84 protein-coding genes and 2 pseudogenes (1 of these 86 running past the window's edge) are annotated in these 87,464 nt (G+C 67.4%); 46 read left to right on the top strand and 40 right to left on the bottom strand.

All coding sequences use genetic code 11. The annotated features are described in order from the left end of the window. Positions 1–498, bottom strand: a pseudogene (locus PIGHUM_RS02790) (hypothetical protein); the annotation flags it as partial. A gap of 60 nt (positions 499–558) precedes the next feature. Continuing rightward, on the bottom strand, positions 559–2,184 hold the full coding sequence (locus PIGHUM_RS02785) for a peptide chain release factor 3 (RefSeq protein WP_124077707.1): 1,626 nt from the start codon (positions 2,182–2,184) through the stop codon (positions 559–561). Between the two features lie 166 nt (positions 2,185–2,350). Between PIGHUM_RS02785 and PIGHUM_RS02780 the strand changes: the two genes are divergently transcribed. The 11 genes from PIGHUM_RS02780 to PIGHUM_RS02730 all read left to right on the top strand — a co-directional run bounded on the left by PIGHUM_RS02780 (position 2,351) and on the right by PIGHUM_RS02730 (position 11,888). Then, positions 2,351–2,755 carry an MbcA/ParS/Xre antitoxin family protein gene (locus PIGHUM_RS02780; protein WP_124077706.1) on the top strand — a complete coding sequence of 135 codons (405 nt, stop codon included), beginning with the start codon at positions 2,351–2,353 and terminating at the stop codon, positions 2,753–2,755. Further along, entirely contained in the window at positions 2,752–3,462 is a 711-nt protein-coding gene (locus tag PIGHUM_RS02775) for an RES family NAD+ phosphorylase (RefSeq protein ID WP_124077705.1), read from the top strand. Before PIGHUM_RS02780 ends, PIGHUM_RS02775 begins: the two co-directional genes overlap by 4 nt. A gap of 194 nt (positions 3,463–3,656) precedes the next feature. Beyond that, positions 3,657–4,823 carry an ABC transporter substrate-binding protein gene (locus tag PIGHUM_RS02770; RefSeq protein ID WP_124077704.1) on the top strand — a complete coding sequence of 389 codons (1,167 nt, stop codon included), beginning with the start codon at positions 3,657–3,659 and terminating at the stop codon, positions 4,821–4,823. A 186-nt stretch (positions 4,824–5,009) separates the two neighbouring features. After that, on the top strand, positions 5,010–5,870 hold the full coding sequence (locus tag PIGHUM_RS02765; protein ID WP_124077703.1) for a branched-chain amino acid ABC transporter permease: 861 nt from the start codon (positions 5,010–5,012) through the stop codon (positions 5,868–5,870). After that, entirely contained in the window at positions 5,867–6,829 is a 963-nt protein-coding gene (locus PIGHUM_RS02760; protein ID WP_124077702.1) for a branched-chain amino acid ABC transporter permease, read from the top strand. The genes PIGHUM_RS02765 and PIGHUM_RS02760 overlap by 4 nt, the downstream gene beginning before the upstream one ends. Beyond that, positions 6,826–7,617, top strand: coding sequence for an ABC transporter ATP-binding protein (locus tag PIGHUM_RS02755; protein ID WP_124077701.1), 792 nt, complete (start codon positions 6,826–6,828; stop codon positions 7,615–7,617). Before PIGHUM_RS02760 ends, PIGHUM_RS02755 begins: the two co-directional genes overlap by 4 nt. Then, positions 7,610–8,329 carry an ABC transporter ATP-binding protein gene (locus PIGHUM_RS02750; RefSeq protein ID WP_124077700.1) on the top strand — a complete coding sequence of 240 codons (720 nt, stop codon included), beginning with the start codon at positions 7,610–7,612 and terminating at the stop codon, positions 8,327–8,329. Before PIGHUM_RS02755 ends, PIGHUM_RS02750 begins: the two co-directional genes overlap by 8 nt. Before the next feature lie 26 nt (positions 8,330–8,355). Next, on the top strand, positions 8,356–9,516 hold the full coding sequence (locus tag PIGHUM_RS02745) for an ABC transporter substrate-binding protein (protein WP_124077699.1): 1,161 nt from the start codon (positions 8,356–8,358) through the stop codon (positions 9,514–9,516). A 13-nt stretch (positions 9,517–9,529) separates the two neighbouring features. Further along, positions 9,530–10,948 carry an amidase gene (locus PIGHUM_RS02740; protein WP_124077698.1) on the top strand — a complete coding sequence of 473 codons (1,419 nt, stop codon included), beginning with the start codon at positions 9,530–9,532 and terminating at the stop codon, positions 10,946–10,948. Continuing rightward, a complete protein-coding gene (locus tag PIGHUM_RS02735) occupies positions 10,941–11,345 on the top strand; it encodes a RidA family protein (RefSeq protein WP_124077697.1) in 405 nt (134 codons plus the stop codon). The genes PIGHUM_RS02740 and PIGHUM_RS02735 overlap by 8 nt, the downstream gene beginning before the upstream one ends. Before the next feature lie 30 nt (positions 11,346–11,375). Further along, on the top strand, positions 11,376–11,888 hold the full coding sequence (locus tag PIGHUM_RS02730) for a 3-hydroxyanthranilate 3,4-dioxygenase (RefSeq protein WP_246012873.1): 513 nt from the start codon (positions 11,376–11,378) through the stop codon (positions 11,886–11,888). 9 nt (positions 11,889–11,897) lie between these two features. On the opposite strand, the gene PIGHUM_RS02725 is transcribed toward PIGHUM_RS02730, so the two are convergent. Together PIGHUM_RS02725 and PIGHUM_RS02720 are read right to left on the bottom strand one after the other, a co-directional pair. Further along, positions 11,898–12,899 (bottom strand): alpha/beta hydrolase fold domain-containing protein, encoded by a 1,002-nt coding sequence (locus PIGHUM_RS02725; RefSeq protein WP_124077696.1) that lies wholly within the window; start codon positions 12,897–12,899, stop codon positions 11,898–11,900. A 10-nt stretch (positions 12,900–12,909) separates the two neighbouring features. After that, a complete protein-coding gene (locus PIGHUM_RS02720; RefSeq protein WP_160142122.1) occupies positions 12,910–13,344 on the bottom strand; it encodes a MarR family winged helix-turn-helix transcriptional regulator in 435 nt (144 codons plus the stop codon). A 209-nt stretch (positions 13,345–13,553) separates the two neighbouring features. On the opposite strand from PIGHUM_RS02720, the gene PIGHUM_RS02715 reads away from it, so the two are divergent. From PIGHUM_RS02715 to PIGHUM_RS02695, 5 genes are all read left to right on the top strand, one after another. Continuing rightward, positions 13,554–14,342: an ABC transporter ATP-binding protein gene (locus PIGHUM_RS02715; protein ID WP_124077694.1), complete on the top strand. Its 789-nt coding sequence runs from the start codon at positions 13,554–13,556 to the stop codon at positions 14,340–14,342. Then, positions 14,339–15,202: an ABC transporter permease gene (locus PIGHUM_RS02710; protein WP_124077693.1), complete on the top strand. Its 864-nt coding sequence runs from the start codon at positions 14,339–14,341 to the stop codon at positions 15,200–15,202. Before PIGHUM_RS02715 ends, PIGHUM_RS02710 begins: the two co-directional genes overlap by 4 nt. Positions 15,203–15,231: 29 nt before the next feature. Then, positions 15,232–16,431: an aromatic ring-hydroxylating oxygenase subunit alpha gene (locus PIGHUM_RS02705; protein WP_124077692.1), complete on the top strand. Its 1,200-nt coding sequence runs from the start codon at positions 15,232–15,234 to the stop codon at positions 16,429–16,431. Between the two features lie 17 nt (positions 16,432–16,448). Beyond that, positions 16,449–16,796: a hypothetical protein gene (locus PIGHUM_RS02700; protein ID WP_124077691.1), complete on the top strand. Its 348-nt coding sequence runs from the start codon at positions 16,449–16,451 to the stop codon at positions 16,794–16,796. 77 nt (positions 16,797–16,873) lie between these two features. Continuing rightward, positions 16,874–17,920, top strand: coding sequence for an ABC transporter substrate-binding protein (locus PIGHUM_RS02695; protein ID WP_124077690.1), 1,047 nt, complete (start codon positions 16,874–16,876; stop codon positions 17,918–17,920). 22 nt (positions 17,921–17,942) lie between these two features. Here PIGHUM_RS02695 and PIGHUM_RS02690 read toward each other — a convergent pair whose 3' ends face one another. Continuing rightward, positions 17,943–18,689, bottom strand: a complete 747-nt coding sequence (locus PIGHUM_RS02690; protein WP_222929195.1) for an IclR family transcriptional regulator — start codon at positions 18,687–18,689, stop codon at positions 17,943–17,945. Positions 18,690–18,936: 247 nt separating this feature from the next. On the opposite strand from PIGHUM_RS02690, the gene PIGHUM_RS02685 reads away from it, so the two are divergent. The 6 genes from PIGHUM_RS02685 to PIGHUM_RS02660 are packed head-to-tail and all read left to right on the top strand — an operon-like array spanning position 18,937 to position 24,511. Then, on the top strand, positions 18,937–19,911 hold the full coding sequence (locus PIGHUM_RS02685) for a Bug family tripartite tricarboxylate transporter substrate binding protein (RefSeq protein WP_124077688.1): 975 nt from the start codon (positions 18,937–18,939) through the stop codon (positions 19,909–19,911). 20 nt (positions 19,912–19,931) lie between these two features. After that, a complete protein-coding gene (locus tag PIGHUM_RS02680) occupies positions 19,932–20,570 on the top strand; it encodes a flavin reductase family protein (RefSeq protein WP_124077687.1) in 639 nt (212 codons plus the stop codon). A gap of 28 nt (positions 20,571–20,598) precedes the next feature. Beyond that, entirely contained in the window at positions 20,599–21,354 is a 756-nt protein-coding gene (locus tag PIGHUM_RS02675; RefSeq protein ID WP_281279040.1) for a maleate cis-trans isomerase family protein, read from the top strand. A 13-nt stretch (positions 21,355–21,367) separates the two neighbouring features. Continuing rightward, on the top strand, positions 21,368–22,021 hold the full coding sequence (locus PIGHUM_RS02670) for an isochorismatase family protein (RefSeq protein ID WP_124077686.1): 654 nt from the start codon (positions 21,368–21,370) through the stop codon (positions 22,019–22,021). Then, the gene (locus tag PIGHUM_RS02665; RefSeq protein ID WP_124077685.1) at positions 22,012–23,064 is read left to right on the top strand and encodes a 2,5-dihydroxypyridine 5,6-dioxygenase NicX family protein; all 1,053 of its coding nucleotides are present in this window, start codon (positions 22,012–22,014) and stop codon (positions 23,062–23,064) included. The genes PIGHUM_RS02670 and PIGHUM_RS02665 overlap by 10 nt, the downstream gene beginning before the upstream one ends. A 40-nt stretch (positions 23,065–23,104) precedes the next feature. After that, positions 23,105–24,511: an amidase family protein gene (locus PIGHUM_RS02660; protein ID WP_160142121.1), complete on the top strand. Its 1,407-nt coding sequence runs from the start codon at positions 23,105–23,107 to the stop codon at positions 24,509–24,511. Between the two features lie 58 nt (positions 24,512–24,569). On the opposite strand, the gene PIGHUM_RS02655 is transcribed toward PIGHUM_RS02660, so the two are convergent. Continuing rightward, the gene (locus PIGHUM_RS02655; RefSeq protein WP_160142120.1) at positions 24,570–25,811 is read right to left on the bottom strand and encodes an FAD-dependent monooxygenase; all 1,242 of its coding nucleotides are present in this window, start codon (positions 25,809–25,811) and stop codon (positions 24,570–24,572) included. Between the two features lie 254 nt (positions 25,812–26,065). Beyond that, positions 26,066–27,544 carry a DEAD/DEAH box helicase gene (locus PIGHUM_RS02650; RefSeq protein ID WP_124077740.1) on the bottom strand — a complete coding sequence of 493 codons (1,479 nt, stop codon included), beginning with the start codon at positions 27,542–27,544 and terminating at the stop codon, positions 26,066–26,068. A gap of 362 nt (positions 27,545–27,906) precedes the next feature. On the opposite strand from PIGHUM_RS02650, the gene PIGHUM_RS02645 reads away from it, so the two are divergent. From PIGHUM_RS02645 to PIGHUM_RS02625, 5 genes are all read left to right on the top strand, one after another. After that, positions 27,907–28,443 (top strand): cupin domain-containing protein, encoded by a 537-nt coding sequence (locus tag PIGHUM_RS02645; RefSeq protein WP_124077682.1) that lies wholly within the window; start codon positions 27,907–27,909, stop codon positions 28,441–28,443. 290 nt (positions 28,444–28,733) lie between these two features. Beyond that, on the top strand, positions 28,734–29,606 hold the full coding sequence (locus PIGHUM_RS02640) for an alpha/beta fold hydrolase (protein ID WP_124077681.1): 873 nt from the start codon (positions 28,734–28,736) through the stop codon (positions 29,604–29,606). 3 nt (positions 29,607–29,609) lie between these two features. Next, a complete protein-coding gene (locus PIGHUM_RS02635) occupies positions 29,610–30,410 on the top strand; it encodes an IclR family transcriptional regulator (RefSeq protein ID WP_124077680.1) in 801 nt (266 codons plus the stop codon). Between the two features lie 32 nt (positions 30,411–30,442). After that, entirely contained in the window at positions 30,443–31,249 is an 807-nt protein-coding gene (locus PIGHUM_RS02630; RefSeq protein ID WP_124077679.1) for an aspartate dehydrogenase, read from the top strand. A gap of 258 nt (positions 31,250–31,507) precedes the next feature. Continuing rightward, positions 31,508–32,512, top strand: a complete 1,005-nt coding sequence (locus PIGHUM_RS02625) for a Bug family tripartite tricarboxylate transporter substrate binding protein (RefSeq protein WP_124077678.1) — start codon at positions 31,508–31,510, stop codon at positions 32,510–32,512. A 50-nt stretch (positions 32,513–32,562) separates the two neighbouring features. On the opposite strand, the gene PIGHUM_RS02620 is transcribed toward PIGHUM_RS02625, so the two are convergent. Together PIGHUM_RS02620 and PIGHUM_RS02615 are read right to left on the bottom strand one after the other, a co-directional pair. After that, positions 32,563–32,700, bottom strand: a complete 138-nt coding sequence (locus tag PIGHUM_RS02620; RefSeq protein WP_246012872.1) for a BrnA antitoxin family protein — start codon at positions 32,698–32,700, stop codon at positions 32,563–32,565. A 143-nt stretch (positions 32,701–32,843) separates the two neighbouring features. Further along, on the bottom strand, positions 32,844–34,112 hold the full coding sequence (locus PIGHUM_RS02615) for an amidase (protein WP_246012871.1): 1,269 nt from the start codon (positions 34,110–34,112) through the stop codon (positions 32,844–32,846). 77 nt (positions 34,113–34,189) lie between these two features. On the opposite strand from PIGHUM_RS02615, the gene PIGHUM_RS02610 reads away from it, so the two are divergent. Next, on the top strand, positions 34,190–35,089 hold the full coding sequence (locus PIGHUM_RS02610; RefSeq protein ID WP_148087253.1) for a LysR substrate-binding domain-containing protein: 900 nt from the start codon (positions 34,190–34,192) through the stop codon (positions 35,087–35,089). A 12-nt stretch (positions 35,090–35,101) separates the two neighbouring features. Here the strand turns inward: PIGHUM_RS02610 and PIGHUM_RS02605 are convergent, their stop codons facing one another. Beyond that, positions 35,102–36,082 (bottom strand): Bug family tripartite tricarboxylate transporter substrate binding protein, encoded by a 981-nt coding sequence (locus PIGHUM_RS02605; RefSeq protein ID WP_124077675.1) that lies wholly within the window; start codon positions 36,080–36,082, stop codon positions 35,102–35,104. Positions 36,083–36,346: 264 nt separating this feature from the next. Here PIGHUM_RS02605 and PIGHUM_RS02600 point away from each other — a divergent pair, with 264 nt between their 5' ends. Together PIGHUM_RS02600 and pcaDC are read left to right on the top strand one after the other, a co-directional pair. Further along, entirely contained in the window at positions 36,347–37,708 is a 1,362-nt protein-coding gene (locus PIGHUM_RS02600) for a class-II fumarase/aspartase family protein (protein WP_160142119.1), read from the top strand. 2 nt (positions 37,709–37,710) lie between these two features. Then, complete coding sequence (gene pcaDC, locus PIGHUM_RS02595; protein WP_160142118.1) at positions 37,711–38,889, top strand: bifunctional 3-oxoadipate enol-lactonase/4-carboxymuconolactone decarboxylase PcaDC; 1,179 nt, start codon at positions 37,711–37,713, stop codon at positions 38,887–38,889. A gap of 94 nt (positions 38,890–38,983) precedes the next feature. Here the strand turns inward: pcaDC and PIGHUM_RS02590 are convergent, their stop codons facing one another. Next, positions 38,984–40,846, bottom strand: a complete 1,863-nt coding sequence (locus tag PIGHUM_RS02590; RefSeq protein ID WP_124077672.1) for a PhoX family protein — start codon at positions 40,844–40,846, stop codon at positions 38,984–38,986. Between the two features lie 270 nt (positions 40,847–41,116). Here PIGHUM_RS02590 and PIGHUM_RS02585 point away from each other — a divergent pair. The 3 genes and pseudogenes from PIGHUM_RS02585 to PIGHUM_RS02575 form a co-directional block, all read left to right on the top strand. Beyond that, positions 41,117–42,373, top strand: a pseudogene (locus tag PIGHUM_RS02585) (malic enzyme-like NAD(P)-binding protein); the annotation flags it as partial. 147 nt (positions 42,374–42,520) lie between these two features. Then, the gene (locus PIGHUM_RS02580; protein ID WP_124077670.1) at positions 42,521–43,483 is read left to right on the top strand and encodes a D-2-hydroxyacid dehydrogenase; all 963 of its coding nucleotides are present in this window, start codon (positions 42,521–42,523) and stop codon (positions 43,481–43,483) included. A 202-nt stretch (positions 43,484–43,685) separates the two neighbouring features. After that, positions 43,686–44,411, top strand: a complete 726-nt coding sequence (locus PIGHUM_RS02575; protein ID WP_124077669.1) for a PD-(D/E)XK nuclease family transposase — start codon at positions 43,686–43,688, stop codon at positions 44,409–44,411. A 4-nt stretch (positions 44,412–44,415) separates the two neighbouring features. Here PIGHUM_RS02575 and PIGHUM_RS02570 read toward each other — a convergent pair whose 3' ends face one another. From PIGHUM_RS02570 to PIGHUM_RS02535, 9 genes are all read right to left on the bottom strand, one after another. Further along, positions 44,416–45,816: a tetratricopeptide repeat protein gene (locus tag PIGHUM_RS02570; protein WP_124077668.1), complete on the bottom strand. Its 1,401-nt coding sequence runs from the start codon at positions 45,814–45,816 to the stop codon at positions 44,416–44,418. Between the two features lie 133 nt (positions 45,817–45,949). Further along, on the bottom strand, positions 45,950–48,589 hold the full coding sequence (locus PIGHUM_RS02565) for a PKD domain-containing protein (RefSeq protein ID WP_124077667.1): 2,640 nt from the start codon (positions 48,587–48,589) through the stop codon (positions 45,950–45,952). 65 nt (positions 48,590–48,654) lie between these two features. Then, positions 48,655–51,429: a TonB-dependent receptor gene (locus PIGHUM_RS02560; protein WP_124077666.1), complete on the bottom strand. Its 2,775-nt coding sequence runs from the start codon at positions 51,427–51,429 to the stop codon at positions 48,655–48,657. 108 nt (positions 51,430–51,537) lie between these two features. Then, positions 51,538–52,551 (bottom strand): FecR domain-containing protein, encoded by a 1,014-nt coding sequence (locus PIGHUM_RS02555; protein ID WP_160142116.1) that lies wholly within the window; start codon positions 52,549–52,551, stop codon positions 51,538–51,540. Further along, the gene (locus PIGHUM_RS02550) at positions 52,548–53,054 is read right to left on the bottom strand and encodes a sigma-70 family RNA polymerase sigma factor (RefSeq protein ID WP_124077664.1); all 507 of its coding nucleotides are present in this window, start codon (positions 53,052–53,054) and stop codon (positions 52,548–52,550) included. The genes PIGHUM_RS02555 and PIGHUM_RS02550 overlap by 4 nt, the downstream gene beginning before the upstream one ends. A 195-nt stretch (positions 53,055–53,249) precedes the next feature. Continuing rightward, positions 53,250–53,465, bottom strand: a complete 216-nt coding sequence (locus PIGHUM_RS02545; protein ID WP_124077663.1) for a DUF4351 domain-containing protein — start codon at positions 53,463–53,465, stop codon at positions 53,250–53,252. 117 nt (positions 53,466–53,582) lie between these two features. After that, positions 53,583–54,293: a 7-cyano-7-deazaguanine synthase QueC gene (gene queC, locus PIGHUM_RS02540; protein WP_124077662.1), complete on the bottom strand. Its 711-nt coding sequence runs from the start codon at positions 54,291–54,293 to the stop codon at positions 53,583–53,585. Continuing rightward, entirely contained in the window at positions 54,293–54,454 is a 162-nt protein-coding gene (locus tag PIGHUM_RS24010; protein ID WP_187697737.1) for a DUF6726 family protein, read from the bottom strand. The genes queC and PIGHUM_RS24010 overlap by 1 nt, the downstream gene beginning before the upstream one ends. Before the next feature lie 95 nt (positions 54,455–54,549). Beyond that, positions 54,550–55,788, bottom strand: coding sequence for an MFS transporter (locus tag PIGHUM_RS02535; RefSeq protein WP_124077661.1), 1,239 nt, complete (start codon positions 55,786–55,788; stop codon positions 54,550–54,552). A 110-nt stretch (positions 55,789–55,898) separates the two neighbouring features. Here PIGHUM_RS02535 and PIGHUM_RS02530 point away from each other — a divergent pair, with 110 nt between their 5' ends. Next, entirely contained in the window at positions 55,899–56,681 is a 783-nt protein-coding gene (locus PIGHUM_RS02530) for an AraC family transcriptional regulator (protein ID WP_124077660.1), read from the top strand. A gap of 7 nt (positions 56,682–56,688) precedes the next feature. Here the strand turns inward: PIGHUM_RS02530 and PIGHUM_RS02525 are convergent, their stop codons facing one another. Together PIGHUM_RS02525 and PIGHUM_RS02520 are read right to left on the bottom strand one after the other, a co-directional pair. After that, on the bottom strand, positions 56,689–57,666 hold the full coding sequence (locus PIGHUM_RS02525; protein WP_246012870.1) for a Bug family tripartite tricarboxylate transporter substrate binding protein: 978 nt from the start codon (positions 57,664–57,666) through the stop codon (positions 56,689–56,691). Positions 57,667–57,727: 61 nt separating this feature from the next. Then, positions 57,728–58,621: an MBL fold metallo-hydrolase gene (locus tag PIGHUM_RS02520; RefSeq protein WP_124077659.1), complete on the bottom strand. Its 894-nt coding sequence runs from the start codon at positions 58,619–58,621 to the stop codon at positions 57,728–57,730. Between the two features lie 115 nt (positions 58,622–58,736). Between PIGHUM_RS02520 and PIGHUM_RS02515 the strand changes: the two genes are divergently transcribed. Continuing rightward, positions 58,737–59,696 (top strand): LysR substrate-binding domain-containing protein, encoded by a 960-nt coding sequence (locus PIGHUM_RS02515; RefSeq protein WP_124077658.1) that lies wholly within the window; start codon positions 58,737–58,739, stop codon positions 59,694–59,696. A 109-nt stretch (positions 59,697–59,805) separates the two neighbouring features. Then, on the top strand, positions 59,806–60,618 hold the full coding sequence (locus PIGHUM_RS02510; RefSeq protein ID WP_124077657.1) for a DODA-type extradiol aromatic ring-opening family dioxygenase: 813 nt from the start codon (positions 59,806–59,808) through the stop codon (positions 60,616–60,618). Positions 60,619–60,747: 129 nt separating this feature from the next. Here the strand turns inward: PIGHUM_RS02510 and PIGHUM_RS02505 are convergent, their stop codons facing one another. The 7 genes from PIGHUM_RS02505 to PIGHUM_RS24060 all read right to left on the bottom strand — a co-directional run bounded on the left by PIGHUM_RS02505 (position 60,748) and on the right by PIGHUM_RS24060 (position 65,923). Next, the gene (locus PIGHUM_RS02505) at positions 60,748–60,990 is read right to left on the bottom strand and encodes a hypothetical protein (RefSeq protein WP_124077656.1); all 243 of its coding nucleotides are present in this window, start codon (positions 60,988–60,990) and stop codon (positions 60,748–60,750) included. Between the two features lie 204 nt (positions 60,991–61,194). Beyond that, entirely contained in the window at positions 61,195–61,491 is a 297-nt protein-coding gene (locus PIGHUM_RS02500) for a hypothetical protein (protein ID WP_124077655.1), read from the bottom strand. Beyond that, the gene (locus tag PIGHUM_RS02495; RefSeq protein ID WP_124077654.1) at positions 61,475–62,011 is read right to left on the bottom strand and encodes a hypothetical protein; all 537 of its coding nucleotides are present in this window, start codon (positions 62,009–62,011) and stop codon (positions 61,475–61,477) included. The genes PIGHUM_RS02500 and PIGHUM_RS02495 overlap by 17 nt, the downstream gene beginning before the upstream one ends. Positions 62,012–62,032: 21 nt before the next feature. Next, a complete protein-coding gene (locus tag PIGHUM_RS02490) occupies positions 62,033–62,215 on the bottom strand; it encodes a hypothetical protein (RefSeq protein ID WP_124077653.1) in 183 nt (60 codons plus the stop codon). A gap of 191 nt (positions 62,216–62,406) precedes the next feature. Continuing rightward, positions 62,407–63,144 (bottom strand): hypothetical protein, encoded by a 738-nt coding sequence (locus PIGHUM_RS02485; protein WP_124077652.1) that lies wholly within the window; start codon positions 63,142–63,144, stop codon positions 62,407–62,409. 89 nt (positions 63,145–63,233) lie between these two features. Then, positions 63,234–64,952, bottom strand: coding sequence for a hypothetical protein (locus PIGHUM_RS02480; protein WP_124077651.1), 1,719 nt, complete (start codon positions 64,950–64,952; stop codon positions 63,234–63,236). A gap of 314 nt (positions 64,953–65,266) precedes the next feature. Continuing rightward, complete coding sequence (locus PIGHUM_RS24060; protein WP_222929194.1) at positions 65,267–65,923, bottom strand: hypothetical protein; 657 nt, start codon at positions 65,921–65,923, stop codon at positions 65,267–65,269. Positions 65,924–66,183: 260 nt separating this feature from the next. Here PIGHUM_RS24060 and PIGHUM_RS02470 point away from each other — a divergent pair, with 260 nt between their 5' ends. Continuing rightward, complete coding sequence (locus PIGHUM_RS02470) at positions 66,184–66,585, top strand: DoxX family protein (RefSeq protein WP_124077650.1); 402 nt, start codon at positions 66,184–66,186, stop codon at positions 66,583–66,585. A 58-nt stretch (positions 66,586–66,643) separates the two neighbouring features. Here PIGHUM_RS02470 and PIGHUM_RS02465 read toward each other — a convergent pair whose 3' ends face one another. The 4 genes from PIGHUM_RS02465 to PIGHUM_RS02450 all read right to left on the bottom strand — a co-directional run bounded on the left by PIGHUM_RS02465 (position 66,644) and on the right by PIGHUM_RS02450 (position 70,793). After that, a complete protein-coding gene (locus PIGHUM_RS02465; protein WP_124077649.1) occupies positions 66,644–67,753 on the bottom strand; it encodes an alcohol dehydrogenase catalytic domain-containing protein in 1,110 nt (369 codons plus the stop codon). Position 67,754: 1 nt separating this feature from the next. Beyond that, entirely contained in the window at positions 67,755–68,738 is a 984-nt protein-coding gene (locus PIGHUM_RS02460; protein ID WP_124077648.1) for a hypothetical protein, read from the bottom strand. Positions 68,739–68,799: 61 nt separating this feature from the next. After that, entirely contained in the window at positions 68,800–69,768 is a 969-nt protein-coding gene (locus PIGHUM_RS02455) for a TAXI family TRAP transporter solute-binding subunit (protein ID WP_160142115.1), read from the bottom strand. 11 nt (positions 69,769–69,779) lie between these two features. Next, positions 69,780–70,793 (bottom strand): Bug family tripartite tricarboxylate transporter substrate binding protein, encoded by a 1,014-nt coding sequence (locus PIGHUM_RS02450; protein ID WP_160142114.1) that lies wholly within the window; start codon positions 70,791–70,793, stop codon positions 69,780–69,782. A 202-nt stretch (positions 70,794–70,995) separates the two neighbouring features. Here PIGHUM_RS02450 and PIGHUM_RS02445 point away from each other — a divergent pair, with 202 nt between their 5' ends. Next, positions 70,996–72,828 carry an ABCB family ABC transporter ATP-binding protein/permease gene (locus PIGHUM_RS02445; RefSeq protein ID WP_246012869.1) on the top strand — a complete coding sequence of 611 codons (1,833 nt, stop codon included), beginning with the start codon at positions 70,996–70,998 and terminating at the stop codon, positions 72,826–72,828. A gap of 6 nt (positions 72,829–72,834) precedes the next feature. On the opposite strand, the gene PIGHUM_RS02440 is transcribed toward PIGHUM_RS02445, so the two are convergent. Beyond that, a complete protein-coding gene (locus PIGHUM_RS02440) occupies positions 72,835–73,494 on the bottom strand; it encodes a bifunctional 4-hydroxy-2-oxoglutarate aldolase/2-dehydro-3-deoxy-phosphogluconate aldolase (protein WP_124077645.1) in 660 nt (219 codons plus the stop codon). A 106-nt stretch (positions 73,495–73,600) separates the two neighbouring features. Then, complete coding sequence (locus tag PIGHUM_RS02435) at positions 73,601–74,803, bottom strand: MFS transporter (RefSeq protein WP_124077644.1); 1,203 nt, start codon at positions 74,801–74,803, stop codon at positions 73,601–73,603. 128 nt (positions 74,804–74,931) lie between these two features. Here PIGHUM_RS02435 and PIGHUM_RS02430 point away from each other — a divergent pair, with 128 nt between their 5' ends. Further along, a complete protein-coding gene (locus PIGHUM_RS02430; RefSeq protein WP_124077643.1) occupies positions 74,932–75,816 on the top strand; it encodes a LysR family transcriptional regulator in 885 nt (294 codons plus the stop codon). Between the two features lie 9 nt (positions 75,817–75,825). On the opposite strand, the gene PIGHUM_RS02425 is transcribed toward PIGHUM_RS02430, so the two are convergent. After that, on the bottom strand, positions 75,826–77,019 hold the full coding sequence (locus tag PIGHUM_RS02425) for an MFS transporter (RefSeq protein WP_124077642.1): 1,194 nt from the start codon (positions 77,017–77,019) through the stop codon (positions 75,826–75,828). A gap of 123 nt (positions 77,020–77,142) precedes the next feature. Between PIGHUM_RS02425 and PIGHUM_RS02420 the strand changes: the two genes are divergently transcribed. After that, complete coding sequence (locus PIGHUM_RS02420; RefSeq protein ID WP_124077641.1) at positions 77,143–77,439, top strand: acylphosphatase; 297 nt, start codon at positions 77,143–77,145, stop codon at positions 77,437–77,439. 10 nt (positions 77,440–77,449) lie between these two features. Here PIGHUM_RS02420 and PIGHUM_RS02415 read toward each other — a convergent pair whose 3' ends face one another. After that, positions 77,450–78,136 (bottom strand): GntR family transcriptional regulator, encoded by a 687-nt coding sequence (locus tag PIGHUM_RS02415; protein WP_124077640.1) that lies wholly within the window; start codon positions 78,134–78,136, stop codon positions 77,450–77,452. A gap of 59 nt (positions 78,137–78,195) precedes the next feature. After that, a complete protein-coding gene (locus PIGHUM_RS02410; RefSeq protein WP_124077639.1) occupies positions 78,196–79,173 on the bottom strand; it encodes a Bug family tripartite tricarboxylate transporter substrate binding protein in 978 nt (325 codons plus the stop codon). 105 nt (positions 79,174–79,278) lie between these two features. Between PIGHUM_RS02410 and PIGHUM_RS02405 the strand changes: the two genes are divergently transcribed. Together PIGHUM_RS02405 and PIGHUM_RS02400 are read left to right on the top strand one after the other, a co-directional pair. After that, positions 79,279–79,872 carry an amino acid synthesis family protein gene (locus PIGHUM_RS02405; protein ID WP_124077638.1) on the top strand — a complete coding sequence of 198 codons (594 nt, stop codon included), beginning with the start codon at positions 79,279–79,281 and terminating at the stop codon, positions 79,870–79,872. A gap of 47 nt (positions 79,873–79,919) precedes the next feature. Beyond that, positions 79,920–80,756, top strand: coding sequence for an alpha/beta fold hydrolase (locus PIGHUM_RS02400; RefSeq protein ID WP_124077637.1), 837 nt, complete (start codon positions 79,920–79,922; stop codon positions 80,754–80,756). 19 nt (positions 80,757–80,775) lie between these two features. On the opposite strand, the gene PIGHUM_RS02395 is transcribed toward PIGHUM_RS02400, so the two are convergent. Next, positions 80,776–81,588 carry an enoyl-CoA hydratase-related protein gene (locus PIGHUM_RS02395; RefSeq protein ID WP_124077636.1) on the bottom strand — a complete coding sequence of 271 codons (813 nt, stop codon included), beginning with the start codon at positions 81,586–81,588 and terminating at the stop codon, positions 80,776–80,778. Between the two features lie 322 nt (positions 81,589–81,910). Between PIGHUM_RS02395 and PIGHUM_RS02390 the strand changes: the two genes are divergently transcribed. The 4 genes from PIGHUM_RS02390 to PIGHUM_RS24050 all read left to right on the top strand — a co-directional run bounded on the left by PIGHUM_RS02390 (position 81,911) and on the right by PIGHUM_RS24050 (position 86,997). Beyond that, complete coding sequence (locus PIGHUM_RS02390) at positions 81,911–82,744, top strand: DUF3014 domain-containing protein (RefSeq protein ID WP_124077635.1); 834 nt, start codon at positions 81,911–81,913, stop codon at positions 82,742–82,744. Between the two features lie 139 nt (positions 82,745–82,883). Then, on the top strand, positions 82,884–83,396 hold the full coding sequence (locus tag PIGHUM_RS02385) for a (2Fe-2S)-binding protein (RefSeq protein ID WP_124077634.1): 513 nt from the start codon (positions 82,884–82,886) through the stop codon (positions 83,394–83,396). Beyond that, complete coding sequence (locus PIGHUM_RS24055; protein WP_222929193.1) at positions 83,393–85,669, top strand: xanthine dehydrogenase family protein molybdopterin-binding subunit; 2,277 nt, start codon at positions 83,393–83,395, stop codon at positions 85,667–85,669. Before PIGHUM_RS02385 ends, PIGHUM_RS24055 begins: the two co-directional genes overlap by 4 nt. After that, positions 85,666–86,997 carry a c-type cytochrome gene (locus PIGHUM_RS24050; RefSeq protein ID WP_222929192.1) on the top strand — a complete coding sequence of 444 codons (1,332 nt, stop codon included), beginning with the start codon at positions 85,666–85,668 and terminating at the stop codon, positions 86,995–86,997. Before PIGHUM_RS24055 ends, PIGHUM_RS24050 begins: the two co-directional genes overlap by 4 nt. Before the next feature lie 55 nt (positions 86,998–87,052). On the opposite strand, the gene PIGHUM_RS02375 is transcribed toward PIGHUM_RS24050, so the two are convergent. Continuing rightward, positions 87,053–87,464, bottom strand: partial view of an aromatic ring-hydroxylating oxygenase subunit alpha gene (locus tag PIGHUM_RS02375; protein WP_124077736.1) — the 3' portion only. The gene runs 677 nt beyond the window's last position; only the last 412 of its 1,089 coding nucleotides appear in the window; its start codon lies beyond the right edge, outside the window; the stop codon is at positions 87,053–87,055.

Here is an 87,464-nt window from a genome sequence, read left to right as displayed (position 1 = left end):
CCCACGCCCCCCGCGCCCCCGAACGCCCGGCCCGGGAGGCCCGGCAGGGGGCTGGCGCCCGGCAGGGGTGCGCCCGGCGCCAACTGCCAGGGCCGCACCACGCCGGGCCGCGCGCGGGGCGGCGTGGCCGGGCGTGGGGACGCCGGGAGGTTCGGTGCCGGGGGCCCAGGCCTGCAGGTCGGGGGCGACGGTGGAGATCAGGGTATCGGGCTGCGGCTGGTCTGCCGCGGACACCATGGGAATGGCTTCGGTGGGCATGACCGGGCGGGCAGGCACGCCGCGCGAGCCGTCCGTGCGCGGCTGCGGAGGCTCGGGCAGGTAGTCCTGCTGGTCCGCCGCCGCGATCGGCGCTTCGCCGGGACGCCCCTGGACATTGGGCTCGGGCGCTTCGGCCGCGCGGTCCACCGGGGCGTGCCAGGACAGCCACATGCCGAACAGCGCGCCCACCAGAACGACCGTCACGACCACGGCCAGGCCCATCAAGATGCGGTTACGCATGTATATACCTCGTTCACGGAGGCCCGGACCGCCGGTCCGGGCGCATGCCTGGGCGGCCGATCAGGCGAAGGCCGAATCGCCCACCTTTTTCTGGAACACCTGTCCGCCGTGCTCGCGCAGGGCATGGAATTGCACGTTGGGATAGAGTTCCTGGGCCACGCGCAGCTGTGCCGACGAACCGATCAGGAAGGCCGGCGCCTCGACCACGTCGTAAGCGATGTGCTGCATGTTGGCGTCCATGAATTTCTTCAGGTCGCGCGGCTCGTCGGCGGTGATCCAGCGCGCCATCGAGTAGCGCGACGGCATCATCCGCGCGGTCACGCCGTATTCGGTCTTCAAGCGGTGCGCCACGACCTCGAACTGCAGCTGGCCGACGGCGCCCAGCAGCAGCGAGCCGCCCGCCACCGGCCTGAATACCTGGATCGCGCCTTCCTCGCCCAGCTGGGTCAGGCCGGTGCGCAGCTGCTTGGTGCGCAGCGGGTCGGCCACTTCGACGGCCTGGAACAGCTCGGGCGCGAAGAAGGGCAGGCCGGTGAACTGCAGGTTCTCGCCTTCGCTGAGCACGTCGCCCAGTTGCAGCACGCCGTGGTTGGGAATGCCGATGACGTCGCCGGCATAGGCTTCTTCCAGCAATTCGCGGCGCTGCGACAGGAACGACACCACGTTGTTGGGCCGGGTTTCCTTGCCGGTGCGGGCGACCTTCAGGCGCATGCCGCGTTCGAAGCGGCCGGAACAGACGCGCACGAAAGCCACCCGGTCGCGGTGGGCCGGGTCCATGTTGGCCTGCACCTTGAACACCACGCCGCTGAACTTGGGTTCGTCGGGCCGGACCTCGCGCTGCAGAGCGTGGCGCGGGCCGGGAGGCGGGGCCATGTCGACCAGCGCGTCCAGCACTTCCTGCACGCCGAAGTTGTTGATGGCCGAACCGAAGAACACCGGCGTCTGCCTGCCGGCCAGGAACTCGGCCTCGTCGAACGGCGGCGCGGCGCCTTCGATCAGGTCGATCTCGCCGCGGGCCTGGGTGAAGGCCGCGCCGAAGCGGTTGGCGATCTCGGGGTTGTCGAGGCCTTCGATGATTTCGTCGTGCTGGTCGCTCAGGCGGTCGCTGCCCGCCTTGAAGACGCGCATGCGGCCGCGCCGGATGTCGAACACGCCGCCGAAGCTCTTGCCCATGCCCACCGGCCACGCGAACGGCACGGCGTCCATGCCCAGGTGCGACTCGATCTCGGACAGGAGATCGAGCGGCTCGCGCACTTCGCGGTCCAGCTTGTTCACGAAGGTAATGATGGGGGTGTTGCGCGCGCGGCAGACCTGCAGCAGACGGATGGTCTGCGGCTCCACGCCGTTGGCGGCGTCGATCACCATCAGCGCGGCATCGACCGCCGTCAGCACGCGGTAGGTGTCTTCGGAGAAGTCCTGGTGGCCCGGCGTGTCGAGCAGGTTGATGACGGTATCGCGGTACTCGACCTGCATCACCGACGAGGCGACCGAGATGCCGCGCTGCTTCTCGATCTCCATCCAGTCGGACGAGGCATGGCGCGAGGCCTTGCGCGCCTTGACGCTGCCGGCGATCTGGATCGCGCCTGCGAACAGCAGCAGTTTTTCCGTCAGCGTGGTCTTGCCCGCGTCAGGGTGGGAAATGATGGCGAAAGTGCGTCGCCGGGCGACTTCGGTGGATATGCTCATGTTGCCGCAATTTTAACCCGGGCCTGCCATCGGGCCACATTATGTGCCATGTCCAGGCGTTACCGTGATCATCGACCGGCCAAGCAAAGTCCCGATCAAGACTTTATTTTGATATTTATCTCGAATGGCACTATGATGGCCAGGCATGCCTGAACAAGGAAAGCACATGGCCATTGCTGCTTCCAAGCCCACCGACCTCAACAGCCAGGCCGCTACCGACGCCGCCTTGCGCACCTTCCTGCGCATTGCCCAGGCCTGGCAGCTCGATAGCGACGAAACCGCCACGCTGCTGGGCGTGGCCCGCTCCACCCTGTTCCGCTGGAAAGACGGCCGCGCGCCCGCGCCGCTGCCGCGCGACACGCTCGAGCGGCTATCGCTGGTGTTCGGCATCTACAAGGCGCTGCAAGTGCTGCTGCCCGTGCCGGAACGGGCCGACGCCTGGCTGCGCAAGCCCAACGACGCGCCGCCCTTCGGCGGCCGTCCCGCGCTGGACCGCATGCTCAGCGGCATGACCAGCGACCTCTACGTCGTGCGCAGCTATCTCGACGCCCAGCGCGGAGGGTGGGCGTGACGCGACCGGCTGCGCAGCTTTCCGCGCCGCCCGTCTCGGACGTGCGCTGGACGCCCTGTCACCGCCTCGTCCCCAGCCGCTTTCCTCCGGCGGGCCTGTACGACCGCGTCGCCGATCCGGCCGACCTGGACGTGGTGTTCGCCATCGAGAATCTCACCAATCCCCGGGTGCGCGACGAAACCGGCAACCTGAGCCTGGTGCCGCCGCGCGACCGCATCTCCGGGCCCGGCACCACGCCCATCATGGCGGCCTTCACGCATCTGAACCCGGCCGGCAGCCGCTTCTCGGACGGCAGCTGGGGGGTCTATTACGCCGGCGAAAGCCTGGACACCGCCGTCGCCGAGACCATGTACCACCGCGCCGCTTTCCTGGCCGCCACCCGCGAGCCCGCCATCGAGATCGACATGCGCCACTACCTGGCCGATCTCGCCGCGCCCTTGCACGACCTGCGCGGCCGCCAGGCCGAATGGCCCGCGGTCTACGACCCCGCGAGCTACGCGGCCGGCCAGGACCTGGCCAGATGGCTGCGCCAGGCGGGCAGCGACGGCATCGCCTACGACAGCGTGCGCCGGCCGGGCGGCCAGTGCGCGGCCGTGTTCGTGCCGCGCGTGCTCGGCCGCTGCCGCCAGTCCCAGCACATCGCCTTCGTCTGGGACGGCTCGCGCATGACGGGGTGGTATTCCAAGTCAGCATTGCGCGCGGTTTGATATGCGGGTATTCGCCAACAAATCGATTATTGGCGCAATTTCGATTTTCGAATATGGTTACGCGTATCTTCCCGCGCTGATATCGTGACCATTCCGTAGCGCGGGGAGAGCGGCTCGCGGCCGCGCGCAGCACGGATTTCCCGCCGGCGTCCGCCTGGCGGGGCAGGACCTCATTCCTACCGGAGAACACGGCAATGAAAAGACGCATGTGGGGTTGTGTACTGGGAATGGCCTTGAGCGGGACGGCGCTGGCGCAGACGCCGCTCAAGATCGGTTTCGTGGGGGAGATGTCGGGCCAGCAGGCCGAGTACGGGCTGCAGATGAGCAACGGCGCCAAGCTGTTCCTGCAGGAGCACGGCAACGTCGTGGCCGGCCGCAAGATCGAACTGATCATCAAGGACGTGGGCGGCCCCAACCCCGAAGTGGCCAAGCGCCTCGCGCAGGAACTGATCACGCGCGACAAGGTGGAATTCCTGGCCGGCTTCGGCTTCACGCCCAACGCGCTGGCGGTCGCGCCGCTGTCCGCCGAGGCCAAGGTCCCGATGGTGGTGATGAACGCGGCCACCTCGTCCATCACCGAGCGCTCGCCCTACGTCGTGCGCACCTCCATGACCCTGCCGCAGAACGCCCACGCGATCGCCGACTGGGCGCTCAAGAACGGCGTCAAGACGGTCTACTCGCTGTACGCCGACTACGGCCCGGGCCAGGACGCCAACGCCCAGTTCCGCAAGACCTTCTCCGGCGGCGGCGGCAAGATCGTGGCCGAAGTGGCCGTGCCGCTGAAGAATCCGGAATTCGGCCCCTACATGCAGCGCATCAAGGACGCCAAGCCCGATGCCGCCTTCCTGTGGTTCCCCTCGGGCGAGCTGTCGGTGCTGATGCTGCGCGCCTACCGCGAACGCGGCCTGGAGCAGGCCGGCATCCGCGCGCTGGGCACGGGCGACGGTACCGACGACATGTTCCTGGACAGCATGGGCGACGTCGCGCTGGGCCTGATCACCTCGTTCCACTATTCGGCGGCGCACGATTCGGCCAAGAACAAGGCGTTCATCAAGGGCTACGAGTCCATGTACGGCACCTCCATCCGTCCCAACTTCATGGCGGTGGGCGGCTATGACGGCATGGCGCTGATCTACGAAACGATCAAGAAGCTGAACGGCAAGATCGACGGCGCCAAGGCGGTGGAAGCGATGAAGGGCATGAAGTGGGAAAGCCCGCGCGGCCCGATCATGATCGACCCCGAGACGCGCGACATCGTGCAGAACATCTACATCCGCAAGGTCGAGCGCCGCGGCAACCATCTGTACAACGTCGAGTTCTCGCATCTTTCCGACGTCAAGGATCCGGGCAAGGCCAAGTAGGCGCGGCCACCGCCGGATCGCCGTGGCGGCGGCGCGCGCCGCCGTCACGGGCATAAGCGTTTTAGCCGGCCGAAGAAGCATCTTTTTCTGTTCCTGCCGCAAGCCTGCGCCGACAATGTCGGCACGGACGGAGGATGCCGAAGGCCGCCGCATTCCTCTCTTGCACGTCAACTGCTGGAAGAACAGATGGGCATCGTAATCTTCGACGGCCTGGCCTACGGCATGCTGCTATTCCTCATCGGAGTCGGCTTGTCGATCACGATGGGCCTGATGAATTTCGTCAACCTCGCGCACGGCGCGTTCGCCATGGTCGGCGGCTACGTGGCCGCGCTGGCCATGAGCCATCTGCAGGTGCCGTTCGCGCTCAGCCTGCTGCTGGCCTTCCTGGCGGCGGCGGTGGTCGGCGCCCTGCTGGAGTTCGTGTTCTTCCGGCGGCTGTACCGCTCCCATCCGCTGGACCATGTGCTGCTGTCCATCGGCATCGTATTCGTCTTCGTGGCCGGCGCCACCTACATCTTCGGTCCGACCATGCAGCCGTTCACGCCGCCCGAGTCGCTGCGCGGCCAGGTGTCGCTGCTGGGCATGGAGGTCGGTGCCTACCGGCTGTTCCTGATCGTGGTGGGCTTCGCGGTGCTGGCGGCGCTGCTGCTGCTCATCAACAAGACGCGCTACGGCGCCATGGTGCGCGCGGCGGTGGACAACCAGCGCGTGGCCGCGGGACTGGGCGTGCGCGTGGACAGGCTGTTCTTCCTGACCTTTTCGTTCGGCTGCGGGCTGGCCGGCCTGGGCGGAGCGCTGGGGCTGGGCATGCTCGGACTGGATCCCTCGTTCGCGCTCAAGTACATGATTTATTTCCTGATCGTGGTCTGCGTGGGCGGCGCCGGCACCATCGTCGGCCCGTTCGTGGCCGCCGTGCTGGTGGGCATCGTCGACGTCGGCGGCAAGTACTACATGCCCGAACTGGGTGCCTTCCTGATCTACGTGTTCATGGTGGTGGTGCTGCTCGTCCGCCCCCACGGCCTGATCCCCAAGAAGGGGCTGGTATGACCAAGATGAATCTGAATCCGCGCCAGATCGTGGCGCTGGAAGTGGTGTTCTGGCTGGCGCTGGGGTCGACGTATTTCCTGCTGCCCGAGAAACTGGTGCTGATCTCGCAGATCATGATCACCGGGCTGTTCGCGATCTCGCTGGACATCGCGCTGGGCTATGCCGGCATCCTGACGGTGGGCCATGCGGCGTTCTTCGGCATCGGCGCCTACCTCGCGGGGCTGCTGGCCAAGTACGGCTGGGGCGAGCCGTTCTCGGGGCTGGTGCTGGCGCTGGCGGTCTGCGCGGTGCTGGGCTATCTGCTGAGCTACCTGATCGTGCGCGGCAGCGACCTGACCCGGCTGATGATCACCATTGGCGTGTGCGTGCTGTTCTTCGAATTGGCCAACCGGCTCACGCCCATCACGGGCGGCGCGGATGGCCTGCAGGGCGTGGACATGTGGCCCATCTTCGGGCAGTTCCGCTTCGACCTGTGGGGCAAGACAGCCTTCCTCTACACCTTCGGCATCGTGCTGCTGATGTTCCTGGCGGTGCGGCTGATGCTCAGATCGCCGTTCGGGCTGGTGCTGCGCGGCATCCACGACAACCGGCGGCGCATGCTCGCGATCGGCTCGCCGGTGGACGCGCGCCTGCGCCTGGCCTATTGCTTCTCGGCGGCCATCGCCGGGGTGGCCGGCGCGCTGCTGGCGCAGACCACGCAGTTCGTCGGCCTCGAGATGCTGAGCTTCAACCGCTCCGCCGAAGTGCTGATCATCCTGATCCTGGGCGGCACCGGCCGTCTGTACGGCGGCCTGATCGGCGCGCTGCTGTACATGACCATCCACGACTTCTTTTCCGATTTCGATCCCAAGTTCTGGATGTTCTGGATCGGCATCTTCTTGATCCTGGTGGTGATGGTGGGACGCGGCGGCGTGCTGGGCATGCTGTCCAGGGTATTCAAGGTCAGGGAGCAGCAATGAGCGCCACCTTGCAAGCCGGCCAGAACGCGGCGGCCCTTGCCACCCCCTCGCTGCGCACGAGCAAACTGACCAAGCGCTTCGGCGGCTTCGTCGCCGTCAACGACGTCACGCTGGACATCGCGCCCGGCTCGCGCCAGGCGCTGATCGGTCCCAACGGCGCGGGCAAGACCACGCTGATCAACCTGCTGACCGGCATCCTGCGGCCGACCGAAGGCAGGATCTACCTGGGCGACGAAGACATCACCGGCCTTTCCGCGGATGCGCGCGTGCACCGGGGGCTGGTGCGCACCTTCCAGATCAATTCGCTGTTCCCGCGCCTGACGCCGCACCAGGCGGCCTCGCTGGCGATCGCCGAACGCGACGGCCTGGGCAAGGTCTGGTGGCGCACCCTGCGCAGCTGCCCGCAGGTGGCCGACGAAGCCCACGCGCTGCTCGAGCAGTTCAGCCTGGGCCGCTATGCCAATACCGACACTTCCGAGCTGCCCTATGGCAAGCAGCGCCTGCTGGAAATCGTGCTGGCGCTGGCCGCCAAACCCCGCATCCTGCTGCTGGACGAGCCCGCGGCCGGCGTGCCGGAAGACGAAAGCGGCGAGCTGTTCGAAGTCATTTCGGCGCTGCCGCGCGAGATGACCGTGCTGTTCATCGAGCACGACATGGATCTGGTGTTCCGCTTCGCCCAGCGGATCTCGGTGCTGGTGGCCGGCGCCGTGCTGGTCGAGGGCACCCCCGCCGAAATCGCCGCCGATCCGCAGGTGCGGGCGGCCTACCTGGGGAACTCGCGTGTCTGATTTCCTGCAAATCGAGAACCTCACGGCCGGCTACCACGACGCGATCGTGCTGAACAACCTGTCGGTATCGATCGAGCGCGGCCAGAGCCTGGCCATCCTGGGCCGCAACGGCGTGGGCAAGACCACGCTGCTCGAAACCCTGATGGGCAACACCACGATCAAGCGCGGCGCCATCCGCTGGCTGGGCCAGGACATCACCCGGCTGCGTCCGGCCGAGCGCGCCCGCCGCGGCCTGGGCTGGGTGCCGCAAGAGCGCGAGGTGTTCGCCTCGCTGACCGTGCGCGAGAACCTGGAGGTCATCGCGCGCGGTTCGCACTGGACGCTGGAGCGCGTCTACAAGCTGTTCCCGCGCCTGCGCGAACGCGCCGGCAACTACGGCAACCAGCTCTCCGGCGGCGAGCAGCAGATGCTGGCCATCGGCCGCGCGCTGATGACCAATCCGCAGTTGCTGCTGCTGGACGAACCCATGGAAGGGCTGGCGCCCATCATCGTCGAAGAATTGTCCGAAGCGGTCAGGCACATGTGCGCCGAGGAAGGGCTGACCGCCATCATCGTCGAGCAGCACCCGGTATTGGCGCTGTCCATGTCGCAACACGCCATCGTGCTCGAGCGCGGCACGGTCACCTATGCCGGCAGCAGCGCCGAGCTCGCCGCCGACGGCGAACGGCTCAACCAGTTGCTGGGCGTCACCAACCGCGCCCTGGCTTCCTGAACCCCATAGCAAGGAAGGGTCTGATCATGAAAGTCATGCAATCGGGAATACGCGCGGCACTGGCGGCGGGCGCGCTGCTGGCGGCCGCGGGCGCGCAGGCGCAAGGCGTCGTCAAGGTCGGCGTCATCACCTCCATGTCCGGCCCCTTCGCCGAATTCGGCAAGCAGATGGAAACCGGCATCCAGCTCTACCAGAAAGAGCACGGCGACACCGTGGCCGGCAAGAAAGTAGTGGTCATCCTCAAGGACGACGGCGGCCCCAACCCCGAGTTGTCCAAGCGCCACGCCCAGGAGCTGGTCGTGCGCGAGAAGGTCGACGTGCTCGCCGGCTTCGTCTTTTCGCCCAACGCGCTCGCCGTGGCGCCCATCGCGACCGAGGCCAAGAAGCCCACGGTGATCATGAACGCGGCCGCAGGCGGCATCCCCGCGGCCTCGCCGTACATCGTCCGCACCGCGTTCTCGCTGCCCGCCATCGTCCCGCCGATTTCCCAGTGGATGATCAAGCAGGGCTACAAGACGGCCTATTCGGTGGTGGCCGACTATTCGCCCGGCCACGACGTGGAAGCCGCCTTCCTCGATTCGTACAAGAAGGCCGGCGGCAGCGTGGTGGGATCGGTGCGCACGCCCATCAACACCCTGGATTTCTCGCCCTACATGCAGAAGATCAAGGACACCGCGCCCAAGGCCATCTTCGCCTTCGTCAACGCCGCCGACGTGGCGCCCGCGTTCATGCGCGAGTACCAGACCCGGAAACTGGCGCAGGCGGGCACGGTGCTGATCGGCACCGGCGACATCACGGACGAGGCGGCCATCGACTCGATGGGCGACACCGCGCTCGGCGTGGTCACGGGCTATCCGTACTCGATGAACCACGACTCGCCGCTCAACAAGAAATACGTGGCGGCGTTCAAGGCGGCGCGCGGCCCGCAGGCCCGGCCCACCATCATGTCGGTGGCCGCCTACGACGGCATGGCGGTCATCTACGAAGCCTTGCGCAAGACCCAGGGCAAGGCCGACGGCGATGCGCTGCTCGCCGCCATGAAGGGCGTCAAGCTGGAGAGCCCGCGCGGCCCCATCGAGATCGATCCCGCCACGCGCGACGTCAAGCAGCGCCTCTACATGCGCAAGGTGGAGAAAGTCGACGGCAGGCTCGAGAACGTCGAGTTCGAGACCATCGAGCCCAAATAGCCGGAGTCCACCCATGTCGAACGCACCGGCCCACGCCTGGCTCGCGAAATCGGCGGTCGAGCTGCACGAGGCCTACCGCGGCCGCGCGCTGTCGCCGCTGGACCTGGCCGAGGCGCTGCTGGAGGCCGTCGCCACGGACGCCTACGGGCTCAACGCCTTCTGCATCGTGGACCGCGACGCGACCTTGCGCGGCGCCGAGGCCTCGGCCCGGCGCTGGCGCAGCGGCACGCCCATCGGCCCGCTGGACGGCATCCCCGTGTCCGTCAAGGACATGACCGACGTCGCCGGCTGGGTCTCGCGGCGCGGCTCCATGCTGACCGAGGGCGCCGGCCCGGCCGCGGCCGACGCGCCCAGCGTGGCGCTGCTGCGGCAGGGCGGGGCAGTGCTGTTCGGCAAGACCGCCACGGCCGAATTCGGCTGGCTGGCCGACTCCTATTCGGCCCATACCGGCATCACCCAGAACCCGCGCGCGCCCGGCCGCAGCGCCGGCGGCTCCAGCATGGGCGCGGCGGCCCACGTGGCGCAGGGCTGGGGGCCCATCGCGCTGGGCAGCGATGCCGGCGGCTCGATACGGATACCGGCATCGTATTGCGGCCTGGTCGGCCTCAAGCCGACCTACGGCGCGGTGCCTTCCGGCCCCACGCTGAGCGCCTTCTCCGAGTTCGCCCACCTGGGGCCGCTCACCCGCACGGTGGCCGACTGCCGGCTGGCCATGCAGGTCATGGGCCGGCCGCACGTGCACGATCCGCACTCTCTGTACAACCGCGACCAGGACCTCGCCCCGCGCCAGCTCACCATCGGCCTGATGGCCGACGCGGGCGCCGACACCGGACTGGACCCCGCGGTCGCCGCGGCCATCGAAGCGCTGGATGCCCGGCTCGCGCGCAAGGGGCATACGATACGGCGCATCCGGATGGACTGGGTCGCGCTGGCCGAGGACTTCTGGACCGTCTGGCAGACGCGCCTGTACGAATCCTTCGTCGACCTGGCGCCGGCGCAGATGGCGCGCCTGGATCCGCGGCTGCAACAGCTGTGCGCATGGGGCGCCGCCATCGACGGCCGCAGCCTGGGCCGCGCCCGCGCCAGGCTGCGCGGCGCCATAGCCGAACTGACGCTGCTCTTCGCCGACATCGACCTGCTGCTGAGCCCGGCCAGCCCCGCCGGCGCGCCCGAGGTCGGCGCGCTGTGCGCCGACACGCACCCGTTGTGCGACCGCATCCGCCAGACCTACAACTGGCAGCTCGCCAACCCCTATTCCTTCCCGTTCAACCTGACCCAGCAACCGGCGCTGTCGCTGCCCGCGCTGCAAGACGGCGCCGGCCTGCCGGTCGGATTGCAGATCGTCGGCCGCAAATACCGCGACGGCGACGTGCTCGATTTCGCGCAGATGCTGGAGTCCACCCGACTTCTGGAGGAGTCCGACCATGCCTAAGACCATCGTGCAATCCGCCAACGCCCCCGTCACCGGATTCACCGACAAGAGCACGCCCTCGCCGCTGGCCCAGGCCATCCGCGCCGGCGATTTCCTGTACGTCTCCGGCCAGGGTCCGCTCGATCCGGCCACCAAGGAAGTCGTCTCCGAGGACATTCGCGTACAGAGCCGGCGCACCCTGCAGAACCTGGTGGCGGTGCTGGAAGCGGGCGGCGCCACCCTCGCCAACGTCGTCAACATGCGCGTGTGCCTGCGCGACGTCGCGGACTTCCCCGCCTTCAACGAAGAGTTCCGCGAATTCATGGCCGGCGAGAAAGTCACCCGCACCTGCACCGGCGGCACCCCGCACCGCCCCGGCGTGCGCGTCGAGATCGACTGCGTCGCCTACCTGGGCTAGGGCCCGTCAACGCGCCAAGAGGAGCCCGCCATGATGTTCAAGATGCCCATCGTCGACCTCATGAAGGAGGGCGACAAGCTGGCCGAATCCGGCAAGCGCGTCAGCGTGCTGTGGCAGGAGCCCGAATCGCTGGTGTTCCTCGCGCGCGGCCGCGAGTACCGCAGCGAATTCCACATCAACCCCAGCGACGAAATGATGTACATGGTCAAGGGGCAGATGAACTTGCACTACCGCACCCCGGAAGGCAAGGAAGAGATCGCCGTACTGTCGCAAGGCTCGGTGATCTACACCCCCTCCGGCATCCCCCATTCGCCGCGCTTTCCGCCCGACGCCTACCTGCTGGTGCAGGAGCGCAAGCGCAAGCCTGAGGAAATCGACCGCTTCCAGTGGTTCTGCCCGAGCTGCGACGCATTCCTGCACGAGGAATCGTGCCACGTCGCCGACTACAAGGCCGATCCTGTGTCCAAGGCCTACCAGCGCTTCTTCGACAGCGAAGAGTTCCGCACGTGTAAATCGTGCGGGACGGTGATGCCCAAGCCGTAGCAGCCCCTCTTACCCTCTGGAAGGGCTATCCGGCGGCGCTTCTCCTTCGGCCTTCCCGGCAGGGCCGAGGGGAAGATGCTCACTCAGGAATGCCGCGATGTCGCCTACACATTCGGCGGCGCGTTCCACCGTGCGGCTGAAGCCGAAGAACAGGTGGGCCATACCCGCATATTCCTTGTAGCGATACGGGTGACCCGCGGCCTCCAGCTTGGCCGCCAAGGCGCGCGAGCTATCGCGCAGCACGTCGATCTCGGCGCTGGCCAGGAACAACGGGGGAAGCAGACTCATGTCGGCATCGACGCTGCGCATGCGCGGGTCGGCGCGCATCCAGGGTTCGGGTGCATAGGCGGCAAGCGTCGCCATGACCGAATCGCGGCTCAGCAGCATGGGATCGCCGCTGTACTCCCGCATCGATCCGGTCTCGCCATCGTCGTCGTAAACGCCCACCACCAAGGCGCCCGCCCGCAGGTACGCCGCGCCTTCCTTGCCGAGGTGGGTCGCCGCGCCCAGCGCCACGCTGGCTCCCGCCGACGAACCGCCGAACGCGATGCGCCGGCCGTCCACGCCCAGCGATGCGCCATGCTCCGCCAGATAGCGGTAAATCGCCGCGCACTCTTCCACCGCGCGCGGAAACACGTATTCGGGCACGTGGGCATAGTCGGCGCTGACGACCACGCCTCCCCAGGCCGCGGCAAGCTCCCTCATCTGCCTATCGTTGGAATGCGGATTGCCGATGCGAAATCCGCCGCCATGCAGATAGACATAGACGGGCTGCGGCGTCCGGGCGGCTACGGGCCGGTACACCACCGCCGGAATGGCCCGGAACGGCCCGGGTATCTCGCACTCGTCCACCGCGGCCATGGCCGGGCCGCCTTCATTCCACCAGCGGCGCGCCTCGGCGGCACGCCGGCGGGCTTCTTCGATGCCCTTGGGGGCGGGACCAAGCGCTGCCTGGAGTTCATCGGCACGCCGATAGGCGGCCACGAGTTGCGGGTCGAGCGAATGCGGCATGACGACTCCTTCAATCGGAGGAAGCGGATCCGGTGATGTTGGCGCAGACCTTGCCCAGCAGCCGGGTCAGCGTGTGCCGTTCTTCGGCGGTGAAATCCTTGAATACGGTCTGCTCGGTGTCTTCGCGGATGCGCGGGAGAATCTTGTGTTCCAGATCGCGCGCCTTTTGCGTCAGCCAGACACGTATGCGGCGGCGGTCGCCGGACTCCCGTTCGACGCGCGCCAGGCCGAGCTCTTCCATGGTCCGGATGGCCGACACGGCGTTGGGCTGCAGCATGCCCGCCCGCCGGGTGAGGTCTTTCTGCGAGAGACCGTCGTCGTCCCACAAGATCCGCAGGAAATACCACACGCTGAAAGGCACGCCGAACTCCGCGAGATGTCCCGTGAAATTGCGGCGCCAGCCATGTACCGCGATCCGCATGAGCAGGATCGCGCTTTCTTCCACCGGATATTCGGAATGTGCGCCGTGCCCGGCTTCGGGAGGTGCCGGCGGCGCGCTGTCTTTCCGCCTGGAAGCGGCGCGCGAACGCGGCGCAGGTGCTTTCTGAGCTTGGGCCATGGGATGGGTGGACCTCGTTCTGATGGTTCTTGACACTGCCAACGAGCCTCATTATAGTCCGCAAAAACATATAAATATATATATCTAGGAGACACATGGACATCGGCATCAAACTCGACATCCGTGGCCTGTCGAAGTCCTTCCGCCTGGACAAGGGCCGGCAAGTGACTGCGTTGCAGCACATCGACCTGTCGATCGCAGACGGCGAATTCGTCTGTGTAATCGGCGCCAGCGGCTGCGGCAAGACCACGCTATTGCGCATCATCGGCGGCTTCGAGCAAGCCGATGCCGGCCACGTCGACATCGACGCAACCGGCGGCGACCTGATCACCTCCACCGTATTCCAGGAAGACTCCATCTTTCCCTGGCTGACGGCGGAGGAGAACGTCGAATACGGGTTGCGCATACGCGGCGTGGCGCCGGCCGAGCGGCGCGCCACGGTCGACTATTTCATCGAAAAGGTCGGACTCGGGGCCTTCCGCCGCGCCTACCCGACGCAGCTATCCGGAGGCATGCGGCAGCGTGTGAGCGTGGCTCGCGCATTTGCCAACAGGCCGGAAGTGCTGCTGATGGACGAACCCTTCGGCGCGCTCGACGAGCAAACCCGGCTGGTCCTGCAGGACGAGATCCTGCGCCTGTGGTCGGTGCACCGCCGCACGGTCATATTCGTCACCCACAGCCTGGACGAGGCCATCGCGCTGTCGGACCGCGTGGTAGTGCTCAGCGCCCGGCCCGGCCGCATCCGCGAAATCGTGCCCATCGATATCCCGCGCCCGCGCAACGTGGCCCAGCTGCGCAGCCATCCTCGCTACGGCGCCTTGTATGAAAAACTGTGGAACCTGATACAGGGCGACGTAGTGGCCGCCGCGGGAGCCGCAACATGAGCGCCGTGCGTCCGCATCTCAAGCCGGTCGATACCACCGGCGGCGTCGAGACATGCCGCCTGGTCATCCGGCGGGGCGGCACCGGCGCCCGCCGGCAGTGGACGGCCCGCGCGCAGCATCTGTTGCGCGTCGTTTCGCCCTTCCTGTTATTGGCATTGTGGGAAATCCTGTCGCAAGCGGGCGGGCTGGATCGCCGGTTCTTTCCGCCTCCGTCGGAGATCGCGGGTTCCGCTGCGCAACTGGTGCACAACGGAACCCTGGGCGAGGCGATTGCCGCCAGCATGCGCAGGCTGGCGCTGGGTTACGCCATCGGCGCGGCCTTCGGCGTGGTCGTCGGCCTTGCGCTGGGCATCTCCCGCTGGTTCCGCGCCCTGGTCGAACCCTGGCTGTTGATTACCTATCCCGTGCCCAAGCTCGCGGTCTACCCGTTGCTGGTGCTGCTGGTGGGACTGGGCGAAGCGCCCATCATCATCCTGCTCGCCATCACGGTGTTCTACATCGTGGCGATCAACGCGCTTGCCGGGGTGCTCTCGATCAAGCCGGTCATCCTCGACGTCGGCCGCGACTGCAACGCCTCGTTCCTGCAATCGGTGCGCACCATCGCGCTGCCGGCTTCGATGCCGCACATCATGACAGGGCTCGAAGTCTCGCTCGGCCTCGCCTGCGTCGTGCTGGTGGCCGCCGAATTCGTCGGCGCCAAGAGCGGGCTCGGCTACATGATCTGGTCGAGCTGGCAATTGTTCGACGTTTCCCCCATGTACGTCGCCATTACCACGGTCAGCGTGCTCGGGTATCTGTGCGTACTGGGATTGCGGCTGATCGGCCGCCTGCTGATGCCCTGGCACAAAGGGCAGCGCTGATTTCCGGCATTACATTCAAGAGGAAAGCGATGGAATCCGTTCAAACCAGCCTGCATGGCCGGACAGCCGGCCTGCAGGCGCGCATCGACCTCGCGGCGATGCTGAGCCAGGAACATTTCGAACAAGAGCGGGAGAAAATCTTCCGCCGCGCCTGGCTGCCGCTGTGCCATACCGACGACGTTCCCACCCCGGGCAGCTACTACGTACAAGACGTTCCGACCTTCAACACGTCGCTGATCGTCATCCGCGGCAACGACAACCGGGTGCGCGTATTCCACAATGCCTGCACGCACCGCGGCAACAAGCTGCTGCCCGAGGGCCTGGGCAGCAGCCGCACCCTGACCTGCGGGTTCCATGGCTGGGTCTTCTCGCCCGAAGGCGCGTTGCGGCACATTACCGACGAGCACCAGTTCGAAGGCGTGGACAAGGAGAACTACGGCCTCGTCCCCGTGACGTCCGAAGTCTGGGAGAACTTCGTATTCGTCAACTTCGACGACCGGCCGCGCGAATCGCTGCAGGACTGGCTGGGGCCGGAGTTCTATGCCCGCTACGACAACGGCTATTTCGACCGGCACGAGAACATCTCCACCTACAGCTTCATCATCGACGCCAACTGGCACCTCGGCGTCAACGCCTTCACCGAGGGCTATCACACGCTCTATCTCCACCGCCGCACGGCGCGGGACTACCAGGGCGGAAAAATCAATCCGCAGCGCCATCGCCCCCATATGGAACTGATGCGGCGGCACACCCGGTATTCGGCGCCGGCCAATCCCGATCACCACGTGCTGCCCATGGAAGCCGTGGCCATCAAGCACGGGCGCAAACTGCTGCCCTCCTTCGACTTCGACTATTCGCTCCTGCCGCCGGGCGTCAACCCCAGCCGCTACGAATACTGGGCTTTCGACGTGCTCGAATGGTTCCCGAATTTCGTGTTCCTGACGGGCAATCACGGCCGCAACGAAGTCACGTTCTGGCCCATCAGCGCCGACCGCACGCTGGTCGTCAACCGTACCTATGCCTACAAGACCCGCAATCTGGGCGAAAGGCTGAGCCGCGATTATTTCCGCGCGCGCGGACGCGACGTCATACGGGAGGATCTCAGCACCCTGGAAGTGCAGCACCAGATGCTCAAGGCGAACGTGCTTCCGCACGTCGTGCTGTCGCGCCAGGAAATGGCGCTCAGGCACCATTTCTCGGTAGCCGCCAACATGCTTGCGGCCGATTGACGCGCACGGAGAATGAAATGAACGACACCAGCCTGCCCGCGCCCTTTGCCGATCTCGAACCCTATGTCGCGCAATGGGCCATGCCCGACGAGAAAACCCGCGCCATCAAGCGCCTGTCGAGCGACATGGAAACGCTCAAGCGCTTCCATGCGGCGACTGCTCCGCGCATCGAAGAAATCATCTGCTTCCTGAATGCCTACCCCAATACGCCCCATGACCTTCCTCCCGAGGTTGGACGCCTGTTCCGCCTGGCTCAGATGATCATGGAAGCCTCGGCTCCCATCGACCTGCAATGGGATTCACCCAATATGGAAGACGTCTTTCCCTACGAGCGCATGCGCTTCCACGCCGTCAGCGGCTCCTGACCGCTCTTCGTTCCGATTTGCCTTTGCCGTCAGTCCTTCACCCGGCCCGCGGGCCGTCTTCGACGAGGTAGCAGCAGATGAACATCTCACGCATCGTATCGGCCTGCGCGGCCGCCTGTATTCTATGCGTCGCCACGCTGGCGCCGGGAATGAACCGAACCGCCCTGGCGGCCGACGGCCAGCCGGCCAAGGTCTCCATGGCCATCCTGTATCTCACGGCCGACACCGGCGTCTTCCTGGCAATAGAGCGCGGCTACTTCGCGCAGCAAGGCGTCGACGTCGAATTGAGCCGCATCACCAGTTCGGCCGATGCCATCTCGCTGCTGGCCACCAACCGGCTGGACGTGGGCAGCGGCTCGGCCACGCCGGGGCTGTTCAATGCCTTCCGCCGGGGCGTACCGGTGCAGATCGTGTCCGACAAGTCGAGCCAGCTGCCTCCGGGCACCGACACGGGGGGCCTGCTGGTGCGCAAAGACCTGATGGACAGCGGCGCGGTGAAATCGGTAGGCGGCCTCAAGGGCAAGCGCATCGCGGTCAACAACATCCAATCCATGTCGCTGAACCATCTCGCGCGCGCGCTGGCGCTCGAAGGTCTGACCAAAGACGACGTGACCCTGGTGGAACTGCCTTTCAACCAGTTCATTCCAGCGATGCAAAAAAAGGCCATCGACGGCGTGCTGGCCTTCGCGCCGCTCTACGCCGCGATGATCAAGATGCAGGTCGCCAGCCCGCTTCCCGAAGCCAGCCTCGCGCGGATCGCCGCGGGCGACAACTTCAACATCATGCTGTTCTCGCAAGGCTTCGCCAAGACCGATGCCGCCAAGCGCTTCATGGTCGCCTACCTGCAGGGACAACGCGATCTGCAGCGCGCCATAGACGGCAAGGCGGACATTCGCGACGTCTGCAAGGTCATCAACAAATACATACCGGCCATGGCGGCCGACTGTGCGGGCATGTCGTTCACCGGCATCGACCCCAATGGCGGTGTCAATCTCGCCTCGCTCGAGCGCTTCCAGAAGGAATGGCTGCAATGGGGAATCATGACCGACGCCGCCGATATCGCCGGACATGTGAATCTGGAATTCTCCAGGCACGCGCTCGCCGTGCTGGGCCCCTACCGATAGGCGTGGGCGGCCTCCACAGACACTACTGCGCCTTGAGGCCCCGGCGGATCTGGCCGGCGAGCTCGACCAGGCGCGGGCCGATGCGCTCGACCAGCTGCCGGCGATCGAGCGCGTAGGCGCCGCCGCCCAGGGTCAAGGCCATGGGCGGATTGCCGTCGTTCAGTTCCAGCGGCACGCCGACGGCGTTGATTTCCTTTTCCCAGTCGCCGAGCGATAGCGTGAAGCCCAGGGTCTCGTAGTCTTTGAGGCCGTCCTGGACGCCCTGGCGGATCCGCGGCCATTGCGTGCCGTAGCGGGCTTTCTCGGCCGCCAGCAGGGTTTCGCGCTCATGGCGCTCCATGACGGCGATCAGCGCGCGGCCCATGGCGGTGGTGGCCAGCGGCGTGCGCGAACCCGATTGCACGCTCATGATGAGCGCACCCGAACCGCGCGTGTGCTCGAGATAGACGGCGTCGGCCTCGTCCCGGTAGCCCAGCGCGCAGCACAGGTTCAATTCGTTGGAGACCTGTTCCATCAGGGGCTTGGCGACCTGGCGGATGAAGGAGCCGGCCATGGCCCAGTAGCCCAGCGCGAGCGAGGAAGTGCCCAGCTCGTAGCGCCCCGTCTGCGGCGAACACGAGAGATAGCCGAGCCGCGTCAGGGTGTAGGTCAGGCGGGAGACGGTGGGCTTGGTCAGGCCGGTGCGTTCGGCCAGTTCCTGGTTGCCGAGCGAAGCGTCGCCCAGGGTGAAGGCCTTGAGGATGTTCAGCCCGCGGGCGAGCGCGGTCACGAATTGCCGGCCGGGATCCTCGTCGGCATCCGGCTCGGCCAAAGGCAACCGATTGATGGCCCTAGTAGATTGGGAAGTTCCTCTCATCCGCCCTGCTCGCAACTGCATTGACACTGGCAAAACTTGTTAGGTAGGATACCTCAAATATTTGCGAAACTTAGTTTCGCATTGCGAACGTTCTATTTGTCGTACATGCCCACAGCGGGAGAAAGCTGGGGGCACCCATACCAACCAGCAAGGACCGAGCATGAACGTCAAAGCAGTATTGAAAGTAGCCGTCGGCGCAGCCGCCCTGGCCCTGAGCCTGGGCGCCCGGGCGGAATGGCCGGAAAAGCCCATCACCCTGGTGGTGCCCTGGCCCCCCGGTGGCGGGGTGGATGCCGCGGCCCGCCTGGCCGGTCCGATGCTGGCCAAGCAGCTCGGCCAGCAGGTCGTGGTCGTGAACCGGCCCGGCGCCACGGGCGCGATCGGCGCCGAGTCGGTGGCCAAGGCCGAGCCGGACGGCTATACCCTGCTGTGGAGCTCGCTCACCAGCCATGGCGCCTACTCGGCCCTGTACGGCGACAAGGTGCCGTACGACCTGGAGAAGAACTTTACCCCGATCTCGGTGTTCGGCAGCATTCCGTTCGTCATCGTGGTCAATCCCAACGTCAAGGCCAACTCGGTCCAGGAACTCGTCGCGCTGGCCAAGGCCAAGCCCGGCGCGCTGACCTACGCGTCCAGCGGCAACGGCTCGGTGCAGCACCTGGCCGGCGAGATGTTCAAGCGCACCGCGGGAGTCGATCTGCTGCACGTGCCGTACAAGGGCATCGCCCCGTCGCTGCTGGATCTGGTCGGCGGCCAGGTCGACATGAGCATCGAGAGCCTGGCGGCGACGCTGCCCCACATCCGCAACCAGAAACTGCGCGTACTGGCCGTGGCCTCGAAGGAACGCACCTCGCTGCTGCCCGGCGTGCCCACCGCCGCCGAGGCCGGCCTGAAGGACTACGAGGTCAGCGCCAAGCTGTTCGCGCTCGCGCCGGCCGGCACGCCCGCCCCGGTCATCGACAAGCTGGACCGCGCCTTCAAGCAGGTATTCTCGGACAAAGCCCTGCAAGAGCCCCTGCTGGCGCAGTCCATCGTCACCCGCTACGCGTCGCCCGCCGAGTCGGCCGCCGTCATCCGCGACGAGCTGACCTCCTTCAGGACGGTCATCCGCGCGGCCAACATCCGGCCCGAGTAAGGCGCCCCAAGGTCCGCGGCATGGCCGACAAAATCCGATTCATCCCGGACCAGACGGATCCCGCGCGGCTCTACAAACTGGTCGCGGGCCTGGTGGTCCCGCGGCCCATCGCGCTGACCTCGACGGTCGATGCGCAGGGCCGCGCCAACCTGGCCCCCTTCAGCTGGTTCAACGCCATCGCCGCCGACACGCCGCACCTGTGCCTGTCCATCGGCGAGCACCCGGGCGGCCGGACCAAGGACACGCTCGCCAACATCCTGTCCACCGGCGAGTTCGTGATCAACGCCGTAGGCGAATCCATCGCGACCCGCATGGATGCCTGCGCGCGCGAATACCCGCCGGATGTCGACGAGTTCGCGGCAACCGGCCTCACCCCCGTGCCCGCGAGCCTGGTGCGGCCGCCCTGCGTGGCCGAGTCCAGCGCCTGGTTCGAATGCCGGCTGGTGCAGGCCTTGCCGCTGCCGCGCAGCAGCTACACCCTGGTGATCGGCGAAGCCGTGGCCATCCACGTCGATGCCGGCGCCATCGACGCACGCGGCCGCATCGACATGGCGGCGCTGCGCAATATAGGCAGGCTGGCCGGCAATGCGTACTGCCGCCTGGACCAGCCCTTTTCCCTCGAACACGATTCATTCAACCGCTATGGTCCGCACCCGTGAGTGCGGACTTCCCCACGGAAGCAAGTCTATGAGCAAGCCGGTCTACCGCATCGGACAAATCGTCCCCAGTTCCAACACGACCATGGAAACCGAAGTGCCCGCCATGTTCCGGGCGCGCGAATCCATCGCTCCCGAACGCTTCACCTTCCATTCCAGCAGGATGCGGATGATGAAGGTCAACAAAGAGGAGCTGGCGGCGATGGATGCGCAGGCCGACCGCTGCGCCGCCGAACTGAGCGATGCGGCGGTGGACGTGATCGGCTACGCCTGCCTGGTCGCCATCATGTCCATGGGCCGGGGCTATCATCGGGTTTCGGAAGAGAAGCTGACCCGCATCGCCGCCCTCGGCCATCCCGCGACGCAGGTGGTCACCAGCGCCGGCGCGCTGCTCAACGGCATCCAGGCGCTGGGCGCGCGCAAGGTTTCCATCGTGACGCCTTACATGAAGCCGCTGACCGGCCTGGTGGTGGACTACATCGAGTCCGAGGGCATCGAAGTGGTCGATGCGATCTCGCTGGAGATCGACGACAACCGCGCGGTCGGCAACCGCGATCCGCTCGCGCTGGTGGAGATCGCCGACCGGCTCAATATTGCCAACGCCGATGCCGTCGTGCTGTCGGCGTGCGTGCAGATGCCCTCGCTGGCGGCGGTGCCGGTGGTCGAGGCGCGCCGCGGCGTGCCGGTGCTGTCGGCCGCCGTGGCGACCACCTACACCATGCTGCAGCGCCTGGCGCTGCCGCGCCGGGTGCCCGACGCCGGCAGCCTGCTCGGCGGCGCATACTGAGCGAGGAGGCAGCATGCATCGAGCAAGCAGCGACGCCCGGCAGATCTACCAGAAGCAGGGCCTGGGCGCGTGCAGCGGGTGGGGCCGCGCGCCGGCGCTGGTGATCGTGGATTTCGTCAATGGCTTCAACGATCCGGCCGTGCTGGGCGGCGGCAATATCCCGCAGGCCGTCGCCGCCACGGCCACGCTGCTGGCGGCGGCCCGGCACGCCGGCCTGCCGGTCGCGTTCACGCGCATCGTCTACGCCCCGGGCGCGGACAGCGTGTTCTGCATGAAGATCCCCGCGCTCGCCGCGCTGCATGAAGACAATCCGCACAGCCACATCGTGCCCGAGCTGGAAGTCCTGCCCGGGGACTTCATCGTGCGCAAGACCCAGCCTTCGGCCTTTTTCGGGACCGACCTCGCCGGCTGGCTGGTCCGCCGGGGCGCCGACACCGTGCTGGTGGCGGGCGCCACCACCAGCGGCTGCGTGCGCGCCACCGTCGTCGACGCGATGAGCTACAACTTCCGTCCGGTGGTCGTGGCCGACTGCGTCGGCGACCGCGCACTGGCGCCGCACGATGCCAGCCTGTTCGACATGGCCCAGAAATACGGCGAAGTCGAATCGCTGGCCGATACCCTCGCCGTTTTGGCCCAACGTACCCCCGCGGAGGCCGCATGCCCCTGAGCCCTACACAATTGACCGGATGCTGGACCGAGGTGCTGACGCTGTCCCGGCTGTCGGCCGGCGAGAACGTCCTGATCCTCACCTCGCAGAACTCCGACCCGCGCACCGTGGACGCCGCGTCGCGCGCCGCCACGGCGCTCGGCGCGCGGGTCGTGCGGCTGGAGATCGCGCCGAACTGGGACACTTGCGAAGTCGGCAGCGATCCCACCGTGGTCTGCGGCGCCTCGCCCATCGATGACGACCCGATGGCGCTGGCGGCGATGAAGGCCGCCGATCTGGTGATCGACACCGTTTTCCTGCTGTTTACCCCCGGCCAGAAGGCGGTGCTGGAATCGGGCACGCGCATGCTGCTGGCCTATGAACCGGCCGAGATCCTGGCGCGCGTCATTCCCACCGAACAGGACCGCAGCCGGGTGCTGGCCGCCCGCGACACCTATGCCCGCGGCAGCCGGATCCGGGTCCGCTCGGCCGCAGGCACCGACCTGACCGCCTCGATCGGCCGCTACCCGATCACGGCCGAATACGGCTACGTGGACGCCCCCGGCCGCTGGGACCACTGGCCCAGCGGCTTCGTGGCCAGGCTGCCCGACGACGACTCGGCGGCCGGCGTGGTGGTGCTCGCGCCGGGCGACATCATCCTGCCCTTCAAGACCTACGTGCAGACGCCGATCCGGCTGGAAATCGAGGCCGGGCGCATTGTCCGCATCTCGGGCGGCCTGGACGCCGAATTCCTGGAGTCCTACCTGCAGGGCTTCAACGATGCCGACGCCTACGCCATTTCCCACCTGGGCTGGGGCCTGCAGCCCAAGGCGCGGTGGACCTCGCTCGGGCTGTACGACAAGGCCGCCACCATAGGCATGGAGGCGCGCGCGTTCTACGGCAACTTCCTGTTCTCGACCGGTCCGGGCGGCGGTCGCCACACCAAGGCGCACCTGGACATCCCCATGCGCAAGTGCTCGTTCTACGTCGACGACGAGCCCATGGTGCTGGAAGGCGACGTCATCCCCGATGCGCAGCGCGTCCCCGGCGCGGCGCCGCAGTGAGCATGCTTTCTTTTCTCCTCTTCATGCATCGAGAACCCGTATGCCAGACTCTTCCTTCCTGACCTTGCCCGGCGTGCGGGACTTGTACGCGCGCAAGGCGCTGTCCCCCGTCGAGCTGCTGGATGCGCAACTCGCCCGCATCGACGCGCTGGATCCGCAAATCAATGCCTTCACGGTGCGCGATACCGAACGCGCGCGCCAGGCCGCCCGCGACAGCGAGGCGCGCTGGATGCGCGGCGAAGCGCTGGGCCCGCTGGACGGCATGCCCTTCGTGGCCAAGGACAACCTGATGGTGGCCGGGCTGCCGCACCGGCGCGGCTCGCGCGCCATGCCGGACACGCCCATGACCGAAACCGCGCCGGCCGTGCTGCGCTGCCAGGAAGCCGGCGCGGTCCTGCTCGGGCTGACGACCATGCCCGAACTGGGCGCCGGACCGGTCACCATCAGCCCGCTCACCGGCATCACCCGCAACCCCTGGGATACCTCCAAGCAGGCCGGCGGATCGTCGGGCGGCAGCGCCGCGTCGGTGGCGGCGGGCTTCTGCCCGTTCGCGCTGGGCACGGATGCCGGCGGCTCGCTGCGCATCCCGGCGGCGCTGACCGGCGTGGTCGGCTTCAAGCCCACCGGCGCGCTGGTGCCCATGTACCCGCCCAACGTCGCCGGCGGCCTGTCCTGCGTCGGCCCCCTGGCCCGCGGCGTGCGCGACGCGGTCACCGTGCTCGACGTCATCATGCAGCGCGATGCGCGCGATGCCATGGCCCTGCCATGGCGCCCCGACGGCTTCACGGACGGCCTGGACCAGGGCATGGCCGGACGCCGCATCGCCATGAGCCTGACCTTGGGCTATGCGCCACAGGTGGACCCCGAGATCGAGCGTGCCTTCCGCCGCGTGGCGGAGCTGCTCACCGGCATGGGCGCCGTTGTCGAGGAGGCCGATCCGGACATCGCCAATCCCATCGACGACTACCTGGTGCTGCTGCAATCCGGTTACCGCTATGCGCTGCAGAATCTGCCGGCCGAGCGGCGCGCGCTGCTGTCGCCGGGCATGACGGAGATCCTGGAAGACGCGCGCGGCGTCACGCTGGAGGCCTACATGGCGGCGCAGGCGCGCTGCCAGGATCTGGCGCGGCGCCTGCTGGACTTCCACCAGCGCTTCGACCTGCTGCTTACCCCCACGGTCGCCGCGCCGGCATTCGCCGCCGACCGCAGCTATCCCGAGGCTTTCGAAGCCTATCCCAACCGCCGCGCCTGGACGCCGTACACCTCGCTGTTCAACCTGACCCAGCAGCCGGCCATCAGCCTGCCCATGGGCTTGTCGGAAGCCGGCCTGCCGCTGGGGCTGCACATCGCCGCGCCGCGCGGCCATGACGCGCTGGTGCTGCAGGCGGCCTGCGCGCTGGAAGCGCAGTTGGGCTTCACCGCGCGCCCGTCCGTCGCCGCGCGCTGAACGGATAGAAAAAGCCCTTTGCGGCGCGGGCCGCAAAGGGCTTTCCGGCGTCTGGTCCTCAGGCCGCCAGCCGCGTATCCTTGCCCAGCTTGGCTTCTACTTCGGCTTCGCAGTCGTAGCCGTAGAGCCAATCCACGCGGCGCCATTTCTCCTGGCTGTCGGTCAGCGTCGCCCAGCGGAACTTCATGTCGCGAACGAACTTCTTCCACGGATCCGTCTGATGGAACATCCGGCCGGCCTCGCGCGAACCGAGTTGCACACGCGCCGTGCGCTCGGTCCGCAGATCCTGATAGGCCGCCAGCGCCGCCGCGGGATCGTGCGGCAGCCCGGCCAGACACAGCGCCAGCACGCAGCCGTCCTCGATGCTCTGGGCGCCGCCCTGCGACATGAAGGGCACCATGGGATGGGCCGCGTCGCCCAGCAGCGTCACGCGGCCCTGGGTCCATACCGGCCAGGGATCGCGGTCGTACAGCGCCCATTTGAAGACCTCGTCGGTAGCTTCGATCAAGCCCCGCACGATGGGATGCCAGCCGTCGAATTCCTTGAGCAGCTCGGCCTTGTCGCCGCGCGCGGACCACGACTCCAGGCGCCATTGGCCGGCCGGCACGATGCCTATCCAGTTGATGCGCTTGCCGGCGGAGACGTAGTAATTGACGAAATGGCGATGCGGCCCCCACCATGCGTTGACGTTCTTTTCTATGCCCAGATGGCTCGCCTTGGCGGCGTCGGCCATACCGCGCCAGGCCAGCAGCCCGGTGAAGCCGGGGTCGTGGCCTTCGAGCAGCTGGCCGCGGATCACCGAGTGCACGCCGTCGGCCCCGACCAGCACGTCGCCCTCGATCTGCTCGCCCGTCTCCAGGTTCAAGCGCACGCCGCGGGCGTCCTGTTCATGCGACGCCACGCGCGCGCCCAGCCGCACGTCGGCGCGCCCATAGGCGTCCAGCAGCGCCGTGTGCAGGTCGGCCCGGTGCACGTGGTAATAGGGCGCCCCATAGCGCTCCGCGCAGGCCTGGCCCAGCGGAAAATTGCGGATGGTGCGGCCATTGGACCAATTGCGCGACTTGGTCGCCAGCGGCGCCACCGCCACCTGGGCGAGCGTGTCGGCCAACCCCAGCCGGTGCAGCACCTTGACCGCGTTCGGGCCGAGCTGGATGCCGGCGCCGACTTCCTTGAGCACCGCGGTCTGCTCGATGACCTGGATGTCGCGGAATCCCAGTCTCTTCAAGGCCAGGGCGGTGGTCAAGCCACCGATGCCCGCGCCCGCGATCAGGATTCTTGGTTGTACTTCCGGCGCTTTCATGCGTGAATGCCTCGCTGTGGGGAACGTGGGGATAGTTCGCATTGCGAAACTAAGTTTCGCATTTAGAAAGTTTACGAGCCGGGCAAGGGCGTGTCAATGCGCAGCCGAAGCGCGGCGGTTCGGGTGGCGTAGAGAAATAACGATGAAGGAAACAGCCCCGCCGCAGGAAGCGAACGAGGGCGATGCGCCGGCCACAAACGGCCGGCGCATCGGCGGGCCCGTCCACGCGCTAGGGCATGGACAAGCGCCGGGAATCACCCGCGGGCGGTCGTCTTGGGCGTGAACAGCGCCGGCCGGCGGGCGCCGGCCGAACGCGGTTCGGCCGGCCGCGCATTGCCCTGGGCGGGCTGGCCGCCGTGGCGGGACTGGCCCGCAGGCGCGGCATTGCGGGCCTGGCCGGACGGCGTGGCGGGACGGGGGCCGCCCTGCGCACGCGCGGCGGGCTGGCCGCGACCGTTGCCGCGACCCACCGGGGCATTGCCGCTGCCGGACCGGGTGCCCTCGGCGCGCGGCGCGCCCTGGCGGCCGCCGCGCGGGGCGTGCGAACGGGGCGGGCGATCGGCGCGCTCATCGCGCTCGGGCGCCGACACCGCGAACTGCGGCAGCGGCGAGCGATCGATCTTGCGCTTGATCAGCTTTTCGATGTCGGCCAGCAGCTTGCCTTCCTCGCCATCGACCAGCGAAACGGCCGCGCCCGTCGCGCCCGCGCGGCCGGTGCGGCCGATGCGGTGCACGTAATCCTCGGGCACGTTGGGCAGCTCGAAATTCACCACTTGCGGCAACTGGTCGATGTCCAGGCCGCGCGCGGCGATGTCGGTCGCCACCAGCACTTCCACCGAACCGTCCTTGAAGCCGGCCAGCGCCTTGGTGCGCGCCGACTGGCTCTTGTTGCCGTGGATCGCGGCGGCGGGCACGCCGTCCTTGACCAGTTTCTCGGCCAGGCGGTTGGCGCCGTGCTTGGTGCGCGTGAACACCAGCACCTGCTTCCAGCCGTTGCTGCGCACCAAGTGGCTGAGCAGGTCGCGCTTCTGGTCCTTGGGCACCAGCAGCACCGTCTGCTCCACCAGTTCGGAGGCGGTATTGCGGCGCGCGACCGAGACTTCGCCCGGGTTGTTCAGCACGCCCTTGGCCAGCGCGCGGATCTCGTCCGAGAACGTGGCCGAGAACAGCAGGTTCTGCCGCTTGGCCGGCAACAGCGCGAGAATCTTGCGGATGTCGCGGATGAAGCCCATGTCCAGCATGCGGTCGGCTTCGTCGAGCACCAGGATTTCCACGCCGGACAGGTCCAGCGTCTTCTGGCCCACGTGGTCCAGCAGGCGGCCGGGCGTGGCCACCAGGATGTCCACCGGCTTTCTCAGCGCGGCGATCTGCGGATTGATGTTGACGCCGCCGAACATCACCATGGACTTGAGCGGCAGGTGCTTGCCGTAGATCTGCACCGACTCCTCGACCTGCGCGGTCAGTTCGCGCGTGGGGGTCAGGATCAGGCAGCGCGGGCGGCCCGGCTGGGCCTTGGCCGGACGGTGGGCGGACAGCAGATGCAAGAGCGGCAGCGTGAAGCCGGCGGTCTTGCCCGTGCCGGTCTGCGCCGCGGCCAGCAGGTCGCCGCCTTGCAGCACCTGCGGGATGGCTTGCGCCTGGATGGGGGTGGGATTGCTGTAGCCGGCATCGGCGATGGCGCGCAGCAACGGTTCCGCCAGACCGAGGTCGGCGAATGAAATTTCGGAAGTAATCAAAACGACTCCAACGACGGCCTGCCGCTCGGACCGAGCAACTCCAATCGAGGCTGACGTGTGGGTATAAGGGAGGCGCCTGCCGGCGCGCATGATGGGCCGAGGCGGGGTCCGGATTGGAACCGGACAGTTGCATTGTACCTGTTTAACGCATCGTGCCGGGGCGACGCACTGTTTGGACCTGGTAATAACCCTAGTGACGATTCGGCCGACTAGCAGTATATTTGCACTTGTTTCACCATTAAATCCACGTTTTACTTGTAAAACGTCCGGTGATCGACAAGCTCATTCCCCGCGGCGAGCACGGTATGCCCGCCTTCATCCGCTTTCAGCGGCGCTCGCCGCCCATGCAGGAGTACACCATGACGGATATGTCCGAACAACAGCAGATCGCCCGCAGCTGGGACCGCCCCGAAGGCGCCGATTTCGCCACCTGGATGAACTCGCGCGTCGCGCGTTTCGCCACCCGCAAGTACGACTGGGACGCCCTGAAGTTCCAGGCCGACTTCGATCCCAAGTACCGCCGCGCGCAAATGCGCTACGTCGGCACCGGCGGCACCGGCGTGGCCACCGACGCGAATACCGTGCCGTCCGAGCACTTCACTTTCTCCACCATGGTGATCCCGGCCGGCAACGAAGGCCCGCCGCACCTGCACACCGACGTCGAGGAAATCTTCTTCGTGATCCGCGGCAAGCTCAAGCTCGTCCTGGAAAAAGACGGCGAGCGCTTCGAGACCATCCTGACCGATCGCGACCTGGTGTCGGTGCCTCCGGGCGTGTACCGCGAAGAGATCAACATCGGCGACGAAGACGCGCTGATGTGTGTGATGCTGGGCGCCAAGAAGCCCATCACCCCCACTTACCCGCCCGAGCACCCCCTCGCCAAGATCAAACGGTAAGGGTGGCCCCCCCCTACGCGCTTCGCGCGCCCCCTCAAGGGGGCGAGACGAGTGGACCGGCAAAGCCGGATCCACCGCCTCCTGGGTCTGATGCGGATGTTTAGGGTGGGGCGGTTGGCGGTGCGGGTTGCCGGCTGTTAGAGAATTGTTTGGTGGCCCAGCAGTTGGCTGGCGCCATTTCCTTCAACCGATTTTTTTGACCCCGGGCGCAGCGGATCCGGCTCTGCCGGTCCGCCAGCGCCGCCCCCTTGAGGGGGCCCGCGTAAGCGGGTAGGGGTGGGCTTCTTCTTATGGATATCCTGGCTCCTGAGCCGTCGCGGGCCACGCTGGACCTGCTGGCTGAACGTTTTGCCGAGCGGTCGGTGCAGACGCCCGATGGCGCGCAGTCTTATCGCCAGGCGGGTGCGCAGACCGAGGGCGGCATGGCGATCGTGCTGCTGCATGGCATCGGCTCGGGCGCCGGGTCGTGGCTGCATGCCGCGCTGGCCTTGGCCGGACGCACGCGCGTGATCGCCTGGGACGCTCCCGGCTACGGGCAATCGGCGCCGCTGGCGCCCGAGTCGCCCGGCGCGGAAGATTATGCGCTGCGCCTGCACCAGATGCTGGATGCGCTCGGCGTAGAGCGCTGCGTGCTGGCCGGGCATTCGCTGGGCACGCTGATGGCCACCGCCTATGCCCACGGCCCGGGCAGGCAGCGCGTGCAGCGCCTGATTCTGTTGAGCCCTACCCGCGGCTACGGCAATCCGGCGCTGGCCGAGCGCCAGGAAGCGGTGCGCGCCGAGCGGCTGCGCATCCTGGAAACCGAAGGCATCGCCGGCATGGCCCGCACGCGGCCGGCCAAGATGCTGTCTTCCGAACGCGCCCCCGAGGCCCTGGCCTGGGTGCGCTGGAACATGGAGCGGCTGAACCTGGCCGGCTACCGCCAGGCCGTCCAGATGCTCTGCAATGCCGACATGGCCCGCTACGCGCCGGCCGCGATGCCGGTCGAAGTGCATTCCGGCGATGAAGACACCGTCACCATCCCGGCCAATTGCCGCGCCATCGCCGCCATGTTCGACGCGCCCTATGCGCCCATCGCCGCCGCCGGCCATGCCTGCCCCATCGAGCGCCCCGCGGCCGTCGCCGCCATTATCGAAAACGCCTACGCTTCTGCTGTGCACTGACCTATGAACGAAGCCGCCCTCAGCGAAGACGTCCCCGAGCGCTACATCGTCCCCGGCCTGGAGCGCGGCCTGCGCCTGCTCGGCCACTTCAGCCGCCAGGACCGCACGCTTTCGGCGCCGGAGTTCGCGCGCCGCATGGGCCTGCCGCGCTCGACCGTATTCCGGCTGCTGGCGACGCTGGAAACGCTGGGCTTCATCGAGAAGACCGAGGGCGGCCGCAGCTATCGCCTGGGCATGGCCGTGCTGAGCCTGGGTTTCGAGTACCTCGCCTCGCTCGAACTGACCGAGCTGGGCTCGCCGCTGCTGCAGCGGCTGCGCGACGAAATCGGCTATTCGTGCAACCTGGTGGTGCGCGACGCGCAGTCCATCGTCTATGTCGCCAAGGTGTCGGCGCCCACGCTGTTCCCCAGCGCGGTCAGCCTGGGCGCACGCCTGCCCGCGCATGCCACGGTATTGGGCCGCGTCATGCTGTCCGACCTGCGCGACGACGAGATCGCCGAGCTCTACCCGCGGGAAGAACTCGACGTGTATTCTCCGGCCACCCCGGCCACGCTGACGCAACTTCGCGCGCTGCTGGCGCAGGATCGCCTGGCCGGCCACGCCATGGGCGCCGGTTTCTACGAGCCCAGCATTACCAGCATCGCCGCCCCCGTGCGCGACCACTCCGGCCGCGTGCTGGCCGCGCTGGGCGCCGCGCTGCCTTCTTCGCGGGTCGAACAGTCGCGCGTGGCGGAATTGATCGAACGGGTGAGCGCGACCGCCGACGAACTGTCGCGCCTGCTCAATTACTCACCCAATCATTGACCGGGCGACAACCTGCCCAGGAGCAACCCCCCATGCTACGAATTTCGATGATCGGATCGGGTGCCATCGGCACCAGCGTCCTGTCTCTGCTGAAGAACGATCCCGACGTGTCCGTCGACAGCGTCATCGTTGCCGAGCATACGCTGGAGCAGGCCCGCGCCGCGATCGCCGAGATCGCGCCCAAGGCGCAGGTCGTCACCCGGCTGGACGAGGCCGGCCAGCGCCCCGACCTGCTGGTCGAATGCGCCGGCCATGGCGCGCTGCGCGCCCACGTGCTGCCCGCGCTCGAGCAGGGCATCCCGTGTGTGGTGGTGTCCATCGGCGCGCTGTCCGACGTCGAGCTGGCGCGTGAACTGGAAGCCGCCGCGGCCCGCGGCAAGACCCAGATCCAGTTGCTGTCGGGCGCCATCGGCGGCATCGACGCGCTGGCCGCGGCCAGGATCGGCGGCCTGGATTCGGTCGTGTACACGGGCAGCAAGCCTGCACTGGCCTGGAAGGACACGCCGGCCGACGGCCAGTTCGAGCTGGAAGCGCTGACCGAACCCACTGTCATCTTCGAAGGCCCGGCCGGCGAAGCCGCCCGGCTCTTCCCCAAGAACGCCAACGTCGCCGCCACCCTGTCGCTGGCCGGCGTCGGCCTGGACAAGACCCGGGTCCGCCTGATCGCCGATCCCGCCAGCAAGGAAAACGTCCACCACGTGGAAGCCAACGGCGCCTTCGGCAGCTTCGAGATCACCATGCGCGGCAAGCCGCTCGCCGCGAATCCCAAGACCTCGGCGCTGACGGTCTACAGCGTGGTACGCGCGATCGGCAACCAGGCGCACGCGATAGCTATATAAAAGGCCCCCCGTACGCGCTTACGCGCGCCCCCCAGGGGGCGGAACTGACGGACCGGCAAAGCCGGATCCGCTGTTCCCTGGGTCCAACCCCAACATGCTTCGTGAGTAAGGCTGGGGGGTCAATAGGGGCGGTGTATTTCTGGGGGAGACAGACAGGGAAGCGTTCGTTCCACGACGGGTCGTACCCAACCCACGCGGATCGCCTCGATGGCGTCCTTTTCCGCGCCAAAAGCGCAGACATTTTGGAGTTGTATCGTCATGTTGAAATTCAGTACTCGCCTGGCCGTCGGCACGCTGTTCGCCGCCGTTGCCACGGCTTCTTTCGCACAAGCTCCCGCGGCGGACGACGCCGCGGCCAAGAATGCCTTGAAGAATGGCGCGTTCCGCATCGTCGCCCCGTTCCCGCCGGGCGGTCCGGTGGACGTGCTGTCGCGCTTGCTGGGCACCGGCCTGCAGCATGAATACGGCCAGAGCGCGGTGGTCGACAACCGTCCCGGCGCCAACGGCAACATCGGCATCGACATGGTCAAGCGCGCCGCCGGCGACGGCCATACGATGCTGGTGGTGCCCGCCGGCAACATGACCATCAACCCGACGCTGATGGCCAACCTGCCGTACGACGTCGACAAGGACTTCACCGCGGTGGCGATGCTGGCGAAGGCGCCCAACGTGGTCGCCGTGTTCCCCACCGTTCCCGTCAAGAACATCCAGGAACTGATCGCGCTGACCAAGTCCAAGCCCGGCACCATGGCCTATGGCTCGCCCGGCGTGGGCAGCGGCCTGCACCTGGCCGGCGAACTGTTCAAGGAAGCCACCGGCGCCGACCTGCTGCACGTTCCCTACAAGGGCACCACGCAGGCCCTGAACGACGCCCTGGGCGGCCAGATCCAGGTCATCTTCGGCGCGCTGCCGACCCTGATGCCCCAGATCCAGTCCGGCAAGCTGCGCGCGCTGGCCCTGACCGGCAACGACCGCTCGGCCCTGATGCCCGAGATCCCCACCCTGGCCGAGGCCGGCGTGAAGGGCGTGAACGTGGTGTCGTGGTATGGCGTGTACGTGCCCAAGTCGACGCCGGCCAACGTGTCGGGCCAGCTGGCGCGGGACGTGACCAAGATCCTGAACGAGCCCGCCACCTTGCAGACGCTCAAGGCCCAGGGCCTGGATCTGTCGCCGCTGCGCCTGGAAGAGTTCCGCAAGTTCCAGGCCGACGAAACCAAGACCTGGGAAAAAGTGATCAAGGACCGCGGCATCACCGCGGGCTGATCGCCGCCGCGGGGCGTCGGCGCCGGCCCACCGGCGGCCGCGCCCCGGGCTCAGGCTTCCAGATCGACCGGGGAGTGATGCTGCAGCCAGTCGCGCAAGGCTGCATTGATGCGCGTTTGCCACCGCGGCCCGGAAGCGCGGAATGCATCCACCACGGCCGGATCGAGCCAGTGGGCAATGCTAGACATTCCTTCCACGCCGCGCAGCCTGTCCGTGGACAATCCGGTCCGACCAGCCTCTGCCATCCAGCCGTCCGCAGGCGCGGCACCGCCAGAGGTGCGCGGCCCCTCTCGGGGCGATGAACGAACGCCGATCACCGTGGCGCGGCCAGTCAGTCCCGGATGGCCAGCCCTTCGGCGAACCGGGCTGCCGCCAGCAGCTCCAGGTCCCGCCCAGGCGCGCCGATCAACTGGGCGCCCAGCGGCAGGCCGGCGGGCCCGCGGCCGATGGGTATCGACAGCGCCGGCAAGTGAAGAAACGTCCACAACGCGCCGAAGCGCGGCGACCCGGTTTCCATGCCGACTTCCGCCTCGCCGTCCGCCGCCGGATACAGCAATACGTCGGCATCGTCGAACAGATTCTCCGCATCCCGCTGGGCCGCCTGCATGGACCGCCGCAGATCCGCATACTCGGCCATCGACATGCCCGCCTCGAGATCGACCCGCTCGCGCAGGCGCGGGCTGAGCCGATCGGGATACCGCATGCGCTCGTGCGCCAGCGAATGCCGGGCTTCGAACGCCGACAGCCTGATCTGCATCGCCGCGGCGGCTTCCAGATTCGCCGGCAGGCGCCGGGTACTCACCCGGGCGCCTCCGCGTTCGAGCCCGCGGGTAAAGGCCCGCAATGCTTCGACGGTTTCCGGCCGTGCCGAATCCCATTGGCCGGATTCGCACACCGCGATCCGGGGCGCATGCAGCGCCGGCTCCGGAGCCGCGCCGAACACGACGTAGCGCGCGTCGGCGACGGTCCTGGTGAATACGCCTATCGTGTCCAGGCTCGGGCTGACGTGCTTGAGGCCGGATGAATTGATGAGGCCGTAGGATGGCTTGTAGCCGACCACGCCGCAATAGGCCGCCGGGCGGATGATCGAAGCGCCGGTCTGGCTGCCGAACGCCACGGGGACCATGCCGTCGGCCACGGCGGCGGCCGAGCCGCTGGAGGAGCCGCCCGGCGTGCGTGAGGGATCCAGCGGATGGCGCGTCGCGCACGGCGTCAGCGTGGCGAACTCGCACGTCGCCGTCTTGCCCAGGAGCACCGCGCCCGCTTCCCGCGCCATGGCGATGCACGCGGCATCCGCCCCGGGACGGTGGCCCGCATAGATGGAAGACCCGTAGGCAGTTGGAAGATCGGCGGAATCCAGGATATCTTTGGCAGCGAACGGAAGACCGCGCAGCGCCCCCCCGCCACGCCCCTTGTCGATTTCCTGCGCCAGCCTGATCGCGCGATCCGGGTCGAGATGCGCAAAAGCCTGCACCGCCGCGTCCCGCTCCGCAATGCGTTCGAGGCAGGCGCGCACCAGCGCTTCGCTGCTGAGGGAGCCATCCTCGATGGCCTGCAGCGCGGATAAAGCGGAAAGAAAATTGGGGGCTTGAATGTTCATACCAGGAAACCGCGTCAATAGGGCGGAAGGCCGGCAAGGCCGCTCCGCACAGCGAGAATAAAGTGCCACTGCTTTCCATGCGTCTGCTTCATACGTTTTCCGTCGTCGCTGAAGAGCTGCATTTCGGCCGGGCGGCGGAACGTCTCCACATGACCCAGCCTCCGCTGAGCCAACAGATCCGCCAGCTGGAGCAGATCGTCGGCGCGGAGCTCTTCCATCGGACCACGCGCTCGGTCAGCCTGACGCCCGCCGGCCGGATCCTGCAAGATCGAGCCGGGAAGATCCTGCGCGACGCCGAAGCGGCGGTGGAAGCCGTCCGCCGCGCATCCAGCGGCTCGGCCGGAAGCGTGGCGCTAGGGTTCACCGCCAGTTCCATCTATAGGGTCCTGCCCCGGCTCGTCTCCGCATTCCGGCGCCAGTATCCCGAAGTCGAACTGCGGCTCGAAGAAATGCGCCCGGAACCCATGCTCGATGCGCTGCATGCCGACAAGCTGGACGTCGCGCTGCTGCGCCCGCCGGAGAAATGCCTCGCGGATCCCCGACTGGCGCACAGCCTCATCGCCCGGGAGCAGCTGGTCGTCGCGCTTCCGGCCGCCCATGCGCTGGCACGCCTGGACCGGATATCCGTCGCGGACCTGGACGGCCTGCACATCATCGGTTTCTCGCCTGAGCAGGCGCCGTACTCGCATGGGCTCTGCCAGCGGATATTCAACATGGCGCAGGTCGTTCCCCACATCGTCCAGGAGAGCATTCTGCCCACCATGCTGGCGCTGGTGGAAGCGGGAGTGGGCGCCGCGCTGGTGCCCGCCTCGGCCCAGGCCACCTGGAGCGGCGCCCTCCACTACCGGCCGCTGGCGGGTGCCGGGGAAAACTACACCGCGCTTTACGCGGTCCGAAAACAGGACATGCGCAACCCGGCGGCGGAGAAGTTCATCGCCATGGCCGGCACGCCGGAAATCACGCCGCACGAACCCTAGCGCCCGCACCGTCTATTGGGCAGTGATCTTGGCCGCGCGGATCACCTTCTCCCATTTCTTGTTTTCGGCGCCGATGAAGCTCGCGAAGGCGTCGGGCGTATCGCCCACGACGCGCGCGCCCATGTCTTCGAGCTTTTTCCTGATGTCGGGCTGCCCGAGCACCTGGCGCACGGCGCCGTTGAGCTTCTCGACGACCGGCTGCGGCGTGCCGGCGGGCGCGACCAGTCCGTACCAGTTGGTGAACTCATAGCCCGGCACGCCGGCTTCGGCCACGGTGGGCACATCCGGCAGAAGCGGAGAGCGTTCGCTGCCCAGTATCGCAAGCGCGCGCAGCCGGCCGTCGCGCACGTACGGCAGCGCCTGGAGCAGGCTGTCGAACGAAGCCGACACCTGCCCGCCGATCAGGTCCGACAGGCTCTGGCCGCTGCCCTTGTAGGGCACGTGCGTCAGCTTGGTGCCGGCCAGGCTGTCGAACAGTTCGCCGGCCAGGTGCGGCCCGCCGCCTATGCCCGACGACGAGTACGTGAGATGGCCCGGGCGCGATTTCGCCAGGTCGATGAACTCGCGCAGCGTCTTTGCCGGCACGGAAGGATGCACCAGCAGCGCGAACTGCACCTCCACCACCTTGCTCACCGGTTTGAGGTCGCGCTGGACGTCGACGCGCATCGAATACAGATAGGGGTTGACGGCAAGATTGCCCATCGTCGCCATCAGGGTGGTGTAGCCGTCGGGCGCGGCCTTCGCCACGTTCTCGGTGCCGATGACGCCGCCCGCTCCCGCCCGGTTCTCGACGACGACGGACTGCCCGAGCAATTCGGCCATGCGGGGGGCCACCAGCCGGGCGACGATATCCGTTCCTCCGGCCGGCGCAAACGCGACGACCATGCGGATCGGCTTGTCGGGATAGTTCTCGGCGCTCGCGGAGCCGGCGACTGCGGCAGCCGCGAACGCCCAGGCTAGATGACGGAACGGGAAAGGACGGCTCTTGTGCATTGCATTGCTTCCACGGACAGAGTGAGGGGCCGGGTGCCGGAGGCGCCCGGACGACGCTTGCACTCTAGTTGCCGCAGGCACGTGCGTCCAATTCGAAAACGCACCGCGATTGAGTCGCAAGGGAAATCAATCGCAACGGCGCGAATCAAAGCAGGCCATGGTCCCGCGCGCGACGCATGGGCAATTCGCCTCCCCTGCCATGCTATCGTCTCACCCATTCCCAAACGCTCCCTCCGCGGCGGCGCCTGCCGCCGCAGCCCTGCCATGGACGCTCTCAACGCCTTCTTCTCTACCCCGGCGATCCGGGCCATCTGGACCGACGAAGCGGTCATCGCCGCGATGGTCCGCTTCGAGGCCGAACTGGCCGCCGCCCAGCGCGACTGCAATGTGATTCCCGCCGAGGCGGCCGCGGTCATCATCGACACGTGCTCCACGTTCACCATCGCGCCGGCCAGGCTGGCCAGCGACGCGCGCGTGGCCGGCACCCTGGCGATCCCGCTGGTCAAGGCGCTCAAGAGCGCGGTCTCCGGGCGAGACGAGCGGGCGGCCGCCTACGTCCACTACGGCTCGACCAGCCAGGACATCGCCGATACCGCCACGGTCTTGCTGGCGCGGCAATCGCTCGGCCTGCTGCTGGACGAACTGGTGCGGCTGGGCGATGCGCTGGCCGGGCAGGTCGAGGCGCACCGCCGCACGCCGCTGCTCGGACGCACGCTGATCCAGCCGGCCGCGCCGGTCACCTTCGGCTGGAAGGCAGCGGGCTGGCTCGATGCCGCGGGCCGCTGCGCGGTGGCGCTGCGCCGCGCCGCCGACGAAGCCTGCACATTGCAATTCGGCGGCGCCAACGGCACGCTGGCGGCGCACTACGGCGAAGGCCAGCGCGTGGCGCGCGAGCTGGCTCGGCGCCTGGGCCTGGCAGTGCCGGCGATTTCCTGGCAGGGCGGGCGCGACCGCCTGGCGCGGCTGGGCGGCGAACTGGCCATCCTGTGCGGCGCGCTGGGCAAGATCGGCCGCGACATCTCCCTGCTGATGCAGGTCGAGGTGGCCGAAGCCTTCGAACCCGCCGGCGAGGGCCGCGGCGGCTCGTCGGCCATGCCGCACAAACGCAATCCGGTTTCCAGCATGTACCTGCTCGACGCCGCTTACCGCGCGCCCGCGCTGGCCGGCATCCTGGCCGGCGAACTGCCGTCCGAGCACGAGCGGGGCCTGGGCAGCTGGCCCAATTCGCAACCGGTGCTGGCCGACCTGTTCAGCCTGGCGGCCAGCAGCATCGCCGCCGCGGTCGACATCGCCGAAGGCGTGCGCGTCGATGCGCAGGCCATGCAGGACAACATCGACAGGCTCTACGGCGTGGTCTATTCGGAGGGTATTTCGCTCAAGCTGTCGGCACTGCTCGGGCCTGCCGCCGCCCAGCGCATCGTCGGCCAGGTGTGCGAGCAGGCCATCGCGCAGCGCACGCCGGTGGCCGGCCTGCTGAAGAAAATTCCGGAAGTCGCTGCCGTGCTGGACGCGGACGACATCGACGTACTGGCCGGACCGCAGCCGCAGATCGCGGCATGCCAGCCGATGTGCAGCGCCGTGCTCTACCAGTGGCAGGAACAGAAAACGCTCATCAAGGAGGATTGACCATGCCCCACGTTGTCAGCGGCGACGCCCGCATCTACTGGCGCAGCGACGGCGACGAGAACCTGCCGGCGCTGGTCCTCGGCAACTCCATCGGCACCGATTTCTCGGTGTGGGACGACGTCCTGCCCCGCCTGATGCGGCACTTCCGCGTGATCCGCTACGACGCGCGCGGCCACGGCGCATCCGATGCGCCGGCCGGCGACTACACGCTCGAACAGCTGGGCGCGGACCTGGACGCGGTCGCCACCGCCGCCGGCGCCGAGACCTTCGACTACGCCGGCGTCTCGCTCGGCGGCATGGTGGGCATGTGGTACGGCATCAACAAGCCCGGCCGCCTGCGCCGCCTGGTGTTGTGCAACACGTCCTGCCAGATGGACCCGCAGGCCTGGCAGACCCGCATCGACACGGTGCGCGCCAACGGCATGGCCAGCATCGTCGACATGGCGATGGGCCGCTTCTTCACGCCCGAGTACGTCCAGCGCAACAGCATCGCGTTCCAGCGCGTGCGCAATACCTTCCTGCAGGTGTCCGCGGTGGGCTATACCGGCTGCTGCGCCGCCATCCGCGACATGGACGTGGCCGACAGCCTGCACCGCATCGGCGTCCCCACGCTGGTGCTCACCGGCGCGCGCGACGTGTCCACGCCGCCGGCCGCCGGCGAGCTCATCGCCAGCCGCATTCCCGGCGCCGGCACGCAGATGCTGCCGGCGGCCCACATTGCCGCCAGCGAAGTCCCGCTGCAGTTCTGCGACACGCTGATCGCCTTCCTGACCGAACCGCCCGTCGTCACCGAGCAGGACCGCTACGACTACGGCATGGCCCGCCGCCGCCAGGTGCTGGGCGCCGACTACGTCGATGCGCGCACCGCCGCGGTCACGCCGTTCACGCAGCGCTTCCAGGCCTTCATCACGCGCTACGCATGGGGCGAGGTCTGGACCTCCAGCCGCTTCGAAGACACCACCCGCCGCATCGCCGTGCTGTCGATGATGCTGGCGCTGGGCCGCTGGGAAGAATTCGAACTGCACGTAGGCGCCGCCCTGCGCGCCGGCATCGAACCCGCGGTCATCGAAGAAACCCTGGTCCAGGCCGCGATCTATTGCGGCGTCCCCTCCGCCAACACCGGCTTCCAACTAGCCGGCAAGCTCATCGAAAAACACCGCGCTCAAGCCAACCAGTCCTGATTAAGCGAATGTTTCGACCCAGGGCACAGCGGATCCGGCTCCGCCGGTCCGCCAGTGCCGCCCCCTGGCGTAAGCGCGCAGGGGGGTCAACGCCTCAAGCGCCGACGGGCTTCCCGTCCTTCCGGCGCACCACCACCGTGGCCGAGCGCGCGTCGCCGCCGCCCGAACGCACCGTGTTCCACGTCTTGTCGGGGTGCTGGATGTTGATGAAGAACGTGGTCAGGTCCGGCGTGTAGGCGATGCCGGTGATTTCGCAGCCGAGCGGCCCCACCAGGAAGCGCTTGGATTCGCCGGTTTCCTGGTCGACGTAGTACATCGAGTTGTTGCCGAAGGTCTTCACGTACGAATTGTTCGGGTTCGTGTCGCCCATGTCGGTCTGGACCCACAGACGGCCCTTGGGATCGACGCGGATACCGTCGGGGCACGAGAATTCGTCGCCCTTGATGTCGCCCGTCACGTTGGCCGCCGCGCCATCTTCCTTGTCCTGGCCCGCCAGCAGCAGCAGGTCCCACGTGAAGGTGGTGGCCAGCGGCGAATCGTTGGCCTCGTTCCAGCGGATGATGTGGCCGTGCGGATTGCTGGCGCGGGGATTGGAAGCGCTGGTGCGCCTGCGGCTGCCGTTGTTGGTCAGCGTACAGTAGACCGTGTTGTCCACGCCCACCGTAATCCACTCGGGACGGTCCATCAGCGTGGCGCCGGCCACGCGCGCGGCCTTCTGCGTGTCGATCAGCACGTCGGCCTGGGTGTTGAAGTCGACCAGCGTACCCTTGATGACCTCGCCCGTGGCGACCTGCGTGTAGTTGCCCGGATCGGTGGCGCCGGCCGTCAGGTTGTTCTTGCCCACGGTCAGTTCCACCCAGTTGCCCGAGCCGTCGTCGTTGAAGCGGGCCGCGTACAGGGTGCCTTCGTCCAGCAGGCCCATGTTGTTGGCGCGCTTGGCCGGGTCGTAGGCCTTGGTGGGCACGAACTTGTAGATGCAGCCCGGCGTGCTGTCGTCGCCCATGTAGAACGCCACGCGGTTGTTGTCATCGACCATGTACGCCGTGTTCTCGTGGCTGAAGCGTCCCATGGCGGTGCGCTTGACCGCGGTCGAGGACGGTTCGTAGGGATCGATTTCCACGACCCAGCCATAGCCCTTCGCGTCCTGGGTGGTGTCCCAGTAGTTGTTGGTGGTTTCTTCGCAGGTCAGGTAGGTGCCCCACGGGGTATTGCCGCTGGCGCAGTTGTTCAGCGTACCCACCACGGTCCGGCCCACGGCCGAGGCGGCCGGACCGCCCACGTTGTAGACGGTATTGCCGGAATAGCGCTTGTTGTAGCGGGAACCCTGCTTGACCGACCAGGTGCCGTTGTCGGCACGGGCGATCTCGATCACCGACACGCCCACGTTCGACAGGTTGGTCCGGGTCGCCTCGACGCCGAGGTTCAGGGTGGCGGCGTCCACGTTCTCGTGGTTGAGCACCAGCAGCCCGCCCTTGTTCTGATCGACGCCGTCCAGCGGATAGAAGTGCATGCCGTCGTGCTGGCCGCCGGCCTGGGTTTCGGTCGCGGGGAAGGACTGCGCCACGCCGGCATAGCCTACCGAGCCGGCAACGCACTTGTCGCCGGCCGAGTACAGCACCTCGGCCACGTAGCCTTCCGGCACCGTGACGGTGTCGGCGACGGTCTTGCCGGGCAACGGCTTGAAGGTGACGGAGTAGTCGGGGCCGGCAGGCGGGGGCGTGGTGCCGCCACCGCCATCCCCGCCGTCGCCGGCCGGGGCTTCCGCGCCGCTGCCGCCACAGGCGGCCAGCGACGTGACGCCGAACACCGACAGCAGCGACATGCCGACGCTGTTCTTCAGCAGGGTCCGGCGCGCGGGATTGGCGGCGACGATTTCGTCGAGCATCTGCCCGGGAACGGTCAATTCGCCTTCGGCCTGGCGATAGGGAGCACGCAGTTTGTCAGTCAAGTAAGACATTCCAACCTCTTGATAGAGTACGGTCATTAAGCTGTTAGTCAGCGAAACGAGCGAGAGGTTAGAGGGGCTGCATGACACCCGGATTACGCGGAGCGGTTGCCCGAGTGCAACGATATCCGGTCCATCCCTTTAAGATAGCGTCTCGATCCCGGCCAATCTCTCGTATTCTTTTCGATTGGCCTGCGCGGCCTTGCAGTGCAGCGTGACATCTGCACCCATGCGCCTACAATAATTGTTCCACGTGCTAACTAGTGTTTTAAAGATAAAACAATGGATGCTTCGCTTGTCGACCAGGCACTCGCCTACCACCAGTCTCCCGTTCCCGGAAAGATCGCCGTCGTTCCCACCAAGCCCCTGGACAACCAGGACGATCTGTCCCTGGCCTACTCTCCCGGTGTAGCTGCCGCCTGCGAAGCCATCGCCAACGAACAACAATCGGTGCGCCTGTACACCTCGCGCTCCAACCTGGTTGCCGTGATTTCCAACGGCACCGCGGTGCTGGGCCTGGGCAACATCGGCCCCTACGCGGCCAAGCCCGTGATGGAAGGCAAGGCCTGCCTGTTCCAGAAGTTCGCCGGCATCAACGTGTTCGACCTGGAGCTGGCCGAGAACGACCCCGACAAGCTGGTCGATGCCATCGCCATGATGGAACCCACCTTCGGCGGCATCAATCTCGAAGACATCAAGGCGCCCGAGTGTTTCTACATCGAGCGCAAGCTGACCGAGCGCATGTCGATCCCCGTCTTCCACGACGACCAGCACGGCACCGCCATCGTCGCCTCGGCCGGCATCGTCAACGGCCTGAAGCTGGCCGAGAAGACCATCGACCAGGTCAAGCTGGTCTGCTCCGGCGCCGGCGCCGCGGCCATCGCGTGCCTGGACCTGCTGGTGCGCCAGGGCATGAAGAAAGAAAACATCCTGCTGGTCGACTCCAAGGGCGTGGTGTTCGAAGGCCGCGATGCGTCGATGGAATTCAACAAGTCGCGCTATGCCACCACCGGCACGGCCCGCTCGCTGGCCGATGCGGTCAAGGACTCGGACGTGTTCCTGGGCTGCTCGGCCGCCGGCCTGCTGACGCCGGAGATGGTCGCCACCATGGCGCTGCGGCCGCTGATCCTGGCGCTGGCCAATCCCGAGCCCGAGATCCGCCCGGAACTGGCCAAGGCCGTGCGCTCCGACGCCATCATCGCCACCGGCCGTTCGGACTACCCCAACCAGGTCAACAACGTGCTGTGCTTCCCGTTCCTGTTCCGCGGCGCGCTCGACGTCGATGCCATGCGCATCACCGACGAGATGAAGCTGGCTTGCGTGAACGCGCTGGCCGAGCTGGCCCGCAAGCCGGTGCATCCGGAAGCCGCCAAGGCCCATCCGAACCGCAAGCTCGAATTCGGCCCTGACTACATCATTCCGACGCCTTTCGATCCGCGCCTGATCAGCGAGCTGGCCTCGGCCGTGGCGCTGGCCGCCATGGATTCCGGCGTGGCGCGCCGCCCGATCAGCGACATCGACGCCTATCGTGCTTCGCTGACGAAGTAATCGTCCCAGGCGCCCGGCATCGCTTCAAAGTGGATGCATTTTTGATGGGCGCGGCAGGATCAGGCACAATGCGGTGCGTGGGCGGCCCCTGCTGCCCGCCGCGCGGATCAACCGCGCGCCGTCGAGCCGGAGCTTGCCATGCTTGAGCAGCACAAGATCGTATTCCTGGACCGGGCCAGCCTGCAGGCCGCCATCCGGCCGCCCGCCTTCGCGCACGCATGGGTGGACCATGAGATCACCTCGCGCGACGAAGTGGTGGATCGCCTTCAAAATGCATCCATTGCCGTCACCAACAAGGTGCCGCTGCGCCGCGCCGAACTGGACCGGCTGCCGCAATTGAAGATGATCGCCGTGGCGGCGACGGGCACCGACATCATCGATCTGGCGGCCTGCCAGGAACGCGGCATCGTCGTCTCGAACATCCGCAACTACGCCACCGCCTCGCTGCCGGAACACACTTTCGCGCTCATCCTGGCGCTGCGCAGGAATCTGCGCGCCTACGCCGCCGACGTCGAGGCCGGCAAATGGCAGCGCTCGCAGCAGTTCTGTTTTCTCGACCATCCCATACGCGACCTGGCCGGCAGCCGGCTGGGCATCGTCGGCTATGGCGCCCTCGGCCGCTCGGTGGCTGCGCTGGGCCGCGCCTTCGGCATGGAGATCTGCGTGGCCAGCCGCTCTCCGGTCGACGAGCCTGGCGTCGTGAACCTGCCCTTGCCCGAACTGCTGCGCACCTCGGACGTCGTCACGCTGCACCTGCCCCTGGGCCCGGCCACGCGCGACATGATCGGCCGCGCGGAACTCGCCTCCATGAAACCTACCGCGCTGCTGATCAACACCGCGCGCGGCGGGCTGGTCAACGAAACGGCGCTGGCCGACGCCCTGCGCGACGGCACCATCGCCGGCGCCGGCTTCGACGTGCTGGACGGCGAACCGCCCCGCGACGACAACCCGCTGCTGCACGTCAAGCAGCCCAATTTCATCCTGACGCCGCACGTGGCCTGGGCCAGCCAGGAAGCCATGCAGACCCTGGCCGACCAGCTGGTGGACAACCTGGAAGCCTTCGTGGCGGGGCAGCCGCGCAACATGGTGCTGCCCAAGTAGCGCGCGGTCTCATCCGGCCGGTATTACGGCCCGGAAGACCGGATCGCGCACGATGCGTAGTAGCCCGCTCGGGCAAAGCGATGCGCTTGCCGTCTTGGACGGTGACGGCAGGAACTAAGGTGGACTCCCTTTTCTTCGAAGCGAGTTCTCCCATGCTGCCTTCCCACGGTATCTCCCCCATCCGGCCGCATGCTGCCCTGTCGTGCTTGTCCGGGCTGTCGGAACCCGACACGCCTTACGATGCTTCCGCAACCCCTGCCCGGCCACGCATCGGCCCGCCCGCAGCGCCTACTACCTGGCCCGGGCGTTGTCAGGTCAGATCGAACGCGGCCACGATTACCTCGCCCTCAAGCCCACCATCGCCATCCACTTCCTCGTCCAGGACCTGCTGGGCGATCCGGGCCAGGCCGATTGGCGCTTCGAGCTGCGCGACCAGCGCCAACCCGCGGTGCGGCTGGGAGAGACGCTGCAGCTGCATATAATCGAACTGCGCAAGGCCGAACGGCTCGGCCGCCTGCCGCCGGCCCTGTCGGCATGGGTTGCGTGCCTGCAGCACGCCCAGGAGGAAGCCCGGATGAAAGACATCACCCACGAACCCGTTCATGAAGCGCTGGGCCGGCTCAAGGTGCTCACCATGGACGAGGACGCTCGCTGGCGGGCGTTCGCCCGCGAAAAGGCGATTGCCGATGAGGCCGCCGCGCTGGCTTATGCCACGCGCACCGGGATGGAGCAGGGGCTGGAAAAAGGCCGCCTGGAAGGCGAGGCTCGTCTTCTGGAAAACCTCCTGTCCCGCAAGTTCGGAGCGCTGCCCGATGCCACGCGTGAACGACTACGTGCCGCCACGGCCGCGCAATTGGAGACCTGGGCGCTGAACCTGCTCGAAGCCGGCACGCTCGGCGAGGTATTCCGCCCAGGCGCCTCGGCCTGAACCGCTACGACGGCGCGCGCTGCGCCGCCTCGCGCAGCCGCGCCGCACGCTCGGCGTACTTTGAGGCTTCGCTGCCGCGGCCCTGGCTGCGATACAGCGCCTCCAGATTCTCCAGCACCGGCAGCAACTGCCCGTCGTCCGGGCCGACCGCCCGCTCCATCAGCGCCAGCGCACGCTGGAACAAAGGCTCGGCCTGCGCGAAGCGGCGCTGGCGATAGATGTAGCCGGCCTGGTAGTTCACCGCGCGAGCCTGCCCCAGCAGCGCCTCGGGTTCATCGCCATGCGCCGCATAGATGTCCAGCGCACGCTGGTGCAGGGGCTGCGCGGCCTTCGCATCCCCCTGCCGCTCCAGGCCCTGCGCCTGGTTGGCGACGATGCGCGCCGCGTCCAGGCTGTCCGGGCCGGCTTGCGCTTCCACCAGCGCCAGCGCCCGCGTCCACAGCGCCTGCGCCTGGACGTAGTCGGCGTGCTCGAGCCGGCGCAACGCCAGTTCGTTCAAGTGGCCGGCCAGCGCGAGGCTGTGCGGGTCCGACGCTTCGAGCAGGGCCACCGCGCGCTGCCGCAGCGGTTCGGCCGCGCCGGACTGGCCTTGCCGTTCCAGCAGTTCGGCCAGCAAGGTCAGCCCGCGCACCCGCGCCGCCTCGTCAGGCTGCGCGTCGCGCAGCGCCAGGGCCTGCTCCAGCGCCTGCCTGGCGCCCGGCGCATCGCCCGCCGCTTCCCGCTCTCGCGCCCGCCGCTCCAATGCGGCCGCGCGTTCGCCATCGGGCAATCCCGCTTCGTCGGTCCGCAGCTGCGCATCGTAAGCGCGCGCCTGCCCCGCGTGGCCCAATTCCGCATGCACTCGCGCCAGCGCCGCCAGCGCCTGCGCGCGCAGCGCCTGGCCGTCCTGCAACGCCTCGGCGATCTCCAGGCTGCGCGCGTAAGGCGCCAGCGCTTCCTCGCCGCGACCCAGGCGATCCAGCGCATGGCCCAGGTTCAGCGCCAGCGTGGCCGTGTTGATGTGGGCGCCCAGCGACCGCTCGCTGATCGCCAGCGCTTCGCCCAGCAACCGGGCGGCGCCCTCGCCATCTCCACGCGCCTGGCTGACCATGGCCAGCAGGTTCAGGCTGCTCGCCTCGAAGGGGCCGGTCTGGCCCTGACCGGCTCGCGCCGCGGCCAAGGCCTGCTTGCCCGCCGCCTCGGCCTGGTCCAGTTCCCTGGCCTGGTAGTGGCTCACGGCCTGTTCGTACAGGTCTTTCCATTGCGTTTCGGATGCCGCGGCGGGTTTTCCGCCATCCGGCCCGGCAGCCGGAGCAGCGGTGCTGCGCGCCGACGGCGCGCCGGCCGCCGCGGCGGCCGGTGGCGCGAATGCGGCGGCGGCAGCGGCCGCCAACGCCAGCGAAATGGCGAGATCGAATATTTTCATCGCGGGGCAAAGCAAAAAACGAAAAGAAGCGGTCGACGACAGGGATGGGCGCACAACACGCTCGTTCCTGCCGATGACCGCCGAGGCAGCCGCCCGGGAAGGGCGGCCATGCATGAGCTGATACCGCTGCGGGCTATCGTACCGCGGCAGCCGAATAATCGAATGTCCAAGCCGGCCTTTCGGCGATCTTGAACGCCCATGACAGGCTCGAGAATCTCTCCACCAGCGTCGCCGACGTGCTCTGCATGGTCTGGCTGACCGGCCACACCAACTGGAACTCTACGCTCTGGCCCCGCTTGATCACCTGGTTATTGGACAAGCCGACGAAGCGCGGCTTCTCCACGCCGGTCGAATCGCTCGCCTGCAGTCCGGTAATGGTGTAGTCGCCGCCGTACGCGGTAAGCCGATAGGTTGCCAGCACGAGGTCCGTGCCCAGATATTCGTCGATCCGGGGCTCCAAGGTGGCATACAGCGAGAAGGGCAGAACCGGACGCCGGTTCGCCTGCGGCAAGCCGAACGTGGGGAAAGTCACCTGCGGCGTGTCGGCGGGATTGGTCTGCCGGATCACGATTTTCTGCTCGTTGTTGGACCAGTCGTGCGACTTCTTGAGGTCTTCGAGCAGCAGGCTCGGATAGTTCTCGCGCTTGGCGGTCGGCACCGTCACCGCATAAGGCCCCACCCTGTCGGTGCCGTCGGATACGAAGAACTCCAGCCGGTAGTCTCCGGGCACGGACGGCGCCAGGGTGACGCTCGGGCACTCCCAATCGCGGAAGGCCAGCAGCTTGTTGATGTGGTCGGTGTAGGTCGTACCGGAGGACGCCATGCCGGCATCGTTCACATTCAGTCCGTTGTTGCACAGATTGCCTGTCGCGGGATAGCGGAACGCGTTGCCGGTGGGCTCCTGCACCAAGGTGCCCAGGACGGTCAACGGATCGTCTTCCGGATCGACGGCGTTGACGCCCGCGCTGAACGACAGCCAGTTCTCGAATTCGTCGGTGTGCTTCGTCAAGCTATTGGTATAGCTGAACTTGTCGCCGCGGTAGCCGATCACCATGGGCTGCTCGCTGGTGTAGTTCACCGGCACGTCGAGCCGGACCACCGGCGCATAGTTGGTGGACTTGGCCTTGAACGTAACCTTGGCGACGTTGGTGCCGGGAAAGCCGTGGCTGTCCTTGACCGTCAGCGCCGCAGTGTAGTAACCCGGCTTGTCGGCCGTCAGCGTGGGCCTGACCGTCGTGGCGCCGTTCAGCACGGCGGTGCTGCCGTCCGGCCTGTCGAGCAGGGTCCATGCATAGTCCAGCCGGTTGCCGTCGGGGTCGGAACTGCCGCTGCCGTCGAGAGTGACGATGGATCCGGCCGCCACCGTCGTGTTGCGCGCGGCAAGGCCGGCGGACGCTGCCGGCGCGCGATTGGCGCCCAGCCTGACGGTGTAGGTCTGGCGCACGGACGCGCCGAGGGCCTGGCCGTCGGAGGCCTGTACTTCGATGACGTATTCGCCATCCACGTTGGGCGTGAAAACGCTGCTGAAATAGCTGGTGGTGAACGTGGAGCCGGTCTCCGGATCGAAGCCGCTCGGATAGCTGATCCACTTCCATTGATACTTGAGCGAATCGCCGTCTATGTCGTAGCCGGCCTTGTCCGACATGAAATTCGCCTTGGCCCCGCGCTCGATCTCATAGGTGGCGTTGGTGTAGGGCGGCAGGGGAGACACCATCGTCGGCGGCGTGTTCGCCGCTCCCTCGGGCTTGGTCACGTGGACATAGAACGACTTGGTGGTGCGAGCCACCCCATCGTAGATGTACAGGGTGATGGCATACCGGTAGGAAATCGCCATATCCGGCGTGAACGAGGCCACCGCGGTCGTGGCGCCGGACAGGACCGACTTCGATCCGTTCGGCACGCCGGGAGAAGCGCCATTGGCGAACTCCCAGCGGTACTGCAGATGGCTGTTGTTGCCCGGACTATCGGGATCGGCACTGCCCGATGCATCCAGCGTGACGGTTTGGCCGCGCACCACCGTAATGGCGTCCTTGACCTCCTCGCCGCCGAACTTGACGACGGCCACCGGCGGCACGTTGGATTTGACGACGTTGATGACGACCTCGTCGGATTTGCTGATCCTGTTGCCGTAACGCACGACCAGCGTGGCGCGATAAGTGCCTTCCTTGTCGGCCGTGAAGCGGGGCTCGGCCAGCGTGGCGTCATCCAGCGCCGCCTTGCTGCTCTCCGGCACCTGGGCCAGCGACCACTGGTAGGACAGGCCTGCCAGGTCGCCGTTCGTGGGGGGCTGGCTACGCGTGCCATTGAGTTGCACGGTGCCGCCGGTGAGCTGGTCGTACAGACCCACGGTGGCCGCCACCGTGGTGATGTCCGTGCCCGCGTTGGCCACCGGGTCGGTGCTGCTGGCGGTAAAGACCGCCAGCGCGGCCGTGCTGTCGGCCTTGCCGTCGTTGACGGTGAGGCTCAACCGGTACTCGCCGGCCAGATCCGGCGTGAAAGTGGCCGTACTGCGGCTGGCGCTGTCGAGCGCGGCGGCACTGTCGGCCGGCTTGTCCAGGCTCCAGCGATAGGTGAACGCGCCGCCGCTGCTCGACTGCGCCTCGCCGCGGGCGGTCACCGCGGCGCCGACTTCCACCGTCGCGCGGTCCGGGCTGATCGTAACGGTGGGCGGCGCGGTCGAGACGCGGTCGCCGCCGTCCCCCCCTCCGCCGCAGGCGGCCAGCAGCAGCGTCGTGCCCAGCCCCATGAATAGATTGCGTAACAGGAATCTCATGACAAGTGCTTCCTTTGCTCGAGGTAAACGTGAAGGGATTCGGTGGGCATGCAGGCGCCTGCCTTCTAGAACTGCAGAGTGACGCCGAGCCGGGCGGTTCGTCCCGGCGCGGGCACCATGCCCAGGCTCAGGGCATCCAGGTAATAACGGTCGGTCAGGTTGTCGATGTTGAAATCGATGCTGAGCCGGTCGCTGACCTTGTAGCTGGCAAACAGGTCGTAGATCCGGTAGGCGTGCCATTCGATGGGCGAGGCGAACGCAATCCCGCCGGTGGCCGTCTGGTTGTCGTACTCGGGCACGCGGTTGCGCTGGCCCATGAACGTGCCGCGCAGGCCCAGCGTGAGCTTGCGGTCGAACAGGCGTGCGCCGACGAGCAGCGAGGCGTGCCAGTTGGGCGGGATCATGTTGTTGATGTAGCTGGCGGCGATGCCGTAGTCGGTGCAGGGCTCGCGGCGGTAGCTGCCCGTCAGGCAGGTCTCGATCTTGGTGTAGCGCGTGGCGCCGAACTGGGTGAACAGATAGCCCACGTCGTAGGATCCGGACAGTTCCACGCCGTTGAACGTGGCCTTGTCGATGTTGCGCATGCGGAAGAATCCGGAATTGACGCCGGTGCTGGTGTCTTCCCAGGTATTGGGAATGGTCCGCGTCAGGTAGTCGCGCACGGTATTGCGGAAATAGGCCAGCTTGAGGCGGAATTTGTCGTGGCTCTTCCAGAGGCCGTCTTTCAGATAGTTGACGCCGATTTCGCGGTTGTAGGCGTGCTCGGGCCGCAGGTTGCTGTCCAGCGTGGGCGCGGCGGAAAACCCCGACGAACTCTCGAACAAGCTTGGCATGCGCATGGCCTCGGCGTAGCTGCCGTAGAACTGCAGGCCCGCCAGCGGCTCCCAGGTCAGGCTGAGCATGGGCGTGGTGCCGCTTTTCCTGTTGGCGTAGTAGACCGGGTCGCATTGGCCGTCCCCGTCATCGTCGAAGCAGTAACGGCTGTCGTTGTTGATGACGGTGGCGTTGTCGTCGTGCGATTTGAAGCGCATGTAGCGCAGCCCGCCTTCGAAGGTCAGGCTGTCGACCGGCTTCCACTGAAGGCCGGCGAACACGCTGTACTCGCTGCGCGTGCCGTTGCGGAAGAAGTACCGGGGCGCATCCGCGTCCTCGCCGGTGGTGCCGATGTTCTCCCATTGCGCCGAGACGCCGTAGTCCAGCTTGATTTCGCCCCATTGGTGGAAGCGCATGGTGTTCGTCAGGTCCAGCCCCTTGCGCTTGTACTTCTCGGCCGAGTTGTAGGATTCGCCGCCCAGCAGCGCCATGCTTTTCGAATAGTTGCGATTCAGGCTGTCGGTATCGGTCATCCACAGGTTGGCGCGCAGGTCGATGTAATCGTTGCCCGCGGGCTGCCAGTGGTACTTGGCGGTGTAGGTATCGGCGGTCACCTTGCTGTTCTCGGTCTGCTCGATCACGCCGAACCAGATCAGCTGCGAGGGCATCAATTGTCCGTAGGTGCTGCGGTAGCGCAGCCAGCTCAGTTCCAGTTCCTGGTCGTCTGGCAGGTACAGACGGGTCTTGAGCAGCGTCGACTTGCTCTCGTAGTTGCTGTTGACCACGCGTTCGCCGCCGCGGACGCGCGAAGCGCCGGAGAGCTTGGGATATACGTTCGTCCAGAACGCATCCGGCGCGGTGTCCGACAAGTCCAGCGCCGGTGTCGGTCCATGCTCGCCCGCGTAGTAATTGCCCTGGCTGCGCTGGGCATAGGCCGCGACCAGGTCGACCTTTTCCCAGCGCTTGGCGAAGGCCAGACTGCCTGCGTAACTCTTGGGCGTGAACGTGCCGGGCCGGTCCATGGTCGCGTCCGTGCCGTAGATGGACGACAACTCGTGCCCCTCGCACAGCCCGGGCGAAGCGCAGTCCGTGCGGAATCCCGTGCCTCCGCTCAACGGGCCGCCGATGCTGCCGTAGCCCGACCGGGTGCCCGGGTCGGAGGGCGAACCGCTGTTGTTGCCGATGGCCGAGCCGCGCAGGCGCAGTCCTATGGTCTCGCCCGGCCGGACGATGTCGTCCACATTCAGGGTGCGCATGCTGACCAGCCCGCCCACGGCGCCCGCGCCCTGGGCGCTGAGCGTGGGCCCCTTGTTGATCTCGATGCCGCCGATCAAGTCCGGGTCCACGTAGCTGCGCGAAGACACGCCGGAGTACCCGCGCGAGACCGTGGTTTCCTGGCGCGCCCCGTCCACCAGCACCGGCACGCGGCCTTGTCCCTGCATGCCGCGGATGTTGACGTCCAGGCCGCCGCTGTTGCGGTTCTCGCCCACCAGCACGCCGGGCGTGCCCTGGAAAATGTCGCCCACGGAAGTGCCGCGAAAGCGCTCGATATCGTCGCGGCTGATGTAGCTGGACGATCCGGCCGTGCGGTAGGGCGTGTCCTCGGGCTTGATCGCGTCCGCCTGCACGTGGACGGTGCCGAGCTCCACGACGGCGCGGGGCGGCTGCGGCGCGAGTCGCAATGAATAGCCGCCGCCGCGCGCCTCCAGTTCATAGCCGCTGTCGGCCAGCAAGGCCTCGAAACCCTGGCGGGCGGTGTAGCGGCCATGCAGGCCCGGGCTGCGCAGGCCCGCCAATTGCGCCGGATCGAAGGAAAGCGCCACGCCCGCCTGGGCTGCGAACTGCGCCAGCACGTCGCCGAGGGCGCCCGGCCCGATGGCATAGTCCCGGCTTTCGGCCGCCAGTTGCGCGCCGGCTTCCGCCGCCGCCGCGAGGCCGGGCCCGGTTCCCAGAAAAGCGGCCAGCAGGATCGCGGCCAGCGCGCGCGGGACGGATCCGGCGGGCGGGGATGAAGCATGGAACGGCATGATTTCCTTCGGTAGGGTGTCGAAGGGCGTGCACGCTGTGCAGGCCCTACTCTCCCTACCGAACGAGCGGGAAAAAAGTATCACCCGCTGCGCGCGAATCCTGCCGGCTCAATCCCGGCTTGGCCGGACCCCGTGCACAGCCACCCAGTAGGGCGTGCGGCGCACGATGCGCACCGGCATCGTCGCGGCGAGCAGATCCAGGCTGGCATCGATGTCGTGCAAGGGGAAGGCGCCCGATACCCGCAGCGCCGCAACCTCGTCGGCGCTATAGAGCAGGCCGCGCCGATAGCGGCCCAGTTCCACCAGCAATTCGTCCAGGCGCATGCTGCGCGCCGCCAGCATGCCGTGTTGCCAGGCCGTGTCGGCCGGTTCCGCTGGCGCGAGCGGGCTTTTCCAGTTGGCGGAAAACCGCAGGGACTGGCCCGGCGACAGCATCGCGAACGGTTCGGCCTGGCCCGTGCGGCGCAGCGCCACGCGGCCGTCGTAGACCGCCACCCCCGTGGCGGCATCGAACTGGCGCACGGTGTAACGCGTGCCCAGCGCCTGCGCACGGCCCTGCGCCGTCTCCACCAGAAAGGGCCGTTTGACCGGAACCGTATCCGGCGCCGTTTCGACCAGGATCTCTCCCGCCCGCAGCACCACGCGGCGCAGGCGGTCGTCGTAGCGCACGTCGATGGCGCTGCGCGTATTGAGCACGATGCGCGTACCGTCGGGCAGCGCCAGTTCGCGCACCTCGCCCAGCGCGGTGGCGTGATCGGCCAGCAGGAAAGCGGCATCGGCGCCGCCACGCGCGGCAAGCCAGGCCAGCGGCACGGCGCCCGCGCCGGCGACCAGCATGGCCAACGCGCGGCGGCGGCTGCGCCCGCGGGCGTCCGCGGCCAGCTTGGGCAGCACTTCTCTGCCCAGTTCGGGCGGAATCCGGCCCAGCAGTCCGAGCACGTCCTCCGCGCGCCGCCAGGCTTCCTCATGGCGCTGGCTGGCACGGCGCCATGCCAGCAGCGCGCGCTGGTCCCGCGGCGACAACGGCCCGCTCTGGATACGCACCAGCCAGTCGGCGGCCTCGCCCAGCGCCTTGTGGTCGGGGGGCGGCAGGTTTCCGGCAAGCTCGGCGGCGCGGCTCACAGCGTGCTCATGCAGGCAATGAAAGCGCGGCGCATGTGGCGCTTGACCGAGATCTCCGCCATGCCCAGGCGTTCGGCGATCTCGGCATACTTGAGCCCGTCGATGTGGGCCATCAGGAACACCACCCGCACGCGTTCGGGCATGTCGCGCAGCATGCGGTCGATGCGCAGCAGCGCCTCGCGCACCGCGGCCTGGGTCTCGGCCGATGGGGCGCACTGTTCCGGCTGGTTGGCCAGCGCCTCGAGATAGACGCGCGCGACTTCCTGGTGGCGCCAATGGTCTACCAGCAAGGCCTTGGCGATGTGGGTAAGCAGCGCGCGCGGCTCGGCTCCCAGGTCGCCCAGGCTGCGGCGCATTATCAGCCGCATGAAAGTGTCCTGCGCGAAGTCGGCCGCATCGGCCGGACTGTCGACCCGGCGGCGCAGCCAGCCCACCAGCCAGCCGTGATGGCTGGCATAGAGCGCATGCAGTGCGTCCTGTGCGGGTGTGGGAGCGGCGGCCATGCTGTCATCGCATCACCGTGGACGCGATTCAATGATAATGATTCTTATTATTCATGAAAGCGCGGAGCCATGGCAAGCGGCACCTTGCCCATGCGCGCCGCCCTGTTGCGTCGAGGCCGCGTTGCCGCACAGGGAACGAGGCCACAGGCGCGCCGCTTTCGATCGCGCCCCGCGATCGAAAGCCTGAAAACGGCTTCAGCGGAACACGTCGTCCAGGCTGGGCGCATCGAGCACGTTCAGCGACCAGGCTTCGGTCTGCGCCTCCGTGGCCTGCTCCAGCCGCTGGACGACCGCGGGCGGCAGGATGCCGAACTTCTTCATCAGTAGGCGCTTGAGCAACTGGGTCTGGCCTTCCAGCCGCCCTTCCATCCGTGGCCGCAGGGTCCAGTCCCGCGAATGTGCAACTGTCATGGCAAGCTCCGCAATATCGTCGGTGTCAGGCAAGGGGATGTTGGCATGCAAAGCCGGCGGCGGCTATTGCGGCAGGCGTTGGTCCATCTGGGGCGCCCGCAAGGCGCCCGCCCAGCCTCAGCCGCCATCCGCCCCACGGCGCCACCGCGCGTATCCCGCCGCGCGCAGTTCGCAGGCCGGGCAGGCGCCGCAGCCGTAGCCCCAGTCGAAGCGCTTGCTGCGATCGCCCAGGTAGCAGGTGTGGCTGTGCTCGGCCACCACGTCCACCAGGTCGTCACCGCCCAGGTCCTGCGCCATCTGCCAGGTCTGGGCCTTGTCCAGCCACATCAGCGGCGTCTCGAAGGTGAAGCGCCGGCCCATGCCCAGCGACACCGCCACCTGCAGCGCCTTGACGGTATCGTCGCGGCAGTCGGGATAGCCGGAGAAATCGGTTTCGCACATGCCGCCCACGATCACGTCGAGGCCGCGCCGGTAGGCCAGCGCCGCGGCCATGGTGAGAAAGACCAGATTGCGGCCCGGCACGAAAGTGTTGGGCAGGCCGGCGTCCGAGAAGCGGATCTCGCTTTCCCGGGTCAGCGCGGTGTCGCTGATCGCGCCGAGCACGGCCAAGTCGATGGTGTGGTCTTCGCCCAGCCGCTGTGCCCACTGTGGGAAGCGAGTACACACTTCGAACAGTACGTTCAGCCGGGCGTCCAATTCCACCCGATGACGCTGGCCGTAATCGAAGCCGACCGTTTCCACCGCCGCGTAGCGGTCGAGCGCCCAGGCCAGGCATGTGGTGGAATCCTGGCCGCCGGAAAAGAGCACGAGGGCTTTGCGGGCATCCATCAGTCGATCACCGCGGCGCAGGCATCGGTGGGAAGCGCAGCGACGCCGCCCACCAGGGGGACCATCTTGAGGCCGGCGGACGCCACGCGGCACGGCGCGGCCATGACGCCGCAGCCGGATAGCGCGCAGGCGATGCAGACGAACAATAAAAAGGTTTTCATGGAGGGCCGGGGAAAAGCGGGGCGGCATCGCCCCAGGCCGCAACTATAGAACGGACGGGCGCAGGCGGGGTGGCGCCTGCGCCCCGAATCCCGCCTCAGGCGGGCGCGGCGGCCCCTGCCGCGCCGGCGCGCGCCTTGCGCAGGTCCGGCAGGAATACCGTCAGCAAGCCGAGCAGCGGCAGGAACGCGCACAGCTGGTAGACGAACTCGATGCTGGTCACGTCGGCCACCTTGCCCAGCACGGCGGCGCCCAGGCCGCCCATGCCGAAAGCGAAACCGAAGAACAAGCCGGACACCGTGCCCACCTTGCCCGGCATCAGTTCCTGGGCGAACACCAGGATGGCCGAGAACGCCGAGGCCAGGATCAGGCCGATGACGAAACTGAGCACGCCGGTCCAGGCCAGCCCGACGTGGGGCAGCACCAGCGCGAACGGCGCCACGCCCAGGATGGATCCCCAGATGACTTTCTTGCGGCCGATGCGGTCGCCGATGGGGCCGCCCAGGATGGTGCCCAGCGCGACCGCGGCGAGGAAGGAGAACAGATGCAATTGCGCGCTCTGCACCGACACGCCGAAGCGGTGCATCAAATAGAAGGTGTAGTAGCTGGTGAAGCTGGCCATGTAGAAATACTTCGAGAACAGCAGCATCAGCAGCACCGAGATGGCCCCGGTCACCTGCCCGCGCGAGAGGCCGTTCGGGGCCGGCGCCGGCCGGGCCTTGCGCGGGCCGGCCAGGTGCTGGCGCTTGTACCAGGCGCCGATCTGGGTCAGCACCACCATGGCGACCAGCGCCGCCAGCGCGAACCAGGCAATGCTGTCCTGTCCGCGCGGCAGGATGAACCAGGCGGCCAGCACCGGCCCCATCGCGCTGCCGGCGTTGCCGCCGACCTGGAAGATGGACTGGGCCAGCCCGTGGCGGCCGCCGGACGCCAGCCGCGCCACGCGCGAGGATTCCGGATGGAAGATCGACGACCCCATGCCGAGCAGCGCCGCCGCCAGCAGCACGGTCGCATAGTTGGACGCGAACGCGAGCAGCAGGATGCCGCTCATGCTGCACAGCATGCCCACCGGCAGCGAATAGGGCTTGGGCTTGCGGTCGGTGTACAGGCCGATCAGCGGCTGCAGCAGCGACGCGGTCAGCTGATAGAGCAGGGTGATCAGCCCGATCTGCGCAAAGCTGAGCGAGAACTCGCTCTTGAGCAGGGGGTACACCGCCAGGATCAGCGACTGCAGCATGTCGTTCAGGAAATGCGAGAAGCTGATGGCGCCCAGGATCTTGAATCCTGTGCGTTCGGCAGGCACGGCGGGACTGGCCGCGGGAGTGGCGCTTTGCATGATTGTCTCGTTGGACACCCGATCCGGGTTAGGGGTTTGTACGGAGTTTCGTAAGCGTACCCGCAGAGAATCCGCCTGTCTTGCGAAATTCAGGCACCATTCTTCTCGAAATGGACATTCCACCCCCCTCACCCGACTACCGCAAGTACGACCGCCGCGAGCGGCCGGTCACGGCCATGGCCAAGGATTTCCCGGGCGGCCATTCCACCGGCGAACACCAGCACCCCACCGGCCAGCTCATCCACGCCGTGCACGGCGTCATGGTGGTGATCACCGAGCAGGGCCGCTGGGTGGTGCCGCCCACGCGCGGACTGTGGATGCCGCCCTCGGTGCGGCACGAACTGCGCATGGTCGGCGAAGTGCGCATGCGCACCGCCTACGTCCACCCGGGATCGGCCCGCGACCTCCCCGGCCAGTGTGCGGTCATCGCCGTGTCGCCGCTGCTGCGCGAGCTGATCCTGGCCGCCATCGAGATCGAAGGCCCCTACCGCGACGACACCCGCGACGGCCGGGTGATGCGCCTGCTGCTGGACGAGCTCAGGCAATTGCCGACGCTGCCGCTGCGGCTGCCCCTGCCTGCCGACCGGCGGCTGCGCACCATCTGCGGCGCCCTCGTCGCCCAGCCGGACGACAAGCGCACCGCTCAGGAATGGGCCGACGGACTGCGTGTGGACGCCAAGACCGTGCACCGCCTGTTCCTGCGTGAAACCGGCATGACCTTCGGGCAATGGCGCCAGCAGGCCCGCCTGCTGGCCGGACTGGAGCGCCTGGCCAAAGGCGCGCGCATCCTCGACGTCGCGCTGGAACTGGGCTATGCCAGCCCGAGCGCGTTCTCCACCATGTTCAAGCGGCAGTTCGGCGTAACGCCGAGCGCGTTCTTCGGCGCGGGCTAGCGGCGCGTCACTGGCTGAGCGAGATGCCCGATTTGCGCACGATGTCGCGCCAGCGCGGCACCTCCTTGCGCAACTCGGCCTCGAACTGCGCGGGCGTGCCCGTGCCCGGCACGAAACCGGCCTTGAGGAACGCCGCCCGCACTTCCGGCAGCGCCAGCACTTCGTTCAGCGCGCGCGACCACGTCCCGATGACGGCCGGGTCGGTGCCCTTGGGCGCGGCCAGCGCCCACCAGTTGCTCATCACCACGTCGGGCATGCCCGCTTCTGCGGTGGTCGGCACGCTGTCGAGACCGGGGTAGCGCTCGGGAGAAGCGACGGCGAGCACCTTGACCCGGTCCTGGAACGCGGCCGCGACGCTATAGCCGCCGATGTAGAGCTGGACGTCGTTGGCCAGCAGCGCCTGCACGCCCAGCGGCGAGCCGCGGTAGGGCACGTGGGTCATGTTCGCCTGCATCGCGTCGCTGAGCATGAAGGCCGACAGGTGCGGCGTGGTCCCCGCGCCGGGCGAGCCGTAGTTCAGCTTGCCGGCCTGCGCCCGCGCGTACTGTGCGAAACCGGCGTAGTCGCGTGCCGGCACCGCGGCGCTCAGATAGATGAAGGCCGGCACGTCGGCGAGCTTGCCCACCATCGCCAGGTCCGCCAGCGGATCGAAGCCCAGCTTGTCGTACAGGAACTGGTTGATGGCGAAATTGTTGGTGGCGCCGAGCACCAGCGTATAGCCGTCGGGCTTGGCGTTCACGACCTCCTGCACGCCGATATTGCCGCCGGCCCCGCTGCGGTAGTCGACGATCAGGGGCTGGCCCAGACGCTTTTCCAGCATCGGCTGGACCAGGCGGATGGCGGTGTCGCCCGCGGCCCCCGCGGCATAGGGCAGGACGATGCGGACGGGCCGTTCGGGATAGGCGGCCTGCGCGGCGGCGGCGGCGCAGGCCAGCGAAACGGCGGCGGCCCACATAAAGGTATGGCGGCAAAGCGTATCGGTCACGGCTAGACTCCTGCAAACTGCGCCGGCCCCGCCGGCGCGTCGGTTTCGCTCCCCTGCCGGGCTACAGATCGATGCGCATCAGGTCGTGCGCCAGGCGCAGCGGCCCGTCGTAGTTCTTGCGGATGTCGGCGACGATCTCGTCCATCAGGTGCGGACCCATCAGCTCCACCGGCAAATGCTTGGCGGCGGCGCGCTTGAGGACCGGGCTGGTCGAATCGAAGTGGCCGAAGTGCGTGGCCACCAGGCTCTTCACATTGGCGCGCCGGGCGATCTTGCCCAGGTCGGTAGGACTGGTGTGCGAATACGTGCCCACGCCGGTCTTGGCGCGGTGCGCGATGAAGGACTCGGGAAACGTGCACTCGTGGATCAGCAGGTCGGCATCCTGCGCGAGCCGCACCATGGCTTCACAGGGCGCGGTGTCGCCGCTGAACGCGATGACCTTGCCCTCGGCCTCGACCCGCACGCCGAAGCATTCGCAGATCTCGCGCGGGATGTGCTCGACCCAGTCCACGGAAATCTTCACCTTGTCGTCCTGGAACACCACGCCGGGCTGCACTTCGCGCACTTCCGGCCGCGCCGCCTCGATGTTCTCCTGGCGCGCCGGATAACTGCTGCGCGCGCGGAAATCGGCCTGGTAGGCGCCGTGCTCGAACAAATGGTCGACGAAATGGCGCGTGCCCTTGGGCCCCAGCACCAGCGGCGTCCCGGTCTTGTTCAGCATCCAGCTCGAGATGACGAAGTAGGGGTAGTCGCAAATGTGGTCGTGGTGCAGGTGGGTCAGGAACACGAAACCGACCTTGGCCGGATCGATGTTGGCCCGCACCATCTGCCGGGTCGCCCCCTCGCCGCAATCGAACAGGTAGTGGCGGTCCTCGTCCAGCGTCAGCAGGATGGCGGACTGGCCGCGATCGGGATCGGGCAGCGCGGCGCCTGTGCCCAGCATGGTGATCTTCATCGGTGAACCTCGGTAGGAAGTAAGTGGCAATCGGTGAAGGCAGTGTAGGCAGGCAGTGACTACCGGATAATCAATTATTAGAATCAAGTGAAAACCCATTGGAATCACACGCGCCATGGATCCCGACTACCGCGTTCCCTCCGTCCGGCAGATACGCTCGCGGCTGCGGCTGCGCCACCTGGACCTGCTCGAGGCGCTGTACGCCGCTGGCAGCGTGCACAAGGCGGCCGCGCAGCTGGGCATGACCCAGCCCGCGGCCAGCAAGCTATTGGTGGAACTGGAAGAAGCCTTCGGCGTGCCGCTGTTCATCCGCTCGCGCCGCGGCATCGCGCCCACGCCCTACGGCACGGCCCTGGTCCAGAAAGCCGGCGTGCTGCTGGCCGACCTCGAAGGCGCCCGCGAAGAAATCGCTGCCATTACGCGCGGCGCCAAGGGGCGGGTGCGCGCGGGCGTGCTGCAGGTTGCCCAATCCGTGCTGGTGCCGCGCGCGCTGGCGCGCATGCACGAAGAAAACCCCGGCGTCACCGTCATGCTGCACGAAGGCACCAGCGACCTGTTGCTCGCGGGTTTGGCGCGCGGCGAACTCGACTGCGTCATCGGCCGGCTAATGCAGGGCTCGGCCCAGACCGCCTTCCGCACCGAAGTCCTGTACGAAGAACCGATCTATATCGTGGCCCGGGTCGGCCACCCGCTCGCCCGCTCGACCCGCATCACCGCTGCCACGCTGGCGCGCCAGGCCTGGATACTGCCGCCGCCCGACGCGCCGCTGCGCCAGCGCATCGACGCCTACTTCGCCGAACAGGGCTTGGCGCTAGACGTGCCGCTGGCCGAATCGGTCTCCCTGCTCGCCAACGAAATCCTGCTGCGCAGCACCGACGTGCTGTGCGCCATGCCGCGCGGCGTGGCCCAGCACTACGCCCGGCTCGGCGTGCTCACCATCCTGGCGTTCCAGCCGCCCTGGATCCTGCCGCCGGTAGGCGTCGTCATTCGCGCGGACGTCGCGCCCGCGCCTGCGCTCGAACGCTTCCTCCAGGCCGTCCGGCAGGACGCCGCGCGCATGCGCGAGCAGGAATGAAGCCGGGCCTCGATTACCGCCGGCCCCGCAACGCACCATTCCATTTCCGGCGATTGCCTGCGCATCCGCGCGTGCCTATAGTGATACCAGCAAGACAAAGGAACCCGCCATGACCGCCGCCCCAGCCCAACCACGCCTGCCCACCTACTTCATCCCGCATGGCGGCGGCCCCTGTTTCTTCATGGACTGGCCGGGCGATCCGCACATGTGGGACCGCATGGCCGCCTTCCTGCGGGGCATGGCCGCCACCGTCGGCCAGCGGCCCAAGGCCGTGCTGGTGATCTCCGGCCACTGGGAAGAAGCCGCATTCACCGTCAACGCCGGCGAACGGCCGCCCCTGCTATTCGACTACTACGGCTTCCCGCCGCACACCTACGAACTGCAATACCCCGCGCCCGGCTCGCCGGAACTCGCGCGCCGCGTCCAGGCCCTGCTGGGCGAAGCCGGCATCCCCTGCGCATCGGATGCCACGCGCGGCCTGGACCACGGCGTATTCGTCCCATTCAAGCTGATCTACCCCGACGCCGACGTGCCCATCGTCCAGCTATCGATGAAGCAGGGCCTGGACCCGCGCGACCACCTGGCCGCCGGCCGCGCGCTGGCCCCGCTGCGCGACGAAGGCGTGCTCATCGTGGGCAGCGGCATGAGCTTCCACAACATGCGCGGCTTCGCGCCGGCATTCAAGACGGCCTCGCAGCGCTTCGACGACTGGCTGGCGCAGACGGTGGAATTGCCGCGGCCGCAGCGCGAGCAGGCGCTGGAACATTGGCTGGACGCGCCCGATGCGCGTGTGGTTCAACCACATCCTGATCATTTGCTGCCGCTAATGGTGGCGGCGGGTGCGGCACTGGATGATGCGGGGAAACGGGTTTTTCAGGATGAGGTGATGAATGTGGTAGTGTCTGGCAGCCGGTTCGGTTAGGGCTTCACAGTAAAAATACTGAGGTACACGATCAAGGCGAAGAAATACCAGAGTAAAGCCTATGCGGCCATCCACGAGACGATGGAGGCCGACTAATTATCGGGACACCCTCTGCGGCAGGCAATAAACTTACCGGTTTAACGCCTCATTGACCCTGCTTAAAAGACCAGCAATTCGAAACTGAGTCGTAGGGTCGATTTTCTCATTACCTTCGAACGGAGCGAGATAGAAACGCAATTGCATGAATATCTCAATTCCTGACCTTCCGTCATCAATTGCGCTGCGCACCGCCATCGCTTGATCTGGAAATCCTTTCGCCTCGATGCTATCCGCGATGCTCTTGGCTTCAGCATAGTGATCGTAGCCGCTCATATTAGCCTCAATGCCGACCAAAATATTTCATGGCAACGCCATTTCTCGGAAACACGACCTCCATTCCTCCGCCAGGATTTGAACCTATTCCTGGGGTTGGACGATTGACGAAAGGCGTCCCCGGTTTCAACGTCGCAGTCTCGATGAAGTCGAACTTTGCCGCGTTTTCAGGTGGAATGCCGTATCGTGCTGCGTATCCAGGGTTCAGCGGGTGTCTAGTGTCCAAAATTGAGCCTCAGCCGCTTCGCTTTTACCTAATGTCACTAGGCGATAGAGAGTGGCGCCATTCTCGACCGAGAAACGAGCAGCCAAAGCTTCTGGAGCGGAACTTTGAAGTGCTGGTCCCCATGGCGTACCAATCTCGGCGAACGTCGGCACGCTCTCCTGCGCTATATCGCCAAGGTGCTCCAATTTTCCGATGGAGCTGGTTCCCACCTGATAGGCCACGCCGCCAGCAATAGCCGAAGCGGCGACGCCTTTCCAATCAAAACTCGACTCCAATGCCCTGCGTCGCCACCGACTGCATAGCGCCCAGCGCCACCTGGCTAACCGTCTTCCCGAACGTCTGGACTAGGGTCGTGCCCAAAGTCGTCGCTTGCGACAACCCCGCCGTTATTCCAGACTCCACTGCCGCCAGCGCCACACCAGTCCAACTGAACTTGTCCTGAGCGCCCGTCGCCATTGCCGTGACCTGACCGGCTACCGACCCCAGCGCATCGGCTACTGCCCAACCCAGTATTTCGCTTCCCAATAGCGCCGAGGCAGCGTCACTCGTCCATACTGTCACTGCAACACCGACCACCACGGCCAGCATCTGCCCCAACCCGCCACATCCTCCCCGTTCCGGGGGCGGAGGCGCCTCCGGCAGCGTCGAACTCGTATTCCCCAACCCCTTGCCCGGATCATACGGCCGGTACGTCTCCGACGTGTTGCGCACGTTCGTGGCCTTGTTCGGCACACGCAGCGTCGTGCCCGCCACCAGCGTCTCGTTGCCGCTCAACCCGTTCGCATCGGCCAGCATCCACCACTGCGAGGCGTCTCCCTACACCTGCATGGCGATGCTGCGCAGCGTGTCCCCGCCACGCACTGTGTAGCTGCCCGGCGCAGACCCCGGATAGCCGCTGTTGATCGGCAGGTAGTTCTCGTCGAAGTCCGCCCCGGCCGTTGGTTTAAAGCGCTTGTAGTAATCCTCGGCCTTGGTCTGCTCCAGCGTCGTCCGCGCCAACTCCTACGCGTGGTCTACTCCCTGCTGCGCCGTCGCTGCCGACGCCGTGAGATCCGGTGTAGACAAGAAGGGGGCCGCACTGTTGCGACCGGCAGCATACGGATCACTGCGCAGATGACAGCGCGGTCCTCTGCTCGGTTGGAAATATCATGGTGTTGCGCTAGGCGTAAGAGACCTCAACAACCTTGCCATCAACGCGGCGGCGGTGCCAGCTTCACATCGTGACGTAACCTGAAATGCATTGAGACCTCGTAGCGCATGGTTTGGCGTTGTGCTTCGCTCAGATTATTGCCACCAAAGTTCGCGGTTTTGGATACTCCGATCTGGAATATTGCTTTTTCGCTGGTATAGATGCCAATCAGAGCAGATGTACCATTCCGACGACCACTAACAATCTCCTCATGCCCCGCAGCTGCTTCACGTGCAAACTTGGCCTTGGCTTCCTCAGGAGTCAGCAACGTATGAAGCTCTTGCGTCGACCGCTTCCATCCCCCTATCCGCTGTAATTCGGCCTCGCTCGCCGATAGATAAAAGGCACGTATATCTTTGACTTGGGGATTCTGCTGCTCGAAGCGACGCATCACCTGTTTTGCCAAATCTACCGCGGCATTCCAATCGTTCAGAGGCTCCTCACATAGTTTCATACCGATAAATGCCGCATCGGCAAACTGTGCGTTGCCATCGATATTGGCTCGGATTACGCAGCCAACATCAAAATTCAGATCTCCGTCTTCATAGCGCAGGTCGAGTCTGGTCATCAACGGCAGTCGCAGCAATTCGCCTGATTTTCCTGGGACTAGCCCGAGCTCCTTGAGGAATGGATTGCGTTCAACCAATCTCGCAACGGTATCTCCTACTCCCACCACCAGCCGCTGTGACTGCCTGTCGTCTCCGATCACCATCCCATTAATGTCTTGCTTCAAAGTCACGCTGCGATCCTCTGTAGGGCCGCATGCCGCTATACCTGCGACAGCCGTCATCAACGCTCCACCCAGGAGGCTCGTCTTATACCTGCTCATTACAACCCCAGTCGTCGGCGGACATTAGAAACAGCATCGTAGCCGTACACACGGTTCAAAACATTGAATTGATCCTGGTAGATACGACCGCTGCCACTCAACCAATTCCCACTCTGCGTGTAGACTCCCATCAGATTATCCGCTAGCCCGTAGACGAACGGCATGCGTTGACTGACATCGCCAACGTCGTTCCCCGTGAAACTGAGCGACTTACCATGAATCGTAACGGTCGAAGCCTGTCGCGCGATCGCGTCGACTCCCGTGTTATAGACATTGCGCCCTGTTTCGACAAGCTTGGCTCCAACACTGCCCGTCACTTCCGCAATTCTCGGCGGTGTTCCAACCCTGAAGAGGTCTTGAATGGACTGACGAAGCGTTTTGATCTCGCCAATCGCGGCATAGGACTTATCGTAATACTGCTGCAATACGACGCGCTGTTCAAAATCAGCCGAAGCCCGCAGCGACTGCCCAAGCAGTTCTTCTCCCTTGCCTATTTGCCCTGCCGCAAATGCCGCCTTTGCCTCATCCCGAAGTTCAAAGCTTCGTACTACGGAGGTTTCATAGCCGTAGTTTTCCTGTGTCCACCGCGCCCCGAAACTCTCGTTGTCTAGCGTAACCATTGCTCGAATGGCTGCAGTTCCTCCTGCCTGATAAAACTGCTCCGCCGTGAACATGCTCTCGAAGATTGCCCGGTTACCCTCGCTGAACCCTGCGCGAATAACTCCTGCGTCCACACTACCGGACAAGCCAGCCCGGTCCAACAGTTGATAGGTCTCGCCCACTTTGGACGTAGCATAGGGAGCAAGCCCGAACCAGACTGCCGTCCGGTCGTCACCAAATAATTTCTGATAGGCCACCCCTGTCGTCAAACTGGTCTCCACTGGCGAAAGACTGCTCGGCAGCCATGCGCGGCTGTTTTGCAACGCAACGCCATGCAGCTTACCCAGTGCATCCGGATCCGCCAAAACCGCTGGATCGCGCAGGGCATACAGAGCCGCAGGTATTGCCGGCAACCGCATACCGGTGGACGAGTTGCGTCCACTCGCCGTGTTGGCCGCCAGGAGGTCACCTGCGTGGACCCCGATCAATCCTGATAATTCGACGTCGGTCCCTACGCCTGCTAGATACCCGAACCCTTGTGCCCTCTCTGCGCTGGCCAGGGATTCGCTACCCCCAGGTTTACCACCAGTTGGCTCCAAGTATTGCGTAGGCAACCTCACCCCTGCAGGCTCTTCCCCTACCCGGATTCCGTTCAAAGTCACCGCCGTTGATTCGGGTTGCCCCAACGTCTTCGCGATCCGGTTGCCGATCGTTGCGCCAATCGCATCACCTACAATCGCGCCCATGTTCCGGCTCAGGCTACCGCCCCGCACCAGCGCACTGGACACACTTGCCGAGAATCCCTGCGCTATATCGCCAATGTGCTCCAATTTTCCGATGGAGCTGGTTCCGACCTGATAGGCCACGCCACCAGCAATAGCCGAGGTGGCGACGCCCTTCCAATCAAAACTCGACTGCAAACCCGTCACAACACCGATGCCCTGCGTCGCCACCGACCTCATCGCACCCAGCGCCACCTGACTGCCCGTCTCGCCAAACTTCTGCACCAGCGTGGTTGAAAGATTTGCCGCCTGTGCCAACCCAGCCGTCACGCCCGACCCCACTGCCCCCAGCGCCACACCTGCCCAACTGAATTTGTCTTGCACGCCGGTAGCCATGCCTACCGCCTGACCTGCAATCGATCCTACTGCCCCACCAATCGCCCACCCCACAATTTGGCTGTTCAAGAAAGCCGCAGCCGCTCCGCCTGTCCACACTGTCACAGCCACCGCCACCACTATCGACAACACCTGCCCCAACCCACCACATCCACCGCGCCCCGGCGGAGGCGGCGGCTCCGGCAGCGTGGGACTCGTGTTGCCCAGCGCCTTGCCTGGGTCGTACGGCCGATACGTCTCCGACGTGTTGTGCACGTTGGTGACCTTGTTCGGTACCCGCAGCACCGTGCCCGCCACTAGCGCATCATCGCCGCTCAGGCCGTTGGCATCGGCCAGAATCCACCACAGCGCAGCATCTCCCCACAGCGACGTCGCAATGCTGCGCAGCGTATCGCCGGTGCGTACCGTGTACGCACCGGCCGCAGCCCCGGATAGCCGCTGTTGATGGGCACGTAGTTCTCGTCGAAATCCGCTCCCGCCGTCGGTTTGAACCGCTTGTAATAGTCCTCTGCCTTAGTCTGTTCCGGCGTCGTACGCGACAGTTCCTGCGCGTAGTCCACCCGCTCGACACCGTCGTTACCCACGTTGCCGACGCGGTGCCCACCCAGGTAGTAATAGGAGTGCGAGCGGTTCGCGTGTGCGCTGACCAGCTCTCCCGCGCTGTTCGTGCTGGCGCCCAGGTATTCGTCGCGCCGCATCACCTGACCGTCGCCATCGACCAGGTAGCGGAACTCCCGTTTGCCCACCACGTCGGTGGCGCTTTTGACGTTGCCGTTCACGTCGTAGGTAAACCGCGAGAATCCAGGCGCCCACCCAGGCTGGCTCCCTTCGGCCTGGATCTTGATCTCTTTCTGTTTGGCGCCGTCCCACCATTCGTAGGTGTACGAGGTCGTAGTCTTGGCCGACCCGCCCCCTTGCTCACATTGCGCTCGATGTGCTGCACGACCCGCCCGGTCGTGTCGTTGATGCATTCGGCGCGTGCCAGGCCGCCTATGGCCACTGTCGTCAGATAGACGTTCTAATACACGATGCTATCGAAAGCGCCTCTCCAGAACCTTTCAGCCATTGGATCAGCTTGCTCAAGACCGGTTAATCAAGCGATTATTCGTTAAATCCCGCGATGGCTATGTCTGGTGCGCACCAGCGATGCCGGCAGCCGGGTTCGATGGTTTACCCCGCAGTCTCTTTTGTTCAACGCTCGCAGGCACCACCCGACACAAGGAAAAAAACCATGCCCACCCCCAGCAACGACTTCTTCGCCACCTGGACCCCTCGCGCGCAAGGCCTGATGCGCATCATCGTCGCCTATCTGTTCGTGCAGCACGGCACCGCCAAGTATTTCAACATTCCCGCGCTGGGCTTCGACAACCTGCCGCCGCTGATGATGGTGGCCGGCGTGATCGAGATCGTGGGCGGCGTGCTGGTGCTGATCGGCCTGTTCACGCGGCCCGCCGCTTTCATCCTGTCGGGCTTCGCGGCCGCGGCCTATTTCATCGCCCATGCGCCGAAGGTTTTTCTGAGTCCGCTGCAGAACGGGGGCGAGGCCGCGGTGCTGTATTGCTTCGTCTTTCTGTTCTTCGCGGTGGCCGGCGCAGGCGCGTTCAGCGTGGATGCGATACGCAGGAAGGCTTGAACTGAAGAGCATGCGGGATCCCGGCTCGCCGCCGGGAGCCCCGCTGCCGCATCCCAACCTACCCCGGATGCACCACGCTCATCCACATCGGCTCGGTCCTGTCCAGCATGACCTGCAGCGCGTGGTTGACCTGGCCCAGCGGGAAGTGGTGGGTGATCAGTTCGTCCGCGTTCAGCTCGCCCGAGCCCAGCAGCGCCAGCACGGCGTCGGTGTCCGAGCGGGTGCAGGCGCGCGTGCCGACGACGCGCCAGCATTTCTGCATCATCTCGGCGATGGTGGCGGGCAGCATGGCCGGGTTGCCGCCCATGTGCACCAGGGTGCCGCCCAGCGCCAGCGCGCGCAGCAGTTGCGCGGTGCCCGGGCCGCCGGGGAAATAGTCGAGCACGGCGTCGGCGCCTTCCGGCAGGATTTCCTGCAGGCGGCGCGCCAGGCCCTGGTTGTCGGCCCAGTCGGCGGGCAGTTCGTCCAGGGGCAGCAGTTCGACGGGCAGGTCGCCGGCCAGCGGCCTCAGCGCTTCCAGGCGTTCGCGTGAACGCGCGACCAGCACCAGCCGGCTTGCTCCGTAGAAGCGGGCCAGCTTGATGGTGGCGGTGCCCATGGTGCCTGTGGCCGCGGTGACGACCAGGCTGGCCGGCGCCTGCAAGCCCGCGCATTTGAGCGCGCGCACGGCGTTGGCGAGATCGTGGACCTTGGCTCCGACGTCGAAGCCGACGTTGTCGGGCAGCACGTCCACGAACCGCGCCGGCGCGCGCGCATAGTCGGCCAGTCCACCGTCGTGATACCGCGCGTACAGTTCCAGCGGCCCCGTGCCGAATGCAGCGTGGCCGATCATGGCGGTTTCGGAACAGAGCTGCTGGCGGTCGGTGCGGCAGTAGTGGCACTGGCCGCAGGACAGCATGGGGTGCACGCGCACCCGCTTGCCCACCAGCGCCTGGGCGTCGGCCGTGGCGCCGGCCGCCACCACGGTGCCGGCGATCTCGTGGCCGGGCGTGGCGGGCAGGTGCTTGAACCGTCCGCGTTCGAGCAGTTTCATCATGCCCGGCGCAATGCCGGCGGCGGCCACCTGCACGAGCACGTCCTCGGGCCCCAATTCGGGAACCGGTATCCGCTCGATGCTCAGTTCCGGCTGCCCGCGATGGGCGCGGGCGGCAAGCATGGTAGTCGTCATGTCAAGCTCCTGTCGTCCGTAGCGCAGCGATCTGTTCAGGGGTCAGGCGTTCGGCCTGGCGCGTGCCGGCCGCCACCTGCGGGACGGGCTGGGTGGACACCATCGACAAGTGGGTGCTCGGACCTACATGGATGCTGGTGCTGGCCAGCGCGCGCGGGATGCGCACGAAATCGCCGGGCTGCAGGCGCAGCACGCCGCGCTGCGTGACCAGGGTGCGCGTGCCGGCCACCTGGTACTGGATCTCTTCGGCATTGCGCAGCCGCCGGTAGACCTTGCCGTCCGAGGCATCCGCCGCGACCTGGCCGATCATGATGGTGGGGCAGCGGTACAGCCAGACCGTGCAGGAGCCGGCGGGCCGCAGCACTTCCAGCCGCTCGTCCGTTTCCGCCGCGTGGTCCAGCAGCATGCGTTCGTCCACCGGCGCCATCACGACGTCCTGGCCCGGCCCGGCCACGCCTTCGGTGACCAGTTCGTTGATGACCGCCGGCGTCCAGCCGGGAAAGGGCGGCATGCGGTGCTCGGCGGTGCGGTGCACCGGCCCCAGGCGCTCGACCGGGCCGGGCACGTAGAACAGCAGATGGATGTCGCGCACGCCGCGGTTGTCGTGCGCCACGCCGTCGGGTAGCCGCGCGAACTCGCCGGGCACGACGTCCACGCTGCCCAGTTCGGTCATGATGGTGCGGTCGCCGCAGACCTGGAACGAGATCTCGTCCACGCCGCAGTTGCGGTGGTAGAACGGCTGGCGCGCGTCCATGGTCTGCCACTCGATGCGCACCGACGCGCTCTCGTAGACGCCGCGCGGCGGCACGAAGGGCTGGTCGATATAGGCGGGCGGGAAATGCACCGCCTCCAAGGGCGGACGCTCGCGGTCCTGCCGCATGCGGCTGGGCAGCGGCTCGGCCAGCAGCAATTCCTCGCTGCGCCGCAGGACCATGGGCGGCGCAGCGAACGGAAATGCGTCCAGGTGTTCGTAGACTTCGGGCACGGCAACTCTCCTGACGTCGTGCTTTGATTCGGTCGGCCACGGCGCGGTGCGCGCCGTCCTTCTACAGCCAGCCCGCCTCGCGGTAGTAGCGCTCGGCGCCCGCATGCAGCGCGATCGGCGGCCGGGCGATCTTGCGCGGGTCCAGCGGATAGGACAGCGGGCTGTGCTGCGGCGGCAGGTGCCGGTACTGGCGCTCGATGGCCTCGCGCGTCTCGACCAGGCACCAGGTCAGCAGGTGGGCGACGTCGGCGTCCATGTCGTCGCGCACCAGCACCAGGAAATCGGAGAAATCCAGGGCCGGCAGCGGCGCCTCCAGGTTTTTCCAGTAGCCGGCAGGCAAGGTGCCGGCCGGCATACCGAGTTCGGCCTGCAGCTGCGCCAGCGCCTGCGGCTCGGCCGCCAGCGGCACTACCTGGCCGGATTCGACGATCTGCGACCACCACGGCGTCATGATGGCTTCCTGCAGCACGGCGTCGACCTCGCCGTTCTGCACGCGCGCCAGGCTCTCGCGCGGGTTCTGGTCTTCCACGTAGCTGGCGCCCCATGAAGCCAGGGTGGCGTCGTCGATGCCGTGCGCCGCCATGAACCGGCGCGCCACGTAGCCGATGAAGTTGGTGCCGTCGTCGCGCGAGGTGGCGATGCGCAGCGCCGGACGGCGCTCGCGCAGTTCGGCGAAGGAACGGATGCCCAGGTCGGGCCGCACCGCCAGGACCATGCGGTCGTCCTGCGGCAGCACGCCCAGGGCGCGCAGGTTGGGCGAGGGCCGGCCTTCGAAGATCAGGCGGCCGTCGAGCGCGGCCGGCATCAGCATGGAAGGCGTGACCAGGCACAGGTCGGCTTCGCCTTCCTGCACCAGGTCGATGGCCTCGATGCCGCCCGCGCGCACGCTCCAGATGGCCACGCGGCTGCGCGTGCCGGCGCGCTTGCAGAACTCCTCGCACAGCCAGGAGCAGATACGGTGGAAATTCGCCTGCCCCCAGTCGCCGACGAAGCGCAGGTGGTGCGAGCGGGACAGCCTGGGCTGTGACATGGACGGACTCCTCATTCGACCTTGATGTTGGCGTCCTGGATCATCTTGCCCCAGAACGCGTTCTGCGTACGCACCAGTTCGCCAAAGCCGCGCTGGTCGTTGTCCACCGGCTCGAAGCCCAGTTCCAGCAGGCGCGCCTTGATCTCCGGCCGCGCCAGCACCTTGTGCACCGAGGCGGCCATCTTCGCCGTCAGTTCGGGCGGCGTGCCCGCCGGCACCAGCAGCCCGCCGAAACCCACCACCTCGAAACCGTCGTAGCCCAGTTCCTTCAAAGTGGGAATGTTGGGACTGATGGGCGAACGCGCCGAGCCGGTGCTGGCGAGGATGCGCATAGAGCCGGCCTGTACCTGGGGCAGCAGGTCGGAATAGGACGCGAAGATGCTGCCCACGCGGCCCCCCGCGACGTCCATGACGCCCGGCGGAATGCCGTTGTAGGGCACGTGCAGCATGTCGATCTTGGCCTGCTGCATCAGGATCACGGAGTTCAGATGCGGCGTGGAGCCTTGGCCGGGGCTGGCGAAGGAAAGCTTGGCCTCGGGCCGGCCGGCGTAGGCGACGAACTCCTTGAGCGTCTTGGCGGGAAGACCCGCGTTGATCCCCAGCCAGAGCTGGGCGTTGAACAGCTGCGCCACCGGCGCGAAGCTGGCGACCGGGTCGTAGCCCGCGTTGCGCAGCAGGTGCGGCGCCTGCACGAAAGGCGTGGTGCCCAGCAGCATGGTCCTGCCGTCGGGCGGCGCCTTGGCGACGTGGGCCGCGCCGATCACGCCGGAAGCGCCGGCGCGGTTGTCCACCACCACCGGCACGCCCCATTCCTTGGACAGCGGCTCGGCCACCAGCCGCGCGGCGTTGTCGAAAGAACTGCCGGCGCGGCCCGAAACGATGATGGAAACGCGGCCCCCGTCGAAGAGCTGGGCGGCCGCGGGGCCGGCGCCTGCCAGCAGGGCCGCGCCGAAGAGTGCGGGCAATCCGGCCCGCGCGGCGAATGAACGGTGGCGCTTGTCGGCGCCCGGGATGATCGGTTTCATGGCTGTCTCCCCGATGATGGGTGGTCGTTGTGCGCACATGTTGCGAGGCCGTGCCGAACCGGTCAAACGATATTCTCAATGGATGAGACGATGCCGGACACATCTTCCGGCGCATCCGCCGCCGGGGCAGCGACCGGGGGTAAACGAGCCTGGTTATCCGAACAGGCGTATCGTTGCCGCTATCGCAACAAGGAATACCGCTTTGACCTCTGCACTTCCTCCGAGCCCCCGCGGCGGCGGCCTGGGCACGCTGCGCACGCTGCTTCCCTATCTGTGGCCGGCCGGCGCCCGCAATCTGCGCCTGCGCATCGTCGCCGCGGTCGCGCTGTTGATCGCGGCCAAGATCGCCAACGTCTACGTCCCCATCTTCTACAAGTCCGCCGTCGATACGCTGGGCGGCCAGGCCGGTGCGGCCATCGCCATTCCCGTCGGCATGATCCTGGCCTACGGCGGCGCGCGCGTACTCTCGCTGATCTTTTCGGAACTGCGCGACGCGGTGTTCGCGCGCGTGGCCCAGCGCGCGATCCGCGTGGTCGGGCTGCAGGTCTTCCGCCATCTGCACGCGCTGGCCCTGCGCTTCCACCTGGCGCGCCAGACCGGCGGACTGACGCGCTCCATCGAACGCGGCACCAAGGCCATCGACACGCTGCTGTCCTACATGCTGTTCAACGTGCTGCCCACGCTGTTCGAGATCGGGCTGGTCACGGTGATCCTGTGGCGCATGTTCGACGCCTGGTTCGCGCTGGCCACCTTCGCCACCGTGGTGCTGTACATCGCCTATACGCTGGCCGTGACCGAATGGCGCACCAAGTTCCGGCGCCAGATGAACGAGACCGACTCCGAGGCCAACACCAAGGCCATCGACAGCCTGCTCAACTACGAGACGGTCAAGTATTTCGGCAACGAAGAACACGAGGCGAGGCGCTACGACACGGCGCTCACGCGCTACGAGCGCGCCGCGGTCAAGAGCCAGGTCAGCCTGTCGCTGCTGAACATCGGCCAGGCGGCGATCATCTCGGCCGGGCTGACCGTGGTGATGTGGATGGCGGCGCGCGGCATCGTCGCCGGGCGGCTCAGCATCGGCGATTTCGTGCTGGTCAACGCCTACCTGCTGCAGCTCTACCAGCCGCTCAATTTCTTCGGCTTCGTCTACCGCGAGATCAAGCAGTCGCTGATCGACATGGACCGCATGTTCGAACTGCTGTCGGTGGACCGCGAGGTGGCCGACCGGTCCGGCGCGCCAGACCTGAAAGTGGAGGGCGCCACGGTCGAGTTCCGCGACGTGGTGTTCGGCTACGATCCGCGCCGGCTGATCCTCAAGCACGTCAGCTTCGCCATCCCCGCCGGCAAGACCGTGGCGGTGGTCGGCTCCTCGGGCGCGGGCAAGTCCACGCTGAGCCGGCTGCTGTTCCGCTTCTACGACGTCAGCGCCGGCGCGATCCTGATCGACGGCCAGGACATCCGCGAGGTCACCCAGTCCAGCCTGCGCGCGGCCATCGGGATCGTGCCGCAGGATACGGTGCTGTTCAACGACACGATCTACTACAACATCGCCTATGGCCGGCCCGGCGCCACGCGCGAGCAAGTCGAGGAAGCCGCCAGGCTGGCGCACATCCACGACTTCATCCTGGCCATGCCGGACGGCTACCAGACGGTCGTGGGCGAACGCGGCCTGAAGCTTTCGGGCGGAGAAAAACAGCGCGTGGCCATCGCCCGCACCATCCTGAAGCGGCCGGCCGTCCTGCTGTTCGACGAGGCCACCAGCGCGCTCGACACCCATACCGAACGCGAGATCCAGGCCAACCTGCGCGAAGTCAGCCGGGGCCGCACCACGCTCACCATCGCGCACCGGCTTTCCACCATCATCGACGCCGACGAGATCATCGTGCTGGACGCCGGCAGGGTGATCGAGCGCGGCCGCCACCACCAGTTGCTGACGCAGAACGGCGCCTATGCGGCCATGTGGCGGCGCCAGCAGGAAGGCGCCGACGGAGAGGAATTGAAGCCCTACCTGGCGAAAACCCAGGCGCCCTGAAGGCGCTCAGCCGGCGCCGGCCGCGTGCAAGGTCCCGGCCAGCGCCTGCACCAGCGCATCGGTGTCGCGCGCGGCCAGGCGCTGCGCATCGAACAGGTTGCCGCCCATGCCCACCACGGCGGCGCCGGCCTGGAAATACGCCGCCATGTTGTCGCGCGACACGCCGCCCGTGGGGCAGAACGCGGTATCGGCGAACACGGATTTGAGCGCCGCCAGATGCGCCGGGCCGCCCGTGCTGGCGGGGAAGATCTTTACCACGTCGGCGCCCGCGGCGCGCGCGGCGATGACCTCGGTCGGCGTGAAGGCGCCCAGCATGCCGAGCGCGCCCGCGGCATGCGCCAATTCCACCAGCTCGGGCAACACGCCCGGCGACACCAGGAAGTCGGCGCCCGCCTCCAGCGCCAGCCGCGCCTGCTCGCCGTCGAGTATCGTCCCCACTCCCACCAGCACGTCGGCGCGCCCGCTCAACTGGGCGTCGGCGCGGACCGCGCGCAGCACCTCGAGCACGCCGGGAATGGTCCACGTCAGCTCTATGCCCCGGCAGCCCGCGCGCAGGGCGATCTGCGCGGCGTACAGCGCGGTCTCGGCATCCCGGTAGCGCAGCACCGGAATCAGGCGCGCCGCCCGCAGCGCGGACCAGCGCTGCTGGATCAGGGTATCGGTCATGGTCGGATCCGCCACAGGCAAGAGGGACTCGCACAGCCTAGCACGCGGGCACGCGCGCGCCTGTAAGGGGCCGCAACCGCCGGCCCGCGGCCTCGATGCGCCGATCTCATGCCGCGGGCACGCGCAGGCTCCCGCGGCGCGGCCGCATGGCCCAGACGCCCATCGCGCAGGCGGCGCAAGCGGCGCCCGCGGCTGCGACCAGGCCCCATCCACCGCGCGCGTAGGCCCAGGCGGATACCGCCGACCCGGCCGCCCCGCCCAGGAAGTAGCAGGTCATGTACGCCGCCGCGAGGCGGCTGCGGGCGTCGGGCCGGATCTGGTAGACGGCGTTCTGATTGCCCACGTGCAGCGCGTGCGCCGCCACGTCCAGCGCCACGATGCCCAGCGCCAGCAGGGCGATCGACGCCTGCCCGAGCGCCAGCGGCAACCAGGAGGCCAACATGCACAGCAGTCCCGCGCCCATGACCGCGTCGCCCTTGCCGCGGTCCAGCAGGCGGCCCACCGGCGCGGCCGCCAGCGCGCCCGCGGCGCCGAGCAGGCCGAACAGGCCGATGGCGAAGGTGGAGTAATGGAACGGCTCGGCGGACAGCAGGAAAGCGAGCGCCGTCCACAACATGGCGAAGCCCGCGAAGATCAGGCCGCCCAGCAATCCGCGCAGGCGCAGCGCGGGCTCTTCCAGGAACAGGCGGCCGATCGAGCCGATCAGGCCGGCATAGGAAACCGCCGCCGCGGCCGGGGGGTGCGCCGGCAGCGCCCGGCGCAGCACGCACGCCAGCGCGAACATCGCCACCGCCGCGCAGCCGTAGACCATGCGCCAGCCGGCCACCGCCGCGACCGTGCCGGCGAACGTCCGCGCCAGCAGCACGCCCAGCAGCATGCCGCCGAGCAACATGCCGATCACGCGGCCGCGCTCGTGCGGCGCCGCCAGCGCGGCGGCGAACGGCACCAGCACCTGCGCCGCCACCGAGAACACCCCGGCCACGGCGGTGCCGGCGAGCAATTGCGCCGCATTCCCGGCCAGCGCGCTGACGAGCAATCCGCACGCGGTCAGCAGCGTCATGCCGACGACCAGCTTGCGCCGCTCGACCAGATCGCCCAGCGGCACGAGCAGCAGCAATCCGGCCGCATAGCCGATTTGCGCGACCGTCACCAGCACGCCCGCCTGGGCGGTGCGCAACCCCAGGTCCGCGGCCAGCATGTGCAACAAGGGCTGGGCGTAATAGTTGGAAGCGACGGCCAGCCCGGCGGCCGCGGCCATCAGCCAGACCAGGCCGGACGGCAGGCGAGGGGAAGAGGAGTCGGAAGACATGGGGGGCTCGCACAATGAGGGACGAACCCATTATTTCCATGCCGGATCAATGAATCCAATGCATAATTTTCATTCAATCGATCTTGATTCGAGATTGATCCTCCCCGTTCGTCAACAAAGGGCCGACCGTGCATCTGCGCCAACTCGAATATGCGGTGGCCGTGGCCGAAGAAGCCAGCTTCACCAAAGCCGCCATCCGTTGCCACACGGTGCAGTCGGCCCTTAGCCACCAGGTGGCCAAGCTGGAAGAAGAACTGGACGCGCGGCTGTTCGAACGCACGTCGCGGACGGTGCGGCTGACGCCGGCCGGCCAGGCTTTTCTCGCCGCGGCGCGGCAGACGCTGGAATCGGCCGGCAGGATCGCGGCCGAGGTCGCCGCGGCGCAGGGCGACATCCGCGGCACGCTGGTGCTCGGCACGATATCCACCCTCACCACCGTGGACCTCGCCGATCTGCTGGCGCGCTTCCATCGCCGCTATCCTCGCGTGGACATCCGCCTGCAGGCGGGCATTAGCGAAGCGCTGATCGACGGCGTGCGCGAACGGCGCGTAGACCTCGGATTCGTCGGCCTGTGGCCCGAGGGCGGGCTGCCGGCGCTGCGATCGCGGCTGATTGCGGACGAACCCCTGGTGGCGCTGCTGCCGCCGGACTATCCGGCAGCAGCGAGCCGCGACCTCTCGCTCGCGGAGCTGGCGCAGCGCGCCATGGTCGATTTCCACGCCGGCAGCAGCGCGCGCCGGCAGACCGACGAGGCCTTCACCGCCGCGCGCATCGACCGCCGGGTGAGTTTCGAAGTGGACCACATCGACCTGATGCTGCAGATCGTCGGCAAGGGCCTGGCCGTCGGCATGGTGCCGCGTTCGCTGGCGCGGCACCATGCCGGCGGCCTGTCGACGCGCCCGGTTGCCGACGCGCCGCGGCGGCGGGTCCATGCCGTCTGGTCGCGCTCGCCCAGTCCGGCCGCGGCGGCATTCCTGGAATTGCTGGACGAGCGCATGGACGCGGGCGCCTGAGCCGCGCGCTCAGATGCCGGAGACCGCCGGGCCGCGCCGCCGCAGCTGCCATACCAGCAGCGCGCATGCCGCCGAGCACGCGCCCGCTCCCGCGACCGCATACCAGCCGCCGTGCGCATAGGCCCAGGCCGACGCCATGGAACCGAGCGAGCCGCCGATGAAATAGCTGGTCATGTAGGCCGCCGTCATCCGGCTGCGCGCCTCGGGCCGGATCTTGTAGATGGCGTTCTGGCAGCTCAGATGCACCACCTGCGTGGCCATGTCGAGCAGCAGCACGCCCACTACCAGGAACCATACCGAAACCTGCACCAGCGCGGCCGGGATCCAGCCCAACACCATCAGCAGCAGGCCGTAGCGCATGCTCAGATGTCCCAGGCCGCGGTCCGCCAGCCGGCCGGTGCGCGCCGCGGCCAGCGCGCCGGCCGCTCCCGCCAGCCCGAACAGGCCGATGACGAAAACCGAATAATCGAACGGCGGCGAGGCCAGCAGGAAGGCCATCGACGTCCACAGCATCGAAAAACTGGCGAAGTTGAAAACGGCGACCAGGGCGCCCACGCGCAGCACCGGCTCCTGCGCGAACAAGGCCAGGATGGAGCCGATCAGGCGGGGATAGGACATGCCCTTCGCCTGGGCCGGATACCTGGGCAGGCGGCGATAGAGCACCACGGCCAGCACGGCCATCAGCACGCCGGCGAGCACGTACATGGCGCGCCAGCTGCCTGCCGAGGCCACGATGCCGGCGAACGTACGCGCCAGCAGGATGCCCAGCAGCAAGCCGCTCATCAGGGTGCCGACCACTTTGCCGCGCTCGTCCGGCGCCGCCAGCGTGGCGGCGAACGGCACCAGCACCTGCGCCACCACGGAGAACAGGCCGGTGACGGCCGTGCCGGCCAGCAGCATGGCCAGGCTGGTCGAGGCGGCGCTGGCGAACAGACCCAGGGCCGCGAGCAAGGTCATGCCGGCGATCAGCGCGCGCCGTTCGAGCAGGTCGCCCAGCGGCACCAGCAGGAACAACCCCAGCGCATAGCTCACCTGGGCCACGGTGACGATGGCGCCTGCGGCCGGCACCGACAGCCCCAGGCTGTCGGCGATCGTCTGCAGCAACGGCTGGGCGTAATAATTGCTGGCGACCATCAGGCCGGTAGCCGTGGACATCAGCCACACCAGGCCGGGGTTCAGTCTGCTGGAAGAATCGGAAGTCATGAAAGCCAGAAAAACGACGGTAGCCGGCCATTATCGCAGCCGGGCCGGCCGCCGCCGGCGCCGCGGGCTGCTGGTAGACTCCCCCGCAACGACCATGCGCCGCCCCGATGCGGCCCGACGCCCATGCAAGAACTCGATACCAACCATCCCGTGGAAACCGTCCTCGTCCGCGTCACCGGCAGGGTGCAGGGCGTCGGCTACCGCATATCGACCGTCCGCCGCGCCCACCTGGTCGGCGTGGGCGGATGGGTGCGCAACAACGAAGACGGCTCGGTCGAGGCCCTGGTCCAGGGCACGCCCGAGCAGGTCGACGCCATGCTCGAATGGCTGCGCCAGGGCCCGCCCGCCGCGCAGGTGCGCGAACTCGCCAGCGAACGCCAATACATCGAGCGCCGCTACCCGAGCTTCGAGCAGCAGTAGCCGGACGCGCTCAACGCGGTTCGCGCCGGATCGCGCGCAGCGCCACCCGGGAGGCCTGCCGCACGTGGTGGACGGAAGCCTTGCGGGCCGCCTCCTCATCGCGGGCATGCAGCGCCCGGTAGATATGGGCCAGCTCGTCCAGCGTCTCGGGCAGGCGCCCGGGCTCGGACAGCGAGGTGCGGCGCAATAGCACGATGCGGTTGTGCAGCTGCTTGAGCATCACGCTCAGCACGCTGTTGCCGCAGCCTTCGGCGATGACGTCGTAGAAACTGTCGCTCAGCGCCAGCGTGCGCGCCACGTCGCCGGCCTCGGCGGCCTGCCTGAGCTGGCCGAAGACCTCGTCCAGCCGCTTCATGTGCACGCTCGATGCGCGCAGCGCGAAACCGACGCAGCTCTGCGCCTCGAGAATGCCGCGCACTTCGTAGATTTCCTCGGCATCTTCGTAGGTCAGCCGGGCCACCACCGGGCCGCGGTTGAGCACCAGTTCGACCAGGCCTTCGGCCTCGACCTGGCGCAGGGCCTCGCGCAGCAGCGTTCGGCTCACGCCCAGCGACTCCATCAGCTCGCGCTCTTTCAGGCGCTCGCCGGCCTGGTAGCGGCCGGACAGGATCGCCCGGCGCAAGTCCTGCTCGGCGCGCCGCCGCAGCGAGGCGGGCGCCTCGGCCGGAATGTTGTCGTCGTCCTGCTTGGTAGCCATGGAGGGATGCTGAGCGCGCAGTGCGGGAACCAGGCCCGCATTGTACCGATCGGCCCGGCTCAATTCCCCAGGCTGGCGCGGTTCTCGGCAACCACCTTGCGGTAGACCTCGATGCTGCGGGCCAATGCGGCCTGCAGGCCGGCGGGCGTGGACCCGACCCAGTCGTAGCCCTGCCCGACCATCTTGCGCACGAACGCCTCCTGCCTGCCCATGTCCGCGGCGACCGAGGCAATGTGGTCGGCCTGGGCGGCCGGCAGGCCCTTGGGCGCCAGGATGCCGAACCAGCCGTTGAAGTCCAGTTCCTTGACACCCTGCTCGGAAAACGTCGGTACGTCGGGAAATACGCGCGAGCGCGCCGCCCCCGTCACGGCCAGCGGCCGGAGCTGGCCGCTGCGGGCCATGGGCTCCACGGCGCTGGTGGTCAGGAATACCGACTGGGTATGGCCGCCCAGCAATTCGGTGATGGCCTGGCCCGAGCCCTTGTAGGGAACGTGCTCCAGCTTGGCGCCGGTGGCCTTCGCGAGGATCAGTCCGTACAGGTGCGCCGACGAGCCCGTGCCGAACGTGCCGTAGTTGACCGGCTGCGCGCGCGCCGCGGCAAGATAGTCCGCCAGCGAGCGCCACGGCGACTGCGCCGATACCGCCAGGACGTTGGCCGTATCGGCCAGCACGGTCACGGGGCTGAAATCCACCACCGGGTCGACGTCCAGGGGAGTCAGCAGCGGACCGAGCGCATGGGTGCTGGAGGTGCCGAGCAGCAAAGTGGCACCGTCCGGCCTCTGGCGCGCGACGTGGCGGGTGGCGATGGCGCCGTTGGCGCCGGGGCGGTTCTCGACCACGATCGTGCTGCCCGGGCTGCGCGCCTGCAGGACCTGCGCGAACTCGCGCGCCAGCTGGTCGGCGCCGCCGCCGGGCGCGAATGGCACCACCAGCGTCACGGTCTTGGGCAAGGGCGAGGCCTGCGCATGCGCCACGGGCATGGCCAGGCAGGAAGCGGCGAACAGGCCAATGGAAAGCAAATGGGTACGTCTCTGCATGGGAAAACTCGGATCGCGGAGTTAATGTCTTCCCATATTACATTCTTATCGCGTTTTCGTACTACAATTTGAGAACAAACAACCATTTTGTAGTATGATGAAACCATGTCCGAACTGACGCTGCAAATACGCAAGTGGTACCTGCTCTGCGAAGAGACCCTCACCAATGAAAGCGGCATCGCCGCCGACGGCGAGACGCTGCACAAGTACGTCGTCGCCGTAGCGCTGCGCAATCCCTACGCGGGCGGCTACGTCCAGGACCTGGACGCGGCCATCGCGGCATCGGAAGGGCTGGGGCGGGAATTCGCCAGGCGCCTGCGCGCCATTGCGCAGGACCGGCACATAGAAAGCTTCGGCAAGGCCTGCCTGGTCGGCACGGCGGGCGAATACGAACACGGCAACGCGTTCCTCACCACGGTGTTCGCCGAACCCTTGCGGGAAGCCCTCGGCGGCGCCAAGGCCTGGATGCCGTCCACCGGCAAGCGCGGCGCGCCGGGCACCGTCATCGACATCCCGCTGGCGCACAAGGACGCCTTGTACGTCCGTTCCCACTACGACACCATTACCGCGCTGTTCAACGATGCGCCCAATGCCGACGAAATCGTGATCGCCGTCTCGCTGGCCACCCGCGGACGCCTGCACGCGCGCCTGGGCGGCATCCCGGCCGACCAGATCCAGGGCGAAGACGGCCTGGTCTGAAGCACAGCGTGGGGGCATTTTTCAACACCGACACCAGGAGCCGAACCATGGAAACCCGCGACTACCGCGTCCCGGCCAACGGGCTGGAATTACACGTCACCGAATGGGGGCCGGCGGACGGCCGCCCCGTGCTGATGCTGCACGGCATCCGCGGCTACGCCCAGACCTTCCACGGCCTGGCGCAGGCGCTGCCGGATCGCCGCGTGATCGCCTATGACCAGCGCGGCCGCGGCCTGAGCGACTGGGACCCGGCGCGCGAGTACTACACCGCCAGCTACGTCGCCGACCTGGACGCCGTGGCCACGCAGCTCGGCCTGGGCCGCTTCGACCTGCTCGGCCACTCCATGGGCGGCATCGCGGCCATCGTCTATGCCGCGACCCATCCCGGCAAAGTCGACCGGATGGTCATCGAGGACGCCGGCCCCGACGCGTTCGAACACAGTTCCGGCGCCGGCCGCATCCGCGCCGAACTGACCAATGCGCCGCTGTCTTTCGAGAGCTTCGATCATGCCCGCGCCTTCATGCGCGCGCTGCGGCCCTCGGTCACCGAAGAGGCCCGCGAAGAACGTCTGCGCAACATGCTGCAGGTCCACCCGGACGGCAGCTGCAGCTGGCGCTACGACCATGCGGGCATTGCGCAGGCGCGCCTGGACCCGCTGCCGGGGCATTCGGTGGACCTGTGGCCGCACGTGAAGGCGCTGGCCTGCCCCACGCTGGTCCTGCGCGGCGGACGCTCGGACTATCTCTCCGCGGACACGGCGCTGCGCATGGCCGACGCCAATCCGCACATCCGCTGGTCCGAAGTTCCCGACGCCGGACACTACGTCCACGACGACCAGCCCGAACTGGTCGCGCAGGCGGTGCGGGCCTTTCTCGCTGGGTGAGGTAGGGCGACCGCGGTGTTCAGCTGCCCTTGAAGACGGGAGCGCGCTTGTCGATGAAGGCGCGCATGCCTTCTTTCTGGTCGTCGCTGTCGAACAGGCGCTCGAACGCGCGGCGCTCGAGCGCCAAACCGGTTTCGAGGCTGGCGTCGGCGCCCATGCGCACGGCTTCGCGGATGGCGCGCACGGCCAGCGGCGGCATGGCGGCGATCTGCTTCGCGATGGCCAGCGCGCGATCGAGCGCCTGGCCGTCCGGCACCAGTTCGCTGACCATATTGGCGTGATAGGCCGCCTGGGCCGGGATGCGCTCGCCGGTCAGCGACCACAGCAGCGTCTTGTACTTGCCCGCCGAGCGCAGCAGCCGCTGCGTGCCGCCTCCGCCCGGCATGATGCCGATCTTGATCTCCGGCTGGCCGAAGGTCGCGCCCTCGCCGGCAATGATGATGTCGCAGGCCAGCGCCAGCTCGCATCCGCCGCCCAGCGCATAGCCCTCGACCGCGGCGACGGCCGGCTTGGCCAGCGTGCGCAGAATGTGGAAGATGCGATCCGTGTCCTGGCGGACGTGGTCGGTGGGCCGCATGTCGGACATCTCGACGATGTCCGAGCCGGCCACGAAACATCCGCCCGCGCCGGTCAGCACGACGCAGGCGATGGACGGATCCTGGTCGAACTCGCGCAGTTGCTGCGCCAGCGCGTTCTTGACCTCGAGATTGAGGGCATTCCTGCGCGCCGGACGGTCGATGATGACCACGCCGACGCTGCCATGCCGTTCGCCGCGGACCAGCGCAGCGTTCTGTTGGGAAGAGGAGCCGGGTTGGGAAGGTTTGTCGGACATGAGCGGCGAAGATCCGGTTGAAGAAGCATGCAGCAGGATAGCTCGAGGGGTTTCCCAGAATACACAAAACGGCGGCCGTCCGGAGCGCGGAAATCCCGCAGCCGCCGCGGCTATTCGCCCAGCCGGAGCCGGGCGCTCAAAGCCGGCATGCATGAAGCGCGGCGGAGTGTCGGAATCCATCATCGCGCAACAATTTGTTGACGCGCGCGCCGCGCCTGGCCGCTCCGGCCAGCGCTCGACGTGCCATACCGGGCGCAGCTGGACACATGGGCGCCGCCGGCTGGTACAGTGTCCGAAACTCTTTTTTCGCCATAGGCAAGCCATGAGTCGACTGTCCTATTTCGTCGTGGTGCTGGGCCTGGCCGCCATCGGCGCCGGCCTCTATCTCTGGCTGCGGTCCCCGTCCGAGCCGCCCGTCATTGCCACGCAGCAACCGCCCGCCATGGCGGAGACCGCGGAACCGCCCGCCCAGGCGGCCGAGCCCCAGCCGGAAATCCAGCATCCGATCGAACCTCCAGCGGCCGATGCCGCCGCGCCCGAGCCGGCCGAGCAGCCCGACGTCGGCGTGGCGCTGAACGGCCTGATCGGCCGGGACGCGCTGGTGTCCCTGTTCAACATCGACCACTTCGCCCATCGCGCGGTGGCGACCATCGACAACCTCGCGCGGCCGCATGCCGCACCCGCGCTCTGGCCGGTCAACCCCACGCCGGGCCGCTTCGCCGCCGAAGGCGCCGCCCCCGACGAGCGCATCGCAGCCGCCAACTACGCGCGCTACCGGCCGTTCGTCGCAGCGGTCACGGGCGTCAGCAGTGATCGGGCCGTCGCGCTCTACAAGCAGCTCTATCCGCAATTCCAGAGGGCCTACGAGGAGCTCGGCTATCCGCGCGGATACTTCAACGATCGCCTGGTCACCGTCATCGACACCCTGCTCGCCACCCCCGAGCCGGACGAGCCGCTGGCGCTGGCCCTGCCCGAGGTCAAGGGGCCGCACGAACTGCGCCGGCCTTGGATACGCTACGAGTACGCCGACCCGGCGCTGGAATCGCTGACCTCGGGCCAGAAGATGCTGCTGCGCATGGGCCCCGACAACCGCCGGGCGCTCAAGGCCAAGCTCGTCGACATCCGCCGCCTGGTGCGCGACGCGCCGCCCGGCTGATTCCCCCCGGGGCCGAACATGTGGAAACAAGTGCGCCCGCCCCGCGCCGCATGCCGAAGCTAAGGTGGCGGTACGCGCCCGCTGCCGGCTGGCCGCCATAGACGGGTGCGTCCTGGATCGAACAAGAAAAGGACTCCACATGGCTCGGCTCACGCTCCACGTCAACGGCACCGACCACCCGCTCGAACTGGCTCGGGACACGCCGCTGCTCTATGCCCTGCGCAACGATCTCCAGCTCAACGGCCCCAAGTTCGGCTGCGGGCTTGGCGAATGCGGCGCCTGTACGGTGCTGATCGACGGCAAGCCCGCGCGCTCCTGTCTGGTGCCGGCCGGCGGTGTGCAGAATCGGCCCATCGTCACGCTCGAAGGCCTGCGCAAGGGCGACGCGCTCGACCCGGTGCAGCAGGCCTTCATCGACGAGAACGCCGCGCAGTGCGGCTATTGCATCAACGGCATGATCATGGCGGCGCGCGCGCTGCTGGATCGCAATCCCGATCCCAGCGAAGACGAGATCAAGCAGGCGCTGGCCTACAACCTGTGCCGCTGCGGTACCCACATCGAGATCATCAAGGCCGTTCGGCGCGCCGCCCGGCTGCGGGGCGGCGCCCGGACAGCCGGGCGCGAAGCCGCCGCGGCCGGAGGCGTGCAATGACGACCGCCTCCCTCGTTCCCCGGCTTTCGCGCCGGCAGATCCTGGCCGCTGCCGGCAGCCTCGCGGTCACCTTCACTTTCCCGGCCATCGTCAAGCGCGGCATGGCAGCGGCCGGACCCGCCACCGACGCCGGCTCGCAATTGGTGGACAAGAACATGGTGTCCGCCTACGTGCAATTGATGGCCGACGGCACGGTGCGCGCCTGTAACGGCCACGTCGACCTGGGCACCGGCATCCGCACCGCGTTCATGCAGATCGTCGCCGACGAGATGGACGTGGACATGGACCAGGTCAGCATGGTGCTGGGCGACACCGACGCCACGCCCAACCAGGGCCCCACCATCGCCAGCAATTCGGTGCAGGCCGCCGCCGTGCCCATGCGCCAGGCGGCCGCGCAGATCCGCCGCTACCTGCTCGACGAAGCGGCGCGCCGCTACGGCGTGCCGACGGACTCGCTGTCCACGCGCGCCGGCCATGTCCATACCCGCGACGGCACGCTCCTGGCCGCCTACGGCGAACTGGTCGGCGACCACCCGCTATCGGTGCCGCTGGACAAGGACGTGCCGCTCAAGCCGGTTGAGAACTACGGGCTGGTCGGCCGCTCCGTGCCGCGCGTGGACATTCCCGCCAAGGTATCGGGCGGCCTGACCTACGTGCACGACATGCGCCTGCCCGGCATGCTGCATGCGCGCGTGGTGCGTCCGCCGTACCGCGGCCGCGATGCCGGCGGCATGGTGGCCGCGAGCCTGGAATCGATAGACGAATCCTCGGTATCCCGGGTGCCCTCGCTCGTCAAAGTCGTCGCGATCAAGGATTTCGTCGCCGTCGTGGCGCGGCGCGAAGAAGACGCCATCCTCGCCTCGCGGCTGCTGAAGGCACAGTGGAAGGCGCCGCCCGCGCTGGCCGACATGGGCTCGCTCGCCAACGTGTTGACGGCCCAGCCGTCCAAGCGCAGGCCGCTGAGCCAGAAAGGCGATCCCGAGCACGCGCTGGCCTCGGCCAAGCCCGCACTCAAGGCCACCTACGTCTGGCCCTACCAGATGCATGGCTCGATCGGCCCTTCCTGCGGGCTCGCCGATTGGAAGAACGAGAAGCTGACCGTGTGGTCCGGCTCGCAGAACCCGCACAACCTGCACAGCGACATCGCCAAGATGCTCGACCTTCCCGAAGAGAGCATCCGCATCGTGCGCATGGAAGCGTCCGGCTGCTACGGCCGCAACTGCGCCGATGACGCCGCGGCCGACGCGGCCGTGCTGGCGCGCGAACTGGGGCAGCCGGTGCGCGTGCAATACATGCGCGAGGAGGAACACGCCTGGGAGCCCAAAGGCACCGCCCAGGTCATGGACGTGCACGGCGGCGTCACCGGCCCCTCGACGCTGGCCTACCGCTTCGACACGCGCTATCCGTCCAACGGCGCGCCGCTGCTGACCTCCCTGCTGATGGGCAGGGAGAAGGCCGAGGCGACGGTGTTCGAGATGGGCGACCGCACCGCGATCCCGCAATACCGCGCCTCCGACCTGGACGTGGCCGCGCTCGACATGGCCCCCATCGTGCGCGCTTCGTGGATGCGCGGCGTGGCTGCGCTGCCCAACGTGTTCGCGCACGAATCCTTCATGGACGAACTGGCCGCCCTGGAAGGCGCCGACCCGATCGAATTCCGCCTGCGCTTCATGGAAGACCCCCGTCCCATCGCTTTGCTCAAGGCCCTGGCCGAGCGCGCCGGCTGGCAGCCGCGCCCCTCGCCCATGTCCGGCAGGCCGTCGCGCGGCGTGGTCAAGGGCCGGGGCGTAGCGCAGCACCAGTACGTGCACGGCGCCTTCCCCGGCGTGGGCGCGTCGTGGTGCGCCTGGATCGCCGACGTGGAGGTCGACCTGGACACCGGCAAGGTACGCGTCACGCGCGTGGCGGCCGGACAGGACTGCGGCCTCATGATCAACCCCGACGGCGTGCGGCACCAGGTGCAGGGCAACGTCATCCAGACCGTCAGCCGCACGCTGCTGGAGAGCGTCGGTTTCGACGAGCAAGGCGTCAACACGCTGGAATGGGGCACCTATCCCATCCTCAAGTTCACCGAGCTGCCGCAGGTCGACGTGCTGCTCATGCCGCCCAACGGCAATCCGCCGCTGGGATCGGGCGAATCGGCCTCGGTGCCGGGGCCGGCGGCCATCGCCAACGCCATTTTCGATGCGACCGGCCTGCGCCTGCGCGAAGCGCCGTTCACGCCGGCCCGCGTCAAGGCCGCGCTGGCCGCTGCCCGCCAGGAGGTGAAATGATGAGCCGCACCGCCCGCTGGACCCTGGTCCTGGTCATTCTCCTCATCGTCATCGTCGCCGGCATCGTGGCGCTGGTGTACGAACAGGAGATTCCCCCCGCGGAAGTGGACGCCGCGCAATTCCCGCAAGAACAGATCCGGCGCGGGCAGAACGTGGCCGCGGCCGGCATGTGCGTGGTCTGCCATACGGCCGCGGGCGGCGCCGCCAATGCCGGCGGACACCGCATGGAAACGCCGTTCGGCATCATCGTTTCGACCAATATCACGCCCGACGCCGACACCGGCATCGGCGCCTGGTCGTTCGACGCTTTCGAGCGCGCCATGCGGCGCGGCATCGCCCGCGACGGCTCGCACCTGTATCCGGCTTTCCCTTACACCGCGTTCACCAAGATGAGCGAACAGGACATGCGCGACCTGTACGCCTATCTGATGAGCCGGCCGCCGGTGCGCAACGAGCCCGACCCCACGCGCCTGCCGTTCCCGTTCAATATACGCATGCTGATGGCCGGCTGGAACCTGCTGTTCCTCGACCGCGACCCGGTGGCCCCGGTCGCATCGGAATCGGAGGCCTGGAACCGCGGCAAGTATCTGGCGCAGGCGCTCGGCCATTGCAGCGCCTGTCATTCGCCGCGCAACGCGCTGGGCGCAGAGAAAGGCGGCCGGCACTACCTGGACGGCGGCAGCGCCGAAGGCTGGATCGCACCGGCGCTGAACGCCTCCTCGCGGGCCGCCGTGCCCTGGACCGAAGACGACTTGTTCGCCTACCTGCGCAAAGGCTATTCGGCGCACCACGGCGCGGCGGGCGCGTCCATGACGCCGGTGGTGCGCGAAGGCACGTCGCGCATCCCCGAGGACGACACGCGGGCGCTGGCCGCCTACTTCGCCGGCCAGATGGGCGTGCCCGCGGACGCCACCCCCGAACTGCGCATCAGGCAGCGCGAAGCCGCCGCCGAGGTGGCGGTCAATACGCTGGACAGCACGGGAGCGCGGATCTACAACCGCGCCTGCGCAGCCTGCCACCACCCCGGGCCGGGCGCGCCGGAGATGTTCGGCGGCCAGCCGCCGATATGGCTCGCCACCTCGCTGCGCCTGGACCAGCCGGACAACGTGGTGCGCTACGTGCTGAACGGCACCCAGCACGACGCCGGCAACCCGCGCGAGGGCCACATGCCCGGCTTCGCCTACGCGCTGAACGACGAGCAGGTCGCGGCGGTGGTGCAGTTCATGCGCGAGTCCTTCACCGACCGGCCGGCATGGAACGGCGTGCAGGACACGGTCAAGCGCATCCGGGACGAATATCCGCTGGCGTCGCAGGGAAGGGAGCAATGAAACGGCCCTGGCTGGCAAGATCGCCGGTCAGGGCCGCATGACGGGATCCCTATGTTCAGTTCGCCGCGACCGCCCGCGCCGACGCTTCGGCGGATGCCGCGATGCGGCCGGCCCGCTCGGCGGCTTCCCGTGCCAGCAGCCGGTCCAGCACCGCGCGCGACTGCACACCGCCCGCGTCGATGTTGAGCTTGAGGATCTTGCGGCCCGGGTTCTCGCTCAGGTTGCGCTGCTGCGCCTCCAGCATGTCGAGGTCTTCGGCGAAGATCTTGCCCTGGCCCTCGCGGATGGTGGCGGTGAGCTGGGCGTCGTCCGGCTTGAAGTTGCGCGCCATGCCCCAGAAATACCAGATCGAGGTGTCGGACTCGGGCGTGATGAAGTCCACCACGATGCTGGACGCCTTGAACTCGGCCGGCGCATGGTAGCCGCCCTTGCCCGCGTGCGCCACGCCCACTTCGATCAGCACGTGG

The organism is Pigmentiphaga humi (genome assembly GCF_900606115.1).
In the GTDB taxonomy this organism is placed as follows: Bacteria; Pseudomonadota; Gammaproteobacteria; order Burkholderiales; family Burkholderiaceae_B; genus Pigmentiphaga; species Pigmentiphaga humi.
Note: the sequence above shows the minus strand (reverse complement) of the source record. Positions and strands in the feature narration are given on the sequence as shown.

What these genes read in the sequence shown, in the direction of transcription:
- PIGHUM_RS02390 (WP_124077635.1), top strand. Translation starts at nt 81,911, where the DNA reads ATGAGTCGACTGTCCTATTTCGTCGTGGTGCTGGGCCTGGCCGCCATC.
- PIGHUM_RS02755 (WP_124077701.1), top strand. Translation starts at nt 6,826, where the DNA reads ATGAGCGCCACCTTGCAAGCCGGCCAGAACGCGGCGGCCCTTGCCACC.
- PIGHUM_RS02420 (WP_124077641.1), top strand. Translation starts at nt 77,143, where the DNA reads ATGCAAGAACTCGATACCAACCATCCCGTGGAAACCGTCCTCGTCCGC.
- PIGHUM_RS02765 (WP_124077703.1), top strand. Translation starts at nt 5,010, where the DNA reads ATGGGCATCGTAATCTTCGACGGCCTGGCCTACGGCATGCTGCTATTC.
- PIGHUM_RS02560 (WP_124077666.1), bottom strand. Translation starts at nt 51,429, where the DNA reads ATGCCGTTCCATGCTTCATCCCCGCCCGCCGGATCCGTCCCGCGCGCG.
- PIGHUM_RS02465 (WP_124077649.1), bottom strand. Translation starts at nt 67,753, where the DNA reads ATGACGACTACCATGCTTGCCGCCCGCGCCCATCGCGGGCAGCCGGAA.
- PIGHUM_RS02480 (WP_124077651.1), bottom strand. Translation starts at nt 64,952, where the DNA reads ATGGCTACCGGCGTGCAAGACAAATTCAGTTGGGCAGGTGTGGCGCTG.
- PIGHUM_RS02745 (WP_124077699.1), top strand. Translation starts at nt 8,356, where the DNA reads ATGAAAGTCATGCAATCGGGAATACGCGCGGCACTGGCGGCGGGCGCG.
- PIGHUM_RS02545 (WP_124077663.1), bottom strand. Translation starts at nt 53,465, where the DNA reads ATGACAGTTGCACATTCGCGGGACTGGACCCTGCGGCCACGGATGGAA.
- PIGHUM_RS02645 (WP_124077682.1), top strand. Translation starts at nt 27,907, where the DNA reads ATGACGGATATGTCCGAACAACAGCAGATCGCCCGCAGCTGGGACCGC.
- PIGHUM_RS02605 (WP_124077675.1), bottom strand. Translation starts at nt 36,082, where the DNA reads ATGCACAAGAGCCGTCCTTTCCCGTTCCGTCATCTAGCCTGGGCGTTC.
- PIGHUM_RS02675 (WP_281279040.1), top strand. Translation starts at nt 20,599, where the DNA reads ATGAGCAAGCCGGTCTACCGCATCGGACAAATCGTCCCCAGTTCCAAC.
- PIGHUM_RS02565 (WP_124077667.1), bottom strand. Translation starts at nt 48,589, where the DNA reads ATGAGATTCCTGTTACGCAATCTATTCATGGGGCTGGGCACGACGCTG.
- PIGHUM_RS02520 (WP_124077659.1), bottom strand. Translation starts at nt 58,621, where the DNA reads ATGAAGATCACCATGCTGGGCACAGGCGCCGCGCTGCCCGATCCCGAT.
- PIGHUM_RS02735 (WP_124077697.1), top strand. Translation starts at nt 10,941, where the DNA reads ATGCCTAAGACCATCGTGCAATCCGCCAACGCCCCCGTCACCGGATTC.
- PIGHUM_RS02510 (WP_124077657.1), top strand. Translation starts at nt 59,806, where the DNA reads ATGACCGCCGCCCCAGCCCAACCACGCCTGCCCACCTACTTCATCCCG.
- PIGHUM_RS02685 (WP_124077688.1), top strand. Translation starts at nt 18,937, where the DNA reads ATGAACGTCAAAGCAGTATTGAAAGTAGCCGTCGGCGCAGCCGCCCTG.
- PIGHUM_RS24010 (WP_187697737.1), bottom strand. Translation starts at nt 54,454, where the DNA reads ATGAAAACCTTTTTATTGTTCGTCTGCATCGCCTGCGCGCTATCCGGC.
- PIGHUM_RS02760 (WP_124077702.1), top strand. Translation starts at nt 5,867, where the DNA reads ATGACCAAGATGAATCTGAATCCGCGCCAGATCGTGGCGCTGGAAGTG.
- PIGHUM_RS02730 (WP_246012873.1), top strand. Translation starts at nt 11,376, where the DNA reads ATGATGTTCAAGATGCCCATCGTCGACCTCATGAAGGAGGGCGACAAG.
- PIGHUM_RS24055 (WP_222929193.1), top strand. Translation starts at nt 83,393, where the DNA reads ATGACGACCGCCTCCCTCGTTCCCCGGCTTTCGCGCCGGCAGATCCTG.
- PIGHUM_RS02395 (WP_124077636.1), bottom strand. Translation starts at nt 81,588, where the DNA reads ATGTCCGACAAACCTTCCCAACCCGGCTCCTCTTCCCAACAGAACGCT.
- PIGHUM_RS02435 (WP_124077644.1), bottom strand. Translation starts at nt 74,803, where the DNA reads ATGTCTTCCGACTCCTCTTCCCCTCGCCTGCCGTCCGGCCTGGTCTGG.
- PIGHUM_RS02530 (WP_124077660.1), top strand. Translation starts at nt 55,899, where the DNA reads ATGGACATTCCACCCCCCTCACCCGACTACCGCAAGTACGACCGCCGC.
- PIGHUM_RS02455 (WP_160142115.1), bottom strand. Translation starts at nt 69,768, where the DNA reads ATGTCACAGCCCAGGCTGTCCCGCTCGCACCACCTGCGCTTCGTCGGC.
- PIGHUM_RS02785 (WP_124077707.1), bottom strand. Translation starts at nt 2,184, where the DNA reads ATGAGCATATCCACCGAAGTCGCCCGGCGACGCACTTTCGCCATCATT.
- PIGHUM_RS02770 (WP_124077704.1), top strand. Translation starts at nt 3,657, where the DNA reads ATGAAAAGACGCATGTGGGGTTGTGTACTGGGAATGGCCTTGAGCGGG.
- PIGHUM_RS02495 (WP_124077654.1), bottom strand. Translation starts at nt 62,011, where the DNA reads ATGCTGGCCGATGCGAACGGGTTGAGCGGCAACGAGACGCTGGTGGCG.
- PIGHUM_RS02600 (WP_160142119.1), top strand. Translation starts at nt 36,347, where the DNA reads ATGGACGCTCTCAACGCCTTCTTCTCTACCCCGGCGATCCGGGCCATC.
- PIGHUM_RS02700 (WP_124077691.1), top strand. Translation starts at nt 16,449, where the DNA reads ATGAACGACACCAGCCTGCCCGCGCCCTTTGCCGATCTCGAACCCTAT.
- PIGHUM_RS02410 (WP_124077639.1), bottom strand. Translation starts at nt 79,173, where the DNA reads ATGCAGAGACGTACCCATTTGCTTTCCATTGGCCTGTTCGCCGCTTCC.
- PIGHUM_RS02665 (WP_124077685.1), top strand. Translation starts at nt 22,012, where the DNA reads ATGCCCCTGAGCCCTACACAATTGACCGGATGCTGGACCGAGGTGCTG.
- PIGHUM_RS02660 (WP_160142121.1), top strand. Translation starts at nt 23,105, where the DNA reads ATGCCAGACTCTTCCTTCCTGACCTTGCCCGGCGTGCGGGACTTGTAC.
- PIGHUM_RS02620 (WP_246012872.1), bottom strand. Translation starts at nt 32,700, where the DNA reads ATGTCTAGCATTGCCCACTGGCTCGATCCGGCCGTGGTGGATGCATTC.
- PIGHUM_RS02570 (WP_124077668.1), bottom strand. Translation starts at nt 45,816, where the DNA reads ATGAAAATATTCGATCTCGCCATTTCGCTGGCGTTGGCGGCCGCTGCC.
- PIGHUM_RS02780 (WP_124077706.1), top strand. Translation starts at nt 2,351, where the DNA reads ATGGCCATTGCTGCTTCCAAGCCCACCGACCTCAACAGCCAGGCCGCT.
- PIGHUM_RS24050 (WP_222929192.1), top strand. Translation starts at nt 85,666, where the DNA reads ATGATGAGCCGCACCGCCCGCTGGACCCTGGTCCTGGTCATTCTCCTC.
- PIGHUM_RS02725 (WP_124077696.1), bottom strand. Translation starts at nt 12,899, where the DNA reads ATGCCGCATTCGCTCGACCCGCAACTCGTGGCCGCCTATCGGCGTGCC.
- PIGHUM_RS02580 (WP_124077670.1), top strand. Translation starts at nt 42,521, where the DNA reads ATGCTTGAGCAGCACAAGATCGTATTCCTGGACCGGGCCAGCCTGCAG.
- PIGHUM_RS02610 (WP_148087253.1), top strand. Translation starts at nt 34,190, where the DNA reads ATGCGTCTGCTTCATACGTTTTCCGTCGTCGCTGAAGAGCTGCATTTC.
- PIGHUM_RS02635 (WP_124077680.1), top strand. Translation starts at nt 29,610, where the DNA reads ATGAACGAAGCCGCCCTCAGCGAAGACGTCCCCGAGCGCTACATCGTC.
- queC (WP_124077662.1), bottom strand. Translation starts at nt 54,293, where the DNA reads ATGGATGCCCGCAAAGCCCTCGTGCTCTTTTCCGGCGGCCAGGATTCC.
- PIGHUM_RS02405 (WP_124077638.1), top strand. Translation starts at nt 79,279, where the DNA reads ATGTCCGAACTGACGCTGCAAATACGCAAGTGGTACCTGCTCTGCGAA.
- PIGHUM_RS02670 (WP_124077686.1), top strand. Translation starts at nt 21,368, where the DNA reads ATGCATCGAGCAAGCAGCGACGCCCGGCAGATCTACCAGAAGCAGGGC.
- PIGHUM_RS02425 (WP_124077642.1), bottom strand. Translation starts at nt 77,019, where the DNA reads ATGACTTCCGATTCTTCCAGCAGACTGAACCCCGGCCTGGTGTGGCTG.
- PIGHUM_RS02615 (WP_246012871.1), bottom strand. Translation starts at nt 34,112, where the DNA reads ATGAACATTCAAGCCCCCAATTTTCTTTCCGCTTTATCCGCGCTGCAG.
- PIGHUM_RS02710 (WP_124077693.1), top strand. Translation starts at nt 14,339, where the DNA reads ATGAGCGCCGTGCGTCCGCATCTCAAGCCGGTCGATACCACCGGCGGC.
- PIGHUM_RS02415 (WP_124077640.1), bottom strand. Translation starts at nt 78,136, where the DNA reads ATGGCTACCAAGCAGGACGACGACAACATTCCGGCCGAGGCGCCCGCC.
- PIGHUM_RS02385 (WP_124077634.1), top strand. Translation starts at nt 82,884, where the DNA reads ATGGCTCGGCTCACGCTCCACGTCAACGGCACCGACCACCCGCTCGAA.
- PIGHUM_RS02535 (WP_124077661.1), bottom strand. Translation starts at nt 55,788, where the DNA reads ATGCAAAGCGCCACTCCCGCGGCCAGTCCCGCCGTGCCTGCCGAACGC.
- PIGHUM_RS02630 (WP_124077679.1), top strand. Translation starts at nt 30,443, where the DNA reads ATGCTACGAATTTCGATGATCGGATCGGGTGCCATCGGCACCAGCGTC.
- PIGHUM_RS02450 (WP_160142114.1), bottom strand. Translation starts at nt 70,793, where the DNA reads ATGAAACCGATCATCCCGGGCGCCGACAAGCGCCACCGTTCATTCGCC.
- PIGHUM_RS02515 (WP_124077658.1), top strand. Translation starts at nt 58,737, where the DNA reads ATGGATCCCGACTACCGCGTTCCCTCCGTCCGGCAGATACGCTCGCGG.
- PIGHUM_RS02705 (WP_124077692.1), top strand. Translation starts at nt 15,232, where the DNA reads ATGGAATCCGTTCAAACCAGCCTGCATGGCCGGACAGCCGGCCTGCAG.
- PIGHUM_RS02695 (WP_124077690.1), top strand. Translation starts at nt 16,874, where the DNA reads ATGAACATCTCACGCATCGTATCGGCCTGCGCGGCCGCCTGTATTCTA.
- PIGHUM_RS02550 (WP_124077664.1), bottom strand. Translation starts at nt 53,054, where the DNA reads ATGGCCGCCGCTCCCACACCCGCACAGGACGCACTGCATGCGCTCTAT.
- PIGHUM_RS02625 (WP_124077678.1), top strand. Translation starts at nt 31,508, where the DNA reads ATGTTGAAATTCAGTACTCGCCTGGCCGTCGGCACGCTGTTCGCCGCC.
- PIGHUM_RS02590 (WP_124077672.1), bottom strand. Translation starts at nt 40,846, where the DNA reads ATGTCTTACTTGACTGACAAACTGCGTGCTCCCTATCGCCAGGCCGAA.
- pcaDC (WP_160142118.1), top strand. Translation starts at nt 37,711, where the DNA reads ATGCCCCACGTTGTCAGCGGCGACGCCCGCATCTACTGGCGCAGCGAC.
- PIGHUM_RS02680 (WP_124077687.1), top strand. Translation starts at nt 19,932, where the DNA reads ATGGCCGACAAAATCCGATTCATCCCGGACCAGACGGATCCCGCGCGG.
- PIGHUM_RS24060 (WP_222929194.1), bottom strand. Translation starts at nt 65,923, where the DNA reads ATGCATCAACGACACGACCGGGCGGGTCGTGCAGCACATCGAGCGCAA.
- PIGHUM_RS02440 (WP_124077645.1), bottom strand. Translation starts at nt 73,494, where the DNA reads ATGACCGATACCCTGATCCAGCAGCGCTGGTCCGCGCTGCGGGCGGCG.
- PIGHUM_RS02655 (WP_160142120.1), bottom strand. Translation starts at nt 25,811, where the DNA reads ATGAAAGCGCCGGAAGTACAACCAAGAATCCTGATCGCGGGCGCGGGC.
- PIGHUM_RS02505 (WP_124077656.1), bottom strand. Translation starts at nt 60,990, where the DNA reads ATGAGCGGCTACGATCACTATGCTGAAGCCAAGAGCATCGCGGATAGC.
- PIGHUM_RS02400 (WP_124077637.1), top strand. Translation starts at nt 79,920, where the DNA reads ATGGAAACCCGCGACTACCGCGTCCCGGCCAACGGGCTGGAATTACAC.
- PIGHUM_RS02715 (WP_124077694.1), top strand. Translation starts at nt 13,554, where the DNA reads ATGGACATCGGCATCAAACTCGACATCCGTGGCCTGTCGAAGTCCTTC.
- PIGHUM_RS02470 (WP_124077650.1), top strand. Translation starts at nt 66,184, where the DNA reads ATGCCCACCCCCAGCAACGACTTCTTCGCCACCTGGACCCCTCGCGCG.
- PIGHUM_RS02640 (WP_124077681.1), top strand. Translation starts at nt 28,734, where the DNA reads ATGGATATCCTGGCTCCTGAGCCGTCGCGGGCCACGCTGGACCTGCTG.
- PIGHUM_RS02740 (WP_124077698.1), top strand. Translation starts at nt 9,530, where the DNA reads ATGTCGAACGCACCGGCCCACGCCTGGCTCGCGAAATCGGCGGTCGAG.